Origin of the sequence: Streptosporangium sp. H16, assembly GCF_051918855.1 — a bacterium.
Taxonomy (GTDB): Bacteria; Actinomycetota; Actinomycetes; order Streptosporangiales; family Streptosporangiaceae; genus Streptosporangium.
This window is the reverse complement of sequence record NZ_JBPXMD010000026.1, coordinates 1-113,389: the sequence shown is the minus strand read 5'-3', so window position 1 is coordinate 113,389 and position 113,389 is coordinate 1. Positions and strand designations below refer to the sequence as shown.

Here is a 113,389-nt window from a genome sequence, read left to right as displayed (position 1 = left end):
GAGGAGAGCCGGCGCAGGGAGATGTGGCTGCAGGCCTCGGCGGAGGTCACCACCAGCCTGCTGTCGGGCGCCGAACCCAGCCCGGTGCTCACGCTGATCGCGCGGCGGGCGCGGCAGATGTCCGGGGCCGACATCGCGGCGGTCCTGCTGCCGGACGAGACCGGGCGGGTCCTGCGGGCGGTCGTCGCCGACGGCGAGAACCACGAGCGGGTGGTGGACGCGGAGGCCCCGATCGCCGGGTCCCTGGCGGGCCTGGCGTTCACCGGCGGTGAGCCGGTCACGGTCACCGACCCGGCCGAGACCGAGGTCTCGATCGTGATCGCCGAGTACGTCTCGCTCGGCCCGGTGGCCGCGGTGCCGTTCGGCGCGACGGGAGGGGTGCGGGGCGTGCTGTCGCTGGGCAAGCGTCAGGGCCGCGTCCCGTTCAATCGGGCGGAGGTACGCACCCTGCGTTCCTTCGCGGGTCAGGCCGCGATCGCCCTGGAGCTGGCGGAGAGGCGGGTGGACGCCGAGCGGCTGGGACTGCTGGAGGACCGCGACCGGATCGCCAAGGACCTGCACGACGTGGTGATCCAGCGGCTGTTCGCGGTGGCCATGACGCTGATGAGCACGGTGCGGCTCGTCGAGCGGCCCGAGGCCTCCGAGCGGCTGCGTAACGCGATCGACGAGCTGGACGGCACCATCCGGCAGATCCGCTCGACCATCTTCGCCCTGCAGACCCCCGGCGGCGACGACACCGGCCTGCGCGCCCAGATCGTCGCCCTGGTGGAGGGAGCGCGCGGCCACCTCGGCTTCATGCCGGGCCTGACCATGGAGGGACGGCTGGACACCGGGGTTCCCCCGGAGATCGCCGAGCACCTGCCGGCGGTACTGCGCGAGGCGCTGTCCAACGTGGTGCGGCACGCCAGGGCCTCCAAGGTGGAGGTGTCGGTGGAGCTCGGCGAGGAGCGGCTCGTCCTCACCGTGACGGACGACGGCGCCGGTCTTCCCGCCGACGGCAGGCGCAGCGGGCTGCGCAACCTCCAGACACGGGCCGAGAACCTCGGCGGGTTCCTCGGCACCGAGACACCGGAGGGGGGCGGCACCCGGCTGGTGTGGAGCGTCCCGCTCGAGCGGAAGGGTGACGGTTCGCGCGACACCGGGTGACCCCCGGGGCACCGGCTCCGCACCACCGGCCAGGCACGGAGCAATCACCGGCCAGGCACGGAGCCCCCGCCGGCCAGGCACGGAGCCGTCGCCGGTCGTCACGGGGCCTCCGCCTTTCGGGGACGGAACGCCCGCCGTCCGGGGACGGAGGCGCTGTCAGTTCCGCCGGTGGGCCTTCAACCGGGCCGACAGGGCGGCCGCCTGGGTGCGGCGATCCATGCTGAGCTTGGCCAGCAGGTTGGAGACGTAGTTCTTGACGGTCTTCTCGGCGAGATGCATCCGCTCGCCGATCTGCCGGTTGGTCAGGCCCTCGCCGATCAGCTCCAGGATCTGCCGCTCCTGATCCGTCAGCGCCTCCAGGGGGTCCTTGCGGGTGGCCTGCTCGCGCAGCCGCGCCAGCATGGCCGAGGTCGTCTGCGGGTCCAGCAGCGACTGGCCGCCCGCCACCGTGCGCACGGCGCCGACGAGGTCCGAGCCGTGGATCTGCTTGAGAACGTAGCCGGACGCGCCGGCCATCACCGCGTTGAACAGGGCGTCGTCGTCGGCGAACGAGGTCAGCATCAGGCAGGCCAGCCCCGGCACCCTGGAGCGGACCTCACGGCACACGTCCACCCCGTTGCCGTCGGGCAGGCGCACGTCCAGGACGGCGACGTCCGGCCGCAGCGCCGGGATGCGGGCCACCGCGGACTCGGCGGTCCCCGCCTCGCCGATCACCTCGATGTCGCCCTCGGACTCCAGCAGCGCGGCCACGCCCCGCCGTACCACTTCGTGATCGTCGACCAGGAACACGCGAATCATGACCCGAACGCTAGTCCCCTCGTGACCTCACAGGTAGGGACCAAGGTCCCTGGTGTCGCCTCCGCGCGGCCGTACGCGCTCAGGGGGCGTGCCGGATGCGGCGGCCGGTGATCTCGGCGGGGACTATCGTGACGTACAGCTCGCGGTCGCCGCCCGCCCAGGCCTGGACACCGGAGGCCTCCGCGGCGGCATGCTCCTCGGCGGAGGAGACGTGGTGGGCGCCGCCCCGGACGAGCACGCTCCAGCCCGCGCGACCGGCCTCGTCGATCCGGTCGACCTCGAAACCGATCTTGAGCTCCACGCCCCGGACACCCGTGCGCAGGGGCTCGTCGAGCGGCCCGCCGAAGGCTGTGCGGAAGATGATCGAGCCCTCGCGCATCACGTAGTTGACCGGCAGGATCGCCGGTCCTCCCGGATCGTTGAAGGCCACCCGGCCCACCCCGCCGGGGGAGAGCAGCCGCAGGCACTCCTCCTCCGGCAGCTTCTCCAGCAGGGACCCTGCGGCGGGGCGGCCGCGACCGGGCGGCAGGTTCGCCGCCGCGCCCAGCAACTCCTCGACGCCGACCTCCAGGGCGGACGCCAGCCGGCTCACGGTCTCCGCCGCCGGCGAGGCCGCGCTCTCCTCCAGGTAGCCCACGTACCCGATGTCGACCCCGGCCCTGTCGGCCAGCTGCTCGCGGCTCAGACCCAGGGAGTCACGCAGCCGGGCCACCCGCCTGCCCAGGTCACCGGGGGTCGCTATGCGTTTGGTCATGACATCTCCCAACGAGAAGGTGAGGACGGTGGCGAGTGGTCCCATTCCATCGCGACGGCGGGTCCGAAGGCAGGGGCCGAGGTCCCTGGAAGGCGGGTCTTTCGTCCACGGCGGGGAGCGCGGGAACACGCCGGAGCGCCATCCCGCCCGCGGCTCCGCGAGCGTTCCCTAGAAACCCAGGTCGCTCAGTCCCGGATGGTCGTCCGGGCGGCGTCCCAGGGACCAGCGGTACCTGCGGTCCGCCTCCGCGATCGGGAGGTCGTTGATGGACGCGTGCCTCGCGCGCATCAGCCCCTCCTCGTCGAACTCCCAGTTCTCGTTGCCGTAGGAGCGGAACCAGTTGCCGGAGTCGTCGTGGCACTCGTAGGCGAAACGCACGGCGATGCGGTTCCCGTCGAAGGCCCACAGTTCCTTGATGAGCCGGTACTCCAGCTCCCTGGTCCATTTGCGCCGGAGAAACGCGACGATCGCGTCCCGCCCGTCGACGAACTCCGCGCGGTTCCTCCAGCGGGAGTCCGGGGTGTAGGCCAGGGCCACCTTCTCCGGGTCGCGGGTGTTCCACCCGTCCTCCGCCAGCCGGACCTTCAGGACGGCGGTTTCGAGAGTGAAGGGCGGGACCGGCGGACGTGTCATGTCACCATCTCCATGGTCGTGCTTCGCGCGATGGAGGTACGGGAAGAAGCGTGCCACCGTTTCTGAGGGCCGCACCCCATCGGTTCGTTCCGGACGCGGGTGTCGCCGCCGCCCGATCCGGCGTGGCCACCTTCGTGCACGCTACGGAACCCGCGGGCCGCGTACGGATTCCGGTGCGCGTGTCTGGTGGTTTCTTGGCGTCGCGGTGCCCTTCCCGTGGCCCGTCGCGAGCCGGGCGCGACCGTACTCCCCGGAGCGGGCGTGACCGTGCTTTCCTGGCCGGCGCGGCCGTGCTTCCCGGACTGGACACGACCGTGCTTCCCGGGCCCGGAGGCCGGGGGGATTCGTGCGCGTCGCCCGGCCCGTTCGTCGACACCTCCAGTTAGGTTAGGCTAACTTGAAGCGTGTGCCTCCTCCCGTAAAGAGCGCGTATCTCCCCAAACGGCTGGCCGGTCTGTGCCTGCTCGGCGGCCTGCTGCTGCTCGCCGTGCTGGGCAGCATCGTGATCGGCGCCAAGCAGGTCCCGCTCGACCAGGCCCTGTCCGGAGTGTTCTCCCCGGACGGTTCGGAGGGCTCCCTGATCATCCAGGAGCTGCGGCTGCCGCGCACGCTGCTGGGGGTGGCCGTCGGGGCGGCGCTCGGACTGGCGGGCGCGCTCATGCAGGCACTGACCCGCAACCCCCTGGCCGAACCCGGCCTGCTCGGCGTCAACGGCGGCGCCGCGGTGGCGGTCGTGACGGTGATCGGCCTGTTCCGGGTGGACGACGTCCTCGTCTACGTGTGGGCGGCGTTCCTCGGGGCGGCCGGAGCCGCGCTGCTGGTCTACCTGGTCGGGTCGCGCGGCCGTTCCGGTGCCACCCCCGCGCGGCTGGTCCTGGCGGGCGCCGGGATCAACGCGGTGTTCAGCTCGCTGACGGCCGGGATGATGCTGCTCAGCCCGCGCAGTTTCAACAGCTTCCGTTTCTGGCAGGTGGGCTCGCTGTCCGGGCGCGACCTCGCCGTCTTCGTCCAGATCGGCCCGTTCCTGCTGGCGGGGACGGTGCTGGCGCTCTGCCTGGCGCGCCCGCTCAACGCCCTGGCCCTCGGGGAGGACACGGGGCGGGCGCTGGGCGCCCGGCCGGGCCGGACCCGCGCGCTGGGGGCGCTGGCGGTCGTGGTGCTGTGCGGTGCCGCCACGGCGGCGGTGGGGCCGATCGCGTTCGTCGGGCTGGCGGTGCCCTTCGTAGTCCGGGCGCTGGTCGGTCCCGACCAGCGCTGGGTGCTGCCGTACTCGCTGCTGCTGGCGCCGGTGCTGATGCTCGCCGCCGACATCGCGGGACGTGTGGTCGCGGCGCCCGGCGAGCTGGAGACGGGCATCGTCACCGCGTTCCTGGGCGCCCCCCTCCTGGCACTGATGGTCCGTCGCGGAAGGGTTCCCCAGCTGTGAGCACGAGTCGTGTCCTGCGGGTCGGGACGGTGTCCCTGCGGTGGGAGCCGCGCGTCGTCGCGGTGTGCGCCGTGCTGGTGGCCGCCACCCTGGGGGCGGCCGTGTCCGTGGTCGGCAGCGGTGAGTTCCCCATCTCCTTCACCGAGGTGGTGGGGGTGCTGACCGGGCAGGGGGACCGGGCCACGGAGTTCATCGTGCTCACGCTGCGCCTGCCCAGGGCGATCACCGGCCTGCTCGCCGGTGCGGCGCTCGGCCTGAGCGGGGCCGTCTTCCAGAGCATCACCCGCAACCCGCTGGGCAGCCCCGACATCATCGGGTTCACCACGGGGTCGGCCACCGGCGCGCTGCTGCAGATCCTGGTCGTCGGCGGCGGCGCCGTCGCCATCGCGGCCAGTTCCGTCCTCGGCGCGGTGCTGACCGCGCTCGCCGTCTACCTGGTCGCCTACCGGGGCGGGGTGCACGGCTACCGGCTGGTCCTGGTGGGAGTCGCCGCGGCCGCGATGCTCGAGGCGCTCAACGCCTATCTCGTCACCCGCGCCGAGTTGCGCGAGGCGTACGAGGCGGCGTTCTGGCTCACCGGCAGCCTGAACGGCAGGGGCTGGCAGCACGCGTGGCCGCTCGCCGTGGCCGTGGCCGTGCTCGTACCGGTCGTGCTGGCCCTCGGGAGGCGGTTGCGGATGGGCGAGCTCGGGGACGACGCGGCGCAGGCGCTCGGCGTGCCGGTCCAGGGGACGCGTGCCGCGCTCGTGGTGGTCGGGGTGGGGCTGGTGGCGGTGGCGACCGCGGCGGTGGGGCCGGTCCCGTTCGTCGCGCTGGCCGCGCCGCAGCTGGCGCGCGGGCTCACCGGCAGGCCCGGTACGCAGCTCGTACCGGCCGCGCTGATGGGCGCGGCGCTGCTCGTGTTCAGCGATCTGGTGACGCTGCACCTGCCGGTCGCGGTGCCGGTCGGCGTGGTCACCGGGGTGCTCGGCGGCGTCTACCTGGTCTGGCTGCTGTCGACCGAGGGGATGAGAGGGCGGGCGTGAGGGGACTCGCGTTTCGCGGTGACGGCGTGCCGGACGTCCTGGCCGGCCGAGGGGCGAGGGACCGTGCGTCCGGGATCGCATGGGTTGTCATGAGACGCGCGTTGACGCGTGAACCCTCCTAAATTAGGTTAGGCTTACCTGACTTAAGGGGAGTTCCGTGCTGACCAGGGAAGAACTGCACCGTTCGCTGACAGAACTGCTGGGAGAGCAGGTAGAGGCGCACGACAACCTCATCGAGCTGGGCATGGACTCGATCCAGCTGATGGGACTGACCGGCCGCCTGCGCCGCCTCGGCGTCGAGGTCGGCTTCGCCGAACTCGCGCGGCGGCCCACGCTGGCCGAGTGGTGGGAGCTGCTCGACGAGCGCGGCGCCATCGCACCGCATCCGCTTCCGGCCCCCACCCCCGCCCCCGGAACCGACTCCGGTGCCGGCTCCGTCCTCGACGGCGCTCCCGGCCCCGGCCCCGGTACGCGGCGGGAAGCCGCGGAGCCGGACGACGGGCCGTTCCCCCTCGCGCTCATGCAGCACGCCTACTGGATCGGCCGCGACTCCGGCCAGTCGCTCGGCTCCGTCGCCGCGCACCTCTACGTGGAACTCGACGGACGCGAGATCGACCCCGCCCGGCTGGAGGCGGCCGTCGTGGCGCTCGTCGAGCGGCATCCGATGCTGCGGGCCGCGATCTCCGACGACGGGACCCAGCGCATCCTGCCGGAGCGGCCGGGCCCCGCCGTCACGGTGCACGACCTGCGCGCCGCGCCGGACCCCGGCGAGCAGCTGGAACGGCTGCGCGCCGAGATGTCCACCCAGCGGCTCCCCATCGAGACGGGCCGCGTCTTCGACGCGCGGCTGAGCCTGCTGCCGTCCGGCGCGGCGCGGCTGCACCTGGACGTCGACATGGTCGCCGCCGACGCGATGAGCTACCGCACCCTGCTGGCCGACCTGGCGGCGCTGTACGAGGGCGAGAGCCTGCCGCCGATCGGCTACAGCTACGCGCGCTACCTCGCCGCCGACCCGCGCGCCGAGGCCCGCGCCCGTGACCGGCGCTGGTGGGGCGAGCGGCTCGGCGAGCTGTCCGGGCCACCGGAGCTGCCGGTCGTGCCGCAGCCGGGCGACCGGGTCGTCCGCAAGCACCACTGGCTCGCCCCCGAGGACAGGCAGCGGCTGATCGCCCGCGCCCACCGGGAGGGCGTCACCCCCGCGATGGCGCTCGCCGCCGTCTTCGCCGAGGTGATGGGCGCCTGGTCGGCGACCCCGCGCTTCCTGCTGAACCTGCCGCTGTTCCACCGCGAGCCGATCCACCCCGACGTGGACGCCCTGGTCGGCGACTTCACCGGCTCCATCCTGCTGGAGGCCGACCTGTCGCGGGAACTGCCGTTCACCGAGCGCGCCCGCGAGCTGCAGGCGCTGCTGCACACGGCCGGAGAGCACAGCGACTACTCCGGCCTGGAGGTGCTGCGCGACCTGTCGCGGGCGCGGGGCGAGCAGGTGCTCGCGCCGATCGTCTACACCAGCGCGCTCAATCTCGGCGAGCTGTTCGGCGACCGGGCGCGGCGCAGCTTCGGAGAGCCGGGGTGGATCATCTCCCAGGGGCCGCAGGTGCTCCTCGACGCGCAGGTCACCGAGGTCTCCGGCGGGCTGCTGCTGAACTGGGACGTGCGCGACCCCGCCTTCCCCGACGGCGTCGCCGACGCGATGTTCGCCGCCTACACGGGCGCGATCACCCGCCTCGGCGCGGCGGACGCCGACTGGGCCGAGCCGCTGCGGATCGGCGCCTCGCCGCACCAGCTGCGCCTGCGGCACGAGCTCAACGCCCAGCCGGCGCTGCCCGCGCGGACGCTGCACGAGGAGTTCTTCGCGCGGGCGCGGCGCACCCCCGACCTCCCGGCGCTGCACTGGGGCACCGGTGACGACGGCGCTGACGGCACCGGCGGCACGCTCACGTACGGCGAGCTGGCCGACCGCGCCCTGCGCGTCGCCGCCCATCTCGTGGAGCGGGGGGTACGGCAGGGAGACCGGGTCTCCGTCGAGCTGCCCAAGGGGCCCGACCAGGCCGTGGCGGTGCTCGGCACGCTGGCGGCCGGGGCCGCGTACGTGCCCGTCGGGGCGGGGCAGCCCGCCGCCCGGCGGGAGAGGATCCTCAAGACGGCCGGGGTCGCGGTCTCGCTCACCTCGGCCGTGACGCACCCCGCGCCGCTGGACGGGCCGGTGCCCGTCCCCCCCGGCCAGGTCGGCTACGTGCTGTTCACCTCGGGCTCGACCGGGGAGCCCAAGGGCGTCGAGGTCTCGCACCGGGCCGCGATGAACACGATCGGCGACCTGGTCGAACGGTTCTCGATCGGTGAGGGGGACGTGTCGCTCGCGGTGTCGGCCCTCGACTTCGACCTGTCGGTGTTCGACCTGTTCGCCCTCTGGTCCCGCGGGGGCGCCGTGGCGATCCCCCTGGAGGACGACCGCCGTGACGCCACCCGCTGGGCCGAGCTGGCCGGGCGGTGGTCGGTGACCGTGCTGAACTGCGTGCCGTCGGTGCTGGAGATGCTGTTGCGGACCGGCCCCGCGCCCAGCCTGCGGCTGGTCCTGCTCGGCGGCGACTGGGTCGGCACGCACCTGCCCGCGCTGCTGCGGGAACGCTCGCCGGGGGCCAGGTTCGTCGCGCTCGGCGGCACGACGGAGACCGCCATCCACTCGACCGTGATCGAGGTCGACGGCGAGGTGCCCGCCGACTGGACGGCGATCCCGTACGGCGTGCCGCTGCGCGGGGTGGCCTGCCGGGTCGTGGACGAGGCCGGGCGCGACCGCCCCGACTGGGCGCAGGGCGAGCTGTGGATCGGCGGCGCGGGTGTCGCGGACGGCTACAGCGGCGACGCCGAGCGCACCGCCGACCGTTTCGTCGTCCACGAGGGCACCCGCTGGTACCGGACCGGGGACATGGCCCGCTACCGGCCCGACGGCACGCTGGAGTTCCTCGGGCGGCGCGACCACCAGGTGAAGGTGCGCGGGTTCCGGATCGAGCTCGGCGAGGTCGAGACCGCGCTGGAGAACCACCCCCGGGTGCGCCGCGCCGTCGGCCTGCTCGCCGACTCGCGGCTGGCCGCCGCGATCGTGCTCGCCGAGGAGGCGGGGGAGACCGGAGCCGGGAAAGCGGGAGCGGGGGAGACCGGGACCGGGGAACTGCTCGCCCACGTACGGGAGCTGCTGCCCCCGCACATGGTCCCGGACCTGCTGGTGACCCTGGACGCGCTGCCGCTCACCGCGAACAACAAGGTGGACCGCAGAGCGCTCGCCGCCCTCGTCGCCGCGGCGGCCGGGGAGGCGGGCGCGCCCTACACCGCCCCGAGCAGCGCGCTGGAGCGGGTGCTGGCCCGGGTCGTCGGCCAGGTGCTCGGCGTGCCCAGGGTCGGTGCGCACGACGACATCTTCGCGCTCGGCGGCGACTCGGTGCTGGCCACCACCGTCATCGCGCGGCTGCGCGAGGCGCTCGACGCCTCCTCGCTCCCGCTGCGCGCGCTGTTCACCGAGCGGACCGTGTCACGCGTCGCCCGGCGGTTCACCGAGCTCGAGGAGACCCCAGGAAGGCTGGAGGCGGTCGCCGAGATCTGGCTCATGGTCGAAGGCATGTCCGAGGACGAGCTCACCGAACGCCTGGGCGCCGGAGAGCCCGGCCAGTAGTACTTCATTTGCAAACTTTTCCGCTGAAGGGCGCGTCTCACCCGTATGGGAATGCTGTTTCGCGGCACCGCTGCGGCCATCGCCTTTTTCGTCGCCACCGGGCCGGCCGCCGCCCACGCCGTGGCACCGGCCGGTCAGTGGAGCATCGTCCATGACCACCGCCGTGACTCCTACGACGCGGTGACGGTGACGCCGGGCGGGGCGGTCTGGGTCGCCGGGACGAGGCGCCTGGATCGCGGATCGAGTCGCACCGAGTCGCTCCTGCTCAAGGGCGGCCGGTCCACCTTCAAACGGGTCACCGGGCCGGGCTTCCGGGTGAAGCGGCTGGCGTCGGCGTCCGACACCAGGGTCTGGGCGTTCGGCGCGTCGCGGTACGCCCGGTGGGACGGCAGGCGCTGGCAGGCCAAGCGATGGCGCCATGGCCGGGTGGATCGGGCGTACGCCATCGGCAAGAACCTGTGGGTCATCGAGAACTCGAACACGTTCCCCGCGGCCGGTGACGCCGGTTGGAAGGCGCGGTCCACGCTGCGGCGCCTGACCGGGTCGGTGTGGCGCAAGGTCGACACGCCGATCGTGGTCAAAGGACTCGACGGCAAGTGGGCGGCGGGCTCGGTGCGGGGCACGGCGGCTCTGGCCCGCTGGACCGGCACGGCCTGGCGTACGGTTGCGCTTCCCGCGATTCCGTCCGCGCGCTCGAACCAGATCTCGGAGTTGACGGATGTCGCGGTCGACGGTGAGACCGGCCGGGTGATGGCCGTCGGCTGGGTCGCCTGGCCGTGCGGCAGTGCGAAGCACTCCTTCTGCGGCGAGACTTTGCTGCTGTCGGGCTATCTGGGCGGCTTCAGCTTCGAGGTCCGTGGTGAACCGGGCATCCAGCCGCGCGCCCAGGCGGAGCCCGACGGCAGAGGCGGGGCCTGGGTCGTCTACGACGCCAAGGGCGGGGGCAGCGGGTTTCTGCACATCGGCGCCGACAGCGTCGAGCCGGGCGCCTTTCCGGCTCCGCCGAACCAGAACGCGTTCGTCCGTGACCTCGCCGTCCAGCCGGAGAGCGGTTCCGTCTGGGCGGTCGGCGCGGCATCTTCCGGCCGCGGCGGTTTGATCTGGGCTCACGGCCGCTGAGTCGGCTGCGGCGATCCGAACCATGCCTGTTCGTCGCAGCCGCTGGCTCGACGACGACGTGTCCTGACCACCCTCCGCGCCTGCTGCCGACACCCCCACCCCGCGCTCGGCGCGCCGGCAGATCCGGGGTGATCCTCTACTCCGGTCGCGGCTCGGAATACACGGCCGCCCGCTACCAGGAGCTGTGCGGACGTCTGGGCGTGGTCCAATCCATGGGCCGGTTGGGCTGCGCGCTCGCCGACGCAGCCTCCGAGGCGTTCAACAGCACCCTCAAGGTCGAGTACGTGCCCGGACAGGTCCGGCTCGCGGGGTCCACACTGTCGGGTACGGCCATCTCCCCGTACTCCTTCGATCTTGGTTTAGCAACCTGAAGGATCACGCGATGGCCGTCCTCATTTCACGGCACCACGCCTTCTACCTGGGAAAACTCGTACACCGCCTCCGCGGACGCAACCGCAGGAAGAGCCTCGATCAGCGTTGGTACACCTTGGTGCTGAGGTACTTCAGCCCCGAGTCGACCAGCAGGGTCGCGACCCTGGCCTGCGGCCCCAACCGCTGCCCGAGCTGGATGGCGGCGAGGACATTTGCTCCGGACGACGTCCCGGCGAACAACCCCTCTTCCCGAGCCAGACGCCTGGCCATCTCCTCGGCGTCGGCGGTGGAGATGGGAACGATGTCATCCGGAAGGGTGGGATCCCACATCGGCGGAAGGTAGCCGATGCCAATGCCTTCGATGCGGTGTGCGCCGGGCTGGCCGCCGGAGAGCACCGCGGACTCCGCTGGTTCCACCGCGACGACTCGAAGCGCTGGATTGTGACGCTTGAGGGGAGTCGTCGCTCCGCGAAGTGAGGCCGTCGTCCCGATCGAGTGGACGAATGCATCGACTCGTCCCCCTGTCTGCTGCCAAATCTCCTCGCCCATGGGGTAGTAACCGACGATGCTGTCAATATTGTTCAGCTGATCGGTCCAGTACGTGCGCGGTTGCCGGCTGAACTCCCGGGCGGTTTCGATCATGCCCTGGATGAGGGCCTTGGTGATCAGCCCGTTCTCGCTGGGCACGAGGGTGAGCTCCGCGCCGAGCGCCGCCATTTGGATCAGCTTGTCCTCGCTGAAGGCATCAGAGCTGACAATCCGCAGACGGTAGCCCTTGGCCGCGCACACCAGAGCGAGGGAGGCGCCGGTACTGCCCCCCGTGTACTCGACGACGGTGTCACCGGGCCTTAGCCGCCCATCGCCCTCGGCTCTCGTGATCATTGACTGGGCCATTCGATCCTTCATGCTCCCAGTCGGGTTCTGGCCCTCCACCTTGACGAAGATCTCCGCGCATCCGGCCGGCACGACCCTGCGCAGTCTCACCAGTGGCGTGTTTCCAATCGCCGTCAGTACGCTGCTGTCACTGTCCATGATCCATTAGTTCCTTTCGGTGTCCGTGCTGCGCTTCGATCGTCTGGCCGATCGCACGCCGCATCCAGTTCGATTTTTTGAACCGCTACGAACGTCGCATCGGGGGTTGAGGAACATCGGTACGAAAAATAACGCTAAGCCCTATCGCCTCAGGTCATCCCACGGTGACGGGCTGCCTGCTCCTGGCCGGCACGGGCAGGGGTCTCGGAGTCGAACGTCTCGGGATTACCCCGGCATCTCGCGCCACGATAACGACCCGGAGCCTGTTCTCACAGGTCACGATGCTCGCTACTTACCTCTATGTCACCCCGTCCCAGCTGAGGGTCCTACTGGTGGGCTCGTCTATTCAACTGTCGCGATTTGTCGTCCCCCTGGGCCTTACTGGCGACGTTCCGTGCTCCCCGGAGGCGTGGCGGTTCAGTCGTGGAACCCGCGGAAGACGCCGTCCGCGTCGGCGCTCTCGGCGAACTCGCCGAAGTCCATGTTGGCAATGGAGAGGTTGGCGTGAATCCCGGGGATCTCGGAGGGGATGACGCGCATCTCCCATGTGAATTCCAGCTCGATGACCAGGAACGGCATCTCCTGCGAATCGACGGTGACTTTGTCGGCGATGACGAGGATCGAGTCCTTGTAGCCCTCCGGAAGCAGGGCGAGGATCTGCTGCGCGGTGAGGCCTTGATAGGCGGGGTCCTCGACGACCTTCACCTGGCCCGAGAACTCTTTTGCCCAGCCGTCCTTGTCGATGTCGCCGAGCGAGTTTCGTACGGCCTGCCATCGTTCCTGGTCAGAGAAGTCGGTACGCACCACGAGCAGGGCGTCGACTTTGGGTAACATGTCCATCTGACGATCTTCGAGGCAATGCCAGTGGCTCCGCGAGCTCACCGACGACCGTAGTGTCCGTAGTGGCAGTTTACTGGTGAGGTCGCTTATTCAACTGTCGCGAATTCTTCCCGGAGCTCTTTCCGATGGTCACCACGTGTGACCTATGAGGAGTCGTCATGTCGTCCGCTGCGCGTGTCGAGATGTCGAGACCGATAGTCGATTACCAGCCGTCCCACCCTCGACAGCCCCACCAGGAACCCGTCAGATGCCTGAGCCCGTATTCGTAGTCCTCAGCACGCGGTTGGCCGTGAGACGCCCACACGAAGCAGCGCGAGCCCGCGATCAGCCACTCGTTGATCTGTAGTTCGACGCCGGTAGGTTCGTTCTCCTCGGCGATAACGTGGCCGCATACCGGAAAGAGTCCTGTCCACGCGCAGACGGGAAGGCCTTGCGTGCCGCCGCGGAGGACATCCTGGGCGAAGCGCTCCATGCTGGACTGGGAGAGGGCGAAGCGCGTTTTGAAGGGCAGGTCGGCGTCGACGGCAGCCCACAGCACCAAGACGATCAGGGGCAAGGGGAGCCAACCGAGGATTCGGCGCCATACTGCGGTGGCGTCATGTATCAACGCCACGATGAGGCGGACAGCCCAGTACAACACCAGCGGCACCAGAGCGAAGATTACTGCCACGCCTGATTCGGCGTAGCTGAAGGGGACGCTCACCCACCAGGCAATGACGAGGGTGGTGATCACGGTAGCAGCGTGGTAGCCCCATCCTGGTGGCTTGTTGATCACGGCGTCATCCTAGCGCTGGGTCGGCCGTGATCTCCAGGGGCGTACGCCCGCGAGATAGCGACTGGCGAGCTTGTCGAAGCGGGTGACGATGGCTCGCCACTGCTTGAGCTTTCGAAAGGTTTCGCGCTCTTGGCAATGATCTCCGAGAGCACGGAGAGCGACAACTCGTGACCACCTGCCGCCGCGAGACCCTCGATCTCCTTGCCCAGAGGAAGAGGTCGCCTAGCGATCAGATCAGCAGACTCCCTGTCGCATTTGACTTGACACCTACCGAACCGGCAATCCGGTTGACGACCGGGGTGGCTCCGAAGCGGGCAATGCGGTGGCGGTCCGGCCGGGTCTTGAGCCGGGGGCGGTGGCCACCGCCGCGGAGGTGGCGTCGGCCGAGTTCGGCGTGCATCTGGATGGTGCGTACCCTCCCACTGCCGGTCTCGGCCCGTGAACGCCTGACGGCCTGGTCGTCGGTGCGCGACGAGCCGCTGGACGCGCGCGGCCGGTCCTGGCGGACGCGGTCGGCGAAGGACTGCGGGCCGGTCAGCGCGGCCGGATGCCGGTCGACGGCATCACCGGCGTGGTCTGCGCCGCCGGCATGGACGCCGGCCTGCCCGCCTGCGCCCGCACCGGTTGCGCCACAGTCACGCCACAGCCACGCCACCCGTCCGCTTCAGGGGCGGCGCCGTCGAACGGGAGTACGGGGACAGCGGGACCGCATACCTGCCGCCTCGCTCGCGCCGGCTTCCCGAGTCAGCGTCTGGGGGAGAGCTTCAGCACCGCCTTGCCGCGGGAGAGCGACACCACTCGTATGCCGATGCCGTTGACCGACCCCGTCGAGCGGAGGCCGAGCACCGCCTGCGAGGTCACCCCGGGCCCGGTGGCCCGCACCCGCACGGAGGTCCGGTTGAAGGAGATGGACAGCCGGGTGACGCCGAACCGGGGACTGACCCGGAAGCGCACCGCCTTCGAAAGGGTGAGGTTGCACTTCCCGTCGTAGCACGCGCGGAGATTCGGAGCGGCGGTCTTCCCCCGCGCGGCGGCGCCCGTCGCCGGGGCGGCGGCCGCGACCGGCGCGAGGACGGCCGTCCGTGTCTCCACCCGTGTCTCCGCCGGTGTCAGGCCGGACTGCGCCGGTGCCGTGCCACCGGTCAGGGCGGCGAACAGCAGGAGGGCGACGGTCGTCTGGGCCGTCTGGGCCATGGGCTTCCTCTCGTCGTTCCTCCGGACTCCTCCCGGGACCGGCGATGGCTCGTCGGCAGGGCGTCGCCGGTGGTCGTACGTCAGCATGGGATATGACGGGTTTGCTGTCACTCCTCACCATCTGACAGAGGCGGCCGTTTTTCCAGCCGTTCCGTCGCACCGCCTTCGCCGGTTCCGCCGGGGCGCCCGCACCCGGCCCCGGAGCGCCCCGGTGTTTCCGGGGCCGGGCGTCCCGGGACTACTTCTCCTGTGGTTCGGCTTCCTGCGGCTCGGCCCGCAGGGTCGCGCCGCGCAGGCCGGTGAGCGTGAGGGCGAGGGCGAGGGCCAGGGCGGCGCTGGCCGCGCCGTACACGACGATCGCGGTGCCGGGCGCCAGGTAGCGGCCGAGCGCGCCCGCGCCGAGCGCGCCGACGGCCTCGCCGCCGGTCTCCTGGGCGGCCCACAGTGCGTTCACCCGGCCGAGGTAGCCGTCGGGGGTGTGCGCCTGGATGAGGCCGTAGCGGAGGATCTCCTCGATGGACGCGACCAGGCCGTACCCGAAGAGGATCGCGACGGCGAGCGCGGGATGGGTCGCCAGCCCGAGGCAGGCGAGGAGCGCGAAGCCGCAGACCGACGCGACGAGCAGTGCCCTGCCCGGCGCGCGCGACCGCCCGGCCCAGCCGCTGGTGACCGAGCCGAGCACCGCGCCGCAGGCGGGCGCGGCGTAGAGCAGGCCGATCGTGGCCGGGCCGCCGCCCAGCTGCAGGGTCGCGAACGCGGGCATGAGCACCGGGATGCCGCCCGCCACCATGAACAGCAGGCCGAGCAGCATGAGCGAGCCGACCACGCGGTGCGAGGCCACGAACCGCAGCCCCGAGGCGATCGCCCTCAGCGGGTTCTCCGTGACCGCGGCGGCCGGTTTCAGGGCGGGCAACCTCGTCAGCAGGCCGAGGGTGGCCAGCGTTCCCGCGGCCGCGGCCGCGTAGTTCCAGCCGACGCCGAACGCCGACACGGTCAGGCCGCCGAGCGCGGGGGAGAGCATCGAGCCGAGCCGTACGGTCAGCGCGTTGAGCGCGCCCGCCGCGACCAGCTTGTCGGTGGGGACCAGGGCGGGGGTCGCGGCCAGCAGCGCGGTGACGCTCACGCCGGTCGCCAGCCCGTCCCAGGCGGCGAGCACGTAGATGGCCGCCAGCGAGGGGGAGGGCAGGAAGGCGTTCAGCGTCAGCAGCGCGAAGCCGATGCCGGCCGCGGTGCGCGCGACCAGCATCAACCGGCGCCGGTCGTGCCGGTCGGCCAGCACGCCGCCCCACAGGAAGCCCGCGAGCAGCGCGAAGCCCTCGGCCGAGGAGACCGCGCCGACGTGCACGGTCGAGCCGGTCATCGCGTAGACCTGCACGGGCACCGCGACCATCAGCATGCCGATGCCGAAAACCGACACGGTGCGCGCCACGAACACGTCGCGGAAGGCTCTGCTGGTCCGGAGCGGGCTGATGTCCATGGCCAGACGGCGCAGCATCTTCGGGGTTCTCCTCGACGGGCAGAGTGGATAAGGTGAGGCTTACCTTAGTTGACCTTAAGGAAAGAGGACAGACCAGTGCAGCGGGTCCTTATGAACGGAAAAATCCACCGTGCCACCGTGACCCAGGCGGATTTGCACTACGTGGGTTCCCTGACGATCGACGCCGAGCTGATGGCCGCCGCCGACATCGTCGAGGGCGAGCAGGTCCATGTCGTCGACATCGACAACGGCGCCCGCCTGGTCACCTACGCGATCACCGGCGAGGCGGGCAGCGGGGTCATCGGCGTCAACGGCGCGGCGGCCCACCTGATCCACCCCGGGCACCTGGTCATCGTCATCTCGTACGGGAACTTCGACGACGCGGAGGTACGGGCGCACCGGCCCAGGGTCGTCCACGTGGACGGCGCCAACCGCATCGTCGCGCTCGGAACCGACCCGGCCGAGCCGGTCGCGGGCGCGGTGGCCCAGATCGCGGGGCGGTGACCCGTGGAAGGATTCACCCCCTGGCCGGAGGAGTTCGCGGCGCGCTACCTCGCCGAGGGCTACTGGAGCGACCGGTTGCTCGGCGACGTGCTGCGCGGTGGCGACCCCGAACGGACCGCGCTCGTGGCCGGGAAGGAACGGCTGACCTACGCCGAGCTGGACCGCCGCGCCGAACGCGCCGCGGCCGGTTTCGCGCGGCTGGGCGTCCGGCGCGGTGACCGTGTCGTGGTGCAGCTGCCCAACACCGCCTCCTTCGTCGTCGTCTTCCTCGCCCTGGTCAGGATCGGCGCCGCCCCGGTGCTCGCCCTGCCCGCGCACCGCAGCAGCGAGATCGGCTACCTGTGCGAGCTGAGCGAGGCCAGGGCGTACGTCATCCCCGACGTGCACGGCGGGTTCGACTACCGCGAGCTGGCCCGCTCGCTGGCCGTGGAGCACGTCGTGGTGGACGGGGACGCCCAGGAGTTCACCGCCCTGGCCGACCTCGATCCAGGCCTCGATCCCGCGCTCGACCCCGGCCTCGATCCCGGCTCCGGTCCCGCGCTCGACTCCGGTCACGGGGCCGGCGCAGGTCCCGTGTCGTACGAGCGGCCCGATCCGGCCGACGTGGGGGTGTTCCTGCTCTCCGGCGGCACCACCGGGCTGCCGAAGCTGATCCCGCGCACCCACCGCGACTACGTCTACAACCTGGAGGCCAGCGCCGAGGTCTGCGGCTTCACCCGCGAGACGGTCTACCTCGTGGTGCTCCCGGTCGCGCACAACTTCGCGCTCGCCTGCCCGGGTGTGCTGGGGGTGTTCGCCAAGGGGGGCACCGTCGTCCTGGCACCCTCGGGGTCACCCGACGAGGCGTTTCCCCTCATCGAGCGGGAGCGGGCGACGGTGTGCGCGGTGGTGCCCCCCATCGCGCTGCTCTGGCTGGAGGAGGCGCCCTGGTCGAGCGAGGACCTGTCGTCGCTCCGGCTGCTGCAGGTGGGCGGGGCCAAGTTCGCCGCCGAGCGGGCCGCGCAGGTTCCCGGCGTGCTGGGCTGCGCGGTGCAGCAGGTGCTGGGCATGGCCGAGGGGCTGCTCAACTACACCCGGCTGGACGACCCCCGCGAGCTGGTCGACACCACGCAGGGCAGGCCGCTGTCACCGGCCGACGAGATCCTCGTGGTCGACTCCGACGGTGCCGAGGTCGCCCCCGGCGAGGTCGGCGAGCTGCTCACCCGCGGCCCGTACACCCTGCGCGGTTACTACCGCGCGCCCGAGCACAACGCGCGGTCCTTCACCCCCGACGGCTTCTACCGGACCGGAGACCTGGTGCGGGTGCTCCCCTCCGGCCACCTCGTCGTGGAGGGTCGCGACAAGGACCAGATCAACCGGGGCGGTGACAAGATCTCCGCCGAGGAGCTGGAGAACCACCTGCTGGCCCACCCCGCGGTGCACGACGCCGCCGTGGTCGGCACCCCGGACCCGGTGATGGGGGAGCGGACCTGTGCCTTCCTGATCGTCCGGGACCAGGCGCCGACCCTCCGGGAGATCAAGCAGTTCCTCAAGGAGCGCGGCGTGGCGGGATACAAGTGGCCCGACCGCGTCGAGCTGGTCGAGACCTTCCCCCGCACCCCGGTCGGCAAGATCAGTAAGAAGGAGCTCGCCGCGAGCCTGCGCTGAGCGCCATGGCGCGGGAGGCCCGCCCTCACGTGCGGGGAAGGCGCGTGAGGGCGGACGGCGGGCAGTGGACAGTGGACTGTGTGCGGTGTGCGGGAAACGCCGGGGTGGCGTTCCCTCAGGCGCGCGGGACCACGTACGGGGCGATGCTGGAGAGCTTCTCGCAGGTCTCCTCGTACTCCCGCTCGGGCGTCGAACCGGACACGATGCCGGCGCCGGCCCGCAGCCAGGCCCGGCCGTTCTCGCTGTAGACGGCGCGCAGCACCAGGGCGGCGTCCATCGCGCCGTCCTGGGAGACGGCCAGGACGGCCCCGGCGTACAGGCCCCTGGGCTCCTCCAGCCGGGCGATCGCGTCGATCGCCCCCGTCTTGGGGATGCCGGAGGCGGTCACGCCGGGGAACAGCGCGTCGAGCGCGTCCCAGCCGGTGCGGCCGGGGGACAGCTCGCCGCTGACACTCGATCCCAGGTGCTGCACGCTGCCGCGCTCCTTCACCGTCATGAAACCGGTGACCCGGACCGTGCCGGGCGAGCACACCCGGTACAGCTCGTTCTGCGAGGCGCGTACGGACACCGCGTGCTCGAAGATCTCCTTGGGGTCGTTCTCCAGCTCGCGGCGGGTCTCCGAGTCCACGTCCTCGCCCCGGCCGAAGGCCCGCGTGCCGGCCAGCGGCTGGGTCGTCACCGTGCCGTGCCCGTCGACGCTCACCAGCACCTCGGGACTGAACCCGGCGGACTGGAAGCCGTCCAGGTCGAGGAGGAAGGAGCGGGCCGGGGTGTTGGCGGCCCGGCCGCACGCGTACGTCGCGACGACGTCGACGGGGAACGGGATCGGCAGCCGCCGGGAGACGATGACCTTCTCGTAGAGCCCGGCGTCGATCTCGGAGATCGCCTGGGCGACCCGCGACCGGTACACGTCGCCGCCGGGGCGCACGTCGACCGGCGACGGCGCCGGTGCCGGTGGCCTGGGCACATCGCCCCGGCCGGACAGCAGCTCGGCGACCCGCTCCGCCTCGTCGGGGTCCACGCTCACCACCAGCGCGCGTCCCGCCTCGATGCGCACCTCGGTGCGCGGCACGACCAGGTGGGCGAGCCTGCCCGCCGGGGTGAGCGCGGCGAACTCGAACGCGATCCAGCCGTAGGCGTTCCAGACCGGCCACGGGGCGGCCCGCAACGCCGCCTCCAGCGCCGCGGCCGGACGGCCGGACCACGGCTCGTCCACCGAGTCGAACGAGTTCACCGAGTCCGCCGAGTTCACCGAGCCGAGCGAGACGAGCGAGACGAGCGACTCCAGCGGGTCCATCGAGGTCGCGGAGGTCAGGGACGGGCCGTCCAGCCAGCGGCTGCGCACGACTCCGGGTTCGAGGATCACCTCGCCCGCCACCCCGCCCGCGAAGGTCCACAGGCCCGGTCGCTCGTACACGGTGTAGTCGTCGAACAGCCCGGACCCGGCCAGGCGGGTGACCAGAAGCAACGGGTCGGCGGCGCTCTCGACCACTACCTCCGCGCGTTTCTCATCCGTGCGGACACCAAAGGACAACGAACCCACCCCTCTGCGAAACCGGGCAACATCGATCAATTTAGGTAAGGCTAACCTTGTGTCGATTTAAGAGGCAAGGCTAACCTAAGTGTTAATGCGGGACAGCGTGCCCGACCCGGCCCAGAAGGAAGAGTTGAGCGTGCGGGAACAGCGGCAGGACGTTGCACGGCGGCGCGAACTGATGCGGCGGATGATGGCCGAAGCGGGGCTCGGCCTCGACAAGGACCGCATCACTCCACGCCGCTCCGGTGGCCCCGCCCCGCTGTCCTACGCGCAGCAGAGCATGTGGCTGCACCACCGGACGTTCCCCTCCAGCCCCGCCTACAACGTGTGCCTGCTGGTACGCATGTCGGGCGCGCTCGACACCGACGCGCTCCGCGAGGCGCTGCGCGCCCTGCTGCGCAGGCACGCGGTGCTGCGCACCGTCTACGGCGAGAACGACGAGGGGACGCCGTTCCAGCACGTCGTCGCCGACGACTCCCTCGACCTGCCGGTGCGCGACCACGCCGAGGCAGACGCCGAGGCGCACGCCGCGCGGCTCGCGGCGCTCCCCTTCGACCTGCGCGCCGAGCGGCCGATCCGGCTGGAGCTGCTCCGGTTCGGCGACGAGCGGTACGGCCTGGTCCTGGTGGTGCACCACATCGCCTGGGACGGCATGACCTGGGGATCGCTGTCGCGCGACCTGTCGGCCCTGTACCGCGCCGCCGTCTCCGGCGAGCCGGACGGCCTGCCCACGCTGACCGTGCACTATCCCGACTTCGCCGCCTGGGAGCAGAACCGCCCGCACCCGGCGGAGGAGATGGACTACTGGCGGCGGCGCCTCGACCCGCCGCCCGCGCCCCTCGACCTGCCCGCCGACCGCCCGCGCGGCGCGACCGTGTCCGAGCGGGGCGGGCGCAGGGCACGCCGCTTCGACGACGCCGTCGTCGCCGGGATGCGGGAGCTGGCCGTCGGGGAGAACCTCACCCCGTACATGGTGATGCTCGCCGCGCACGCGGTGCTGCTGCACCGCTACACCGGCGCGACCGACATCGCGATCGGCTCCGCCGTGATGAACCGCGAGCACACCGAGATCGAGCGACTAGCCGGGAACTTCGGCAACACCCTCGTGCTGCGCACCGACCTGTCCGGCGCGCCCACCTTCCGCGAGGTCCTGCACCGGGTTCGCGACACCTGCACCGAGGGGTTCGCGAACCGGACGCTGCCCTACGACACGATCGTGGGGGAGCTGCGGCCCGCCCGCAGGCGCGGCGGCTCGCCGTTCTTCGACACCATGCTGCTGTTCCTCGCCCAGGAGATCGGCGAGCTGGACCTGCCCGGCGTCGCCACGAGCTGGACGCACATCCACAACGGCACCACCCACTTCGACCTGTCGCTGGAGGCCTTCGTCCGGCCCGGCGGGATGACCGTCGAGGCCACCTTCCGGCGCGAGCTGTTCGACGACGAGCGCGTCGACGCCCTCCTCGCGCACCTGGAGACGCTGCTCGGCGACGCGGTGAGCCGTCCTGACCTGCGGATCGCCGACCTGGAACTGCTCGGCGCGGCCGAGTCGGCCCTGCTCGCCGGGTGGAACGACACCTCGCGCCCCGTCCCGGACACGACGGTGACCTCCCTGTTCGAGGAGCAGGCCGCCCGCACCCCCGGCGCGGTCGCCGTCGACGGCGCCGGCGGCGACGGCGGGGCCACTCTCACCTACGCCGAGCTGGACCGGCGGGCCTCGGCCCTCGCCCGGACGCTGCGCGAGCGCGGCGCGGGACCCGGCGAGGTCGTCGCGCTCGCCCTGCCCCGCACCCCCGACCTGGTGGTCGCGCTGCTGGCCGTGCTGAAGTCGGGCGCCGCCTACCTGCCGCTGGACCTGGACCACCCGGCCGACCGGCTCGCCTACATGATCGAGGACGCGGCCCCGCTCTGCGTGATCGCGACCCCGGAGACCGCCGCCCTCCTCCCGCCGGGGACCGAGACACTGACCCCGGGCGACGCGTCCCCCGACACGGGCGAGCCGTCGCACCCGGTCCGGGGCGGCGACCTGGCGTACGTCATCTACACCTCCGGCTCGACCGGCCGCCCCAAGGGTGTGGCCGTCCCGCACTCCGCGCTCACCGCCTTCCTCCTCACCATGAGGGAGCGCCTGGCCCTGGGCGCCGGCGACCGGCTGGTCGCGGTGACCACGATCGCATTCGACATCGCCGCGCTGGAGCTGTACGTGCCGCTGATCAGCGGCGCGACCGTCGTGCTCGCCGGACGCGAGACCGTGCGCGAACCGGCGGCGCTGGGCGCGCTGCTCGCCGGGGCGACCGTCGTCCAGGGCACCCCTTCGCTGCTGGGCTCGCTGGACCCGGCCGCGCTGCGCGGGCTGCGGGTGCTCGTCGGCGGGGAGGCCCTTCCGGCCGCGCTCGCCGAGACCCTGCACGCTGCGGCGGCGTCGGCCGTCAACGTGTACGGGCCGACCGAGGCGACGATCTGGGCGACCTCCGCCGAGCTGCCGTCGTCCGGGATCGGCAGGCCGTTCCCCAACACCCGCGCGTACGTCCTGGACGCCGCGCTGCGCCCCGCCCCGGTCGGCGTCCCCGGCGAGCTCTACCTCGCCGGGACGCAGCTGGCGCTCGGCTATGCGGGCAGGCCTGGCCTGACCGCGGAACGCTTCGTCGCCGACCCCTTCGGCCCGCCCGGCGAGCGCATGTACCGCACCGGCGACCTGGCCCGGTGGGGCCGCGACGGGACGCTGGAGTACCTGGGGCGCACCGACGACCAGGTGAAGATCCGCGGCTTCCGCATCGAGCCCGCCGAGGTGCAGGCCGTGCTCGCCGCCTGCCCCGGCGTCGCCCAGGCCGCCGTCGTGGTCCGCGAGGACACCCCGGGCGAGAAGCGGCTGGTCGCGTACGTCGTGCCGGACGGCGACCTCGACGAGGCGGACCTGCGGGCGGCGGCGGCCGCCGCGCTGCCCGAGTACATGCTTCCCGCCGCGACGGTCCTGCTCGAGGCGCTGCCGCGCACCGTCAACGGCAAGCTCGACCGGGCCGCGCTGCCCGCGCCCGAGGTCCAGGTGTCGGGGCGGGGACCGCGCGACGACCGCGAGGCGGCGCTGTGCGCGGTCTTCGCCGAGACCCTCGGCCTGGACGCGGTGGGCGTCGACGACGACTTCTTCGCCCTGGGCGGCCACTCCCTGCTGGCCACCCGCCTCGCCGGGCGGGTGCGCGCCGCGCTCGACGCCGAGCTCACCATCGCCGACGTCTTCGAGGCGCCCACGGTCGCCGCGCTGGCGCCCAGGCTGGTACGGGGCACCCGGCCGAGGGTCCGCGACGTGACCCGGCCCGAGCTCGTCCCCGCCTCGCCCGCCCAGCGCGGCTTCTGGTTCGAGGAACGCCTGCGCGGCCCCTCGGCCGCCGACGCGCTGCCGCTCGGCCTGCGGCTGTACGGGCCGGTCGACGCCGACGCGCTGCGCGCCGCGTTCGGCGACGTCGTCGCCCGGCACGAGGCGCTGCGCACCCTGCTGGAGGAGGGCCCCGACGGGCTGCTGGTCCAGCGCGTCCTCGACACCGGCGAGGCCGCCTTCGACGTGGTGGACGCGCGCGGCTGGTCCGAGGAGCGGCTGCGCGCGGCCGAGACCAGGGCCGCCTCGCACGTCTTCGACCTCGGGACCGACCTGCCCGTCAGGGCGACCCTGCTGCGGGTGGCCGCCGAGGAGTCCGTGCTCGTCGTGCTCCAGCACCACGCCGCCGCCGACGAGTGGTCGTTCACCCCGCTGCTCGCCGACCTGTCGCGCGCCTACACCGCCCGCACCACGGGCACCGCGCCGGACTGGGCGCCGCTGCCCGTGCAGTACGCCGACTACGCCGTCTGGCGGAACGAGTCCCCGGCCCCCGCCGGCCAGCTCGACTTCTGGGAGCGGACGCTGCGCGGGCTGCCCGAGGAGAGCACGCCGCCGGCCGACCGGCCCCGCCCCGCGGAGGCGAGCCACCGGGGCGGGCTGGCGCCGTTCCGGCTGCCGCTGGCCGGGGCGCGACGGCTCGCCCTGGAGACCGGCACCAGCGTCTTCATGGTCCTGCACGCCGCCGTGGCCGCGCTCCTGCACCGGGCCGGCGCGGGCGACGACGTGGCGCTCGGCTCGCCCATCGCGGGCCGCCCCGACTCCGACCTCGCGGACCTGGTCGGCGTGTTCGTCAACCTCGTGGTGCTGCGCACCGACCTGAGCGGCGACCCCACCTTCACCGAGCTCCTGGAACGGGTCCGCCACACCGACCTGGCCGCGTTCTCCAACGCGGACGTGCCGTTCGAGCAGGTCGTGGAGCGCCTCGCCCCCGAACGCTCGCTCGCCCGCAGCCCGCTGTTCCAGGTGATGATCGTCCACCAGCGGCTGGAGGACGTGCGGCTGCGGCTGCCCGGCGTGCGCGCCGAGCCGTTCCTGCCCGAGACCGGCGGCGTCAAGTTCGACCTGGACATCTACTTCGCCGAGGGCGAGGAGCTGATCGAGGGCTTCGTCGCCTACGCCACGGACCTCTTCGACGCCGAGACCGTCACCGGCATGCTCGCCGAGCTCGGCGCGCTGCTCGACCAGGTCACCGAGGACCCGGCGCGGCGCCTGTCGTCGCTCGGCACCCCGCTTCAGGGGCTCGCGCGGCCCGACACCGCCCGCGAGTTCGCCCCGCTCACCGTCGCCCAGCGGATCGAGGCGCAGGTGGCGCGCACCCCGCACGCCACGGCCATCGTCACGGGCGGCGTCACGAGCGGCGTCTCCGGCGGCGTCTCCGGCGCGACGACCCTCAGCTACGCCGAGCTGGACGAGCGCGCCGAGGCCCTCGCCGACCGGCTCGCCGCGGCGGGGGCGGGCCCCGAGGAGGTCGTCGCGATCGCGCTGCCCCGCTCGGCCGAGTTCGTCGTGGCCCTGCTCGCCGTGCTCAAGACCGGCGCGGCCTACCTGCCGATCGACACGACCTACCCGCGCTCCCGGATCGACCTGATGCTCGACACGGCCAGGCCGCTGCTGGTCCTCGGCGCCGACGAGCCGCCGCGGGACGCCCCGCCCCGCGCCGACGTCGAGGTCCGCCCCGACCACCCCGCGTACGTGATCTTCACCTCGGGGTCCACCGGGACTCCCAAGGCCGTCGTCGGCACCCAGCGGGCGCTGGCCAACCGGCTCGCCTGGGGCGCGGACCTCGCCCCCACCGGCGTGCGGGTCGCCAAGAGCTCACCGGCCTTCATCGACGGCAGCACCGAGCTGCTCGGCGGCCTCGTCGCCGGTGACACCGTCGTCGTCGCGGACGACGACACCGCCACCGACGCGCTCGCCCTGGCCGAGCTGATCCGCCGCCACGACGTGAACCTGGTGACGGTCGTGCCGAGCCTGCTGGCCGCGCTCATGGAGACAGAGGAGGCCGCGCGGGCCGGGAAACCGGGCGAATCGGGTGAATCGGGGGAACGCGGGAGGCTCGGTTCGGTCACCACGTGGGTGAGCAGCGGCGAGGCCCTGCCCGCGGCCCTGGCCGCGCGGGTCCCCGCCCGGCTGGTCAACCTGTACGGCTGCTCGGAGGCGGCCGGCGACAGCCTGATCGCCGAGGGCGCCGGCGGGCTCGTCCCGATCGCCAACACCGCGGCGTACGTCCTGGACGCAGGCCTCCGCGAGGTCCCGGTCGGCGAGCTCTACCTCGCCGGGGACGGCCTGGCGCGCGGGTACCTCGGCGACCCGGCCCGCACCGCCGAGCGGTTCGTGGCCAGCCCCTTCGGCCCCCCGGGATCGCGGCTCTACCGCACCGGCGATCGGGTGCGCCGCCGCCGCGACGGCTCGCTGGAGTTCCTGGGCCGGGCCGACGACCAGATCAAGATCCGCGGCTTCCGCATCGAGCCGGGAGAGGTCGAGGCGGTGCTCGCCGCGCGGCCCGGCGTGCGCCAGGCGGCCGTGGCGGCCCGCTCGGGACCGCGCCTCGTCGGCTACGTCGTGGGCGAGCCGGGCCTCGACCTCGACGCGCTGCGGGCAGGGCTCGGCGAGATCCTGCCCGGCTATCTCGTCCCCTCCGTGCTCGTCGGCCTCGACGAGCTGCCGCGCACTCCCAACGGCAAGCTCGACCGGCGCGCGCTGCCCGAGCCCGCCGCCCGTGAGGGCCGGGCGCCGCGGACCGGCGCCGAGCGCGCCATCGCCGGGCTCGTCGCCGAGACCCTCGGGCGGGACGGCGTCAACGCCGACGACGACTTCTTCCGTACCGGCGGCGACAGCATCAGCGCGGCCCTGCTCGTGGGACGCGCCCGCCGCGCGGGCCTCCCCTTCACCGTCCGCGACGTCTTCCGGCTGCGTACCGTCGAGGCCCTGGCCAGGGTCGCGGCCCTGTCCGGTGCGACCCCGCCCGGCGAGGGCGAGGCCCTTTCCGACGTGGTCCCGCCCGGTTCCGACGCGGTCCTGCCCGGTTCCGATGCTTTCCCGTCCGGTTCCGATGCGGTCCCGCCCGGTTCCGGTGCTTTCCCGTCCGGCGAGGTCGTGGCGGGCGGGCCGGTGGAGGGGCGGGCCGAGCTACCGCTGTCGCCGCTGCAGGAAGGCCTGCTGTTCCACCTGATGCTCGCCGGTGAGGACCGCGACATCTACGTCCAGCAGGCCGTGGTGACCCTGGCCGGGCCCGTCGACCCCGACCGGCTGGCCGGGGCCGCGCGCGAGGTGCTGCTGAAGTTCCCCAACCTGCGGGCCGGGTTCCGCACCGACGGCGGCCGTACCGTGCAGTTCGTCCCCGAGCGCTTCGAGGTCGACTGGACCTACGCCGAGACCGGTGACCCGCACGCGCTGGAGGCGTTCGTCGAGGCCCAGCGCGCCCGGCCGTTCGTCCCCGACGCGCCGCCGCTGATCCGCTTCGCGCTGGCCAGGGTGGGCGAGGACGACTTCCGGCTCGTGCTCACCTCCGAGCTGATCCTGCTGGACGGCTGGTCGGGCGGCCTGCTGGTCACCTCGCTGCTGGAGTTCTACACCGACGCCGCCACCGAGCGGGCCCGGCCCGCCGTCCCCTTCCACGCCTATCTCGACTGGGTGAACGGCCAGGACCGGCAGGCCACGCTCAAGACGTGGGGCCGCAGCCTGGAGGGGCTCGACGAGCCGACCCTGCTGCGGCCCGAGCTGGCCGACCGCCCCGCCGACCTCGCCACCGCGGGGGAGATCCACCGCGCGCTGCCCGAGGACCTCGCCACCCGGCTCGGCGCCCTCGCCCGTGAGTCGGGCCTCACCCTCGGCACCCTGTACGAGAGCGCCTGGGGACTGCTCCTGGCCGGTCTCACCGGCCGCGACGACGTGGTCTTCGGCGTCTCGGTGTCCGGCCGCCACCCCGACGTCGACGGCGTCGAGTCCGTCGTCGGCCTGCTGTTCAACACCGTCCCGGTCCGGGTGCGCGCCTCGGCGGCCGACCCGCTGCGCACCGTCCTGGAGCGGGTGCAGACGTTCACCTCGGAGCTGTTCGACCACTCCTACGTCGCGCTCGCCGACGTACAGCGGGTGACGGGCCTGGGTACCCTGTTCGACACCCTCTTCGTGTTCCAGAACTTCCCCGGCATGCCCACCGGGCGCGGGTTCGGCCCCGGCGGCGACGTGCGGGTGACCGGCCGCCAGGTCCGCGACGCCACCCACTACCCGGTCACCATGGTCGTCGAGCCCGGCGCGGGACTGCGCGTCATGTACCGGGGCGACGCCTTCACCGAGGCCGAGGCCGAACGGCTCACCGACCGGTACGTGCAGATCCTGGAGACCCTCGCCGCCGCGCCCGACACCCCCTGCCACCGGCTCGACCTGCTCCTGCCCGACGAGCACGAGGGCTTGCGCCGCGACTGGGCCGAGGCCGAGCGGTTCGTCCCCGACCTCACCATCGCCGAGCTGCTCGCCGAGCAGGCCGCGCGCACCCCGGACGAGCTCGCCCTGGTCTCCCAGCCCGACACGCGGCTCACCTACGCCGAGCTGGACGCGGCGGCCAACCGCCTGGCCCGGCTGCTGAAGGCGCACGGCGCGGGACCCGAACGGGTGGTCGCCCTCGCGCTGCCCCGCTCCGCCGAGATGGTCGTCGCGCTGTTCGCTGTGCTCAAGACGGGCGCCGCCTACCTTCCCCTGGAGCTGGACTACCCGGCCGACCGGCTCGACTTCATGCTGGCCGACGCCGCCCCCGCCTGCCTGGTCTCGCACCGGGGCATCGCCGCCGGGCTGGCGAACCCGGGCGCCTCGATCCTGCTCGACGACCCCGCCGTGCGGGAGACGCTGGCGGGCCTGCCCGGCACCGGGCTGACGGCCGAGGAGCTGCCGGGCTTCGGCAGGGACGTGCCCGGACGGCTGGAGCACCCGGCGTACGTGATCTACACCTCCGGGTCGACCGGGCGTCCCAAGGGCGTGGTCACCCCCTACCGGGGCCTGACCAACATGCAGTTCAACCACCGGGCCAACATCTTCGACCCGGTGGTGGCGTCCGCCGGGCGGCGGCTGCGGATCGCGCACACCGTGTCGTTCTCCTTCGACATGTCGTGGGAGGAGCTGCTCTGGCTCATCGAGGGCCACGAGGTGCACGTCTGCGACGAGGAGCTGCGGCGTGACGCCGAGGCGCTCACCGAGTACCTGCGGCGCCACCGGATCGACGTCATCAACGTGACGCCGACCTACGCGCAGCAGCTGCTGGAGGAGGGACTGCTCGACGGCGAGCACCGGCCGCCGCTCGTGCTGCTGGGCGGCGAGGCCGTCCCGGCGGCCGTGTGGGACCGGCTCGCGGAGGCCGAGGGGGTGCTGGGCTACAACCTCTACGGCCCGACCGAGTACACCATCAACACGCTGGGCGGCGGCACCGAGGACAGCGCCACGCCCACGGTCGGCAAGCCGATCTGGAACACCCGGGGCTACGTGCTCGACGGCTGGCTGCGCCCGGTGCCGCCCGGCGCGCCGGGAGAGCTCTACATCGCCGGGGCCGGCCTGGCCCGGGGCTACCTCGACCGGCCGGGCCTGACCGCGGAACGCTTCGTCGCCGACCCGTTCGGCGGCGGCCGGATGTACCGCACCGGCGACCTCGTACGGGTGCGCCAGGACGGCAACATCGACTTCCTCGGCCGTACCGACGAGCAGGTGAAGATCCGCGGCTACCGGGTCGAGCTGGAGGAGGTCGAGACCGCGCTGGCCGCCGAGCCCGGTGTCGGGCAGGCCGCCGTCATCGCCGCCGGCACCGAGGTGCCCGGGGTGAAGCGCCTCATCGGCTACGTGGTGCCCGACGGCTCCGCGCGCCCCGACGCCGAGCGCGAGCACCTGGCCGAGTGGCGGCAGATCTACGACGCCGAGTACACCGAGATCGGCACGGCCGTGCACACCGAGGACTTCGCGGGCTGGGACAGCAGCTACGACGGCTCGCCCATCCCGCTGGAGCACATGCGCGAGTGGCGCGAGACCACCGTGGCCCGCATCGAGGACCTCAAGCCCCGGCGGGTGCTGGAGATCGGCGTCGGCACCGGCCTGCTGCTGTCGCGCCTGGCCCCCGGCCGCGACGAGTACTGGGGCACCGACTTCGCGGCCCCCGTCATCGCCAAGCTCGCCGCCGACCTCGGACCCGACTCGCCGGTGCGCCTGAGCTGCCGGCCCGCGCACGACACCACCGGCCTGCCCGCCGGCCACTTCGACACGATCGTCGTCAACTCGGTGGTCCAGTACTTTCCGAGCGCCGGATACCTCGCCGAGGTGATCGCCGCCGCGATGGACCTGCTCGCCCCCGGCGGCGCGCTGTTCGTCGGCGACGTGCGCGACCTGCGGTCGGTGCGTTGCCTGCACGCGGCGATCCAGCTCGGCAGAGGCGGGAACGGCGACGGCGACGGCACCGGCGGCACCGGTACGGCGGCGATCGACCGGGCCGTGCGGATGGAGAAGGAGCTCCTGCTCGACCCCGCGTTCTTCGACTCCCTCGGCCTGGCCGCGCGGGTGGAGGTCCGGACCAAGCGGGGCGTCCACCACAACGAGCTCAGCAGGCACCGCTACGACGTGACCCTCTGGAAGTCACCCGCCGCACAGCCTGACGCACAGCCCGCCGAGACCCCGGTCGTGGACTGGGCGGGACCGGAGGACCTGGCGGCCCGCCTGTCCGCCCGCTCCGGGCCGCTCCGGGTGCGCGCCATCCCCGACCCCAGGCTGTCGGCCGAGCTCGCCGCGCTGCGCGCGCTGGAGGGCGGCGCCTCCCACCGGGAGGCCCGCGAGCTGCTGGGGGCACCGGCGGAGGGGATCGAGCCCGAGCTGCTGTACGCGCTCGACCCCGGCGTGGTGACCACCCCCTCGGACGAGGTCGGCCACTACGACGCCGTCTTCGGCGGAGGGGCGGCCTTCCTCCCGGCGGACCCGGACCGCAGGCCCGCGTCGTACGCGAACAACCCGGCGGCGGCCCGCGACCACGGGGCGCTCGCCGCGCGGGTGCGCGAGGGGCTGAAGAAGCGGCTGCCCGGCTACATGGTGCCGAGCGCGGTGGTCACGCTGGACGCGCTGCCGCTGACCGTCAACGGCAAGCTGGACCGGCGGGCGCTGCCCGCCCCCGACCGGCAGGGCCCGCGAGGGTCGGGCCGCGCCGCCAGGACCGCGGTGGAACACTTGCTGTGCACCCTGTTCGGCGAGGTGCTCGACGTCTCGGGCGTCGGCATCGACGACAACTTCTTCGACCTGGGCGGGCACTCGCTGCTGGCGACCCGGCTGGTCGGCAGGGTGCGCGCGGTGCTGCGCACCGAGCTCGCGATCCGCGACCTGTTCGAGGCACCGAACGTCGCCGAGCTGGCCACCCGGCTGCACGACCGGGCCGGTGCCACGCTCAGGCCCCCGCTGGTGCCCGGGGAACGGCCCGAGCGCGTCCCGCTGTCGTACGCGCAGCGCAGGCTATGGCTGATCGACCAGATCCTGCGCGAGGACGACGGCCCCCGCGAGGCGTACCACCTGCCGCTCGCCGTGCACCTGCGCGGCGAGCTGGACGTGGACGCGCTGCGGGCCGCGATCGGCGACGTGACGGCCAGGCACGAGAGCCTGCGCACCGTCTTCGCCGAGCACGAGGGCGTGCCCTACCAGCGGATCCTGCCGCCGGAGCAGGCGCGGCCGGTCCTGGAGATCACCACCTGCCCGCCCGAGGAGGTGATCGCGCGGCCGTTCGACCTCGCCACCGAGATCCCGCTGCGGGTCGCGCTCATCCCGGAGGGGGAGGACGAGCACCTGCTGCTCGCCGTGTTCCACCACATCGCGTTCGACGAGTGGTCCTTCGGGCCGTTCGCCAGGGACGTGGCCCGCGCCTACGCCGCGCGGCTGGACGGGACGGCACCCGAGGGCGTGCCGGGGTGGAAGCCGCCCGCCGTGCAGTACGCCGACTACACGCTCTGGCAGCGTGAACTCCTCGGCGACCCCGTCGACCCGGGCAGCCTGCACGCCCGCCAGCTCGCCTACTGGGCCAAGGCGCTGTCGGGCATGCCGGAGGAGATCCCGCTGCCGGTGGACCGGCCCAGGCCCGCCACCGTCGGCCAGCGCGGCGGGACCACGACCAGGCGGCTGCCCGCCTCGCTGGTCGGGCGGCTCCGCGAGCTGGCACGCGGCGCCCAGGCCAGCATGTTCATGGTCTGCCAGAGCGCGGTCGCCGCGCTGCTGCACCGCACGGGCGCGGGGGAGGACATCCCGCTGGGCAGCCCCGTCGCGGGCCGTACCGACGAGGCGGCCGGTGACCTGGTCGGCTTCTTCGTCAACACGCTTGTGCTGCGCGCCGACACCTCGGGAGACCCCTCCTTCGCCGAGCTGCTCGCCCGCGTCCGCGACACCGACCTGGCCGGGCTCGCCAATCAGGACCTGCCGTTCGAGGCGCTCGTCGAGGCGCTGCGGCCCTCCCGGGTGCCCGGCAGGAACCCGCTGTTCCAGGTGATGGTCGGCTACGAGAACCAGGCCATGGGCGACGTCCGCTTTCCCGGCCTGCGGCAGCGGGAGGCGCTCTTCAGCCCGCCCGCGGCGAAGTTCGACCTCGACTTCATCTTCCGGGAGAGGGGGGAGGAGCTCCACCTCGTCGTCGACTACTCGGCCGACCTGTTCGACCCGGCCACGATCGACACGATGATCGGGGCGCTCGCCGGCGTGTTGGAGGCCGTCGCGGCCGACCCCGAGGCGCGCCTGGGCGACCTGCCCGTCACGCTCACGGCCCGTACGGTCACCGGGACCGGTGCCGGAACCGGCGACGGCCGCGACGGCGCGACCCGGCGCGACGACGACCGCGAGGCGATGCTGTGCCGGGCGTTCGCCGAGGTCCTGGAGGTGGACGCGGTCGGCCCGCACGACAACTTCTTCGACCTGGGCGGGCACTCGCTGCTCGTCATGCAGCTGGTGCGCCGCATCCGGCGGGAGCCGGGCTGCGCCGGAGTGAAGGTCGCGACGCTCATGACAGCCCAAACCGTGGCGGAACTCATGAACCGCCTGGAATGAGGCGCTTCACACGACCGTCAAAGATTGTTAGGTTAGGGAAGGCTAACCTAAAACTGAGAGCCCTCCCGGGCTTTGGAAGGAACCCATACTCATGCGCGACACGATGCGCCGCCTGGCCGCGACCGGAACGCTGCTGCTGGGCCTCGGCCTGGTGGGCGCGTGCGCCGGTGAGAGCGGCGGAGCCGAACAGCCCGCCGCGAACGCCCCCGCGACCCAGGCCGCCTCCGGATTCCCGGTCACCATCACGCACAAGCTCGGCACCACCACGATCGAGTCCGCGCCCCAGCGCATCGTCGCCCTCGGCGAGGTCGACCAGGACACCCTGCTCGCCCTGGGCGTGCAGCCGGTCGCCATGGCGGAGCTGACCGGAGTCCAGGCCGACGGGCTCGCCCCCTGGACCGCCCCGAAGATCTCCGGCACCAAGCCGACGCTGCTGAAGGCCGGAGAGGCGGGCTTCTCGCTGGAGCAGATCGCCGCGCTCAAGCCCGACCTGATCCTCGCGGGCGGCGACTACTACATCGACAAGGAGTACGCCAACCTCTCCCAGCTCGCGCCGACGACCGCCTACGAGACCGGCCCCGCGGAGGACTCGTGGCAGGTGGTGGCCCGCCAGGTCGCCAAGGCGGTCGGCAAGGCCGACGAGGGGGAGAAGCTCGTCGCCGACGTTGAGGCGAAGATCGCCTCGGTCAAGACCACCCACCCCGAGCTGGACGGCAAGAAGTTCGCGCTGACCAGCGTCTTCCCCTCCGGCAACATCGGCGTGATGAAGTCCGACACCGACATCAGCGTTCAGCTCTTCGGCCAGTTCGGGCTCGAGCTGCCCGAGGAGATCAAGGCGCTTCCCGGCGAGGGCTTCGCGGCCGAGCTGAGCATGGAGAAGGTCGGGGTCCTCGACGTCGACCTGCTGCTCAGCCACTACAACGACGACGCGGCCACCCAGAAGAAGATCGAGGCCAACCAGCTGTTCGCCGGCCTCGACGTGGTCAAGCGCGGCTCCTACGTGCCGCTCGACCTCAAGGCGTTCTGGCCGCTACGCACGCCGACGCCGCTGGCCGTCCCGTACGTGATCGACCAGGTCGTGCCCCAGGTCGCCAAGGCCGCCAAGGCCGCCGGCGGGGCCTGACCCGCCCCGTCCGATCCCGTCCGATCCCGGTCCATCCCGTTCCATGCTGCCCCCCCGCCGCCCGGCCGCGGGGGGACCATCCCTTCAGTGAGAGGCGAACATGTCGAGCCCGGTCTATGACGTCGTGGGCATCGGTTTCGGCCCGTCCAACCTCGCGCTCGCGGTGGCCCTGGAGGAGGAGTACGGCGCCGGCGTGAACGCGGTCTTCTTCGAGAGGCAACCGAGGTTCGGCTGGCACCGCAACATGCTCATCGAGGGCGCCACGATGCAGGTCCACTTCCTCAAGGACCTGGTCACCCTGCGCAATCCCACCAGCCCCTACTCCTTCCTGTCCTACCTGCAGGAGAAGGGGAGGCTGATCGATTTCATCAACCACAAGACCATGTTCCCCACCAGGCTGGAGTTCCACGACTACCTGGAGTGGGTCGCCTCCTCCTTCGCCGACCTGGTGCGCTACGACTCCGAGGTCGTCGCGGTGCGCCCGCACGACGACGAGACCCTCGAGGTCGTCGTGCAGCACGGCGACGAGCTGCACACCTGCCTGACCCGCAACCTCGTGATCGCGGTCGGCCTCGACCCCGTGCTTCCCGACGGCGTGCGGCAGGGCGAGCGGGTCTGGCACACCGAGGAGCTGCTGTCCCGGCTCGAAACCCTCGGCGGGCGCGAGCCCGCTCGGTTCGTCGTGGTCGGCGCCGGGCAGAGCGCGGCCGAGGCCGTCGAGCACCTGCACCGCACCTACCCCTCCGCGGAGGTCTGTGCCGTCTTCACCCGGTACGGCTACTCGCCGGCCGACGACAGCCCCTTCGCCAACCGCATCTTCGACCCGGAGGCCGTCGACCACTTCTTCACCGCGCCGGAAGACGTGAAGCGCATGCTGTTCGCCTACTCCCGCAACACCAACTACTCGGTGGTGGACCTCGACCTCATCGACGAGCTCTACCGGCGCTCCTACGCCGAGAAGGTCGCCGGGGTCCAGCGGCTGCGCATGCTGAACGCCTCCCGCCTGCTCGACGTGCACGACGACGGCGACACCGCCCGGGTCCGGATGTGCTTCCTGCCCACGGGCGAGGTGAGCACGATCGAGGCCGACGCGGTCGTCTGCGCGACCGGCTACCGCGAGCGCAACCCCCTCGACCTGCTCGGCGAGGCGCGCAAGCACTGCCATACGGGCGAGGCGGGCGAGGTGCTCGTGGAGCGCGACTACCGGATCGCCACCGACCCCGGGCAGACCTGGGGCGTCTACCTCCAGGGGGCCACCGAGGGCAGCCACGGGATCGCCTCGTCGCTGCTGTCCATGACCGCGGTCCGCACCGGCGAGATCGTGCGCTCCATCGCCCGGCGCTCGGTGTCGGTCCCCCAGGTCGCGGAGATGTGACCCACCCGTCTCGGACCGGCTCCCGCCGCCGGCCGGGGCCGCCCGACACGTGCCGACCGGCTACGTGACTCTGTGTATCTGAATGATTACGTTCGTCCTTGTCGTGTTCTGTACGTGACGAGGAGAACCCATGAACATCTTCATTCGCGACGCCGGCGTCGTCCTGGCCGGCGCGGTCCTGGCCGGTGCCGGTCTGCTCGTCGGCCTCCCCGCGGCCGGTGCCCACGCCGCGTCGTCCCGGGCGGCTCCGGCGGCCGTCTGCGAGCGGACGGCCGAGGCCGGCTGGATCTGTTTCCTGCGCTACTGCGACCGCTACTACTGCTATTACGACTGCTATCCCACCGCGCTCGCGCGCAACAGGGGAGACCGGCCTTCCGACACGATCCGCGTTCCCAAGCCGGAAGGGACACCACCCGCCCAGATCGAAAGGCCCTGACCCGCGTGAAGCCGTGAGGGCTCGCTCTCCGGAGCCGGTGGGGGGCGATGCCCGCCACCTCCCACCGGCTCCGCGAGAGAGCGCCGGTGCTCCCCCCGCAGAGGAAGCCCTGACCCGACGCGACGAGGCCCTCCGCGACCCGGCCCCCGGAGCCGACGGCCGGGCGGCCGGCCACCCTGACCCTGCCCCACTACGCTCCGACCAGGTCTTGGGTTTCCCCGGCCGGGAGCGTGCCCCTCCGGCGGTCCTTCACGTCCGCCCCATCGGGAATGGCACCTGACGCAGGACACAAAGGATGTCTCCCTCTATTCCCCTTAAATCAGCACATACAGGCCATATGCCGTTAACCGTATTAACCGCCAGGTGTTCACCGATGCTCCTACCGTTGGGATCGCTCAGGAAAGTGGTTCTGCTGATCCTCGTCTTGGAGGTTCACCGATGGAACGCCGCACATTCCTTCGTGCCTCGGTGCTCGGTACGAGCACCCTGGCCCTCACCGGAAGTCTCTGGCAGGACGCCGCTCTCGCGGCCCCGGCCCAGAACGCCCCTGGTCCCTACGGCCCCCTGCTGGCCGCCGACGCCAACGGCATCCAGCTCCCGGCGGGGTTCACCAGCCGGGTGATCGCCCGATCGGGCCAGGTGGTTCCCGGCACCTCCTACACCTGGCACAGCGCCCCCGACGGCGGCGCCTGCTTCGCCGACGGCAGCGGCTGGATCTACGTGTCCAACTCGGAGATCAACCCCGGCGGCGGCGCCTCGGCGATCCGCTTCGATTCCGCGGGCAACGTGGTCTCCGCCTCCTCGATCCTGTCGGGCACCCGGCAGAACTGCGCGGGCGGCGCGACGCCGTGGAACACCTGGCTGTCGTGCGAGGAGGTCGACCGCGGTTTCGTCTACGAGACCCGCCCCTTCGGCGGCGCGGCGACACAGCGCCCGGCCATGGGCCGTTTCAAGCACGAGGCGGCGGCGGCCGACCCGGTCCGCAAGGTCATCTATCTCACCGAGGACGAGAGCAACGGGCGGTTCTACCGGTTCGTCCCCACCACCTGGGGGGACCTGTCCTCCGGCACGTTGCAGGTGCTGCGCGCGGGCTCCGCCACCTCGGGTTCGTTCACCTGGGCGAACGTCCCGGATCCCGACGGCTCCCCGACCGCGACCCGCAGCCAGGTCTCCGGATCGAAGTCCTTCAACGGTGGCGAGGGGTGCTACTACGCCGACGACACGGTGTGGTTCACCACCAAGGGCGACAACCGGGTCTGGCAGGTCAACGTCGCCGCCGGCACCTACGAGCTCGCCTACGACGACAGCCTCGTCAGCCCCGGCACAGCCCCGCTGACCGGCGTGGACAACGTCACCGGCTCGACCTTCGGCGACCTCTACGTCGCCGAGGACGGCGGCAACATGGAAATCTGCCTGATCACCGCCGACGACACCGTCTCCCCGTTCCTGCGCGTCGGCGGCCAGGGATCCTCGGAGATCACCGGCCCGGCCTTCACCCCCGCCGGCAACCGCCTGTACTTCTCCTCCCAGCGCGGCACGTCCGGTTCCTCCTCCGGGGGCATCACCTACTGCGTGACCGGCCCGTTCCGTACCTGATCCGCAACCGGGGGAAGGCCACGCCGTGCGGCGGCGGCCGGGCGGCGCGGCACCCCAACGCACAGGTCACGTTCACTTTCCGGACGCCTTGGATCCCTACGGTGCTGGTCATGGCGTGGAAGACCAGAGTCAACACGGCTCTCGAAGGGATGACGGGCTACAACATCACCAGGGTGCGGCGTAAGGTCGCACCCCCGCCGCCCCCACCCCCGCCGCCGCTCGTGGACGTTCCCCGGCCCCCGGCCGATCCGGAGACCGACCGGCTGCTGCGCGAACCGGTGTTCGTGCTGTCGCCGGTGCGGTCCGGCTCCACCCTGCTGCGCGTCATGCTGAACAGCCACTCCCGGATCCACGCGCCGCACGAGCTGCACGTGCGCCGCCTGGCGGTCACGCTGACCACCGACCCGCTGCGCCAGGCGATGGAGGCGCTCGGCCTGTCCGCCAGCGACATCGAGCACATCCTGTGGGACCGCATGCTCCACCGCGAGCTGGCCGGGAGCGGCAAGCAGATCATCGTCGACAAGACGCCCAGCAACGTCTTCGCCCACCGGCGCCTCGCGACCTGCTGGCCCGACGCGCGCTACATCTTCCTGATGCGCCACCCCGCCTCGATCGCCCTGTCGTGGCACGAGGCCGCTCCGCTGGAGCGCCCCTGGGCGGAGGCGATCCGGCACACCCTGCAGTACATGCGCCACCTCACCGAGGCCAGACGGACGCTCGACGGGCTCACCTTGACCTACGAGGCGCTCGTCGCCGATCCGGAGAAGGAGATGCGGCGGGTCTGCGACCACCTGGGGGTCGCCTACGAGCCCGGCATGATCACGTACGGTGACCACGGGCACGGGGAGTTCGTGAAGGGCATCGGGGACTGGCGCGACAAGATCAGGAGCGGCAGGGTCCAGCCGGGCAGGCCGCTGCCCGCCCCCGAGGAGATCCCGGAGGGACTGCGCGAGATCTGCGCCGAGTGGGGATACCTCTGACCGGTCGATCGCCCCACGACCCCCGGGGCGGCTTCCCGCCCGTGCGGGAACCCGGGCGCGGGCCCGGGTAGCCGCACGCCCGGGATTCTAGAGAGACTCTCTAGAATCGGCTACGCTTCCAGGATGAGAACCACCGCCGTCATCACCGGAGCCAACCGCGGGATCGGCCTGGCCACGGCCGAGGAGTTCGCCCGCCACGGCCACCGGGTGGTGCTCGTGGCGAGGAATCCCGCCGCGGCGAACGAGGCCGCCCGGCTCGGCGCCGAGCTGGTCACCGGTGACCTCTCGACCCTGAAGGGCATCCGGGCCGTCGCCGAGGCGCTGGCCGGAACCTGCCCGCGGCTCGACGTGCTGGTGCACAACGCCGGGATCTGGCCGTCGGCGCGACGGCTCACCGAGGACGGGTTCGAGGAGTCCTTCGCCGTCAACCACCTGGCGCCCTTCCTGCTCAACCACCTGCTGGAGGACCGCCTGGCCAGGGTCGTCCAGGTCACCGCGGGCCTGTACGCCAAGGGCAGGGCCGACCCCGCGCGCACCCCGGCCGGCGACGACTTCTCCGCCGTACGCACCTACGCCGACACCAAGCTCTGCAACCTGGCGCTGATGCCGCTGTGGGCCGAACGCTGGAAACGGCGGGACGTCACGATCGACGCCGTGCACCCCGGGGTGATCAGGACCGGGCTCGGCGACCGGGGCGGCCCGGTGGGACTGCTGCTGAAGGCCGCGAAGCTGCTGTGGAAGGCGCCGGCGGACGGCGCGGCCCCCGTCGTGCGGCTGGCACTCGACCGCACCGGCACCGGGCGTTACTTCGACGTCGACCGCGAGACGCCCCTCGCCCCCGCGGCCGCCGACCCGGAGCGGGCGGGGAGGTTGTGGGCGCAGGCCGCGGAGCTGACCGGTGTCGCCTAGGCACCGGCGGGGCGAGGAGACCAGGGAGCGGCTGCTCGCCGCGGCGCTGGACCTCTACGAGAGGGAGGGCGCGGACGGCTTCACCATGACGGCGGTGACCGGCACGAGCGGTGTCAGCGTCGGCAGCCTCTACCACCACTTCGGCAGCTTCGACGGGCTGGCGGCGGCACTCTACGCCCGCTGCCTGTCCGGCCTGCTCGACGCCGTCATCGCCGCGCTCGACGCGGTGCCACCGGGGGAGGGGACGGGGTCCGGCGAGGACGCAGAGGCGCGGGCCGCCGCCGGGATCGAGGCCGTGGTCACCGGATATCTGGGCTTCACCCGCGCGCACCGGGCCGCCGCGCACTTCGTCCACGCCTCCGCCTACGCCGCCTTCCTCCCCGCGCACGCCGCCCTGGTCGCGCGGGAGAAGGAGCCCAGGCTGGCCGGGATCCTGGGCTGGCTGCGACCGTACGCCGAGGCGGGGCTGGTCGTGGAGCTGCCGGACGCGCTGACGGAGATGCTGGTCGTCGGCCCGGTGGCGGAGACGGCCCGCCGGTGGCTGGCCGGTGCTCCCGGCATCGACCTGGACGAGGCGTGCCGGCTGCTTCCCGAGCGGATCTGGCGATCCCTGAGGGCCGCCGTCCCACCGTGACGCCGTCCCGCCTCGTTCCTGGGCCAGGACCGCCATCTCCCTCGTCGCGATCATCATTCCTGGTCAGAGCTATACCCCCTGTGGGGGTACGCCCTCTTGTGGAGAGTAAGGTTGCCCTGCCCTAATTTAGGTAAGGCTTCCATCCATGGAGTGACGGTGTTCGCCAGCTACCTCATCGGATTGCGCGAGGGCCTGGAGGCCACGCTCGTCGTCTCCGTGCTCGTCGCGCTCCTCGTCAAGAGCGACCGGCGCGACCGGCTGCCCCTCGTGTGGGCCGGGGTCGGCGCCGCGCTCGTCCTGTCGGTCGCGTTCGGCGCGCTGCTCACCTTCACCGTCGCCCGCCTGGAATACCGGCAGCAGGAGCTGTTCGAGGCGGTCACCTCGCTGCTCGCCACCGCGTTCGTGACCTGGATGATCTTCTGGATGCGTCGCGCCTCCCGTACCCTCTCCGGCGAGCTGCGCGCCAGGCTGAGCCAGGCCCTGGAGGTCGGCGCGACCGCGGTGGTCGTGATGGCCTTCCTCGCCGTGGCGCGCGAGGGCCTGGAGACCGCGCTGCTGTTCTTCGCCTCCGTGCAGGGGGCCACCACCACCGCCGTCCCGCTGGTCGGGATCACCCTGGGCCTGCTCACCGCGGTCGCGCTGGGCTGGGCCATCTACCGCAGCGCGATGCGGATCAACCTGACCAGGTTCTTCACCTGGACGGGCCTGCTGCTGATCCTGGTCGCCGCCGGCATCTTCAAGTACGGCGTGCACGACCTGCAGGAGGCCGGTGTCCTGCCGGGCCTGTCCACCCACGCCTTCGACATCAGCGGCGTGATGCCCGCCGACTCCTGGTACGGCGCCCTGCTGGCCGGATTGTTCAACATCACCCCGCAGCCGAGCGTGCTCGAGACGGTGGCGTGGGTCGCCTACGCGGTGCCGACGCTCGCCCTCTTCCTGAGGCCGCGTCGCAGCCGCCCCACCGCCTCGCCCACCGATTCCCCGGCGTCCCCGGCGGCCCAGAATCCCCCGGCTTCCTCGACCAACCCGCAGCCCGCGGGCTGAAACCGCTCGAACAGGACGACCATGCGTACTTCCCTTGCCATCGCCGCGGGTGCTCTCGCCCTCGCCGGCCTCACCGCCTGTTCCTCCGAGCCCACCGAGCCCACCGCGGGCACCGGAGCGCCCGCCGCCCCCGCCAAGGGCGGCCCCATCGCGGTGACCGCCACCGACACCGAGTGCAAGGTCGCCGTCACCGAGGTGGCCGCGGGCACCTCGACGTTCTCGATCACCAACGGCGGCACCAAGGTGACCGAGTTCTACGTCTACGCCGCCGGCGACCGGGTCATGGGCGAGGTGGAGAACATCGTGCCCGGCCTGACCCGCGAGGTGATCGTGGAGCTGCCGGCCGGCAGCTACCAGACCGCCTGCAAGCCCGGCATGGTCGGCAAGGGCGTCCGCGGCCCGCTCAAGGTGACCGGCGAGCACAAGCCGCTCAGCGACGACGCCCGGCTCTCCGCCGCGACCGCCGGCTACAAGCGCTACATCAGGTCGCAGAGCGACACGCTGCTGACCAAGACGCAGGAGTTCGTCGACGCGGTCAAGGCCGAGGACATCGCCAAGGCCAAGGAGCTCTTCCCCGTCTCCCGCACCTACTGGGAGCGGATCGAGCCGGTCGCGGAGATCTTCGGCGACCTCGACCCGGCCATCGACGCCCGCGAGAACGACGTGGCCGAGGGCGAGGGGTGGACCGGCTTCCACAAGATCGAGAAGGATCTCTGGGTCACCGAGGACGTCAGTGAGGACGGGCCGGTCGCCGACAAGCTGATGGCCGACATCAAGACCATCGTGGAACAGTCCAACGCGGCCGAGCTGTCGCCCGTGCTGCTCGCCAACGGGGCCAAGGGCCTGCTCGACGAGGTCGCCTCCGGCAAGATCACCGGCGAGGAGGACCGCTACTCGCACACCGACCTGTGGGACTTCGACGCCAACCTTCAGGGCTCGAAGGCCGCGGTGCAGGCACTCCGGCCCGTCCTTGAGGAGCGCGTCCCCGAGCTGGTGAAGACGCTGGACGAGAAGTTCGCCGGAGCCGAGGCCGCGCTCGGCGTCCACCGCAGGGGCGACGGCTGGAAACTGCACACCGAGCTGTCCAAGGACGACCTCAAGAAGCTGTCGGACGCGATCAACGCGCTCGCCGAGCCGATCAGCAAGATCGCCGCAGTGGTGGCCAAGTAGCGGATGGCGCGCCGTCACCGTAGGGGAGGGGTCCGATGAGCGGGAAAATCAGCCGCAGGAAGCTGTTCGGGATGGGCGCCGCGGGCGTGGCGGCCGCCGGCGCGGGCGCCATCGCGGTGCGCGGGGCGGGCGGCGAGCCCCCGCCCGCGCCCGCCCGGACCGCCTCCGACCCCGTCCCCTTCTACGGCGAGCACCAGGCGGGCATCGTCACCCCGGCCCAGGACCGGCTGCACTTCGTCTCCTTCGACGTGACGACCGACAAGAAGGCGGAACTCGCCGAGCTGCTGCAGGAGTGGACCGCCGCCGCGGCCCGGATGACGCAGGGCCAAGAGGCGGGCGCGTTCGGCGCGGTCGGCGGCCAGCCCGAGGCGCCGCCCGACGACACCGGCGAGGCCCTCGGCCTGCCCGCCTCCGGGCTGACGCTCACCGTCGGCTTCGGCGGGTCGCTGTTCGACGACCGGTTCGGGCTGGCCTCCCGCAGGCCGGCCGCGCTGGCCGACCTGCCGCACCTGCCCGGTGACGCGCTGCTGCCGGAGATCTCCGGCGGCGACCTGTGCGTGCAGGCGTGCGCGCACGACCCGCAGGTGGCGGTGCACGCCATCCGCAACCTGGCGCGCATCGGCTTCGGCCGTGTCTCGGTGCGCTGGTCCCAGCTCGGCTTCGGCCGTACGTCGTCGACCTCCCGCGCGCAGGCGACGCCGCGCAACCTGATGGGTTTCAAGGACGGCACCGCCAACCTCAAGCTGGAGGACGTGGCGCTGCTGAAGGAGCAGCTCTGGGTGGGAGCCGGCGACGGCGCCGACTGGATGACCGGGGGCAGCTACCTGGTGACCCGCAAGATCCGGATGCTGGTCGAGACGTGGGACCGGGCGCCGCTGGCCGAGCAGGAGCAGATCTTCGGCCGGAACAAGGGGGAGGGGGCCCCGCTGGGAGGGAAGACCGAGTTCGACGCGATCGACTTCGACGCCAAGGGACCCGACGGGGAAGCCCTGATCAAGGACGACGCGCACGTACGGCTGGCCCACCCCTCCCACAACGGCGGCGCGCGCCTGCTGCGCCGCGGCTACAACTACGTGGACGGCTCCGACGGGCTGGGCCGCCTGGACGCCGGGCTGTTCTTCATCGCCTACCAGCGCGACCCCCACCGGCAGTTCGTCGCCGTGCAGAGGTCCCTGGCGGGCAAGGACTCCCTCAACGAGTACATCAAGCACGTCTCCAGCGGGCTGTTCGCCTGCCCGCCGGGCGTGCGCGACGCGGGCGACTACTGGGGCCGCGCCCTGTTCTCCTGAGTTCTCCCGGGTTCTGCGGGGTTTTTGGCCCTCGTACCACCCGGACGGGGGCCGTCACCCGCGGTTCGAAGAAGACCTGACCGGCGGGGGCGAGAATTTCGTCAAAGGCCCTGATAAAGGGCCGTGTACCTATGGAACCGTCCAAATTTCCAAAAAGCGACAGGTCCTGATTTCCGCCCAACACCGCGAACGCGCCCGCATCCGAAGCGGGAAAGGCATCCGCTGGGGCGGCCGGCCGCCGGCGCCCGCGGCTTGGCGGCACGTGCGAAACGATGCTGGTAGCAGCTCTCCTTCACGTTGATGGTGACGGGGACGGACTGGGTCTCCGTACCGTCCGAGGCCGTCAGCAGCGAGGTGTACACCCCGACCGGGAGCGGCGGGATCGATATCTGGACGAAGCCGTTTATGGTTGTCGACCCGGTGTCGGGGTCGGGGTAGTTGGATCCCGGTGCGATCGGTGTGCCGCTGGCGATCAGAATGTGGCGATCGGGTTGACCGGGCTGCCGGACGTACCGGCGAAGCGGACCGGCGCGACCGCGAGGTGGAAGTCCCACTGGCCGAGCTCGGCAGCCGTCCTCGCGCACGCCTCCAGGTCGCAGTTGTCGAGCATCCACAGACCCATCGCGACGAGGCTCACGGCGTGAACCGGCATCAACACGTCCTCGTACCCCGACGGCTGAACGTCCTGGGGGGTGTCGGCGCCGATGAGCGCGACCTCCCGTTCACGCAGCCACGGCAGGCAGGACGCGTGCCAGCCGGCCTGCGTGAAACCGCCGGTCTCACCGGCCTCGTGCCGGACGCGGCCATGGCCGGTCCGCAGGAGCACCGCATCGCCGGATCGCACCCGCACGCCCTGGCGACGCTCGGCCTCCTCGAGCTCGTCGGGAAACACCCCCTGTCCCGGTTCCAGCCACGGCACATCGCGGACCCTCGCGATGTCGAGCAGGACACCACGCGTGACGATCCCGTTCGCCGCCGCCGTGACGGCCGCCCACGCCGATCCCGTCGCGGCGTCGACCAGCGAGTGCGACCGCCCGTTGTACATCGTGCCGTCCCAGAAGATGTGGCACGGCGAGTCGAGGTGGGTGAGGGTGTTGCCGTGGAACGTGACGCCGAGCCGCTCGGAAGAAAAACCCCAGCGCCGGTCGTTGTGGAACGGCTCCGGCATGTTCTCGGCCCCCGGCATGTCGGCGGCGCACGGGCACGTCGTCGTCGACCGCTCCATGTCCTCGGGTACGGCGACCTCCCATGCGCACGACACGCTCCTGCCGTGGCGCACGGCCCGCGCCGCCGCCAGCCGGACGTCGTCGGTGATGTGGTTCAGGGTGCCGAGCTCGTCGTCGTCGCCCCACCGTCCCCAGTTCGACAGCGTGTCGAAGTACCCGAGCACGTCTTCCTGTGTGGGTATCGGTCGCACTGCCGTCATCTCAGCATCGACTCCTCCGGTCACGTGGTTCGAGGCACCGCAGGCAGGGTATCCCGCCCCCCTCCTTCGACATGACCTCGCCGGGGCGGGAGAGACGGTGTGAGCAACCTCGATCCGACCCCCGGCGAGGCGCCGCCCTGTACCGGCCGGGCAGGCACGAACACCACGACAGCCTCGCCGTGCGGCGCGCCGCGGTGTCCGCCGGACGTAAGGATTACGTGAGAAATGTCGGCCCGGGCGGCGCTTACGGTGATCACGACATCCCCCGTGCGTGCCTTCGAAGGGAATCCTCATCATGCGCCGATCCCTCCGCCGCGCCATGGCCACGGCCATCGCCATGATCGCGACCATGTCGTTAGTCCCGCTCGCCTCGCCGCCGGCCGCCGCAGCGAGTCAGGAGCGCCTCCGCGTCGTCCACCTCGGCACCCTCGGCGGCATATGGAGCATCGCCCGAGGCATCAACAATCACGGCCACGTCGTCGGCGACAGCCCGCTGGAGTCCGGGCTCAGCCACGCGTTCCTGTGGAAGAACGGCACGATGACCGACCTTGGCACGCTCGGCGGCGAGACCAGCTTCGCCTCCGGCATCGACGACGACGGCCGCGTCGTCGGCTGCAGCGAGCTGCCCTCGGGCCAGTGGACTCCCTTCCTCTGGCACAACGGCACGATGGAGGACCTCGGCGCGCACGGCGCCCCCGGCTACTGCGACGCAGAGGTCGCCAACGGGCACATCGTCGTCAGTTTCGCGCCCACTCCCGGCTTCGCCGAACTTCGCGCCGTCTTGCTGTCCGGTGACGTCAAAACCGTCATCGACCGCCGCCCCGGCCTGGTCGCCGACGCCGTCAACGACAAAGGCCAGGTGGTGGGCGCCGAGAACTACGTCGTCAACGAGAACGGTCTCCCGCTGCCGATCTACCGGGCGTACCTGTGGCACAACGGCACCGGCCGCGAGCTCGGCACGTTCGGCGGGATGAGCGCCCCCGACTCGATCAACAACCTCGGCCAGGTGGTCGGCAACTCCGACACGGCCGACGGCCACCGTCGCGGCTTCTTCTGGAACGGCTCCTCCATGACGGCCCTTCCCCTGCCCGCCGACGTCTCCAACGCCGGCGCCGTCGCCATCAACGACCGCGGCCAGATCGTCGGCAGCTACAGCAAGGTTGGCAACCCGTACGGCTTCACCGCCCTGTGGGACACCCCCACCACCCAGCCCCGTACCCTGCCGCTGCCCACAGACGCGAAGGTAACCAGCGCCCGAGCTCACGACATCAACAACCAGGGCTGGATCGTCGGCTCCGTCACCTACTACTGGAACACCGGTCGCCACACCCAGGCCGTCATCTGGCGCTGACCCGGTGTCCCGGAGGGGAGCCGCCGCGCTTCGGACGCGGCTGTGCCCTCCGAAAAACCCAGCCGCGCATGAGCCGTGAGCAGCCGTAGGACTCCGACGACCGCCGCAGACGGCCGGACATGACGCGAGAGGCCCGTCATCACGTTTCCGCTGGTGACGGGCCTCTTCCCGCTGGTGTGGCAGGTCAAGGTCCGAAATTGCGCAGGCTGAGCCGACGGTTTCACAGCTTTCGGGCGCATGACGCTAGGCGTCGAGAGCCATGATCTAGTCAACGACGGCGTCGAGGTCGGCACCGACGATGTCAGGTCGCGGGCCGATCGGGCTCAGGACCATACCGGGACGCGCGACGAACGCGGCCTTGTAGCCCGCCGCGAGCGCACCGGCGGTGTCCCACCAGTGCGCGGCCACCAGCCGCACCTCCGCGATGTCGACGTCGAAGGCCTTCGCCACGGCGAGGTGGACGCCGGCGCCCTCATCCCGAGTCGACGGCGGCCGCCGCCGCCCCGACGGCCGCCAGGGCGGCGGCGAAGCGGGATCGGGGCGCCTGCGCCGCGACGCGGAAGGCGTCGGCGGCGGTGTCGACGTCGTTCAGCTCCGGCATGCGGGCCACGTTCAGCCCGGCCTCGTGCAGGCGCCGCAGCTGGGTGGCGCCGGTGCTGGGCCGCGACATCGCCACGCCGAGCAGCAGGGACGGGTCGGGGCGGCACAGCCCGAGCAGCCAGAAGCCCCCGTCGGCTGCCGGTCCGTACACCGCGTCGTGACCGGCCAGCAGGGTGACGGCGGTGTTCAGCAGTTGCGGGGTCACCTGGGGGGTGTCCATGCCGATCAGGACCACCGGCAGCCGGTACAGCCGGTGGGCGTCGTCGAAGGCTGCGGCCAGGCGCTGGTCGAGGCCGTCGCCGCGCTGCGGGATCACGGTGAAGCCGTCCGGGAGCCAGGTCCCGGGCAGCCCTTCGAGCGCGAGCACCCGCCGGCCGGCCCGTGCCGCGGCCACGGCGTGCAGCGTGTCCCGCAGGGCGGCCGCCGCCAGGTGAGCGGCCTGGGCGGGGGTGAACGGCGGGGTCAGCCGGGTCTTCACCCGCCCGGCCACCGGCTCCTTGGCGATGACCACGATCTGCGCGGCGCTCATGTCGTCTCTCCCATGACACGGCGCATGTCGGCGATCGCCCGAAGGGTGCCGCGCACGGTGCCGGTCACCTTGGAGCGTCCCACGCGCGGCAGGTAGTCGACATCGGCCTCGGTGATCCGCCAGCCGGCCGCGGCCGCACGCAGCACCATCTCCAGGGGGTAGCCGAACCGGCGGTCGGTCAGTCCCAGCTCGACCAGTTCGGCGCGTCTGCAGGCGCGCATCGGACCCAGATCGCGCAGCGGGGCGCCGGTGCGGCGCCGCAGGCGTGCGGCCAGCACGGCGTTGGCGACCCGGGCGTGCACGGGCCCGGCGTGCGGCCTCCGACGACCGAGTACGAGGTCGCTCTCGCCCGCCAGGACCGGGCCGGTCACCCGGGGCAGCTGGCCCGGGTCGAGCGAGGCGTCGGCGTCCATGAAGCACACGACCTCGGTGGTCGCGGCCAGCAGCCCGGCGTGGCAGGCGGCGCCGAACCCACGGCGCGGCTCGCTCACCACCGTCGCGCCGTACGCGGCGGCGACACCGGCCGAGCCGTCGGTGGAGCCGTTGTCGACCACGATCGGGCGATGGCCGCGCGGCATCCGGTCGAGCACCCAGGAGAGCGCGGCCTCCTCGTTGAGACACGGCAACACCACGTCGATCTTCATGACGTCGAGGCTAGGCCAGGAGGCGACGCTCACCTCTTACGAAGCGGTGACGTATGTCCAGCAACCGGCCGGCTCGGTTTTACCTCGGGAAAGCGGTTCACGACTCGGGGCGGCGGATCGAAGCGCGGAGGCACACCTGGGGTCTCCGGCGTCGTTCACGCCGTGCGTTCGAGGTTCCGGCGGAACCGGGCCGGCGTCGATCCGGTCGCCAGCCGGAACGCCCGGCTGAACGCGGACTCGGAACGGTAGCCCACCTCGGCGGCGATCGAGGCGACCGTACGCTCGGTGTCGATGAGCAGTTCCGCCGCGGTCATCAACCGGACGTGCGTGAGGAACGCGCCGACGGTCATTCCGGTGCTGCGGGAGAAGTGCCGGATGAACGTGGCCCGCGCCATCGCCGCCACGCGCGTCAGGCGGGCGATCGGCCAGTCGGCGCCGGGATCTCGAAGCACCTCGTCGATGACGGCACGGATCCGCTCGTCGTGGGCGGCGGTCCACAGCGCCGGTTCGGCGAGCCGCCCGCCCGATTTGCGCAGCACCATCGCGAGCAGCGCGTTGCAGAGGGCCGAGAGGACGGCGGCGGTGCCGGGCCCGTCGTCCCGCGCCTCCCACCGCATGATCCCACCCAGCATCCGAACGATCTCGTCCACCTCGCCGGATTCCGCGAAGGACGCATGCAAGGGGTGGGGAAGGCTCCGGAAGAGCATGGCCCCCGCGCCGGAGCCGAACGAGTAGTGCCCGCAGAAGAGGTCGATCACGCCCTCACCCGTTCGGCTGCGGACGGTGGAGAACGCGCCACCGGGAGTTTCGGACACCCCCTGGACGGGCCCGTATCCGGTGGTGCGAACGCGGTGCGGCGTGTCGCGGGGGAGGATCACGACGTCGCCCGGCCGGAGCTCGACGCGCCGATCGGGGAGCTCGAGCGTGCACGCGCCGTCGAGCAGGAGGTGAAAGGCCGCATCACCATCACCCCGGGAGGGAATGTCCATGACGGTCGCGCCCGCCAGAAGGCAGCGCTTGTCCAGGGTCGCCTGCGCTCTCGCCAGGCGGACGAGGTGACTGACTGAATCCATGATGAGACGCTCGCGAGGAAAAGTGAGACAAATACGCCTTGTGAGCTCAATCTTACCTATCGAAACTGGAATTATGGACACCACAAGCGACACTCTTCACGCCGATCTTCTCGTTATCGGTTTCGGCAAGGGCGGCAAGGCCGTCGCGAGGACGATGGGCGGCCTCGGCAGGCGCGTGGTGCTCGTCGAGCAGTCGGAGCGGATGTACGGGGGGACATGCCCCAATGTCGGCTGCGTGCCGACGAAGGCGCTGGTCCACCGCGCCGGCAAGCGCCGGGAGAGTGACCCGGCGCAGGATTGGTACGAGCGCTCCGTCGAAGAGGTGCAGGCGCTCACCGCGCTGTTCCGCAAGGGCAACTACGAGGCGCTGAACGGCGCCGGGACCGTGACGGTCGTCACCGGCCGGGCGGTGTTCGTCGACCCGCACACCGTCGGCGTCGAGGCGGGCGGCGAACGTCTCACGATCTCCGCCGAGACCATTCTGATCAACACGGGCGCCGAGACGATCATCCCCGGCATTCCCGGTCTGGGGGAGAGCAAGCACACCCTGACCAGCACCGGTCTGATCGAGACGACGCGCCTGCCCGAACGGCTCGCGATCGTGGGCGGCGGATACATCGGCATCGAGTTCGCCTCGATCTACCGCCGGTTCGGCTCGCGGGTCACCCTGTTCGAAACCTCCTCAAGGATCCTGGGCCGTGAGGACGACGAGGCCGCCGCCGTCGCCGAGGGCATCCTCACGGACGACGGCATCGAGATCATCAAGGGGGCGCGCGTCACGGAGGTCCGCGACGATGAGACCTGCGCGACCGTCGTCTACGAGAAGGACGGGCGGCGGCACACCCTCGAAGCCGACGCCATCCTCGCCGCCACCGGTCGCGCGCCGGCCACTCGCGGCCTCGGGCTGGACGCCGCCGGCGTCCGCACGACCGAACGCGGGGCGGTCGAGGTCGACGAGCGTCTGCGCACGAGCCAGCCGCACATCTACGCTCTCGGTGACGTCCGCGGCGGGCCGCAGCACACCTACCTCTCCCTCGACGACAGCCGCGTCGTCCTCGACCAGCTCGTCGGTGAGGGCCGGCGCTCGGTGTCGGACCGCGTCGCGGTCCCCCGCACCCTGTTCATGACCCCGCCGCTCGCGGCCGTCGGTCTCACCGAGAAGGAGGCCAGAGCCGCGGGACACCGGGTGAGGATCGCGAGCAAGCCCGTCGCCGAGATCGTGGCGATGCCCCGCGCCCACATCGTCGAGGAGACTCGCGGATTCATGAAGTTCGTGATCGACGCCGAGACGGACGAGATCCTCGGAGCCGTCCTGCTCAGCGTCGACGCGCAGGAACTCGTCAACACGGTCGCGCTCGCCATGCGGCACGGCGTCAAGGCGGCCGAACTCCGCGACGCCGTCTACAACCACCCCACCTCGACCGAGGCGTTCAACGAGGTGCTCGCCACCGTCGTGCGCGCCGACGAGCCGTTCGAACGACCCTCCGGCGGTGGATCCCCGGCCTGCTGAACGGGCGGGAGACCCCCGGTCCTCTCGTGCGGGCGGCGGTGCCGGGCAAGCGTGATGACGTGGCTAGGGCTTGCGCGCGACGCCGCCGGCGCACGCCACCTCGGGAACGTCTCCCCAGGGGGCGGGATCCGGCCGCCACCGCTGCACCGGCACGACACCCGGCTCCAGCAGCGTCAGACCGTCGAAGTAGCGGGCGATCAGCTCGGGGCTGCGCGGGGTGTAGGCGACCACGCCGCTGCCCGAGTTGTGGCGCCGCATCGCCTCGACGTACGCGGGGTCGGTGTCGACGCCGTCGTAGAGCGCCAGGTAGCTGCCCGAGGGCAGGTCCCGCATCAACCGGCGCACGATCGAGAGCGCCTCGTCGTGGTCGCCGATCAGGCCCATGATGCCCATCAGCATCAGCGCGGTCGGCCTGCTGAAGTCCAGCGTCTTCGCCGCTGCCCGCAGGATGTGCTCGGGGTCGCGCACGTCCGACTCGATGTAGTCGGTGGCACCCTCGGGCGTGCTGGTGAGCAGCGCCCGGGCGTGCACCAGCACCAGGGGATCGTTGTCCACGTAGACGACGCGCGAGTCCGGCGCCACCCGCTGGGCGACCTCGTGGGTGTTGTCGACGGTGGGCAGTCCGGTGCCGATGTCCAGGAACTGGCGGATGCCCGCCTCGCCGGCCAGGTGACGCACCACGCGGGCGAGCATGTACCGGGAATGACGGGCGACGTCCACCATACCGGGGAAGACGGCGGACACCCTCTCGCCCGCCTCACGGTCGACGGCGAAGTTGTCCTTCCCGCCCAGCAGGTAGTTCCAGATGCGAGCCGAGTGCGGCACCTCGGCGTCGATCCGTTCCATCCCGGGTCTCCGCCCGTCCTCTGACGAACGGGATGACGGGTTCGAGACGGTCGGCTCGTCGGCCATGGGGGGATCTCCTGCCTTCCGGTGTCCTTGCAGGGAGATTACGCCCATACATGGACCCTGGCCCGGGATTATATGATCTTGTTTCCGCGGTGTCCGGCCGCCCGCGAGGCCCGCCGGGCGCTGATTCCCGGCGTGACCAGCACGGATTCCCGATGTGACCGGCATGGATTTTCGGCATGGCCGGTACGGATTCCCGGCATGATCGGTACGGGAAGAAGCCGCGCGGGCGAGAGGCGTGCGGGCCGTGACGCTCCGGCGGTCTCGGGCCGTTTCGAAAGTCTGCCCCCGATCCCAGCGGCGAACCCACCGGCCCTTCCCGACCCCGCGGTACTCCCGAAACGGGACCGGTCTGCCTCAGCGTGGACCCCCGCCGACCTGTGACTCCGGGCGGGCCGTGCGCATGGCCGACCGCACGATCTCCTCCAGGTGCTCGCTGTGCGCGCCACGCCAGTAGATCTGGCCGCAATCCGGGCATCGGCCGTAGACGTCGTAGGAGCGCTTGGTCCCGGCCTCCAGCAGGCGGTCGACCTCGGCTTTGTCGACCGGGGCCAGCTCCCCGTTGCAGGTCGTGCAGCGGGTCCACGGCCGCAGCGGTGGCGCGAACCGTTCCAGCAGGTCGCGCAGCTGGTCGTCCGCCTTGGTGCCTCGCACGTAGGCGCCGAACCAGAGCGCCCGGCGGCACAGCAGGCCGTGGTCCTGGGTCAGCAGCACGCGACGTTCGCTGTTCGCCTCGGCGACCAGCGAGGGGTCGTCCATGTCGTTGTGGTAGGTCGCGTCCACGCCCAGCAGCCGGAGCCGCCGCGCGAGGGTGCCCAGGTGGACGTCGAGCAGGAAACGGGGCGCGTCCTGCCCAGGTTCGAGGGGCACCCGCTGGGGGCGGGGTACGGCGTGGACGTGGACCACGTCACCTGCGACGGGCTGATAGGACCTGCCGACCTCCGCGCCCTCGACGGTCAACGACCCCACCTCGGGCAGCGGAACCCCGAGCGACTCCACGACATGGCCCAGCGTCGATGTCCCGTCGGGCGCCACCCGCTGCCACTCACGCCGCCGCCGCGCGGGCAGGAACAGCAGTAACTCGGCGGCGATACGCAGGCTGACATCGGATTCCTCGCTCACACCGCCAGCATGCCATCCACGACAGACGCCCCGACACGCATTGAACGACGGCTCGCGGGGCCGTTCGAACACGGGTCAGGGCGGCGTTGGTCGTGCTGTGTACCACGGTACGGCGGCGGCCCGGCTGCAGACCTTACCGGCACCGATAGGCACACAACCTCGCGGTCACCGTCCTGGCTCCCGGTCTTCCTGCTGATGAAAGTTACACCGAATTCCCGAGAGATTCGTCGGCCATCCTGGAAACCGGGACCAGAGGTTACGCGGCGTTCACCATTGTTCTTGACGTAAGACGTCAAACGTCATACGTTTCGCGCGTGCTATTCATGGGATGTCTCTCAGACAAACCACCTGGTGTGTTTGCCGTCGGAGGCATTTTTTAACCGAGTTCCCTACCACGGGGTGTCCCGTCGAATGGCGGCTGCCTCGCGGCGATGGACCAGCCGTGGAGGCACGGGCGGCACTCGGCCGCAACGATCACTCCAACCTCGTCACCGGGAGTTTCGATGAACATGCCGATGAATCGTCGACGCTTCATCGCCACCACGGTGGCGACCGCGGGCGCTGCCACGCTGCCTTCGGCGATCTTCGCTGACCGAGCGGCCGCCGCCGTGCCGCCGCAGGTGACGCTGCCGCAACGCGGCATCTACGACACGGCGGCCGCGGCGAATTGGGCCGATGCCTTCCTGACCGGCAACGGTGAGTACGGGGCCATGCTCTACGGCGCGCCCACCCTGGAGAAGGTGATCTTCACGCATCATCGGTTCGTTCTGCCCAACGGCACTCGTAACGTGACTCCGCCGGTGCTGTCGGGCCGGTTGGCGGGGGTCAGGGACAAGGCGCTCGCCGGTGACTTCAACGGTGCCACCGGCGACTTCACCTCCGGCTGGTCGCTGCGCTGGACGCAGACCTTCCATCCGGGCTATGAGCTGCAGATCAGCACCCCGGGGATGGCGACGGCCAGCGATTACGCCCGGATCACCGATTTCAGGACCGGTGAGGTCACCTCGACGTGGACCGACGGTTACGGCGCGTGGACCCGGCGGGCTTTCGCCTCCCGAGCCGACCGGGTGATCATCCACGAACTCACTCCCGCGCCGGGCCGGACGATCGACACCACGCTGAGCGTCAACACGGCCCTGAGCGGCGTGCCGGGGTCCGTCGGTTTCACCACTCTGGCCACGGTCGGCAACGGTGACGGCTACGTGAACCTGCGGGGCAGATACCCGGCAGGGCAGGGGGCGTTCGGCTACGAGGGCGTCACCCGGGTAGTCGCGACCGGCGGTTCGGTACGGGTGAGCGGGTCGGCCATTGTCGTGGCCGCGGCGACCAAACTCGTGCTGCTGACCAAACTCGATCGCTACGACTCGTCCACCGCGTGGGACGCGAAACCGTTGCACACGGCGCTGGCCGCGCTGAGCGCCGACTACGCGACGTCGCTCACGCGGCATACCGCCCTGCACACCGAGCTGTACGACCGTTCACGCCTCGACCTGAACGTCAGCGCCGCCGATCGGCAATTGTCGACCAGTGAGCTGATCGCGCGGCAGAATTCCAATCGCAATGTCATCGACCTCGCGTTACTGGAGCGGATGTACGACTCCGGCCGTTACCTGTTCCTCAGTTCCAGCGGCGTCCTGCCGCCGCGGCTGACCGGCCTGTGGACGGGCGCCTGGGACGCGGCGTGGGCCGGCGACTTCACCACGGACGCCAACGTCAACTTCCAGGTCGCCGGCGGCAACATCCTGTCCCTCCCCGAAGCCATGGACGGCTACTTCAACCTGATCCTCGGCCAGATCAACGACTGGCGCACCAACGCCAGAAACCTCTACGGCACTCGCGGCCTGCTCGCTCCCTCCCGGACCGACGGTGAGTACGGCAAGATGCTGCATTTCGACGGCGGGTTTCCCGGCCACACCTGGATCGGCGGCGCCGACTGGCTGCTCTATCCGCTGCTCGAGTACTACCAGGTCACCGGTGACGCCACCTTCTACCGCACCAAGCTCGCTCCGGTCCTGATCGAGCTCGCGTTGTTCTACGAGGACTTTCTCACCCGCACCGACGCCAACGGCAAGGTCATCTTCGTGCCGTGCTTCTCCATGGAGAACAGCCCCGGCAACACGGGCAGGCAGCTGTCGATCAACGCGACCGGCGAGATCGCCGCAGGCAAGCACGCGCTGCAGGCCGCCATCGACGCCGCGAACTTCCTCGGCACTGAACAGGGCTCAGGCCAAGGCGTGCAACGCTGGACCGCCTTGCTGACCAAGATGCCCGATTATCGGATCAACGGCGACGGGGCGCTCGCGGAATGGTCGTGGCCCAGCCTGACCGACCGGTACAACCACCGTCACGTACAGCACATGTACCCCCTCTGGCCGCTGCACGAGATCAACCCCGAGGACAAGCCCGACCTGATCCGCTACGCGAGCCGTGCCCTGGACCTGCGAGGGGACGAGGCAGGAGAGGCCCACGGCGCCATCCACCGCAGCCTCGCCCGAGCCCGGCTCAAGGACGGCGCCGGCGTGTACGGCAACCTGCGGAAGATCCTGGGCAAAAACATGATCTTCCGGTCGCTGATGACCTCCCACAACCCGAACCTGGCGATCTACAACGCCGATGCCGCCAATTCGCTGCCCGCGATTCTCGCCGAGGCATTGATCTACACCAGGCCCGGCATCCTGGAGTTGCTGCCCGCGCTGCCCGACCAGTTCGCCAAGGGCACGATCACCGGCGTGCGCGGCCGCAACCGCATCCGGATCGCGTCGCTCACCTGGGACCTCAGCGCCCGGACCGTCACCGCCACCGTCACCTCCGACATCACCCAGACCGTAACGCTCATTTGCCGGCGCGGGATCGTTTCCGTCACCACCGGCGCGGGCGTCGCCACCTCGCCGTTGGGCAGCCACGCCCGCCAGGTGTCACTCACCGCAGGTACGACGACCCAGATCACCGTCGGCCTGGGGGCCGGCGGCCCGGCCACCGGCGTCGTCCGCCTGGTCAACCGCAACAGCGGCAAGGTGCTGGACGTCTCCGGCGGCTCCACCGCCGACGGCGCCGCCATCGTCCAGTGGCCCTGGAACGGCGGAAGCAACCAGCAGTGGCGGATGTCGCAGAACTCCGACGGCTCGTTCCGGCTGTCCGGTGTCGGCAGCGGCAAGGTCCTCAGCAGCCCGAACGCCAACCAGGGCGCCGCCCTCGTCCAGACGACCGACAACAACGGCGCGAACCAGCGGTGGAAACTCACCCCCGCGGCCACAAGCGGCTACTACCGACTGATCAACTCCGGCAACGGATTGTGTGCGGACGTCGAAGCGGGCTCCACGGCCGACGGCGCCCGAGTCATCCAATGGGCCGACAAGGGTAGCGCCAACCAGGAATGGCAGATCGTCGCCGTATGACACGGGGGATCCAGCCGCGTTCCGTACATCCACGGCCTCCCCACGGGGGCGTGCCCTCTTGACCGCTGCCGGCCCCAGCACGGCCGCCGCCGCACAGGGGCATCTCCCGGGACACGACCGCCGCGCGCGCTCAGGCGCCCAGCACCTTGCGGAGCAGTTCGGCGAACTCGGCGGGGTGTGTGCTGAGGCCCGTGTGCCCGCCGGGGAAGTGGACGAGCTCCGTGCCGAACCGCTCGGCGAGGAGGGCGGCGGGGCGGTAGGGCAGTTCACCGCGCGAGTCCGCCCCGCCCGCGAGCACGAGCCGGTCCGACAGGGCCGCCAGGCGATCCACGTCCGGGACATAGGCCATGAAGCTCGGCACGATACGACCGAGGAAGTAGGGCATGTTCGCCATCGTCCGCTCAGCTCGCGCCGCCGCCCCCGGCGGCAGCTCGACGGCCGTCTCGGCGGCGACGGGCTCCTCGGCACCCGGCCGCCGCAGGCCCGCCGCGAACTCGGCCACCGCGGGCATCAGGCCGTCCCGGCGGAACGTGTCCTGGACGCGGGCGAGCAGCGCGCGGTGCTCGGCGGCGTCCGGTAGCACCTCCACCGCCGGCGGCTCATGCGCCACCACGCGTTCGATCCGCCCGGGATGGGCGGTGAGCAGGTGCATCGCGACGATCGCCCCCGAGCTGCAGCCGACCACGCGCGCGGGCGCGTCCGGAGACAGCAGTCGCAGCAGCCGGAACGCGTCGTCGGCATGCCGCGCGACCTGCTGGGTGGCCTGCGGGTCATCCAGCGGGCTGCGGGACAGGCCGCGCGGGTCATAGGACGCGACCGTGTGGTCGGCGGCCAGGTCGTCGGCGACGCCGTCGTAGGAAGCCGCGTCGCCGGCGCCGCCGGGGATCAGCAGCAGGAGCGGGCCGCTCCCACGCACCTCGTAGTGCAGGGTGGCGCCGTCCACACGCAGGCGGCCGGTGGTCGGGTCGGTCATGAGGGGTCTCCTTCACGGGGTGCGGGCCAGCGCTCCAGGAGGGAGTGCAGGGCGTCGAGGCAGCGGGCCCAGGACTCCTCGGCCGGGCGCGCGTGCGCGAACCCGCCGGCGGCCTCGAGACTGACGAAGCCGTGGAGCGTGCTGCGCACGAGCCGGACCGCGTCGGTCAGGTCGGGCTCGGCCAGTGCGTAGGCGCGCAGCATGCTGTAGGTCAGCTCGACCGCGCGCCGCGGGCCGGGCGCCCGGGCCGCGAGCTCGGGATCGATCTGCGTCGGGATCTGTGTCGCGGTGTACCGGCCGGGGTGGTCGTGGGCGTAGGCCCGCCAGACGTTCGCGAACGCCACCAGCGCGTCCTGCCCCGCCTGCCCGGCGGTGGCTTCGGCGATGCGGATGGTCTTCTCGTCCGCCGCCAGCAGCGCGATCCGCCCGCGCAGGTCCTCCAGGCCGCGCACGTGCACGTACAGGCTCGCGTCCTTCACCCCGAGCCGCCGCGCCACCGCCGACATGGTCACGTGGTCGAGCCCGACCTCGTCCGCCAGCTCGGCGCCCGCGAGCGTCACCCGGTCCGGCGTCAACCCGGCCCGCGCCATGTGCGTCCCACCTTCATCCTAGGGCTATTAGGAAAAAACTAATGACCCTAGGATGAACCTTGTGGCCCGAGGATGTCAAAGCGGAGCGAGAGGTCTTCGCCGCCCCGGCTTTCCGGACAGGGGTTTCCGGACCCGACGGCACCCCGCCGGGGCGACATGGCTTGCGGGGTGCTTCGTGCCCGGGTCTTGAACAACCGGCAGGGGGCGCCGCAGTGGCGCAAGCTCAACACGTTGCGCCAGTGGCGATGTATGGAGAGGAACCTGTGCCAGGTCGGCGGGCAGGACGCCAGAGACCGGGACACCGGACCCATCCCGTGGATCACCACCGCCACGGCTTTCCGCGCGATCCCCGACGCGTAGGTCGCGTCCAGGCCCAGCAACCGGAGCCGTTGCGCCAGGGTGCCCAGATGGACGTCGAGCAGGAACCGGGGTGCGTCCCGCCCCTTTAATCGTTCAAGCAACGTGTATTACCGTGCCGACCACTGTCGACCTGCCGGACACTCGTAGTCGGGCGCGTGTTTGTTCGGGCAGCAGGCAACTCCCATCGAGGCGAACCGCTCCCCCTTGAGGTAGAAGCCCCACTGGATATCGGTACCACCAGATAGTGCCTTCGCCGCTCCTTCGTAGCGGTGCTCTCGGCCGATCTTCGCCTCTTGATCGGGAAGATGGAACGAGGGGCAAGCCGTGTCGTACTGGTCAATAAGCCAGGTCGCAGCGTCGCCGGTTTGGCCGAACGAGGCAACAATGCGGTTGTGTGGTTTGAGTAGCCAATCGCACAATCTCATGGGTGGAAGAGGTGAGGACAAAAATTCTGGATGAAATGGCCTGCGAATACCCTCGGCATTTAGATAAGACGCTGCCTGACCTGTCCACGTATACGCGTGAAAATGATGCATTAGTCCTCTCGCTGTGCGACTGACGACCTTGCCTGCGGCATCACAGGCAAGGTCGCATTGTGGTGGGCTAGATCAGGCTGCCGATGCCGTCGCGCAAAGCGGCCAGCTCAGCACCGTTGAACAGGAGCGTCCCCGCCCCGAGGTTCTTGCTGTCGCGCAGGGCGAAGACGCCGCCACCGATGACGGCCAACTCCGGGCACGCCTCGCCTTCGCCGTCGTCGTCGTTCGACCCGCCGCAAGGAATGCGGGTGAACTTCGCGGCAGACAGGTCCGTTTTTTCGTACAAGTCGGGTGTCATGGGCAAACCTCCATGTGATGGGGTCGGTCTGCCCCGACATTAGGTATCGGCTGACAAGCCGGTCCATGAAGGTTGACGATGTTGCGTGAGGGAGTCGCGATCGCCTCGGAAGTCCGCAACATTCCGCACCACGAGAGTGAGGAGCCGATTATGCGCCTAACGTTCATGGGTAAAGATCCCGACAGTAACCCGACCGGATCACCGACCATCTACCGAACAGACCGTGGTAGCTGGGTTGTACAGGGCTGGGTCGTCACCGACCCGGAAGCCCTCGCCCAGCTGGACCTCCCTCCAGGGGAGATCGCCTGCGAGATCCCCGACCGAATGCTTCGGTTCTTCACGCCCGCAGGCCCATGAACATCTCTGATGACGCGTTCGAGGAACTATTGGTCGGCTTCGAGCACAGCGCCGTCCACCTGGAAACGCGGGATGCCTACGGCACCTCGGTGGAGCTGCCCTATATGGCCAAATGGGAGGCCGGAGAGCCGGATGACCTGGAGTGGCTGCAAGGCTGGTGCGCCACACTGCGCGAACATGTGAAGGCAGGCAAGACGGTACGAAGAGCACGCATCGTGTCGGAGCCGCTGAGCGACTATCAGCGCTGGTCACACAGCATCGCTCATCCGATGGTGGAAGCCGGCGAGGACATCCGCTGGGTCCCTCGCCGTCTGGTCTCGTCGATCCCCCTGCCGGGCAACGACTTCTACCTGTTCGACGACCGCCTGGCGGTGTTCCTCCACTACGCTGGCAACGGCCTGGGAAGAACGAAGGTGACTTCTACCGATCCAGGCGACATAGCGCTGTGCAAGAGCGCTTTCGAGTCCGTCTGGAAGTTCGCGATCCCCCACAGTGAGTACACGCCAACTTAGTCCCGCTCGGCAGGCCGCCGAAGCTCTCGGACAGCGCCTTCGTGAGATCCGTACGGGCGCCGACTTCACCGGCCGCGCCCTGGCGGCCGAAGCGGGTTGGCACTACACCAAGGTCAGCCGTATGGAGCACGGGGGCAAAACCCCCACCGAGGAAGAGATCCGGATCTGGTGTCGAATCTGCGATGCCGAGGACCAGATCCTGGATCTGATCGCCGCCATTCGGTCCATCCAGTCCATGTACCAAGAGTTCCGGCGTCAGACGCACGCTGGTATGAAGCGCCTGATGCAGGTGCATGTTCCCCTGTACGAGCGGACTTCGCTGTTTCGGATCTACGAGCACAACGTGATCCCCGGCTTGTTTCAGACGGCCGACTACGCGGCCGCGATGCTCTCGTTCTGGATCTCGTTTCTCGACACCCCTAACGACCTGGAAGCCTCTGTGAGCGCCCGCATGGAGCGTCAGCGGGTCATCTACCAGGCGGGCAAGCACTTCAGCGTGCTCATCGAGGAACAGTCTCTACGCACATGGTTCGGTACGGCCGAAGTCCAGGCCGGACAGCTTGACCGCCTGCTCACCGTCATGTCGTTACCGGCGGTCTCGATCGGCATCATCCCCATGATGATCGAGCGGCCCTGCGTGTCCTCCACCGGTTTCTGGATTTTCGATGACGAATTGGTGTGCCTGGAGACACCGACCGCGAACGTCGAAGTCACCCGCCCTTCCGAGGTCAAGTTGTACTTACGTATGTTCGGTCATCTCGCGAGTATCGCCGTCTATGGGAAGGCCGCGCGTCACATCGTCACTTCGGCCGCGCAGGAACTACCCTCCGCGAAATAGCGCAACATTCCGCAACTCCATGGTCTGGGTGCGAGTCCGTTTCTACGGTCGGTGCATGGCGACCGGACAGACAGCGGAGTCCCTCACCGAGGAACACGGGAACGATGAGGTAACCGACGCAACGGCAGAGGAGCACGATGAGTCCCTGGGAGTTGCGCGACGGTTGCTGAGGGAACGGGGGATGACCGCCAAGCCCGTCCACAAGATCAGCTTGAAGCTGGTTCAGGACGGCAGGCCGTTACCCCTGGGACGGCGTGTGCGGCACGTCCCTGAGCTGGTCGTTCACGGCGACGCGGGGGTGATCATAGGCACGGTGACCGTGGGGTTGCGTTCGGGTTGTTACCTGGTGTCCATGCGGAACGGTCCTGACCTTCAGACCGTCAGACGCGAGAATCCTGAAAAGGTCGCGAATCTGATCCTCACAGCACAGCCTGGCGGAGGGGCATGACGGAGGACCAATGTGCCGACCTCCTCGTGACCGAGCGGCGGAGGACGAGGGAAGAGAGCGGCCGGGGCTCAACACCGAGAAGCAAGATGGTCGGGCATGTGCCGGGGCCGTCGCAGGGGGATGGGGGAGGCCGGCGCCCCGGACGAGGGTGGGATCGGGTCCGTGGACGCCGGCCTCCGGGTGCGGTCCACGCCCGGCACGGGGGAGCCGTGGGCGTGGACCGGCTCCGGGGTCGGTGAGGATCGGGGGACGATCCCGGCCGCCCCGGAGGTCAGGGCCTGTGGTGCTGGGTGGGGAGGTCGAACCAGACGGCGGTGCCGAGCTGGCCGGTGCCGCACAGGCGGGTCCACTGGGTGCCGCAACGTCCGTGGGTGAGTTCGGCGACGATGCGCAGGCCCCGGCCGCCGAGTTCGAGGGCGTCGACGCGCTCGGGGACGGATAGGGGGCGGTGCAGGAGGTGGTCGATGAGGGTGGTTCCGGCTCCGGCGTCGACGACCTCGGCGCGGACGGGCAGGCCGTGGTCGTGCAGGAGACGGAGTTCGTAGGGGCCGGGGGCGTAGCGGGTGGCGTTGGTGACCAGCTCGGAGACCACGATCTCCAGCTCGTCGAGCACATCTGAGTCCAGAGGCAGTTTGGCCAGCCGGTCGCGGAACACTTCCCGGGCCCGCCGGGCCGCACTACCGGGAGGCAGGCACCAGGCGACCATCCGGAAGCGTTTGCGGGGTCTGCCGTACTCGTCGGGGTCCGGGGCGGGAACGCGCTCGATGAGCATCGTTGCTCCTAATAGGTGGAAACAGAGGCGGTTCCGCGATCGAGCCGACTGGAACTTAGTGCGACTTTCTCGCTACGGAGCGTGTTGCATGGCTATCATTATGTGAGACTTCCTTATTCCGCAACTGCTCATTGATGAGAAATCCCAAATTCGCGGCCGGGGTGCCGGGTGAAATTAGGGAAAAGTCATCCCAGAAACGGACATAGAGGTAACGGAATGCGCTACAGCTTGTCGGTTCGTGGTCGTCGACTCCTGCGAGAACTACGCGCCATTCGCGAGTCATGCGGCCTTTCGCCCGAACAGGTTGCCAAACGACTCGGGTGGTCCCGCTCGAAGATCTACCGGGTCGAAAACGGGGAAAGCCGCCTCATCCTCGAAGACCTCGAACTGCTTTTGGGCGTCTACGGTGTGCCCTCTCCACAGGGCGAAGCGCTTGCCAAGCTCTGCAGGGAGGCATGGAAGCGCGGTTGGTGGCTGGCCTACAGCGACATGTACAAGGGCGGGTCGTACTTCGTCCTGGAAGACGACGCCTCAGCGATCACCTTCGTCGCCCAGAACATCCCCGGCCTGCTGCAAACTCCCGACTACGCCCACGCCCTGATCGCGGCGACCCTGCTGGACGGTTCCGAACAGGAGGTACGCCGACGCGTCGAAGCGCGGATCAACCGGCACCGACTTCTCGCCCGAGCCGAACCGCCTCAGATAACCGCCATCCTCGATGAGGCCATCCTGTGGCGACAGATCGGCGGCATCCAGATCGCCCGCACCCAGCTCGACCACCTGATCGACGTCGCCGCGCATCCGGCGGTCACCCTTCAGGTCATCCCTCTCGCCGCAGGCGGCCACCCCGGCTTGGACGGCGAATTCACCATTTTGGACTTTCCCGACAAAGAAGACCCATCTGTAGCCCATCAGGAAGGTCTTTTCGGAGATATCTTCGTGGAGGCACCCGATGACGTCGCCCGGTATTACCGGGCCGCCGAGACCGCACGCGGCAAAGCCCTCGCCCCCGACGAGTCGGTGACGCTGATCAAGGACGTGAGGAAGGCGGTTCAATGACCGATGAACAGGGTTGGATCACTAGCAGCTACAGCGGCAGCGGCCAGCAGTGCGTCCAGGTGAAGCCAACTCCGTCCGGGGTCGCCATCCGCGACTCCAAGAACCCGGACGGCTCCAGGTTGCTGTGCACGCTCGATGCCTGGAAATCCCTGGTGACCGAAGCACGGAACGGCTCCTACGACCTGCCCACGCACCTTCTCGAAGCGCCATCTCACCTGCTCAAACCGGCAGCCGCAGACCTCGGGCTGACCGCCGCCGAGTGGTTGTCCGCCCCCGATCCCGGCAACATCCATCTGTCGATCGTGTTCGTCGACGACCATATAGCGATGCGCCTCATCCCCACGGCGGAGACGCTCGTGTTCACTCCCGACGAGTGGAACGCATGGTTGTCCGGAGCCAAGGACGGCGAATTCGACCATCTCGCCTGAGCTGCTCAAATTCCGCAGGTGAAGGTGGGCTTTCAGCGGAACATGATCTCGTCACGCGGCTCTTGGGCTGGTATGAACGGCTGAGGACATAGGCATATCGCCCAGGCGAATCACTCGAAAAGATCAAGGAAGCAGTAGAGCGATGGAACTTAAGGACCTGAACGGTCCGGATCTCACCGGGGCTGTGTGGAGAAAGAGTTCCCGCAGTGGCAACAACGGCGGTGAATGCGTCGAGGTCGCCGGTAATCTGCCCGGGGTCATCGCGGTCAGGGACAGCAAGAATCCGGCCGGCCCGGCGCTTGTTTTCGGCCCGAGTGAGTGGTCGGCGTTCCTGGGCGGTGTCAAGGGCGGCGAGTTCGACGTCTGAGATCCGCCGATCCTGTCCGGTGGCCGCCTGAGGTGAGAGCCCCCGTCGCGTCAAGAGCTCTCACCTGTTCGCGGATGCTCGCCACGAGCATCACCGTCCGGCCGCTTCGGGCTCAGATGTTCGCCCTGGTGTCCCCTGCTCCGGTGAGGTCCTGCCGGTCGGCGTTCTTTCCCAGGTAGGCGCGCAGGTGCCGGGCGGTGAGGGAGTCCCCTTCCGAGACGAGGTCGGCGGGGGTGCCGGTGAAGACGATCCGGCCGCCGTCGTGACCGGCCCCGGGGCCGAGGTCGACGATCCAGTCGGCGTGGGCCATCACGGCCTGGTGGTGCTCGATGACGACGACCGTGTTGCCGTCGTCGACGATCCGGTCCAGCAGGGCGAGCAACTGGTCCACGTCCGCCAGGTGCAGACCGGTGGTCGGCTCGTCCAGCACGTACGTCGCGGCCTTCTCCGCCATCCGGATGGCCAGCTTCAGCCGCTGCCGCTCGCCGCCGGACAGGGTGGTGAGCGGCTGGCCTAGGCCGAGGTAGCCCAGGCCCACGTCGGAGAGCCGGTCGAGGACGGCCCGCGCCGCGCCGAAGCTCGCCCCCGAACCCGCGCCGGAGCCGGGAGCGAAGAAGTCGCGGGCCTCGGTCACCGACATGCCCAGCACCTCGCTGATGTCCTTGCCGCGCAGCTTGTGGGTGAGCACCTCGGGCGTGAACCGCCTGCCCTCGCACTGCTCGCAGACCGACGCCACCCCGGCCATCATGGCGAGGTCGGTGTAGACGAGGCCGATGCCCTTGCAGTTGGGGCAGGCGCCCTCGGAGTTCGCGCTGAACAGGGCCGCCTTGACCCCGTTGGTCTTCGCGAAGGCGGTGCGGATCGGGTCGAGCAGCCCGGTGTAGGTGGCCGGGTTGCTGCGGCGGGACCCGCGGATCGCGGTCTGGTCGACCACGGCGACGCCCTCCCTGCGGGGGAGCGAGCCGTGGATCAGCGAGCTCTTGCCGGACCCGGCGACGCCGGTGACGACGGTGAGCACGCCCAGCGGGATGTCGACGCTCACGTCCTTGAGGTTGTGCAGGGTGGCGCCCGTGATCGACAGCTGCCCGCGCGGCGTCCGTACCTTCTCGCGCAGCCGGGCCCGGTGGTCCAGGTGGCGGCCCGTCAGGGAGTCCGAGCGCCGGAGCCCGGCCACGTCACCGGTGAAGCACACCCGCCCGCCGGACGAGCCCGCCCCCGGGCCCAGGTCGACCACGTGGTCGGCGATCTCGATCGTCTCCGGCTTGTGCTCGACGACCAGGACCGTGTTGCCCTTGTCGCGCAGGAGCAGCAGCAGGTTGTTCATCCGCTCGATGTCGTGCGGGTGCAGCCCCACCGTGGGCTCGTCGAAGACGTAGGTGACGTCGGTCAGGCTGGAGCCGAGGTGGCGGACCATCTTCACCCGCTGGGCCTCGCCTCCGGACAGGCTGGAGGACTCGCGGTCCAGGCTCAGGTAGCCCAGGCCGATCTCGACCAGCGACTCCAGCGTGTTGCGCAGGGTGGCCACCAGCGGCCCCACCGACGGGTCCTCGATGCCCCGGACGAACTCGGCCAGGTCGCTGATCTGCATGGCCGCGCAGTCGGCGATGTTGCGGCCGTCGATCTTCGAGGCCAGCGCGGCGGCGTTGAGCCTGCTGCCGCCGCACGCGCGGCAGCTCGTGAACGTCACGGCCCGGTCCACGAACGCCCGGATGTGGGGCTGCAGCGACTCCCGGTCCTTGACGAGGTACAGCCGCCGCACCTTGACCAGGAGCCCCTCGTAGGTGGTGTTCATCGTGCCGATTTTGATTTTGGTGGCGGGCTTGTGGAGGAAGTCCTCCCACTGGGACGGGGTGTAGTCCCTCAGCTTCATGTCGGGGTCGAAGAATCCGGCGTGGGCCAGGCCCTGCCAGTACCACGAGTCCACGGTGAAGTTGGGGACGGTGATCGCGCCCTCGTTGAGCGAGCGGTCGACGTCGACGAGCTGGGAGACGTCGATGTCCGACACCCGGCCGAGCCCCTCACACTCCGGGCACATGCCCTCGGCGCTGTTGAAGCTGAAGGCGGTCGAGGTGCCGACGTGGGGGGTGCCGATCCGGCTGAAGACGATCCGCAGCATCGTCTGCGCGTCGGTCGCCGTGCCGACCGTGGAGCGGGAGTTGGCGCCCATCCGCTCCTGGTCGACGACGATCGCCGCGCTCAGGTTGCGCAGGGCGTCGACGTCGGGACGTCCCTGGCTCGGCATGAACGACTGGACGAAGGCCGTGTAGGTCTCGTTGATCAGGCGCTGTGACTCCGCCGCGATGGTGCCGAAGACGAGGGAGGACTTCCCCGAGCCGGAGACCCCGGTGAAGACGGTGAGCCGCCGCTTGGGAATGTCCAGCGAGATGTCGGCCAGGTTGTTCTCCCTGGCGCCGCGTACCTCGATCACGTCGTGGCTGTCCGCGACGGCCCGGCCGTGCCGCGGGCCGCGATCGCCGGCCGGTGAGGCGGATGGGAACACGAACCTTCTCACTTGATATCCTTATGCTGTAAAGAGTTGGCCCGGCCAAGTTAGTTTATGCCGTAAGGAGTTGCAAGTGGTCGTCTTCGCCGGACAGGGCGACGCGCGCCGTTCGATGGCGCTGCTGTGGCGCACCACGGGGCAGGGGGAGACGCGTCCCGGGCCCAAGCCCGCCCTGAGCGTGGACCTGATCGTGGACGCGGCCATCGCCGTCGCCGACGCGGAGGGAATGGCCGCGCTCTCCATGCGCGCGGTGGGCGAGCGGCTCGGGCGCACGGCCATGGCCCTCTACACCTACGTCCCGAGCAAGAGCGAGCTGGTCGACCTGATGTACGACCGGGCCCTCGCCGAGCTGTCCACCCGCCACGACCTGACTGACGGCTGGCGGGCGGCGGTGACCGCCTGGGCGCGGGAGACCTGGGAGTTCTACGTACGGCATCCGTGGGTGCTGCAGGTGTCGCAGGCACGCCCCGTGCTGGGCCCCAACGAGTACGTCATGATCGAGGAGGCGCTGCGGATCCTCCGCGAGACCGGGTTGAAGGCCGGGACGCTGCGGTACGTCGTCGGGACGCTGTTCTACTTCGTGCGCGGGGCGGCGCAGACGGTCGCGGAGTCGAGGCAGGCCCCGGCGGCGACCGGGATGTCGGACGAGGAGTGGTGGTACGCCCGCTCGGCCCTGCTGACGGAGGTCGCGCCCGACTTCGCCGAGCGGTTCCCGACGACGGCCTGGCTCGCCGGTGAGGGCGCCTACGAGTCCAAGGACGAGACCGTCCCCTACATGGAACAGGAGGGGAGGGACACCTTCGCCGCCGGGCTCGCCATCCTCCTGGACGGGATCGAGGCGACGGTGAGCACGGCCGGAGTCTGAGGGCGCCGTCAAGGGGGCGCTGTCAAGGGGGCGCTGTCATGGAGGCGCTGTCACGGGGGCGCCGCCGTCACGAGCTCGTAAGAAATCGCGGGGGCTCCTGCCCCTACGCTGAGCGCATGATCAAAGTGCGAGCGGCAACCGCCCTGATCTCGGTGGCCTTGCTGGCGTGCGCGTGCGGCGGCGCCGGAGGGGACGACACGGCCGATCCCGCACGCGGCACCGCGCCGCCGCCGGCCGCGGCGCCATCCACGTCGGCGCCCACGTCGGCATCCACGTCGGCATCCACGTCGGCATCCACGTCGGCATCCACGTCGGCATCCGCGCCGGCGACACCGACGGCTTCGGCCGACGCCGTCACGCCGACGGCGGTACCGGCCGCGCTGGCCTTCTCCGCCAGGACACTGGACGGCGAGTCGTTCCAGGGCGCGAACCTGGCCGGTAAGCCGGTGGTCTTCTGGTTCTGGGCGCCGTGGTGTCCCAAGTGCATTTCCGAGGCACCCGCCGTCAAGGCCGCGACCGCCACGTTCGGCGAGGTCGCGTTCGTCGGCGTGGCGGGCCTGGACACCGAGGCCGCGATGAAGGAGTTCGTCCAGATGACCCGTACCGGCGACATCACGCACCTCGCCGACGTCAAAGGCGCGGTGTGGACCAAACTGGGCGTCAGCCAGCAGTCGACGTTCGTGTTCATGAAACCGGACGGCTCCACCACGAAGGTCTCCGGCCCGCTCGACCAGGACGCGCTGGACGGTCACGTCCGGCGGCTGCTCGGCCGGTAGCGCACGTACCGCCATGGCCCCCGACGACCTGGAGATACGAGCGTGAACGTCGCCGAGGTGCCGCTCGCCCTGGCACTGGCCGCGGGCACGGTGGCCGCGTTCAACCCGTGCGGCTTCGCGATGCTGCCCGCCTACCTCACCCTGCTGATCGCCGAAGGCGGGCCGGCCCGCGGCGGGCCGATCGCCCGGGCGCTGCTGCTGTCGGCCGCCATGACCGCGGGCTTCGTCACGGTCTTCGGCCTGTTCGGGGTGATCGTCACCGCTCTGGCCGTGTCGGTCGGCCGTTACCTGCCGTGGGTGACGATCGTCATCGGCGTGCTGCTGGCGGGACTCGGCGTGTGGCTGCTGACGGGCCGCGAGCTGCTGCTCCGCCTTCCCGGGACGGCCGCCGGCCGCCCCGCCACCTCACCCCTGTCGCTGTACGGCTACGGCGTGTCGTACGCGGTGGCCTCGCTGTCGTGCACGGTGGGACCGTTCCTCGCCGTCACCTCGGCCTCGCTGTCCGGCGCCGGCCTCCTCGGCGGCGTGGCGGCGTTCGTGGCCTACGCGCTCGGCATGGGCCTGGTCGTCGCCGTCCTGTCCCTGGCGGTGGTGCTCGCCCGGGGCGCCGCGGTGGCCAGGCTGCGGCGGTTGCTGCCGTACGTGTCCAGGGCCAGCGGCGGACTGCTCCTGCTGGCCGGGCTGTATGTCGTGTACTACGGCTGGTACGAGCTGCGTGTCTTCTCCGGCGGGACCGCCGACGACCGGATCGTGGGCGCCGCGACGGCCGTGCAGGGAGTCCTGGCGGGGTGGCTGGCGTCTGTCGGCGCGGGCTGGGTCGCCTTCGCGCTCGCCCTGCTCGCTCTGGGCGCGCTCGCGCTGCGCGCGGTGCGGCGGCGGCACGCTCGCCGGGCACCGGTGCCGGAGGTGCCGGTCGAGTCGCCGCCGGTGTGAGCGCGCGGGTCGCCCCTTCGGCCGATGATCATGGTGGAACGCGGCAGGACCTGATCTTCCGCCACGAGCAGATCGCCACGTCGGGCGGGCCGCGGGCCAGCCTTCTCCGGGCCTTCTCCGGGCCTTCTTCGAGCGCGGAGAAGGCCGGCATGAAGCCGGATGCCGCGCGGTCGCCTAATCGAACCGCCGCTGGGCAGGAACGGTCTCATGAAGAAGTTTTTCAAGGTCGTGGTGGCACGCTGGCTGGCCCGTACGCCGTTCGGGCTGGCGATCCTGGGGGTGGGCTGGTTCCTGGGGCGGCGGCGCAGGCAGCGTGAGCAGGAGCAGGCCGGGCGAGGTGGGCGGGGATACGTGACGCGGGGGAGCGGACGCCCGCCCCGCTCCGGCCGGCGCTGAACCCCGCCGCCTTCAGGCGCGAGGGGACGGCGGGGACCGGCGGCCGGTTCGCCTCCCACCCCGCGGTCCAGCAGGCCACCGTCAGGGCGCAGGACCGGGCCTACCCGTCCACCGCTCACCTCGGTCCCACCTGGAGCCGTACCGGCGAGTGGTACGACTACTCACGGTCAGCGGTCGCGGGTTTTCCCGCGAGGAGAGTCGCGTCCACCCGACGACTTGAGTGTGCCCCCACGGCAGGGTGTTTCCTCGGGAGCGAACGTACCGATTCGAACCCGAGAGGAATTTTCCGGTGGACACATCGAGAACCGACGACCCCCGAGACGCGACGTCTCGCCCAAGCCCCCTGACGCAAGGGCGGTCTCGGCCGGCCGTCGACGGCTCCCGGCCGTTCGGCGCACACCTTCGCATGAGCTGGTGGAAGCCGCTCGTGGTCATCATCGTGCCGTCGCTGGTGATGGTGGTCCTGCAGGTTCTGTTCTACCAGGTCGTCGGCGTCATCGAGGGCAGCGACGACCCGATGGCGGCCACCTTCACGCCGTTGAAGTTCCTGGCCGTCAACCTGAGCGTGGGCGCGGCGGGCGTGCTGGCGATCCTGCTCCTGGTGTGGACGGCCAAGGTGCCGTGGCGCAGCCTGATCAGCTCGCCGCGGGCGTTCGACGCACGCCGTTTGGCGCAGTACCTGATAGGCGCGGCTCTGCTGCTAGGCGCCGGGATCGGTGTGGTGGCGCTGGTCGCACCCGACGCTCCGGGCTGGACCGCCTTCGGTGTCACCACCACGACGGTCGTCATGCTGGTGATCACCGTCCTGACGACTCCGATACAGGCCGCCGGTGAGGAGTTGATGTTCCGAAGCGCCGTACTGCCCGCCGCCGCGTCCTGGGTGCGCGCGGTTCGCCCGGCGCTGGCCGTCGGGCTCGTGGTCTCCAGCCTGGCCTTCGCCGCGGTCCACGGGTCGACCGACCCCTGGTTGTCCGGATATTATGCGGTATTCGGCTTCTGCGCTGGGCTGATGGCGATCATCAGCCGCGGCATCGAGGCACCGGTCGCGTTCCACGTCGCCAACAACGTCATGGCGACAACGGCCAACACGTTGATGGCGGACGGCGAGGCCTTCCCCCTCGACCGGTCCACCGACACCGGCGACGCGTCCGTGCTGATCCTCGTCGCCGTCAACATCGGCATGGTCGTGTTCGTCTGGCTGCGCGAGCGGCGAGCGCGGGCCACGGGCTAGTGCCGTCGCCGGCGTCGAGCCGGGGAGGCCGAAGCCCGTGACGACAAGGACCAGGGGTGGGGCGTCGGGGGATCGGTGGCGGCGGCCCGATCGGCCCTGCTTCGACACCGGCATCCGCTGAGAGACGCCGCCAGACGTGCGGTACCGCATGAGGAGGTGAGGAACCCATGACCTGGAGCACGCGCGAAATAGCCGAGCTGTCGGGAAGCACGGTGAAGACGGTGCGCTACTACCACGAGATCGGTTTGCTCGACGAGCCCGACCGCGAACCCAACGGCTACAAGCGGTACGAGGTCCGCCACCTGACGCGACTTCTGCAGATCAAGCGACTGACCGGGCTGGGCGTGCCGCTCGCGCAGGTGGCGGCGATGGGAACGGACCCCGACGGTCGCGCCTCGGTCTTCCGGGCCATCGACGCCGAGCTCGAGGCGACGGTGGAGCGACTCCAGAACATCCGGCAAGAGCTGGCCACGTTGTCCCGGCCGGGCGCGTCACCGGATGTGCCGGCCGGGTTCAGCGGCGTCGCGGAGCACCTGCGCGACAACGATCGCGCACTCATCATGATCTATGCCCAGCTGTTCTCGGACGAGTCGATGGACGCGGTACGGCAGACCCTCGAGGCGCGTCCCAACCCCGCACTCGACGAGGAGTTCCGCGACCTTCCCGAGGACGCCGACGAGGCCACACGGCAGGCCCTCGCCGAGCAGATCGCACCGTTCGTCGCCGGCGCGGCCACCGATCACTCGGTCACGTTGGAGCCCAAGGCCTCCACGTCGCGCCAGGCCGAAGCGGCCCGAAGCGCCGTCGGCCACGCCATCCAAGCCCTTTACAACCGTGCTCAGGTCGACGTGCTGCGCCGAGCGCACCTGATCAGCGAAGCCAACGGCGACGCACGCTCGGCACGTGATCGACGTGACCCGGTGCCGATCGAGAACGACGGCCACTGAGCTTCTTCACCGCGAAGCAGAACTCCACGTCATCGAGCGGCGGATCAGCGGCCGGTGGGCCGGGCCGACGGCACCGGGGTCCCTGTCGCGGCCCGATGGGTGGTCTGCCCGGCGACCGTGCTCGCCAGTTCCTTCAGCGCCCGTTCGGAGTCGCTCCCCGGCTCGGTCACCAGGGCGACGAATTTCTGGCCGGTGCCACTGACGGAGAGCACCTCCCAGGAAAGGGTGAGGTCGCCCAGCGTCGGGTGGCGCAGCTCCTTGGCCTCGTTGCCGCGCGTCTGCACCTCGTGGCGGGCCCAGATGTGGCGGAAATCCTCGCTGCGGGCGGTGAGCTCCTCCACCAGCCCGTGCAGGTACGGGTCGTCGGGGTCGGCCGCCACGGCGGAGCGTAGTTGCGCCGTCTTGGCGCGGGCGGCCTTCTCCCAGTCGGGGTAGAAATCGGCCGCTCGCGGATCGAGATAGATCATGCGCAGGCAGTTGTCGATGTTGGTCATACCCTCGTACAGGGCCTTGATCATCGGATTGACGGCCAGGATGTCCAGGCGCCGGCCGATCACCATCGCGGGAGCCTGCGGGGAGAGCTGGAGGAGTCGGAGCAGGCTGGGACTGACCCGCTCCACGGCGCCGGTCTCGATGCGGGGGCGGGTCCAGGGGTGGGCGAGCGAGTAGAGGTAGCCGATGGCGTCGGGCTCCAGGCGCAGCACCCGTGCCAGGGCGCTCAGCACCTGGGGGGAGGGGTTGCGTTCCCGTCCCTGCTCAAGCCGGATGTAGTAGGAGGCACTGACCCCGGCGAGCATGGCGACCTCCTCGCGCCGCAGTCCCGGGGTGCGGGAGGAGGGGGAGTGCAGAAAGCCCGCCTGTGCCGGACTGGTGGCTTCGCGCCGGGCGCGCAGGAACTCGCCGAGCAGGTTGCAGGGGCCGTTGTCCATTTGATGATGATATGTCGCTATTGTCCGATTGGCCTAGTGTGACGTTCCTGTGATGATCGGCGGCAGTTTTTTACCTCAGGGCCGTCACCTTCCGCCGTGCGGCCTGGCCGGCTTTCCCTGGACTGCTTCGGGGTGATGGCGGGGCGTACCGGTTCGCAGGGAAAGGCGGCCGGAGAGCCGGGTCGCGGGATGCGCGGAGCGAGGCGGGCGCCGACGGGGGAGTTCTCAAAGGTGAGGCCGCCGCGGCGCCGGTGGGCGGCGTTGCGGGTGATCGCCGAGGTCGCCGTCGAGGTGACGGGCGGCGTCGAGGTGGGTGAGGTGTCCGAGGCGGATGAGGCGTGCGAGGACGCGCCGGCGGCCGCCTTTCCGGGTGAGGAACTCGGCGGGGCCGGGGAGCTCGTGCCCCGGGCCAAGTCGGCGGCGTCCGTGCGGGCCTGGGAGAGCAGGCCGTTGACGATGGTGTCGAGGCGGTCGGCGATGGTCAGCGCCGTACGCAAGGTGTGGTGGAAGTCGGTGTCCTCGGGGTGGTCGAGGGCGTCCTCGAGTTCGGCGCGCAACCCGGTGATCGGGTTGCGCAGCTCGCGGGAGGTGGTGGCGACGAAGCGGCGTTGCCGGGCGAGGGCTTCGTCGAGGCGGGCGAGGGTGTGGTTGGTGGTACGGGCCAGCTCGGCGATCTCGTCGTCTCCCGGCGGGACTCGCACGGGGCGACCGAGATCGTTCACGGTGACCTCGTCCAGATGGGTGCGGATGGCCTGGATGGGGCGCAGCGCGCGGCCGAGCACCCACCAGGTGGCCATGCCTGTGCCGCCGGTCAGGACCACGACGAGGACGGCCATGAGGTATTCGAGCCCGTACTCCTGGAGCAGCCACGGCATGCCCAGGCCGGCCGCCCTTCCGCCCTGGGCGCGGGCGTCGGACTCCAGGGCGTGGCGGAGGGGCGGGCGGGCGCTCGCGCCGAGCGCGGTCAGGACGATCAGCACCAGCAGGGACGTGGCCGCGGTGCAACGCCCGCGGATGGATCGGGGACATCGAACGATGATCATGATCTCTCCGGTGGGAGGAGGGCGAGCGCCTCGGGCCGGGCCCGCAGGAGGTCACAGAGATGCCTGCTGTCGTTCATGCCGTCACCATAAATCGGGATTGCTCGCCCAGGCTGACCGTGGCACTCCCATGCATCCGCCCTGATCAGAGCCGGGTAACGAGTGATGCGAGCGGACCGGCGTCCTCGTCGGGCTCGCCAGCCCTGCTCGCCGCACCGGCTTTCCGCGGCGGATCTGACTGGTAGTGACACACCCAGTCAATTTGGATAAGTCGGACATATGCTTCCGTAATGGCCAGCGAAAGCCTGCTCGGCGAGTTCCTTCGTGCCCGGCGCGCGATCACCACTCCCGCCCAGATCGGACTGCCGGACTCCGGGCTCCGCCGGACGCCGGGTCTGCGACGGGAGGAGGTCGCGATGCTGGCCGACGTCAGCACCGACTACTACATCCGCCTGGAACAGGGGCGCGAACGCCACCCGTCCGACCAGGTACTCGGCGCCCTGGCGGAGGTGTTCGGCCTCGGCGCGGACGCCACGGCTCACCTGTACGCGTTGGCGCGCACGGACATGCCGGTCCACCGGGGACCACGCGTGCCGGCCGGCGCCACGGCGCGGGTCAGCCCGCACCTGATCCGGCTGATGCACACCTGGCGGACGCCGGCCTTCGTGATGAGCCGATGCATGGACGTGCTGGCCATCAACCCGCCGGCCGTGGCCTTCTACCGGCAGGGGCTGCGCGCGGGGCTGAAGGTGGGCGGCAACGTACTCGACACGATCTTCCTCGACGCCGCCGCGCGGAGGTTCTACCCCGACTGGGAGTTCGTCGCGCACAACGCGGTCGCCCACCTGCGCGCCGTCGTCGGCAGGGACCTCGGCGACCCCCGCCTGGCCGAGCTGGTCGACGAGCTGTCCGATCGCAGCGACGACTTCCGCCGCCTGTGGGCCCGGCACGACGTGCGGAAAGAGATCAGCCACGTCGTGTGCTTCCGCCATGATCTTGTCGGGGAGCTGACGCTCGACTGCGACATGTTCTCCGTCGCCGAGGCGCCCGGCCAGCAACTGGTCACCATCCAGGCCGCGCCCGGCAGCCCCTCGGCGCGCGCGCTCGCCGTGCTCTGCCGGCAGGCCCGCGAACGCGATCCCGCCTCCGGCCCTTCCGCGCGGCGCTCCGACCCCGGGGGCGAGCGCCCGGTCCCCGGGGAAGCATCATGCTGAGCCGGTATCCGCTGTCGCTCCGGGCCCGCCGGACAGCAGCGACCGCCGCCGTCGCGGCGTGTGTGTGCGTCGGCGTCGGCCTGCTCTTCCTGCTGTTCGCCGGCGGCAGGGAGGCGGATTTCGCCCAGGCTCGCGTAACGGACGCCTGGAACCTGGTGGTGCCCCTCATCCGGCAGGGCCCGCTCCCGCCCGTCCTGCCCAGGGGCGAGGTCGAGGCGATCCAGGTGCTGGACACCCGCGGCCGGGTGGTCGCGTCGACCCCGGAACTCGCCGGCAGGCCGCCGATCGCGACCTTCCGCGCCGACGCCCGGAACGTGCGCACCACCCGGGTGCTGTGCCCGCCGCGGGGGCTGGAAGGCTGTATGACCGTCACCTCCTACAAGGTCTACCAGCCGCAGGGGGTCTGGCTGCTCTACGTGGCGATCCCGGAGGTGCCCTGGTACGGCGCGACCGCGGACCTCCTGCTGGTCGTCGGCGCGTCCCTGGTCGTGACCGCCATGATGACCGCGTGGTCCTTCCGCGACCTCACCAAGGCCATGGCCCCGGTAAACGCCATCAGGGCCGAACTCGGCGAGATCACGCTCACCGCCCTCGACCGGCGGATCCCGGTCCCCTCGGACTACCAGGAGATCAGGCTCCTGGCGGAAACCGTGAACGACACCCTGGACCGTCTCGAAAGCTCCTACACCCGGCTGCGGCGTTTCACGGCGGACGCCTCCCACGAGCTGCGCACCCCCATCACCGCCATGCGCACCCACCTGGAGGGGGCGCTGCTGCACCCGCATGACACCGACTGGCTCGAGACGACCCACGCCGTGCTCGCCGGGGTGGACCTGCTCCAGGCGACCGCTGCCGACCTGCTGACCCTGACCCGCTTGGACGCGCGCCCGCTCCTGTGCCGCGATCCAACCGATCTGCACCGGCTGGTCAAGGCGGAACTGAACCGCCGGACGCACCGAGACAAGATCGTCGAGGATCTGGCCGAGAGCGCCTGTGTCGAGTGCGACCGGTTGCGGATCACCCGGCTGCTGGGCAACCTGCTCGACAACGCCGAACGCCACGCCACCTCGCGGATCACCGTGAGCGTCCGGGTCGAGGGGGCGTCGGCGATCCTGGAGGTCGCCGACGACGGCGCCGGGATCCCCGCCGAACACCGGGAGGTGGTCTTCGACCGCTTCGCCCGGCTGGACACCGCGCGCAACCGGGACGCGGGAGGGACCGGGCTGGGGCTGGCGATCGCCAGGGAGATCGCCGAAGCCCACGGAGGCACGCTGACCGTCGAGGACAGCGAGCAGGGCGCGCGCTTCGTCCTGCGCCTTCCCGCGTGCGACGACTGTCCGTCCGTCCGGACGGGATGAACCGTTCCCGGCGCCGGCGCGCACGGCTGTGGCGCCGTCCGCCGGCGGGGGCGGCGGGGCCTGGCTGGGTGGTAGTCACCCGGACCCCCTGACCTCACATTTCCGAAATACGGTGATTTTATGGACGATATCTATCTGTTGGGCGATTTTCTTCGCGAACGGCGTGAGGCTGCCCCTCCTCGCCAGGTGGGGCCGCCGGACTCCGCTTCCCGGCGGGAGCCGGGGCTGAGCCGCGAGGAGGTGGCGATGCTGGCCGGTGTCAGCGCCGATTTCTACACGCGGCTGGAAGAGGGGCGCGAGCGGGATCCGTCGGGACGGGTGCTCGACGCGCTGGTCCGGGTGCTCGCCCTCGGGCCGGACGCCTCCCGGTATCTGTACGAGCTGGCGCGGCGGCGTCCGATCCGGCGTGGCGGCACCACGGAAACGGCCGGCCCCGGGCTCGTCACGCTGATCCGGAGCTGGCCGGCCACCCCCGCGCTCGTGTGCGGGCGCTTCCTGGACGTGCTCGCGATGAACCGGCCGGGTGACGTGCTGTACGACGGCATGGACTACCGCGACAACCTACTGCGCATGGTCTTCCTCGACCCCGCGGCGCGGAGCTTCTACCTCGACTGGGAGCGGCTGGCCAGGGCACGGGTCGCGTCGCTGCACCTGGTGGCCGCCGCGGACCCGGAGCACCCCCACCTCACCGAGCTCGTCGGCGAGCTGTCGCTGAAAAGCGCGGAGTTCCGCAAGCTCTGGGCCCGCAGGGACGCCGATGACCTGACCTGCACGCCCCAGGGCGTCCGGCACGCCATGGTGGGCGAGCTGGACGTGACCGGCGCCACCTACGACGTCGGCCATGCCTCCGGGCAGCGGCTCCTCCTCCTGCAGGCCGAGCCCGGCAGCCCCTCCGAGGAGTCCCTCACCTTCCTGACCGGTCTCGACGCGGGCTGACCGGCCCTGGAAAGTACTTGACGATACGGAAAGGAGAAAGTACTTTCCAACTAGGAAAACAAAAGGAGCGGGCATGGACATCACCCCCGAAGAGGCCGCGCGGACGCTGGCCCAGGTCCACGAGACGCGGCGAAAGGTGTTGCGCGCCGCTCCGCCGATGTTCCCCGCCTGGTATCCGGTGGCGGTCTGGGCCTTCGTCACCGCCATACAGTTCGTCACCGAGATCCCGCCCGCCTGGTGGCTCGGGATCGCCGTGCCGGCCCTGTCGGCCGGTCTCGTCCTCGCCGTTCTCAAGTTCGTGAGAGACGTCAGGGACGCGAAGCTGCGCCCGCACTCCTCGGTGGTGGACCCGTGGGCGTGGGCCGGCTTCACCGGCTGGCTGCTCGTCACGGTCGCCGCGTCCGCCCCGCTGGCGCTGTGGTTCACGGAGCTGGGCCTCGCCTACCCGCGCACCATCATGGGCCTGATCATGACTGCGATCGTGGCGATCACCTCGCCGCTGCTGGCCAGGTGGATGTCCAGGCGGACCGCGAGGCGGGCGGAGCGATGACCCCGCGGCTCGACCCGGCGATCCACGCGCCGACCCGGCTGCAGATCGTCTCGCTGCTGGCAGCCGCCGACGAGGCCGAGTTCGCCTTCGTCCGCGACAACCTGGGCGTCAGCGACTCGGTGCTGTCCAAGCACGCGAGCGCTCTGGAGGCGGCCGGTTACGTGAAGATCCGCAAGGGGCATGTCGGCAAGCGCCCGAGAACGTGGTTCAGCCTCACCCGCGAGGGGCGTGCGGCCTACACCGGCCACGTCGCCGCGCTCCAGGCCATCGTCGCCCGCTCCGGCCTCACGGTCCTTCCCGGCTGAGCTCCTCGGCCCTCCCCGGCGGAGACGGAACCCGCCGGGACCGGCCACCCCGGGGCGCGTCGAGGACTTCGCCGAGGAACCGCGCGAGGCGGGCCCGCGGGGTGACGGCCGCCCGCGTGGCGCCGCTCGAGACGGTCCGGGACGGTAACCACCTCGGCGCCGGCGTCCGGCGCGGCCAGGTTCACCTCCACCTCACGGGGTAGAGACGGGGACCATGAATTCACTCACCTGGGATCAGGTCCACGCGCGGCGGCTGGCTCGCCACCATCTCGTGAAACCCGCCTCCGGCGACCCGCGCGAACCCGTGCGCGACGTGTGCGGGGTGCAGTCGCAGGTCGCCGCCGCGGCCGAGCTGGCCATCGGGTCGCGGGTGAAGGGCGCGACACGGGAGCGGGTCCGCGCGGAGTTGTACGACAGCAAGCGCCTCGTCAAGACGTACAGCCTGCGCGGCACCCTGCACGTGCACGCCGCCGACGAGCTGGCGCTGTGGATGGCGGCGATGCGCTGGAAGCCCTACTGGCGCGCCAAGGACGGCTGGCACGCCTACCACGGGCTCACCGCCAAGCAGGGCGAGGCGTTCGTCGACGCGGTCCGCGAGGCGCTGGACGGCGAGTGCCTGACCCGCGAGGAGCTGGCCGGGGAGGTCTCCGGGCGCGTCGGCGCGTGGGCCAAGGACAGGCTCGCCTCCAACTGGGGCGAGTTGCTGCGTCCCGTCGCCTACCTCGGCGTGCTCTGCTTCGGGCCGGTACGGGGCGCCAAGGTGACCTACGTCAGGCCCGACCGGTGGGCGGGGCTGAGGACCGAGGTCGGGGACCAGCCCGACCCCGAGGAGTCGGCGATGGAGATCGTGCGCCGCTACCTGCGCGCGTACGGCCCCGCCACCCACCAGGACCTGGCCCGCTGGTTCGCGCTCAGGCCGCCCGAGGCGCGCGAGGCGCTGGAGTCGCTCGGCGACGAGGTCACCCGGGTCGAGGTCGAGGGGCGCAAGGCGTACGTCCTGGCCGCCGACGACGACCGCTGGCCGTCCGGCCCGAGCTGCCTGCGGCTGCTGCCGCAGTACGAGGCGTACGTCCTCGGCAGCGGTCCCAAGGAGGTCGTCGTGCCCAAGGACACCGCCGCGCGCGTCTTCGAGCACGGCCGGGGCAGGTACGAGGGCGCGGTCGCCCACCAGATCATGCTGGTCGACGGGGTCGTCTCCGGGATGTGGGAACGCAGCGAGAAGGGCGGCAGGGTCGAGATCAGGCTGGAGTCGTTCGTCAAGCTCGACTCCGGCCGGACCGGGGAGCTGGAGAGGGAGGTCGAGCGCGTCGGCCGCTTCTACGGCGCCGAGGCCACCCTGTCCACGGGCAGGCTCACCGGCGGGAGGCGCTGAGTTCCTCCGGCGCCGCCGCGCACGTCCGCCGGGTGGCGCGCGGGAAAGGCCGGGGCGAGGGGACCGCGTCCCGGCGCGGGTGAACCGCACGGCCGGAGATGCGCGCAGGTGCCCCTCGCCGTTCGGCGCCGCGTGGTGCCGGCACCGCGCGATCCCGGGTTCGCCGCGTTCCCGCTCACCGGGTGCAGCGCGCTCCGTCCCTGGGCGGGGTCAGGTCGACGAGGTAGCGGGTGACGGTGTCGTCGACGCAGGAGGAGACGCCGGTGGCGTAAACGGTGTGCCCGTCTGCGTCGTAGGTCAGCAGCACGGCCGAGGACATGTTCCCGGCGACCTCCCTGGCCCAGCGGTACGGTGTGCGCGCGTCCCGGGTGTGGCTGACCAGCACGATGGGCCCGGCGCCCCTGGCGCGGGCGGGGGTGGGCGCGACCGCGGGTGAGGGCAGGAAGGCGCAGGTCAGGTTGGTGCCGTCGGAGAGGCGGTCGATACGGCGGATCTGCCCGGCGAGCCGTTCGTAGTCCCTCAGGTTCCTGGAGTGGGGCCGGTCGAGGCAGTTGACCACGCTCGTCACCTCGTCGACGGGCAGGGACACCGAGGGGGCGCCGAGCCGGACCCGCAGGTCCGCGAGCGGGGTTCCGTCCCCGTCGGCCGCCGCGCCCAGCGCGGTGGACAGCTCCCGCCAGGAGGAGGGGTCGATGAGGGTGCCGCCGATCACCGCTCGCACGGTGTCGGCGTCGAGGTCGTACCTGCCCCCGCGCAGGGGCCTGGCCTTCGCCCGCGCGATCACCTTGTCGATGGCGGCGAGAACGCCCTTCGCGCTGCCGGCCGGGCAGGCCATCCGGGGGTCGCGGGCGCACGCGCGGGCGAAGGAGTGCAGCGCCGCGGTGTGGGCCCTGGCGCCGTGCAGGGAGTCGGTGTCCCAGTTCAGGTGCGCGGTGTCGATGCCGTCGAGCACCATGGCGCGGACGCGGCGCGGGAAGCGGTCGGCGTAGCGCTGGCCGATGTTCGTGCCGTAGGAGTAGCCGAGGAAGCTGATCGTGTCCTGGCGCAGCGCCGCGCGCAGCAGTTCCAGGTCGGTGACGACATTGGCGGTACCGACGTGGGGCAGGACGTCCTTGCCGGTGCCGCGGGCGCAGGCCTGGACGATGAGCCGGTAGTACGGTGCGACCTCACCGACCAGCGGCAGGTCGGCACGGGGCTTCCCGATGGGTTTGTCACCCGCCCGCAGGCTGCAGTCGATGGCGGGCCTGCTGCCGCCCACCCCGCGGGGATCGAAGCCGACGACGTCGAAGCGCTCGCGGATCTGCGCGGGCCAGGTCTCGTGGAAGGTGCGCACCATCCAGGTGCCGGACTGTCCCGGCCCTCCGGCCGCGGCGACGAGCGTCCCGATCCGCTGGTCGGGCCTGCTCGCCGGGGCCTTGATCAGGGGGAGGGTGAAGGTCCTGCCGTTGCCGGGGTCGGCGTAGTCGACGGGCACGGTGAGGGTCGCGCATCTGAACAGGCCGCACCGCCTCCACTTCGGCGCCTTCCCGATGAAACGTTCCAGGCGGGCGTCGGACGCGGGGCCGGGATCCGTGACGAGGGCCGTGGCGCCGGACGTGGCGCCGGACGTGGCGCCGGACGGGGGACCGGGAGCCGTGGCGAGGGTCTTGACGGCGGGCGTGTTCGCCGCGCCGTTCGGTACGTCGGCGAAGGCGGGACCGGCCCCGAGGCCCGCCACGGCCGCCGCGGTGGCCAGCGCCACCACGGCCCCGGCCCATCGGCGCCGGGCACCGCCGGTCCTCGCCGTTCTCATCGGCTTCTCGCCGTGCATGTTCTCTCCTTCGGGTCGGTCCTGATCGGTCCGCCCCACCTGCGGGTGGAGTCGAGGATCACCGGACGGCCGGAAAGAACTTCGGGTAAGAAAGTGAAGATCCTTCCGCTTCTATCTACCTTTGTAGGCATTTCAAGTTGCAGGCCGCTTTCGTAGTGCTTGACGGGCGGCTGCCGGCAGGAGCGGAAGTGACCTCTCGGCTGATTCGCGGGGGCGGAGTGACGCGCGAGCCGTCCGGGCCGCCGCGCCGTACGGACCGGGCCAGGTCGGGGCGCGTGTCGCCTGCCGGACGGGCGCCTGAATCACAAGGGTGAGATGCCGAAGATCAACCGTTTCCGGTCACGTATTGACCAAGGTGTATGCGACAAAAATAAGCGAAAGTCGGATTTTATAGAGAATGTCCATTTTTATTTATTGGTTAGATCTTGACTTTCGGTATGAACGTCGACAGCCTGTAAGGCTCTGCTTTTTTGGCTGATCAATATGAATTGGCGAGGTAGCCTTGGCCCAGGCAACACCCTCCGATGTGCCTCTCTCACGTCCCCGCGCCGCCCCGCCCCGGGCCCTGCCCGTCATCGTGCTCGCCGACGTCAGCGGCAGCATGACGCAGCTGCGCAAGCTCGAGACGCTCAACGAGTCCATCGCCACGATGATCCGGAGCTTCGCCGCCGAGCGGCCCGTCCGGGGCGAGATCCAGGTCGGCGTCGTGGCCTTCGGCGGGCAGGGCGCGGTGCTGCACCAACCGCCTGTTCCCGCCGCCGACCTGGAGTGGAGCGATCTCCGAGCCGGCGGCCGCACCCCCTTCGGCGCCGCGCTCGACCTGCTCACGGAGCTGCTCGCCGATGAGAAGGTGATCCCGCGGAACGCGTTCATGCCGACGCTGATCCTCGTGTCCGACGGAAAACCGACCGACAAGTGGGAGGAGCCGCTTCGACGGTTGCTCGCCTCGCCGCGCGGAGCCAAGGCGATCAGGCTGGCCGTCGGCATCGGCCAGGACATGGACGACGACGACTTCCAGGTGTTGCGCGCGTTCGTCGCCGACCCGTCGATCGAGCCGCAACGCGCCGACCAGGTGCATCTTCTGAGCCGCTACTTCTCCTGGCTCACCATGAGCGTCAGCCGGCAGGCACGCGTGGGCCGGCAGTCCTCCGCGGAGATCGATTTCGACGAACTCGACGAGTTCCTGGCATGAACGACGCCGGGCGTCCGGTCGTCCGCGACGAGCAGGGACGGCCGCTCGCGCTGCTGCGCCGGATCGGGGTGGGAGGCCAGGCCGAGGTGTGGGCCTCGGAGGGCAGGGTGGCGGTCAAGATGATGCACGCCCGGACGCCCCGGGTCGCGCAGCGGCTGCGGAGCCGGATCGGTGTGATCAGACGGCTCGATCTCGGCGGCGTGCCGATCGCCCGCCCGCTGGCCATGCTGGCCGCGCCGCACGTCGGGTACTCGATGGAACTCCTCGACGACATGGTCGCGGTCCAGACGCTGGTGTCGGCGCCCGACGACCGTGACCTGCTCGGCTGGTACGCGGAAACGGGGGGACTGCGGCGTCGGCTCCGGCTGCTGAGCCGCGCCGCGGACGCCTTCGCCGCGCTGCACGCCAAGGGCGTCGTCTACGCCGATCCGTCCCCGGCCAACGTGATGGTCTCCGACACCCCGCGGCACGAGGAGGTCCGCTTGGTCGACGTCGACTTCGTGCGGTCGGAGTCCGTCGTGCCGGACACCGTCGCGACCCCGGGGTACGCGGCGCCCGAGGTGCTGGACGGGCGGTCCGGGGTGAGCGGTGCCACCGACGCCTACGCCTTCGCCGTGATCGCCTTTGAGGTCCTCACCCTGACGCACCCGTTTCTCGGCGACGCCGTCCAGGAAGGCGGCCCGGAACTTCTCGAACACGCCTTCAGCGGGAAACTGCCGTGGATCGACCACCCGGACGACCGGTCGAACCGTACCCGGTACGGCCTGCCGCGCGAGCGGTTGCTGACATCGAAGCTGGGAGAGCTCGCCCGCCGGGCGTTCCAGGACGGGCTGAGCGACGTCAGGGCGCGCCCCACGGTCGCCGAGTGGCGTACGGCGCTGCGCTCGGCCGCCGATCTGACCCTGGCCTGCGCCGGTTGCCCGCAGTCGGTCGACATGCGGGCGCCGGCCTGTCCCTGGTGCGGCCTCCAGGCCCCCGATCCCCTCGTCGCCGTGGTGGAGTTCGTCCGCTCGGGGATGCCGAAGCCCGCGCCCGCCGGTGAGACGCTGGCGGTACCGCCGGGGGCATGGCTCCCGATCACCGGGCGCACCTCGCGCATGGACGCGGCGGAGTACGACACCGCGCCGGTGGCATGGCTGCACTGGCAGCCGGGACACCGGCTGACGATCAGGAACCCGGGGCCGGTGCCTCTCTGGCTGACATCGGCGATCGACCAGGACGAAGGCCTGGTCATCGAACCCTCGGACGAGCTGGCCGTGCCGGCGGATCAGGCCGCGCCGCGCTGGATCATCCGGTTCGGCCCGCCGGGAAGTCCGCACCGGATGCTGCGGTTCGCCCGCGTACGGCGATCGGCGGCCCGGTCGTGAAGCGGCCGCAGACGGCTCCGCTGCCGGGCGCCGAGGCCCTCGTCTGGCTCAAGTGGCAGAGTGCCGACCGCCCGAGGTGCGATGACGAGATAAGGCTGTGGTGGTCGCCGAACCACCAGGCGTTCGCTCGGACACGCGCTGCCGAGGCCCCGGTGGCGCCCGTACAGCGTGAGGACGCGGAGAAGCTGGAGTCGGTCAGACGCGGTGGAACGCACTACGTCGCCATCGTTGTGGAGTCACGCGAACTGACCGGGCAAAGGCCTCGGGCGGCACAGCTCGGAGTGACGTTCCACCGGTACGACGCGGGCGGGACGCTGCCGGCGCAGGAGATCGCCGTCGACCATGACATCGCGCGGACGGTGGCCACGTGGGAGGGCAGCCAGGCCTACGCGACGCGGACCGATCGGACGATCGGCTGGCTGAGAGAGCGCTTCCTGCTGCCCGCGGTACCGCGCGCGTCGGCGGACACGCCCGGACGTGTGATCATCTCGACGGTGGTCGGGGAGCACGGCGCGCCGACCGGCTACCGCCTCCACGGCAGGGGCTTCGTCGCCGACATCCGGACCAGGGACGGCCGCCTCCACATGCACCGGATCAGGCGTACCGCCAACGCCGACCTGGGCCGCCGGCTGCGGCTCGTCACCACGAACGTCGACTTCAAGGACGTCTCCCATGTCGCCGAGATGCGTGCCGACATGGAGCGATGGATCGAACGGCTCACCGAGGGCAAGGGTCTCCTGGCGCTGTGGAACCAGTACAACCGGCTGGAGGCGCGCCATCTGCTGAGGCGGGTGGAGGAGACGGGGTACATCACCTACCGGAGCTGGAGCCGGCTCGCGGGTGAGGTCCACCGGTTCCAGGTCGTCGCCACCGACGATCCCGTGGGCCACCGGCGCTCCCTGCTGGAGCAGGCACAGCAGGCGCTCAAGGGCGGCGAGACCCTGGAACTGGAGGCGTCCAAGCGATTGCCACCCGTCCTGGCCAATCCCGGCACCGACGTGGCCGACGACGAGGAGGCCACGGAGGCCGACGACTGGGAGGTGGTCCGGCAGCGGCTTGAGAAGCATCTGTTCAGCGGCACCGTCGTCGCGGTGGACGTCGCCGACGGCACGATCGACATCAAGCGGACCGAGTTGCAGCGCCGAGGCCCGGCGGGAGTCGGAGGCGACGAGGCCGTCCAGCCGGGGCAGGAGGGATTCCTGTTCCGCTCGTTCCGCGGTGACCGCAGGCAACTGGTCCGGCGCAGGACGGCGTACGAACGGATCCTGCGTGGAGGTACGAACATCCCCAATCTGCTCGCACTCCTCGAGGGCGAGCAGGTCGTGGCGAATCCTCCGGAGCGGATCGAGCCGCACTCCGAGGCGACCTGGGCCATCTTCAAGGGCGACCCGACCGAGCGCCAGCGGCAGGCGATCGACGTGGCGCTCAACACCCCGGACATCGCGATCATCCAGGGGCCGCCGGGCACCGGGAAGACGGAGGTCATATCGGCGATCCAGACCCGGCTGGCCGAGTCCGGCAGATCGTACGCCCACGTGCGCGGCAGCATCCTGCTGGCCAGCTTCCAGCACGCCGCCGTCGAGGAGATGGCCGAGCGGTCCATGGTCTTCGGGATCCCGGCCAACAAGATCGACCGAGCCGACCGGGGTGCGGCCGTACTCCGCGACCGGCTGCGGGACACGGCGGCCGCGCACCTCCCCGAGCGGCTGGGCGAGCCGGGCGAGGCGGTGCTGACGCTGCGCCGGCTCAGCGGCCTCGTCGCCGGCTACTGGCTCACGCCACCGGCTCCCGACGGCACCGTGGAACTGCTGACGGAGGTGCACGAGCGGGCCCGCGCGCACATCTCCGTCGCGCTGGCCGAGCGCCTGCGGGCGGCCCGCGACGAGCTGCGGATCACCCTGGCGACCGCGCCGCCGGGCGGGTGGAGCGGGCCGGTGGACGAGGCCCACGAGCTCGCGCTGATGGCCGCACGCGCCTTGCGCACGACGCCGGAGGCCTTCGCCGATGACGGCCCGCAGGCGGCGGCCAAGGCGCTGCGCCGGCTACGCGCGATCACGACCGCGGGTGGTGACGCGAACGGTGGTCTCGCCGCGGCGGATCTCACGCTTCTCGAACGGGTCGCGGACAGCGATCCCGACCACCCGCCGGTGCCACGGGAGGAGCTGGCCGCGCTGCGCGACCGCCTGATCGACCGCCTGCTGCCGCAGGCCGGGCCCGAACCGGTGCGCGCCGCCGATCCGGCGGTCAACGACCTGCTCAACCAGGCCGTGGCGGAGATGGAGGAGTCTCTGCGGCGCACCCCCGACATGGGGGTGACGCTGGCCCTGGCCGACTACTACGAGGCCCTGCAGGGTGACCCGCCGGCCGTCGAGTGGACGCTGCGGGCCTACACCGCCTCGTACGCCACGACCTGCCAGCAGGCGGCCTCCCAGAAGGTGGTCGAGGCCAAGCAGGTGGACACCGACGAGGACGTCGTCTTCGACACCGTCATCATCGACGAGGCGGCCCGCGCCAACCCGCTCGACCTGATGATCCCCATGGCGCTGGCGGCCCGCCGCATCGTCCTGGTCGGGGACCATCTCCAGCTCCCGCCCCTGCTGGAGCCCGACGTCGAACGGGCGCTCGTACGGCAGGACGGGTCGACCCAGGAGGTGTTGCGGCAGAGCCTCTTCGAGCGGCTGTTTCGCGCGCACGACAACAAGGGCTCACCGGTCCGGCGGGTCGTCACCCTCAACGCGCAGTTCCGGATGCACAGCGTCCTGGGTGATTTCGTCAGCCGCAACTTCTACAGGAACACCCTGGGGTCTCCGCGCGGCACCGAGGGTTTCGCGCACGGCCTGCCGGAGTACGGCGAGGCGGTCGCCGTATGGGCGGACGTCCCCGCCGACAGGGGCGGCGAGTTCCGGGCCCGCAGCACCTACCGCCCCGCCGAGAAGGACTGGCTGGTGAAGCGGATTCCCGCGCTGCTCGAGGCCGCTCCGGACCTCAGGATCGGAGTCATGTCGTTCTACACCCGTCAGGTGCAGGAGATCGGCGACGCCCTGCAGCACCTCGGCGTGGCCGTCCGCAACGACAAGGGCCACTACGAGGCGGCCGATCGGTACCGCCACGACAGCCAGGGCAAGCCGCTGAACCGGCTGCACATCGGCAGTGTCGACTCCTTCCAGGGCAAGCAGTTCGACATCGTCCTGCTCTCCGCCACCAGATCGGCGCCGCCCGGCGACGACACCCCGCCCGCGGATCCGGCGGCGCACCGGCGCTGGGTGGGCCGCCGCTACGGCCACCTCACGTTGACCAACCGGCTCTGCGTGGCGATGAGCCGGCAGCGCCGGCTGCTGGTGGTGGTCGGTGACGCGGCCATGTTCGAGAAACCGCGCGCACCGGACGGAGTGGCGCCGCTCACCGACTTCCTGCTGCTGTGCCGTGAGGGAGGAGACCATGGCCGGTTCGTTTCGTAACCCCAGGTTCCTGTCGTTCATCGGCGACGGCCCGCTGATCCGCCAGGACAAGGACAGGCGGATCCATGTCGCCGTTCCCGCCTGGGCCTACCGGGTCACCGCCCCTCTCGTCCCGCGCCGCGGTCTCGACCTCTTCCAGCGGGTCGTCCTCGGACTGTGCGAGACCGGCGTGCGCACCCCCCAGGGGGTGAGCGAGCTGACAGGGCTGCACACGCGGCTGTGCGCGTACATCATCGACACCGCCAAGCGGGACGACCTGCTGGACCGCGGCGGCGAGCCCACCGAGCGGGGACGGGCGGCGCTACGCACCGGCACCGTCGACGAGGACACCGAGTGGGCGGTGCGCTACGTCTTCCACGACCCGGTGACCGGAGACCTGTGGCCGCGCACCGCCGAGCGACTGCCGGACGTGTACGTCGTCCACCGGGAGACCGACGAAGTGATCATGGATCTCGGGACGGCCGGGCGGCCCGCCAAGGTGCCTGCGCTGCGGATGAGGGCCGACGGCGAACGTCCCGGGCCGCCACACCCGGAACAGATCATGGAAGTCGTGCGCCGCGACCGGCTGGCCCGGATCAACGCCCGCTCCCAGGAGTTCGCGCGTAAACACCGTCTGGCCGCGCTCCAGGACATGGAGGAGGAGCAGACGGTCTACGGCGGCCGCGTCGCCACCGGAGAGCCGCTCGCCGAACTCGCCCGTGTCGCCCTCATCGGAGAACCGGAGCCGGTCGAGATCCTCGGCGTCATCGAGGCCGCCGGACCCGACCTGCCCGGCGAGGTCTGGGTCGCACACGACCCGTTCGGCGTCACCACCAACGCGATGTTCGGCCGGATCGTCGAGCACTGGGCCGCCGGCCGCCCGGAACTGGCGGAACGGCTGGATCGGCTGTTCAAGACGCAGGGAGAGGCGGCCGGCGCGAACCTGAAGAGTGCCACCAAGCGGGCTCGCGCGCAGGCCAAGGCGGAGCTGGCCATGGAGTTCGGCGCGAGGGTCCGCGAGGACGCCGGTGTGCTGGAGAAACTCGTCGACCTGCGGACCGCGTCCTACGACGGCGAGACCGATCAGGCGCTGCGCATGGCGGTGTGGGCGGCGTTCTCGCTCTTCGAGGAACTGTTCCACCGGTTGACGATCGCGTATCCGATGCCGGCGCACCACGCCGAGCCGCTTCGGAGGCGGGCGGCGGAGCGGCGGCGTCGCCGGCGTGACGGCCCCGATCCGCTGTGGACCGCGCAGGTGGCGAGGGAGACGATCAGGAAGGCCGCCGAACGGATGGGGGCCTTCGAGGTCCCCTACTCCGTGCTGAACACCGGGGCGGACGCCCTTGGAGAGCTGGCCGGTGAACCGAGGCCACCGGACGGAACGAAGATCGGCGTGCTCATCGCGGCCACCCTGATCAGCGCGGAGGCGCGCGACGACCACCCGATGCGCCGCATGCTCGCACGCCGGGGCGACCTGCTCTTCGGTTACGACCAGCTGCGCCAGATGCGCAACGGCCAGCTGCACCGGCTCGGGAGGCAGTCGGTCGCCGAAGACCTGAAGTGGTGCAAGGAACTCGGGGAGCAGGCGGCTTCGGAGCTGTTGGGGCTCCCTCCCGTCTCGTGACCGGCGCGCCGGGCCGGCGGCACCCAGGACGCACGTACCGGCAGCACTCGCGGGCCGCACAGCACCCGTACGGCTCGAAAGACTCCACGAAGGGGCATTGAATGGGCAAGGGCAGAGGGCCGAAGGCACAGGCGCAGCGCGCGGGGACGGCGGCCGGCGGCCGGGCGAACACCACCCGCAGGCCCGCCGGGCCGGTCAACCGTAGGGAACTGGCCGAGGCCCTGCCCGAGGCGACTGCCGAAGCGGCTGAAGCGGTGGGCGGTGCCGAGAACCTGCCGGAGCCGGCCGAACCGCCCGCCGACTCCGACTACCTCGCCGTCGACAGGCTGTGGCGGCAGATCGACCAGGTCAAGAGGGCGTACGAGGCCGCCACCGGCCGGGCCGAGAACGCGCGACACGCGCTCGAGGAGGCCGAGCGGGACCTTGAGGACGCGCGGGACGGGATCCGGGCGGCCGAGAAGGCGATCGGTGAACGCGGTCGCGAACTCGACGAACGGGAACGCGACATCGCCGGCCGCGAGGAGGCGGGGGCCGCCAGGACCGCCAGGATGACCGAGGAGCTGCGCCGGCGGCTGGCCGAGTGCGGTGAGCGCGAGGAACACCTGGCCGAGCTCGAACTGCGGGCGGCGCGGCAGGATGAGGAGGCTCGGAGCAAGGCCGGGGCCGCCGTCCGCGCCGCGCTGGCCGACGCCCGCGCCGAACTCGCCAGGGAAGGCGCGCGACTCGACGAGAAGCGCGGCGAGCTGCGCGCCGAGGAACGGCGCCTGAAGATCGAGCGAGAGGACCTTGAGGACTCCAGGCAGCTCGTCGAGCAGCGGATCGAACGGTCCGCCGAGCAGCTCGCCGAGCAGGACCGGCTGAGGCTCCAGGCGCTGCAGCGACGACACGACGACATGGTCGCGGACTACAAGCTGCTGGAGCAGCGGCTGGCCGCCCATGAACGGCTGCGCCTGGCGCTCGGTGGCCGCGAGCCCGAACACGTCGTCGCGGACCTTCAGCGGCTGCAGGAGGAGAACACCACCCTCCGCGGCCACCGGCCGCCCGCCGAGATCAAGGCCGAGCTGAACCGGCTGCGCGAGGCCGAGCAGCGCTGGCAGGAGGACCACGCCTTCTTCATGCAGGAGAACTCCCGCCTGCAGCGGCAGCTCTCCGCGTACCAGATCACCGCGATGGAGCTGGAGCGGCAGGAACTGGTCAAGCAGGCGCTGGCCGCCGACGTCGAGGCCTACAAGGACGAGGTCGTACGGCTGAAGGAGAACGCCGAAGGGCTCAGGCGGAGCAAGGAGAGCGAGTCTCCCTTTCCCACGTGCGCCGAGATGGACGCGCGCCATGCCGGGGAACGCGACGACCTGGTGGAGGAGCTGCCGCCGATCGACGAGTTCGTCCACCGGCTGCGGCACGTCATCGCCCAGCAGGAGAGGTTGTTCTACGCGGAGTCCGACCTGCGGATCTTCCTCGCCGGGCTCGCCGCCACCCGCCTGCACCTGCTGCAGGGCGCCAGCGGCATCGGCAAGACGCAACTTCCGCTGGCGTTCGCCAAGGCCCTGCAGACGCATGCCGAGACCGTGCCGGTCGGTGCCGACTGGCGCACACCACAGGACCTGACCGGCTACTACAACGCCTTCGAACGGCGGTTCTACGAGTCGAAGTTCACCAAGGCGCTCTACCGGGCCAACTGCCCGGAGCACCGGTCCCAGCCGTTCCTCATCGTCCTCGACGAGATGAACCTGTCCCACCCCGAGCAGTACTTCAGTGATGTGCTGCACGTGCTCGAGCTCAGGCCGCGGACGGCCGGCGGGCAGATCGGGCTCGACCTGATGACGGCGAGGGTCGAGCCGGCGCCGCGCGGGTTGGTCGACGGGATCAGGCTGCCCCTGCCGCGGAACGTCTGGTTCATCGGCACGGCCAACCAGGACGAGACCACGGTGGGCTTCGCGGAGAAGACGCTCGATCGGTCCAACGTCATCGAGCTGCCCGCACAACCGGAACACTTCGAGTACGAGCGGACCGAGCCGTTCCCGCCGTTCTCGTTCAGAGCGCTGAACCGGGCCTTCGCCGCGGCACGGAAACGGCACGAGCGGTCCGCCCATCTGGTGCGCGCCTTTCTGGGCGGCGACCTGGGTGATCGGCTGCGGCGGGACTTCCGGATCTCCACCGGGCCGCGGAGTGTCAAGCAGCTCTCGTGGTTCGTCCCCGTGGTCGTCGACGCCGGGGGGACCGTCCGGGAGGCCGCGGACCACGCGCTGGCGATGAAGGTGCTGCGGAAGGTCCGCGGCCGTTACGAGTTCCGCAGCGACACCATCAGGGCGCTCCGTGACGACCTTCCGAAATTCTGGGCCGAACTGCCCGCCGCTGAGGGCGACCCCGACCGCCCGATCCGGGCCGTCGAACTGCTCAACGACGAGCTGCACCACCGAGGGGAGGCGTGACGCCATGCGGGTCAGGCTCTGGGACCGGCTTCTTGACCGCGAGGCCGATCCGCCGCCCTCGGGACCGGTGCCGATCGGGCGGTACGTCTTCGTCGACGCCGAGCAGGGCGCGCCGGGCGGCGGGAGCGCCTCGGGCAGGCGCAGGACTTCCGGCAGGGGAGGCGTTTTCGGCCCGCGCGGTCCCTCCGGCGGACGCGACCTGTCCCTGGCGGGCCGTCGCGTCCGGTCCGGCGACCATCTCGTCGCGATCGGCGACTGGACGCTGTGGGACGAGGACCGGAGGCAGGCCACGCACGGCGCCTGCGACCCGTGCGCGCTGCCCGACGAGGTGACCGAACGCGCCGTCCTCGGCGTGGCGGCCGGGCTCGAGCGGCTCGGCGTCGAACCGGCCGGTCGGTGGCTGCGGGAAAGCCCGTTGCTCGGCGACACCGAGATCGGGCCGCGGCTGCGGCGGCGCAGGATGGACGACGAGATCGCCGAGCATCTCGACGCGCTGCGCGCGGTGTGCCATGACCCGGCCGACCGGCTGCGGGTCGTGAACCGGCTGGTGCCGGTAGGCCTGGCGCGGCGGATCACGCCCGCGACGATCACCCGGCTGGCCGGGCACAGCGAGGACTGGAACCGGCTGCGGCCGGACGGCGTCGAGCCGAAAGTGGTCCTCGCGTCCTCGCGTGAGCAGAACCTGGATTTCTACGAGAACCGCGTCGCCGCCCGGCTGGTCGACCACCTCTGGGGTGACGTCGTGGCCCGGCTGAACGCCGTGGCGCGTATCGACGAGATGTTCAGCGACCTTGACCGCTACGTCGCGGACGCCGTCGATCGGCCATGGCGGCAGCAGGGCAAGCTGTTCGACCTGATCGAGGGAGTCGTGGCGAACGAGACGTGGAAGGACCTGGCCGCGGTGAGACGCAAGGAGCTCGGCGCGGTCAGGGACGCCCTCGTCGCGCTGAGAGGTGGCGGCGTCCTGCCGGGAGTCAACCGGCAGGCCGAGATCGGGACCGCGCTTCGGGCCACGAACCTCTTCGTCAACGAGGGGCGCTACCGCCGGGTGCGCGACCTGTGGCAGGCGTGGGTGAACGACCGTACCGGCAGAGATCGTGAGGACGCCCCCTCGGCCCGGATCCAGGACTGGTGCCGGGGGTTCACCGTCTACACCGGTCTGCTGCTCCTCCACGCGCTCGACCACCTCGGCCTGCTCGGCAAGCCAGTCGGGTCAGATGGGCCCGCGGGGGCGGGGGGAGCGTCACCGTTCACCCGCGGAGGACCGCCGATTCGGCTGGGCACCGGGGACGTCGCGGCCACGGGCACGGCTGTGACCCTCGCGTGGCTGCCCACAGAGGTTTTCGAGGTCGCCGTCGGCGGGCGGGCGGTGCTCCGCGTCCTGGCTCTTCCGCACGCCCTCACCGGTCACGGCCGGACGTCGGCCACCCGGGACGAGACGCAGCGGCTGATCACCGAGAAACCCGTGATCCCCACCCTGATCGTCTATCCGGGTACGTTCGAGGAGCGGCAGGCGCTGCCGGAACGGCTACGCCTCGAGGTCTTCTCCGGCTGCGACTCGCCTGTGCCCTGGAGGCGCGGCGGCGTGGGGCTGCTGCCGATCTCGCCGATGGAGATCGACAGTGTGGTCCGACTCGCCCGGAGCCTGTACAGCGTTCTCGCCCGGGAGCGGCACCGCGACCATCCGCTCTCCATACGGTGCCGCCAGGCGTACGCGCGGGAGGTCGGTGACGGCGCGGACTGGCTTCGGGCCGAGGAGACCGGACTCCTGGTCACCCGGCCCCCCGCGCCTGGCGAGCTGGCCGCAGCCCGCGCGAGGCTGCAGTCGCTGAGGGCCCGGGTCGCCGGTCGTCCGGACGGCGCCGGAGAGGCGGAACTCCTGGATCGGGTGGCGGACGAGCTGACCGCGAACGCCGAGAGCCTCGCCGAGTACACGAGATGCCCGGTCTGCCTGCAGCGGAGGCCGGATCCCTGGCGGGCGTACCGGTCCAGGCGGGACGGCACCTACTCGTGCGAGTGCCCGCAGGGCCACGCCCGCTGGGAACTGCGGCGGTGCGCGTCGTGCACCCGGCCCTATCCCGTCATCAACGCCGCGCCTGTGCCGGAGGGCGTCGAATTCGACGGTGACGGCGTAGACCGGCTACTCGGCAGCCATGTCGTCTCGATGCCCTGCCGGCTGCGCCCCTCCGTCTTCCTCTGCCCGTCGTGCGGCACCTGTGGAGTGGCCTTCGACGGGAAAGGGAGCGGGTGCCGAAGATGCTGTCCCGAAGGGCGGGACGTCGCGACCGGCCGGGCGGCGGAGTCCTGATCACGTGTGCGGAGAATGTCCACAGCCGCCCGGTGCTTCGAAATCGGGAAGTGATTTACGGCTGCAGTTTTATATAAGTGCACCAAACGTTTTCATTTTCGGTTAAAACGGCCATCCCTGCTGGTGGAAGGCGGGCCGGTGTCAATGAGACTCGTATGTATGTCGTATAACGAGTGCGGCTTCGTCGATCGGTAGGGTCGGAAGGAGTGGTGCATCGCTGGAAATGCGCCTCGACGGGGCAGTTTCACAAGAAAAGGAAAACATCATGATGGAGGCCGTTCGACCTCGTGTGGTGCCGCGAAACACCGTCCGTTCCCGGCTGGCGGGGCTCCTCACGGCCGTGGCCGCGCTGGGAGCCGTGACCGTGACCCCGGCGGCCGCGAGCGTGGCGACCGGGAGCGCGGCGGCCGTGGCCCCGGCGATCGCGGGTGCGGTGGCCCCCGCCCCGGCGGCCGCGAGCGCGGCGACGCCGGTGCCGCTCGGCACGGCCGCGAACTTCGTGGTCCTGGGCCGGGACGTCGTCAAGAACACCGGCCCCACCCTCGTCACCGGGGACCTCGGGGCATGGCCGGGCGCGACGCTGAGCGGCTTCCCGTCCGGCACCGTCCTGCAGGCCGGCGCCACCGCCCAGCAGGCCCAGACGGACCTGACCGCCGCCTACGACGACGCCGCGGGCCGGCCCGCCGACGCCACCGTCGCGACGGAGCTCGGCGGGACCACCGTGACGCCCGGCGTCTACGACTCCGCCACGGGGGCCTTCCGGCTCACCGGCACCCTGACCCTCGACGCGCAGGGCGACCCGGACGCCGTCTTCGTCTTCAAGGCCGCCTCCACCCTCGTCACCGCGCCCGCCAGCACGATGACCCTCGTCAACGGCGCCCAGGCGGCCAACGTCTTCTGGCAGGTCGGCACCTCGGCCACGCTGGGAACCGGTTCCGCCTTCTCCGGGAACGTCCTCGCGCTGAGCGCGATCACCGCGACCACCGGTGCGACCGTGGTCGGCCGCCTGCTGAGCCGCGGCGCGATCACCCTGGACACGAACACCGTCGTGCGGCCCTTCGCGCAGCTCTGCGGAACGGCGACGACCACGACCACGCTGACCTCCACGTGTCCCTCGGGAGACGGCGGCCCGATCACTTTCACCGCGAGGGTGACCGCCTCGGACGCGACCGTTCCCACGGGGCAGGTCGGCTTCGCCACCGACGGGGCGAAGCTGGGCGTGGCCCAGCTCGACGCGGGCGGCCTCGCCACCCTGACCGTCTCGGACCTGCCCGCGGGGATGAATCGCGTCGTCGCCACCTACGCGGGCACGGCCCAGCTCGACCCCAGCAGCTCACCGGTGCTGATCCAGCGCGCGGACCTCGGATGCCCCTGCCTGGGACCCCTGCCGGTGGGAAGCGGCGAGCGAGACGGCGCCCGCCGCGACGACCACGCCGGTCCCGCGGCGGAAAGGAAGGGCCGCACCCGGATCACGGCCGTCGCGACCGGCTGCGGCGCCCGCCGTTCCTAGCCCTCGCGGCGGGCGGGCGGCGGTGACGCGGGAACCGGCACGGGCGACCGAGGGAGCCTCCCGCGCGAGAGGGGGAGGAGGCCGGCGGCGCCGGAGCCCTGGTCAGCCCGGCCGAGGGTCCCGCGGGCCGCGGTAGGGCAGCGTCTGGCTGTAGACGAGGTTGGTGGTGGTGCTGCCCAGCAGGGCCAGCTCGTCGACGAGCTCTTCGAGGTGGCTCATGGAGGTCGCGGCCACCTTCAGTGTGTAGCAGTCGTCGCCCGTGGTCCGCAGGCACTCCAGGATCTCGGGACGCTCGTCGAGCAGCCGGTGCAGTGGCTGGTGCCGGCTGCCCGGATACTTCAGGCGCATGACGGCCAGCACGGGGAAACCGGCCTTCTCCAGGTCGACGTTCGCGTGGTAGCCGGTGATGACGCCCGTCGCCTCCAGCCGCCTGACCCGCTCGGTCGTGGCGGAGGCGCTGAGGTTCACCCGCCGCCCCAGCTCGGTGATCGGGATGCGGCCGTCCCGCTGGACCTCGACCAGGATCGACCAGTCGGTCGCGTCGAGATTCTCGGCCATCCGGCAAAGATACCGGCATATCAACGGTATATGGCGCCGTACGCCGGGATGAATCCCTTCCGGCCACGGATGATCACTCGATAGTCTGAAAAGGTGAAAATAGGCGTTAACATGCTGAATTTTGGGCCCGGCGCCGATCCCGGGGTGCTGCGCGGCTGGGCGCGGACGGTGGAGGGCCTGGGCTTCGACCTGCTCATGGTCTCGGACCACGTCGTGATCACCCCCGATGTCGCCGAGCAGTATCCGGCGCCGTTCTACGAGCCCTTCACCACCCTCGCCTGGCTGGCCGGGGTCACCGACGGGATCAGGCTCGGCACCACGGTGCTCATCGTGCCGTACCGCCACCCGCTGCTCGTCGCCCGGATGGCCGCCAACCTCGACCGGCTCAGCGGCGGGCGGCTCGTCCTCGGCGTGGGCATCGGCTGGGCGCGGCAGGAGTTCGAGGCGCTCGGGGTCCCGTTCGAGCGGCGCGGGGCGCTGACCGACGACCATCTCCGGGTGATGCGCGCCGCCTGGGACGACGAGGATGACTACGGGGCCGGGCGGATACCGGTCTGGGTCGGCGGCAACAGCGACGCCGGCCTGCGCCGGGTGGTGCGCCTCGGCGAGGCCTGGCACCCGCTGCGCCTCACCCTCGACCGGATGCGCGAGGGGCTGGACCGGCTGAAGGTCATCGCGGACGAGGAGAGCCGGCCGGTGCCCGGCTTCGCGCCCCGCATCGCCCTGCGGCTCACCGAGTCCCCGATCACCGCCCCCGGACGGCTCGCCGGTGAGGGCACGATCGACCAGGTCCTCGACGACCTCGAACGGCTGCGCCTGCTCGGCGCCGGCACCGTCGTGCTCGACCCGTTCGACGGCGACCCGGAGGAGACACGCCACCCGGAGGTGGCCTGGCAGGCGCTCGCGACCGTGGCCGCCCGCTGGGATCTGCGCACCCAACAACCATGAACAGGACAATCATGACGAACAATGACGAGAACCATCTCCGCAGGGCCATCGAGCTCGCCACCAAGGCGCGGGCGACCGGAGACGCCCCGTTCGGGTCGCTGCTGGTGGGGCCGGACGGCACGGTCCTCGCCGAGGAGCACAACACGGTCCTCAGCGACGGCGACATCAGCGCCCATCCCGAGCTGAAGCTGGCCAGGTGGGCGGCACGGGAGCTCGCCCCCGGCGTCGCGGCGGCCACGACCATGTACACCAGCTGCCAGCCCTGCCCCATGTGCACGGGCGCCATCGAACGGTCCGGTCTCGGCCGCGTCGTGTTCGCGCTCTCCAACGAACAGTTCGCGGGCCTCAAGCCGGGAGGCGGCTGGCCGCACGTGCCCCAGGAGGGCCCCGCGCTGTTCGACGAGGCGCGCGTACCGGTCGAGGGCTACTACGTCTGACCGGTCCGCACCCATCGCTACCGCGCGAGCGTGACCGGGCTCTCGGAGAGGAACGAGCCGAGCAGTTCCGCCGTCATCTCGGGAACCTCCTCGGGGACGTAGTGCCCGCTGGGCACCGCCTGGCCGCGCACGTCGTTCGCGTACCGCCGCCAGACGTCCAGGACGTCGTAGCTGCGCCCGACGAAACCGTGCTCGCCCCACAGGGCGAGCACGGGGCAGGTCACGCGCCGGCCCGCGTCCGCGTCGGCGTCGTCGTGGCGCAGGTCGATACTCGCGGCGGCCCGGTAGTCCTCGCAGGAGGCGTGGACGGCCGCCGGATCGGAGAAGCAGCGGACGTACTCGTCCTGGGCCGCCGGGTCGAACGAGGTCCCGCCGTGCTGGACCTTCATGTGGGAGCGGACCCAGTGGCCGGGATCGGCGCCGATCATGCGCTCGGGGACGCCGTCGCCCGCGGCGAGGAAGAACCAGTGGTAGTAGCCGAGCGCGAACGCGGCGTCGGCGTGCCGGAACGCGTGGCGGGTGGGCACGATGTCCAGCACGGCCAGCCTGGTCACCGCCCGGGGCTCGTCCAGGGCCAGGCGGTGGCCGACCCGCGCCCCGCGGTCGTGGCCCGCCACCGCGAAGCGGTCGAAGCCGAGTGAGCGCATGACCAGCAGCTGGTCGTGCGCCATCACCCGCTTGGAGTAGGGGCCGTGGTCCGGCGCGGAGGGGGGCTTGTCGCTGTCCCCGTACCCCCGCAGGTCGGTGAGGACCACGGTATGCCCGCGGGCGAGCACGGGCGCCACCCGATGCCAGATGAGATGCGTCTGCGGGTAGCCGTGCAGCAGCAGGACCGGGGGCCCCTCACCGGCGACGTACGTGTTGACGCGCACGCCGTCGGCGTCGATCACGTGGTGGGCGAACGAGGCGGGCAAGGGGATGCTCACAGTGGTGTCTCCGATGGGCGCGACGGGTCCGCGGGAGCGGCCGGTCGCCTCGCGGCTCCCGGCCCGCCCCCTGTCTGCATACCCGGATCCGGCCTGGGACCCGGGCCGTTGAACGGAGCTGTTCGATGCTGTGGAACGGCCCACGGCGCCGCGCTGTTCACGGGCCGGGCGGGAGAGTGACGGTGGTCGCCGGTGAGCCGGGCGGGGGGAGCGCCGGCCACCGCCGAGCCGGGCGGGTGAGTGGGGACTACCAGTGAGCCGGGCGGGTGAGTGACGGCGGCAGCGTGGTCCTGGCGTCGCCCTTCGCCGCGTCCAGCTGGGACTGGATCAGGAAGATGCTCCCGGTGAGGTCGGCGCCCGAGAGGTCGGCGCCCCTGAGGTCGGCGCCGATGAGGTCGGCCGTCCTCAGGTCGGCGCCCCTGAGGTCGGCCCCGATGAGATAGGCCCCCCTCAGGTTGGCACCCCGCAGGTCGGCGCCTCTCAGCTTGGCCCCGATGAGGTCGGCGCCCCTGCGGTCCTTCCTCCCGCGCCCGGCTCCGGCGCGGACGAGCTCACTCGTCCGCAGCAGCAGGGCGTTCACCTCCCGCCGGTGCGCCGCCACGTCCAGCCGTACGAGAGCGTCGGGGGTGTCGCGGGTGAGGCGTTCGGTCTCCTCCAGGGCGAGGCCGAGCTCACCGCGGATGGGGCGGGCCTGCGGCAGCGCCAGCGCCTCGGTCAGGTACCGGAGCAGCTCGTGGAGATCCCGCATGACGGGGAACACCTCGAACATCCGCGCGGCGGTCCGCGGCGCCCGCCGCCAGTCCTGCCCGCCGAAGGTGACCTGGGAGACCTTCTGCCCGGCGCCGAAGCAGTCGTAGACGGTGCAGCCCCGGAAGCCCCTGTCCCTGAGGCGCGTGTGAATGCCGCAGCGGAAGTCCGTCCGCAGGTTGGGGCAGGCCTGCCCGGCCTTCTTGTCGATCGCGAAGTCCGACGAGGCCGAGAAGGCGGGCACGACACAGCACAGCGCGAAGCAGCTCTCGCAGTCGGCGCGCAGATCGGCGCGATCCCCCGCGGGGGAGGCGGCTGCGTGTTCGCGTCTCTCGGACAATGCGCGGGACCTCCTGTACCGGGCGGGCGCGCTGTTCACAGCCGGTGAAAAATGGCTGTGAACAGCGATTTCACCAGTGAACCCTACCCGAACCCGCCCATCCCCTGATCGTGGGCCGGACCGGGCGGCGGACGGAGGGCGGGCATGGTCCCGACGACGACAGTGGCGTCCAGCTCGCCGGACTCGACCACCCGCGGGATCAACCCGTTGCGGGCGAAGGCCTCCGCGGTCTGGGGCGCCTGGCGCTCGCTCGTCTCGATCAGCAGGTGGCCGCCCGGTGCCAGCCACAGTGCCGCCTCCGCGGTCACCCGCCGCTGGATCTCGAGCCCGTCCGCGCCACCGTCGAGCGCCACCCGCGGCTCGTGCTCGCGGGCCTCCGGGGGCAGCAGCCCGATCGCCCCGGTGGGCACGTAGGGCGCGTTGGCGGTCAGGATGTCGACGCGGCCCCGCAGCGTGGCGGGCAGCGGCTCGTAGAGGTCACCCTCGTACACCAGGCCGTCGGCGGCGTCGATGTTGCGCCGGGCACAGCGCACCGCGGCGGGGTCGATGTCGACGGAGTGCGACTCCACCCGGCCCAGGGCCGCGACCAGCGCGGCGCCCACCGCGCCGGAACCGCAGCAAAGATCGACGATGATCCGTGGCCGGTCGGGGACGGTGAGCTCTTCAGGGCCGAGAGAACCGAGAGGACCGAGGGGAGGGGAGGGGGCGGCGGTCCGGCGGGCGAGGGCGACGGCCTGATGGACGAGGAACTCGGTACGGCGGCGGGGAACGAAGACCCCGGTGTCCACCGCTATCCGCAGCCCACAGAACTCCGCCCAGCCGAGAACGTGTTCGAGGGGCAGACCGGCGACCCGCCGGTCCAGCATGGCGGCGAGGTCGGACGGCGTCCGCGCCGTGGAGATGATCAACTGCGCCTCGTCCTCGGCGAAGACACAGCCGGCGGCCCGCAGCCTGGTGACGATGACGGATTGGGAGAGAGATGACGGTGAAGCCGACATTGGAGCCTTTCGGGATGCCGTTGGGGCTCCCTCGGCCACCTAGGTCGGAAGGACCACGCGGCCGTGAGACGGGAGCACCCGACCTGACACAGCGGTAATGGGTCTCACCTCCTCGATCACGTCCATTGCTGGAGGGCAACACTACCCGAGCCGACGCCCGGTGCGAACACGTTCACGGCGAGCCGGGAGCGCCGGGAGCGGAGATGTGCCACCGCTCCGAGGGGCACCCGTGAGAGCGGTGGCCTCCGACGGTGGCCTCCGACGGTGTCCTCCGACGGTGTCCTCCGACGGAGGCCTCCCACAGCGGCCGGTTCCCGCGAGAGCCCGGCACGCCGGGAGCTCCGGCTCAGGAGGGAGACTCGGGGAGCTCCGCACGAGGAACCCGCCTCAGCAGGTAGGTGTCCATGATCCAGCCCTTGCGTTCCCGGGCCTCGGCGCGGACGTCGCGGATCCGGTCGGCGACCTCCGCGACCGGCCCGGCTACCAGGATCTCGTCGGGGGTGCCGAGGTAGGCGCCCCAGTAGATCTCGAAGCCGGTGGGGTCGGGCAGGGAGGTGAAGGCGTGGCGGGCGTCGAGCATGACGACGATGTCGTCGGACCCGCCGGGCCCCTCCTCGGACAGGCGGCGGCCCGTGGTGATGTGCAGGGGCCGTGCGACCTGGGTCAGGCTGGTGCGGTGCCTGGCGGCCAGCGCGGACACGCTGCTGATACCGGGCACGACGTCGTACTCGAACCGGACCGTGCCCCGATCGAGGACCTCCTCGACGATGGCCAGCGTGCTGTCGTAGAGGGAGGGATCGCCCCAGACGAGGAACGCGCCGGTCTCGTCGTCGCCGAGTTCGTCGCGGACGAGCCGCTCGTAGATGTCGGCCCGGCGCGATCGCCAGTCCTCCACCGCGCTCGCGTACGCGGGGGTGGTCCGGTCTCGGTCGGGGTCGCGGGCCTCGACCAGCCGGTACGAGGCGCGGGCGTGCGCGTCGACGAGGTCCTGCCGGAGCTGGACGAGGTCGTGCTTGACCTCCCCCTTGTCGAGGATGAAGAACACGTCGGCCGCGGCGATGGCCTTGACCGCCTGAAGGGTGAGGTGGTCGGGGTTTCCCGCGCCGATACCGATGATGAGGATTCGCTTCACGCGGGAAAGTCTGCCCCCCGCGCGAAGGGGACGCCGCGCCGGGCCGGGCCTTGACCCCGATTCCCGGCAGGAGCGGTGAAAGCATGAGGTAACGCCTCGTCCTGGTCTAGTCTCGCGATCGTGACGATCAGGAACTCGCACTGCTCCTTCTGCGGCAAAGCCTTCGCCCCCGGCCAGTCCTGGCCGCGCACCTGTTCCGGCTGTGAGAACACCTCCTACCTCAACCCGCTGCCGGTCGCGGTGATGGTGCTGCCGGTGGACGACCGCCTGCTGGTGGTCCGTCGTGACGTCGAACCGCACCGGGGCGGGCTCGCCCTGCCCGGCGGCTTCGTCGACATGGGCGAGTCCTGGCAGCAGGCGGCCGTACGGGAGCTTCGCGAGGAGACGGGCGTCGTCGTCGACGCGGACGGCGTGCGGCTCCTCGACGTGCTCAGCGCTCCCGACGGCACCGTGCTGGTCTTCGCCCTGGGACCGCGGACCGGAGAGGCGGACCTCCCGCCGGTCGTGCCGACGGCCGAGACGACGGAGTGGCTGCTGATCGACGGGCCGCGAGAGCTGGCGTTCCCGCTGCACACCCGGATCGTGGCGGAGTACTTCGCCGGGAAATGATTACGGTGATCGTCGGCGGTCGCGTTCCGGCCTTCGACCTCGGCGGGAGGCGCGACGCGACCGCCGAGGGCCCTCCCCGGAACGGCCGCCCTTCCCCCGCGGCCCGTTTAGCCCGGACGCGACGGGTAGGAGGCAGGTGTCCTACCTTCGCTGACGAGGAGAAACGCCATGACGGAGAACGTGTGGAGCTACCGCCCCGAGGCCTACAGTGGCGAGCAGACGCTGGATCTCGTGGGGTTCGACGTGGAGGCCACCGACGGCAAGATCGGTTCGGTGGACGAGGAGAGCAACGCGGTGGGTGACAGCTACATCGTCGTCGACACCGGATTCTGGATCTTCGGCAAGAAGGTCGTACTGCCGGCCGGTACCGTACACCAGATCGATCCGCAGGAGCGCAAGATCTATGTCTCGCGCACCAAGCAGGAGATCAAGGACGCGCCGGAGTTCGATGAGGCGACCTACAGGGAGCCCGAGTACCGCGACAAGCTGGGCGGCTACTACGGCCCCGGCGCGCGGTAATCGTTGATCGTTGATGAGCCCCTCCCCGCCCGGGAGGGGCTCATTCGTCATGTGCGGGAGGAAACCGGTCCGGACACCGCGCCCGGCGAGCCGAGGCCTCCGGTCAGTTCTGGCCGAGCCAGAGGTCGGGCCCGAACACCTCGTAGTGGATGTCGGAGGCGGGCACCCCGCGCCGGAGCAGCTCGGTGCGCACGCCGCGCATGAACGGCAGCGGCCCGCACAGGTAGGCGACCACGGGGTCGGGAAGGTCGATCCCGCTCAGGTCGACCTGGCCGACGTTCGGCGCCGGCCGGCAGGAGCAGTCGCCCACCTCCTCGTACCACCGGTGCAGGGTGGCGCCGGGCAGGGCGGCGACCAGCTGCCCGAGCTCCTCCCGGTGGGCGTGGTCGGCGGGGCTGCGGTCGGCGTGGACGACGGTGACCTGGCGGGTGGAGCCGTTCGCCGCGAGGTGCTCGACCATCGACAGGATGGGGGTGGCGCCGATCCCCGCCGAGGCCAGCAGCAGCGGGGGGCCGTCGGTGGGCAGGGTCAGGTCGCCGAACGGCGCCGAGACCGTCAGCACGTCCCCGGCCCGGACGTTGGCGTGCAGCCAGTTGGACACCTCTCCCTCGGGGGTGTCGCCGCCGCGTACCCGTTTGACGGTGATCCGCCAGTCGTCCCGCTCGGGGGCGCACGACAGGCTGTACTGCCGGATCTGCCGCGCGCCGTCGGGCAGGGTGACCGCGACGCTGACGTACTGGCCGGGCTTGAAGGACAGGGGGATCCGCGGCCGCAGGGTGAAGGAGACCGAGTCCGGGGTCTCGCGCCGCCGTTCGAGCACCGTGGCCGGCAGCCAGCCCTCCGCCGCGGAGTCGCGGTAGAGAGCCGCCTCCAGGGCGATGAGCGCGTTCGCCATCAGCCAGTAGACCTCGTCCCAGGCCGCCACCACCTCGGGGGTGGCGGCGTCGCCGAGCACCTCGGCGATGGCGGCGAAGAGGTATTTGTGGACCACCTCGTACTGCTCGGGGGCGATGCCGAGCGAGGCGTGCTTGTTGGCGATCCTGGCGAGCATCGCGTCCGGCCGGTCGTCGGGGCGCTGCACCAGGATGGCGGCGAAGGCGGCGATCGACCCGGCGAGCGCGCTCTGCTGCTCGCCGTTGGCCTGGTTGCCGCGGTTGAACAGCTCGCGCAGCAGCTCGGGGTGGTCGGTGAACATCATCTTGTAGAAGCGCGCGGAGATGTCCTGGATGGCGCCCCCGACCGCCGGCAGGGTGGCACGGACGATCACGGCCGAATCTGGGGAAAGCACAGGTCCTCCAACTACTAGATGATCTTTATGTCGGGTGTGAGCGGGGGCGCCCAACTCCTGGTCAGACGCGATTTCCCTCCCGTCGCCTCTATTTATACAAGTACTTTTTGTGTAAACTCAACCTCGGGGACTGTGAGATAGGGCTCCCTGGCGCGGACCCGGGACCGGGTGTTCGCGCGGGAGTGCCCGGCCGGCCGCGTCTACGATGGCGGCCGGAGTCTTCGCGTCCACCCGGACGAGCGTGTCGCGGCACTGCCGCAGGGGAGGTGAGCCGGCCATGGCCGAGCCAGGGAAGCCGCGCGGGACCGATGACGTCACGGGCGGTGCGGCGTCCGCGCGGGCCGCCGAACAGCCCACGCCGCCGCCGGCCGGCCGCCGGCGGCTCATCCTGGCGATGCTTCGCGAGTCCGCGGTGCCGCTGGGCGTGGTCGAGATCGCCGAGCGGCTCGACGTCCATCCCAACACGGTGCGGTTCCATCTCGACGCCCTGGCCGACACCGGCCGGATCGAGCGGGTTCACGCGGCACCGGCCGGTCCGGGCCGGCCGCCGCTGGTGTTCCGGGCGCGGCCGGGGATGGATCTCGCCGGGCCGCGCAACTATCGCGTGCTGGCCGAGATCCTGGCGGGCAGCCTGGCCTCCGGCCCGGAACCCGCCGCCAGGGCGACCGAGGCCGGACGGGCGTGGGGGGTCGCCCTGGCGGCCGGCCGGCCGGCTCCGGCGGCCGGTCCCACGCGGAGGGAGGCGGTGCGCGAGCTGGTGAACCTGCTCGACGACATCGGGTTCGCCCCCGAGGAGCGATCAGCGGGTGACGGCGAGCAGATCGGGTTGCGGCACTGCCCGTTCCTCGATCTCGTCAAGACCCAGGGCAAGGTCATCTGCCCGCTGCACCTCGGGCTCATGCAGGGGACGATGACGGCACTCGGCTCCCCGGTGACCGTGGACCGGCTCGAACCGTTCGCCGAGCCCGACCTGTGCCTCGCGCACCTCGCGACGGTCCGTGATGAGTCATGATATTTAATGACATCGAGTGACCGGCCGGGCCCCGGGACCTTCTCCCCGCGGGACCGGACACCGCGTTCCGGAACCTCGAAGCGGTCCCGGAACGCGGCAAGAGGTGCGGTCAGGGGTAGTTGACCAGGTTGGCCTCGTTGGTGGTGGAGTTGGACGGGCCGCCCGTCGTGTTGATGATGTTGCGGATCGTGCCGACGCCGCCGAGTGACACCGTCACCATGTTGTGGAAACGGACGCCCGGCGTGTTCGGCACCTCGAACGCGCGGGCCGCCACGACACCCGGGTTGACGTTGAAGTAGCAGTAGCTGCCCAGACCCCACGCCTCGTGCGTGGTGACCGAGTCGGCCACCTTGTACGCGGCGTAGCCCTGCGTGCTCCCGTTCATCCAGGAGGCCTGGTTGGGCGGGTCGTAGGGCATCTCGTTCTGGTAGAAGTACGTCCGGCCGCCGTTGCCGTTCCAGACGGTCTGGTGCTGCTGGTAGTGCTCGACGAACAGGCCGTACATCGTGACGTCGTCACCGTTGACGGTCAGCCCGTTGGCCGCGGTGTTGCTGTTCCACCCGATGCCGCTGCCGTGGTCGCCGCGCCAGATCCACAGGTGGTCGCCGATCACGTTGTCACTGTTGACGACGAGGCTCTGGGTGGCCTTGCCGACGGCCGCGCCGCCGACCCGGAAGTACACGTCGTGCAGCGACGTCGGGTTGGCGGCGTGGCTCGCCGACGATCCCGCGGGGCCGACCTGCATCAGCATGGCCGAGTTGGTCGTGCCCGCGTCGATGAGCAGCCCGGCCACCTTGACGCCGTCCACGTCGGCGACGGTCATCGCGGTCACGCCGTTGTCGGGGATCAGCGTGGCCAGGCCCAGGCCGAGCACGACGGTGTTGGCCCGGGTCACCCTGATCGTGTCGTTGAGGTGGTAGACGGCGGGGGTGAACAGCAGGTTCAGCCCCTGCGCGAGCGCCGCGTTGATGTCCGCCGCGGTGTGGCCGGGCTTGACGACGAAGAACTGGTCGATCGGGATCGAGGTGCCCGCCGGGTTGCCACCGGTCCACGTGGTGCCGACGGAGTTCGTCCGCAGCGCCGGTACGAACACCTGGTAGGCGCCGGCCTGGTCGACGTACAGGAACGGCTTCTCCCGCACGACCGGCGTGGTCGCCACCCTGGTGTACGGCGGGTCAGGGAAGTTGCCCGCGGGCGGGTTGTCGACGCCTACGAACACCATGTTCCAGTTGGAGCCGGTCCAGCTGCCCCACTCGGCGTTGCGCGACAGCCACTGCTGCTGCGAGCCCGACCTGACCTGGCCGTCGATCTTCGAGTCGGCGATGAAGCCGCCGCTCGACCAGCCGCCGTCGTCGAGTTGCAGGTTGCCGCGCAGGTGCATCCGCCGGTACGAGGCGGCCTGCGAGACCGCCCAGCGGTCGGTGCCCGAGGGCGGGGTGACCGACAGGTTCTCGGCGCCGCGCCAGAAGTTGTGGGTCGCGTTGCCCTGGAACCAGTCGGCCTCGGCGTGCACGCCACCGTTGATGGTGACGCTGTCGGGGGACAGGCCGAGGCCGGCGATCTGCGTGTAGAAGCCGATGTTGGCGTCCACCGAGTACGAGCCGGGCTTGAACAGCAGGGCGAAGCGGTTGCCGCCGAACTGATTGGTCTGCTGCTGGCCGAAGACCGAGTTCAGCCTGGCCTGGATGGTCGCGGTGGGCGTCGACGGGTCGAAGACGCTCACGTTCGGGCCGAGGTCGGGGTTGTTCCCGGTCGGCGGCGGGCTGCCCAGGCTGAAGGACTGGGCGGTCGTGCCGTTGCACGTGTACTGCTGGAGCTGCACGCTGTCCCCTGTCGAGGCGCCCGGCACGTCGAGGCACTTGCCGCTGTGCCGGTTGACGAAGTGGTAGAAGCCGCCGGGTTCCTCCACGGCCTGCCACTGCTGGTTGTTGCCGCCGGAGTACGACCAGAGCTGGATGGGGGCGCTGTCGGCGGTGGAGACATTCGTGACGTCCCACGCCTGGGCCTCGTTGTTGCCGTTGCCGACCCGGTGGAACCCGCCGCTGGTCGGCTGGAACCGCCAGAGCTGGGCGGTCGTGCCGTTGCACGCGTACTGCTGGACGACGGTGCCGTTGGCGGTCGCGGCGGCCCGCGCGTCCACGCACTTGCCGCTGTTGCGGCTGATCACGGTGGTGAGCCCGGCCGGCGGCGCGGCCTGCGCCGTGCCGGGCGGCACGACCAGGAACGCCGCGACCACGGCGAGTGCCATGAGGATGTGCCTCATCCGGTCCTCCTGGAATCCCGCCGTGACGCGGGTGAGATACGGGCTCGCCGGGGCGGTGCCCCGGCGGAACCGGTGATGGCGGGTACCGGCGCGGCGACCGCGCCCGGGAGCGGCGGTGGGGGGTGCTGCGGGGTCACGGTGGCTCTTCTCTGTGGTGTTCTCTTCCTGTGCCGCGGTGCGTGCGCCCTGGCGCCGAACACCGCCGGCTCGTACGGCGAAGTGACGGACCCGGGATCCGTTCCATCGGTTCGAAGGAGCGCCCCGGTAACTTCAGCTCTTAAATTAAATCGGATCAAACACGGGGGGCAGGAGGCTTGTCAATAGGAAAGTTTACAAATAGTAGTTATGCGGGAGCCCCGGACGAGTCTCGCCACGCGGCCCGGTGCAGGCGGGCGGTCAGCGTCCGCAGATGCTCCACCAGCTCGGGCGGCTCGTGGACCTCGAACTCGAAGCCGAACGCGGCCACCCAGACCGCGAGATGGTCGAGGCTGTCGGAGCCGATGCGCAGGACGCAGGTGTCGTCGTCCACGGGTTCCACCACGCCGATGGTGGGGGGAACCTCCTCGGCCACCGCCCTGGCCGAGCCGTGCATGGTGAGCACCGCCCGGTAGCGGTGGCGGTCCGTGGTCATGCCCCTGGCGAAGTACCCGGCCAGGTCGTCGTCGGGAAGCGGCCTCGGAGCGAAGCGGGGGCCGGTGGGGACGCGCGGGGACAACCTGTCGACGCGGAACCTGCGCCAGTCCGACCTCTCGGTGTCCCAGGCGAAGAGGTACCATCGCCGCCCGCCGTTGACCAGGCGGTAGGGCTCCACGTCCCGCACGCTCTCCGAGCCGTCGTGGGAGACGTAGTCGAACCGCAGCCGCCGGTGGTCGCGCACCGCCGAGGCGATCGCGGTCAGCGTCGAGGGATCGACGGTGGGGCCCGGCATCGGCATGGTCACCATGGCCGAGCTCAGCGTGTTGACCCGGTAGCGCAGCCGCGGGGGCAGCACCTGGTCCAGCTTGGCCAGCGCTCGCACGGAGGTCTCGGCGATGCCGGTGACCGCGCCCGCGGTCGCCGTCCGCAGCCCGACCGCCACCGCGACCGCCTCCTCGTCGTCGAGCAGCAGCGGGGGCAGCGAGGCGCCCGCGGCCAGCTGGTAGCCGCCGCCGACTCCACCGGTCGCGTTGATCGGATACCCCAGGAGCCGCAGCTTGTCGACGTCGCGGCGCACGGTCCGCGGGCTCACCTCCAGCCGCCCGGCCAGCTCCGCACCCGACCAGTCCCGGTGGGCCTGCAACAGCGCCAGCAGGCGGAGTAACCGCGCCGAAGTTTCCAACATAAGACGATTTTTCCATCTATCGCGGACAGGAGCTGTCCGCGAATGCTCCTAACGTCTGCGCCATGACCACAGAAAATCCGATGACCGTTCTCGTGACCGGTGCCACCGGCACCGTCGGCCGCCCCCTCGTCGAGCAGTTGCTGGCCGCGGGACACCGGGTCCGGGCCCTCACCCGGAACCCGGCGAAGGCGAACCTCCCCGCGGGCGCCGAGGTGGTGGCGGGCGACCTGGCCGACACCACGACCCTGCCCGGCGCCTTCTCCGGTGCCGACGCCGCGCACCTGATCGGCTTCAGCGGGGAGGACTTCGCGCCGCTGACCAACGGCGCCGAGATCGTGGACCTGGCGAGGAAGGCCGGCGTACGCAAGGTGACGGTGCTCAAGGGGGACGTGACGAAGAGCCCGCTGGAGGAGGCCGTCGAGGCCGGTGGCCTGGAGTGGACCCACCTGGCGCCGGTGGAGTTCATGTCCAACGCCCTGGAGTGGGCGGAGTCCGTGCGGGACGAGGGCGTCGTCCGCGAGGCGTTCGCCGGCGTCAGGAGCGCCATGATCCACGAGGCGGACATCGCCGCGGTCGCCGCGGTCGCGCTGACCGCCGACGGCCACGCGGGCCAGGAGTACTGGCTGACCGGGCCGCAGGCGCTGACCCCGCCGGAGAAGGTACGCGTGATCGGCGACGTCCTCGGCCGTGAGGTGCGCTACATCGAGCTCACCAGGGACGAGGTCGTGGCGGAGTGGCGCCGGACCGGCTACTCCGACGAGGACGTCGAGTTCTTCCTGACCATGCGGACCAACCCGCCCGAGGCGGGCTACACCGTGCTCCCCACCGTGGAGAAGGTCACCGGGAAACCGGCCAGGACCTTCGCCGGGTGGGTACGGGAGAACGCCGCCGCCTTCGGCTGATGCCGTTCGTGCCGAACGGGGACCGGTTCCACTCGTGGTACGGCGCGACCGGTCCCCGGATCCTTCATGACCCGGGCGCCGCCGGTCGGTTGCCGGCGGCGCCCCATCCTGCGGCCGGGACTACTCGAGACCGAAGGCGCGGGTGATGGTCTGGGTGACGCCGCCGCCGTTGCGCTGCTCGGCGGTGACGCGGATGGACACGTGTTCGGCTCGGTGCGGTGCGTCCAGGGACGCCTGCCAGGTGCCCTTCCTCTCCTTCAGACTCTGCCGGCGCCAGCCGGCGCCGTCGTCGTAGGAGACCTCGAGCTCGACCGTGGAGACCGTGTCCCGGGCGGGGTCGCCGCCGAGTACCACCGGTGTGATGGAGAGGTCCGTTCTGCGCTTCGCCCGGCCTGCGGCGTCCAGGTCCGTCCCGTAGTCCAGCTGGACCAGGGGGACGGCCTGCACCCCCTCCTCGGGGGCGCCGGAGGTGAAGCGCCACTCGGTCCGGGTGGCGGTGGAGTAGGGGTTGATCCCGCCGTCGTTCTCGGTCTCGACCACCAGCCGGTACGGCAGCCGCTGCGGTGCCAGCTCACCGACGTTGAGCCTGGGCCAGCCTTCGACCCGGACCAGTTGCCTGTCGCCCTGGTACACCGTGGCCCTCTGCGACTGGCCGGACCCGCCGCTGTGCGCGGCTCCCGCGTCGCCGAACCCCTGGATGTAGGCGCTGAGCCCGTGCTCGCCGCGGTACGGGATGTCGCTGCCGATCATGCGTGGCCGGTAGATGGGGCCGTACCAGCGGTCCTGCTGGACGCTGCCCGGCCGGTAGGACAGTATGTCGGTCTTCGACGCCCCCCAGCCGTCCAGCGCGGTGTTCTGCTGCCATTTGACCCCGTCCCCGGCGGAGACCCAGTCGGTACGCCGCCCCGGCGCGACCGGCTTCAGCGCGAAGGGGATGCCCGAGTAGTACTCGTAGGGCGGGTAGTCCACCCGCGACTCGGTGACCTGATTCCCCGGCGGCGGGGTGAAGTCGAGATCGATCCGGGCGAGGTCACGCGGACCCGTCTTGGCAGAGGGGTCCTTGGGCACCTGCCCGATGTGGTAGTCGACCAGGTCGTACAGGTACTTCGGCGCGGGGTGGGCCTCGACTGTCAGCCGGACCCCGTGCCTGCCCGCGGCGAGCTCGTCGATCAGCGTCTTCCCCTCGTCCATGGTCAGCGAGGCGACCGGGAGCGGGCCGGTCGAGACGGTGTCGGGGGCGCCGTACCAGTCGCTCCTGCGGCCGGCGCCGTCGTTGACCACCAGGAGCAGCGCCGCGCCGGCGGCGTGCGCCGCCGCTGCCTGATCCGCCGGGGCCACGGCGCCGCCGCGGATGACCACGGCCTTGCCGCGGGCGGACAGGCCGGCGTAGTCGGCCGGTGAGCCGGTGCCGGCGAAGACGGCGTCCAGCCGTGAGGTGCCGTCCGGCAGCGGCCGGGAACCGGGCTGGACGAGGGTGCCGCCGAGGTGGTGGCCGGGGTAGGTGATCCGCAGCGGGGTCTGCTCGGCGCGGATCCTGGTGGTGAGGACGAAGCTGCCCTGCTTCACCTTCTCCTGCGTGGGGAGGGCCCACAGGCTGTCATACGTGGCGGACGGCATGATCGTCTCCCGCAGGGCGCCCCAATCGTAGGGCGTGGGCTCCTTCGAGGTGAAGGAGCGGTAGATGTCGAGCCGGCTGTCGACCACGGCGCTCGGCCGGGATGTCGCCACCTTCACCTGGCGTGCCCGCGAGGCGTCGAGCACCACCTCCCGATCGGTCGTCAGGTCGACCTCGGGAGCGGCCAGCACCGCGAGACCGAGGGAGTTCGGTCCGTGCAGACCTGTCACGTCCGGGAAGGACAGGACCGTGTAGGAGCCGGGGGCGAAGCGGCTGGTGAGCGTCCCGTCCTGGACCCACATGAAGGCGCTGGTCCCGTCGGCGCCCCTGATCTCGACATCGCCGTTCACGAGCCGGCCGGCGCGGTCCTTCAGGCGCACGGTGAGGTCGTACTTCTCGGATTCGACGGCGACGCCCACGGCCGTGTGCACGTCACCGGATGCGTGCCGGGCCCTGACCTGGGCGGCGTACTGACCCGCCGCGAGCCCGTCCGGGTCCACCGTGATGCCGACCGTCGAGGTCCCGCGGGCGGGCACCGTGACCTGGTCGGCGGCGAGCGTGAACGCCCGCGCGGGGGAACCGCCGGGGACGACGGTGAGCTCCAGGGTGAGGGGGCTGCCCGTGGTGTTGGTGTAGGTGATCTCCCGCTTGATCGGCTGCCGCCGCGTACCGGGCGACCACGGGACGAGTCCCGCGTCCACCGATCCGGTCGCGACGATCTGGTCCCGCAGGTAGGCGGCGGCCACGTCCAGCCGGCCGGTGCCGGCCTGGTAGGGGGTGTAGTCGGGGGTCGGCACGCTGGTGCTCATCAGAGCGTCCTTGATCTGCCGCCCGGTCCACTCCGGGTGCTTCTGGGCCAGCAGCACCGCCGCACCGGCGACGTGCGGCGTCGCCATGGAGGTGCCGCTCTCCAGCCGGTAGTAACCTTCGCCCCCGTTCATGTACTGCGAGCGCGCCGCCAGTACGTCCACGCCGGGAGCGGTCAGGTCGGGCTTGAGCCCGTCGTCGCCCGTGCGCGGCCCGGCGCTGGAGAAGCCGGCGAGATGGTCGGAGGCGTCCACCGCGCCGACGGTGAGCGCGGCGTCCGCCGTTCCGGGCGCGCTGACGCTGTAGGGACTCTGCCCGCTGTTGCCCGCGGCGATGACGAAGAGCGCGCCCGTCTCGGCGCTCAGCAGGTTCACGGCCTGGCTCAGCGGATCGTCCTGGGTGTGCCAGACGCCGACCCCCAGGCTCATGCTGATCACCTTGGCGCGCTGGGTGCGCGCCGCCCACTCCATGCCCGCGATGATGCCGGACACCGGCCCGGAGTTGGTGTCGTCGAGGACCTTGCCCACCACCAGGTCGGCGCCGGGGGCGACGCCCCGCTCCTTGCCGCCGGACGCGGCGCCCGTGCCGGACAGGGTGGAGGCGGTGTGGGTGCCGTGCCCGTTCCGGTCGACGACCTCCTCGCCGGGGACGAAGCTCTGGGAGGCCACGACGCGGTCCGCCAGGTCAGGATGGGTGGGGTCGACCCCGCTGTCCAGGACGGCGACCCGGACCCCGGCGCCCGTGCCGCCCGCGGCCCAGGCCGCGGGGGCGCCGATCTGCGCCGTGGTGTCGGCGAGGGTCGCCTTCGCCTTGCCGTCAAGCCACACCTTGTCGATGCCGGCGGTGAACCGGGGTGTCACCGCGGCCTTCGGCGTGCCTTCGGCCCGGGCCGAAGGCGGCTGCCCGGCGCCGGTGAGGGCCGACCAGAAGGTCGCGGCCTCCGCCCGGCGGGCGCGGACCGCCGCACCGCGTACGGAGGGAAGGCTCAGAGTGGTCTCGGCTCCCGGCAGCGGCGGGCGGTCGGCCCTGAGGGCAGCCGAGTCTTTCGTATGGGTGACGATCAAAGGGAGTTCACTACTGTGCGCGTCGTCGTAGCCCAGGTCTATGAGCTGGGTCACGTCGAAGAGTTGCCTGTCGAGCCGGCCGGTCGCGACGTAGGCGACGGCCTCGTCGGGATACACGTACGTGTGCCCGCGTTCGGTGACGACGCGCACCGAGCCGGTGGCGCCCGGCGCGCGTACGACGTCCACCAAGGGGGGGCCGTCGGATCTCCGTGTCACCTTCACCTTGTCGCCGGTGATCAGCGTTACCGTGACGGGCGCGGGTTGCGCGCCGCCGGCCGGGGCCGGTGTCACCGTGGGGGGTGAAGCGGCGCTGTAGGCCACCACCGGGGTGACCATGACAGCGACCAGGGCTGCGGCGAGTGATGCCGCAGTGCTCCAGGGGGTAGGGAGCCTCACATTGCCTCCGTAGTTGGCGATCGGGACGAATACGATCACCTCCGGACAGGCGCTGTAAAGCACTTGTTATTACTATATTGTTACTGAAACACGCATTTTCTTTACTTTTCGGTCATGTGGTTATATATCGGACAGTTGTCCCATGTCTGGCGACCGTCCCGCCCGGTACCGCAACACCATTTCGTGGTCGAGTGGCCTGGCCGTATGTCGAGTACGGTGACCGCCGAGGACCTTCGCGTGCGGATGGCGGGCCGCTTCGGGAAGGGGGTGAACGCCGGCCGCGACGGCTGTTCCGGTGTTTGCCCGGCCTCGGAACGCGGGGATACGCTCCATCCTGTTCAAGAACAATATTCGGCTACGGATCGCGCCTGTTCGCATCGGCTTTCACGGGTGACCAGGACGATCATCCGCCCGGGGCGGTGACGGAGCCCATCCCCGAATCCGCTGGAGCGTGAAGATGACCTTCGAGGGCCTCGACCCCCGCACGCCGGTGCTCGTGGGCGTCGGGCAGTCGTCCGAGCGGATCGGCGAGCCCGGCTACCGGCGGCTGTCGCCCGTCGAGCTCGCGGCGGTCGCGGTCCGCGAGGCTCTCGCCGACACCGGCGCGGACCCCGCACGGGTCGCCGCCGCCGTCGACACCGTGGCGGGGGTGCGCCAGTTCGAGATCTCCGCGCCCGGCGTCCCCGCGCCGCTGGGCAGGTCCACCAACTACCGTTACCTGTGAGTGTGCTGTGGTGAGCGCGCTCTCAGGCAGCTTCCGGCTTGCGCCGGAGCGTTCCCCGTTTCCGGGGTTCCCGTTTCGCCGGTGCGCGCCCGGCACGGGTGCCGGGTCCTACCGCTCCTCCACGGGCGTTTCGCGTCTCCCCGCAACTCTGGGCGACGTCGGCCGCGAGCGCGGCCAGATTCAGCGCGGCATTGAGATCCCGCCCCAGGGCAAGGCCGCACTCGGCGCAGGTGTAGGTGCGTTCGGACAGGGCGAGCTTGGCTTTCACCGCGCCGCAACCCGAACAGGTCTTACTGGAGGGATACCACCGGTCGGCAACAATGAGCCTGCCGCCGCTCCACCCGGTTTTGTAAGACAGCTGCCGCCGCACCTCGGCCATGCCGACATCGGAGACGGCGCGGGCCAGGCGACGGTTACGGACCATCCCGGAGATGGTGAGGTCTTCGACCACGACCGTGCCCCAGGTGGCCGCCAGGCGGGTGGTGAGCTGGTGGATGCCGTCGCGCCGCTGGTTGGCCACCCGGGCGTGTGCCCTGCCCAGCGCGGCCTTGGTCTTAGCCCAGCGGGCGGAGGCCTCGCGCCTGCTACCGTCCGGGGTGCGGGGGCCGACGCGGCGGGCGAGCTGCTTGCTCAACCGGCGCAGCCGCTTGAGCGCCGAGCGGTGATGCCTGGGATTGGCGACGACCTCGCCGGTGGACAGCACCGCGAGGTCCTTGACCCCGAGATCGACGCCGACGACGGCGCCC

At 71.1% G+C, this 113,389-nt stretch carries 92 protein-coding genes and 1 pseudogene; 55 read left to right on the top strand and 38 right to left on the bottom strand.

Annotation, left to right across the window (positions count from 1 at the left end; translation table 11 throughout):
• Nucleotides 1-1,146: sensor histidine kinase (locus ACTOQ2_RS33115; protein ID WP_440104759.1), on the top strand; the 1,146-nt coding region annotated here is incomplete at its 5' end.
• A 156-nt stretch (nt 1,147-1,302) separates the two neighbouring features.
• Here the strand turns inward: ACTOQ2_RS33115 and ACTOQ2_RS33110 are convergent.
• From ACTOQ2_RS33110 to ACTOQ2_RS33100, 3 genes are all read right to left on the bottom strand, one after another.
• On the bottom strand, nt 1,303-1,944 hold the full coding sequence (locus tag ACTOQ2_RS33110) for a response regulator (protein WP_440072124.1): 642 nt from the start codon (nt 1,942-1,944) through the stop codon (nt 1,303-1,305).
• A gap of 79 nt (nt 1,945-2,023) precedes the next feature.
• Nucleotides 2,024-2,698, bottom strand: a complete 675-nt coding sequence (locus ACTOQ2_RS33105) for a pyridoxamine 5'-phosphate oxidase family protein (protein ID WP_440104757.1) — start codon at nt 2,696-2,698, stop codon at nt 2,024-2,026.
• A gap of 168 nt (nt 2,699-2,866) precedes the next feature.
• On the bottom strand, nt 2,867-3,331 hold the full coding sequence (locus tag ACTOQ2_RS33100; RefSeq protein WP_440104756.1) for a nuclear transport factor 2 family protein: 465 nt from the start codon (nt 3,329-3,331) through the stop codon (nt 2,867-2,869).
• Nucleotides 3,332-3,737: 406 nt separating this feature from the next.
• On the opposite strand from ACTOQ2_RS33100, the gene ACTOQ2_RS33095 reads away from it, so the two are divergent.
• The 5 genes from ACTOQ2_RS33095 (at nt 3,738) to ACTOQ2_RS33075 (ending at nt 10,939) form a co-directional block, all read left to right on the top strand.
• Nucleotides 3,738-4,757 (top strand): FecCD family ABC transporter permease, encoded by a 1,020-nt coding sequence (locus ACTOQ2_RS33095; protein WP_440072127.1) that lies wholly within the window; start codon nt 3,738-3,740, stop codon nt 4,755-4,757.
• Nucleotides 4,754-5,782 carry a FecCD family ABC transporter permease gene (locus tag ACTOQ2_RS33090; protein ID WP_440104755.1) on the top strand — a complete coding sequence of 343 codons (1,029 nt, stop codon included), beginning with the start codon at nt 4,754-4,756 and terminating at the stop codon, nt 5,780-5,782. Before ACTOQ2_RS33095 ends, ACTOQ2_RS33090 begins: the two co-directional genes overlap by 4 nt.
• 157 nt (nt 5,783-5,939) lie before the next feature.
• On the top strand, nt 5,940-9,449 hold the full coding sequence (locus ACTOQ2_RS33085; RefSeq protein WP_440104754.1) for a non-ribosomal peptide synthetase: 3,510 nt from the start codon (nt 5,940-5,942) through the stop codon (nt 9,447-9,449).
• A 45-nt stretch (nt 9,450-9,494) separates the two neighbouring features.
• Nucleotides 9,495-10,568 (top strand): hypothetical protein, encoded by a 1,074-nt coding sequence (locus tag ACTOQ2_RS33080; RefSeq protein ID WP_440104753.1) that lies wholly within the window; start codon nt 9,495-9,497, stop codon nt 10,566-10,568.
• Between the two features lie 200 nt (nt 10,569-10,768).
• Nucleotides 10,769-10,939: a hypothetical protein gene (locus tag ACTOQ2_RS33075; protein WP_440104752.1), complete on the top strand. Its 171-nt coding sequence runs from the start codon at nt 10,769-10,771 to the stop codon at nt 10,937-10,939.
• Nucleotides 10,940-11,039: 100 nt separating this feature from the next.
• On the opposite strand, the gene ACTOQ2_RS33070 is transcribed toward ACTOQ2_RS33075, so the two are convergent.
• The 6 genes from ACTOQ2_RS33070 to entS all read right to left on the bottom strand — a co-directional run bounded on the left by ACTOQ2_RS33070 (nt 11,040) and on the right by entS (nt 16,276).
• Complete coding sequence (locus ACTOQ2_RS33070; protein ID WP_440104751.1) at nt 11,040-11,972, bottom strand: PLP-dependent cysteine synthase family protein; 933 nt, start codon at nt 11,970-11,972, stop codon at nt 11,040-11,042.
• Between the two features lie 417 nt (nt 11,973-12,389).
• Nucleotides 12,390-12,812, bottom strand: coding sequence for a DUF6924 domain-containing protein (locus tag ACTOQ2_RS33065; protein WP_440104750.1), 423 nt, complete (start codon nt 12,810-12,812; stop codon nt 12,390-12,392).
• Nucleotides 12,813-13,014: 202 nt separating this feature from the next.
• Entirely contained in the window at nt 13,015-13,587 is a 573-nt protein-coding gene (locus ACTOQ2_RS33060; protein ID WP_440072133.1) for a hypothetical protein, read from the bottom strand.
• A 229-nt stretch (nt 13,588-13,816) separates the two neighbouring features.
• Complete coding sequence (locus tag ACTOQ2_RS33055; protein WP_440104749.1) at nt 13,817-14,242, bottom strand: hypothetical protein; 426 nt, start codon at nt 14,240-14,242, stop codon at nt 13,817-13,819.
• 89 nt (nt 14,243-14,331) lie between these two features.
• Nucleotides 14,332-14,781 (bottom strand): hypothetical protein, encoded by a 450-nt coding sequence (locus ACTOQ2_RS33050; protein WP_440104748.1) that lies wholly within the window; start codon nt 14,779-14,781, stop codon nt 14,332-14,334.
• 238 nt (nt 14,782-15,019) lie between these two features.
• Nucleotides 15,020-16,276 (bottom strand): enterobactin transporter EntS, encoded by a 1,257-nt coding sequence (gene entS / locus ACTOQ2_RS33045; RefSeq protein ID WP_440104747.1) that lies wholly within the window; start codon nt 16,274-16,276, stop codon nt 15,020-15,022.
• Between the two features lie 78 nt (nt 16,277-16,354).
• Between entS and panD the strand changes: the two genes are divergently transcribed.
• Together panD and ACTOQ2_RS33035 are read left to right on the top strand one after the other, a co-directional pair.
• Nucleotides 16,355-16,762 carry an aspartate 1-decarboxylase gene (gene panD / locus ACTOQ2_RS33040; RefSeq protein WP_440104746.1) on the top strand — a complete coding sequence of 136 codons (408 nt, stop codon included), beginning with the start codon at nt 16,355-16,357 and terminating at the stop codon, nt 16,760-16,762.
• A gap of 3 nt (nt 16,763-16,765) precedes the next feature.
• Nucleotides 16,766-18,409: a (2,3-dihydroxybenzoyl)adenylate synthase gene (locus tag ACTOQ2_RS33035; RefSeq protein ID WP_440104745.1), complete on the top strand. Its 1,644-nt coding sequence runs from the start codon at nt 16,766-16,768 to the stop codon at nt 18,407-18,409.
• 115 nt (nt 18,410-18,524) lie between these two features.
• Here the strand turns inward: ACTOQ2_RS33035 and ACTOQ2_RS33030 are convergent, their stop codons facing one another.
• Complete coding sequence (locus tag ACTOQ2_RS33030; protein ID WP_440104744.1) at nt 18,525-19,901, bottom strand: salicylate synthase; 1,377 nt, start codon at nt 19,899-19,901, stop codon at nt 18,525-18,527.
• A 136-nt stretch (nt 19,902-20,037) separates the two neighbouring features.
• Here ACTOQ2_RS33030 and ACTOQ2_RS33025 point away from each other — a divergent pair, with 136 nt between their 5' ends.
• The 11 genes from ACTOQ2_RS33025 to efeB all read left to right on the top strand — a co-directional run bounded on the left by ACTOQ2_RS33025 (nt 20,038) and on the right by efeB (nt 42,908).
• Entirely contained in the window at nt 20,038-32,352 is a 12,315-nt protein-coding gene (locus ACTOQ2_RS33025; RefSeq protein WP_440104743.1) for an amino acid adenylation domain-containing protein, read from the top strand.
• Nucleotides 32,353-32,443: 91 nt separating this feature from the next.
• Nucleotides 32,444-33,475: an iron-siderophore ABC transporter substrate-binding protein gene (locus ACTOQ2_RS33020; RefSeq protein ID WP_440104742.1), complete on the top strand. Its 1,032-nt coding sequence runs from the start codon at nt 32,444-32,446 to the stop codon at nt 33,473-33,475.
• A gap of 100 nt (nt 33,476-33,575) precedes the next feature.
• The gene (locus ACTOQ2_RS33015) at nt 33,576-34,850 is read left to right on the top strand and encodes a lysine N(6)-hydroxylase/L-ornithine N(5)-oxygenase family protein (protein WP_440104740.1); all 1,275 of its coding nucleotides are present in this window, start codon (nt 33,576-33,578) and stop codon (nt 34,848-34,850) included.
• 130 nt (nt 34,851-34,980) lie between these two features.
• Nucleotides 34,981-35,286, top strand: coding sequence for a hypothetical protein (locus ACTOQ2_RS33010; protein WP_362691486.1), 306 nt, complete (start codon nt 34,981-34,983; stop codon nt 35,284-35,286).
• Nucleotides 35,287-35,724: 438 nt separating this feature from the next.
• Nucleotides 35,725-36,882: an alkaline phosphatase PhoX gene (locus ACTOQ2_RS33005; RefSeq protein WP_440104738.1), complete on the top strand. Its 1,158-nt coding sequence runs from the start codon at nt 35,725-35,727 to the stop codon at nt 36,880-36,882.
• Nucleotides 36,883-36,992: 110 nt separating this feature from the next.
• Complete coding sequence (locus tag ACTOQ2_RS33000; protein ID WP_440104736.1) at nt 36,993-37,862, top strand: sulfotransferase family protein; 870 nt, start codon at nt 36,993-36,995, stop codon at nt 37,860-37,862.
• Nucleotides 37,863-37,985: 123 nt separating this feature from the next.
• On the top strand, nt 37,986-38,771 hold the full coding sequence (locus ACTOQ2_RS32995; protein ID WP_440104734.1) for an SDR family NAD(P)-dependent oxidoreductase: 786 nt from the start codon (nt 37,986-37,988) through the stop codon (nt 38,769-38,771).
• Entirely contained in the window at nt 38,761-39,405 is a 645-nt protein-coding gene (locus tag ACTOQ2_RS32990) for a TetR/AcrR family transcriptional regulator (protein WP_440104732.1), read from the top strand. The genes ACTOQ2_RS32995 and ACTOQ2_RS32990 overlap by 11 nt, the downstream gene beginning before the upstream one ends.
• A gap of 156 nt (nt 39,406-39,561) precedes the next feature.
• Nucleotides 39,562-40,449, top strand: coding sequence for an iron uptake transporter permease EfeU (gene efeU, locus ACTOQ2_RS32985; RefSeq protein ID WP_440104730.1), 888 nt, complete (start codon nt 39,562-39,564; stop codon nt 40,447-40,449).
• Between the two features lie 21 nt (nt 40,450-40,470).
• On the top strand, nt 40,471-41,619 hold the full coding sequence (gene efeO / locus ACTOQ2_RS32980; RefSeq protein ID WP_440104729.1) for an iron uptake system protein EfeO: 1,149 nt from the start codon (nt 40,471-40,473) through the stop codon (nt 41,617-41,619).
• A gap of 35 nt (nt 41,620-41,654) precedes the next feature.
• Entirely contained in the window at nt 41,655-42,908 is a 1,254-nt protein-coding gene (efeB, locus tag ACTOQ2_RS32975) for an iron uptake transporter deferrochelatase/peroxidase subunit (RefSeq protein WP_440104727.1), read from the top strand.
• Nucleotides 42,909-43,009: 101 nt separating this feature from the next.
• Here the strand turns inward: efeB and ACTOQ2_RS32970 are convergent, their stop codons facing one another.
• Nucleotides 43,010-43,462 carry a DUF5980 family protein gene (locus ACTOQ2_RS32970; RefSeq protein ID WP_440104725.1) on the bottom strand — a complete coding sequence of 151 codons (453 nt, stop codon included), beginning with the start codon at nt 43,460-43,462 and terminating at the stop codon, nt 43,010-43,012.
• Nucleotides 43,381-44,334, bottom strand: coding sequence for a cyclase family protein (locus ACTOQ2_RS32965; RefSeq protein WP_440104723.1), 954 nt, complete (start codon nt 44,332-44,334; stop codon nt 43,381-43,383). Before ACTOQ2_RS32965 ends, ACTOQ2_RS32970 begins: the two co-directional genes overlap by 82 nt.
• Before the next feature lie 295 nt (nt 44,335-44,629).
• Here ACTOQ2_RS32965 and ACTOQ2_RS32960 point away from each other — a divergent pair, with 295 nt between their 5' ends.
• Nucleotides 44,630-45,685, top strand: a complete 1,056-nt coding sequence (locus ACTOQ2_RS32960) for a DUF3466 family protein (RefSeq protein ID WP_440104722.1) — start codon at nt 44,630-44,632, stop codon at nt 45,683-45,685.
• 264 nt (nt 45,686-45,949) lie between these two features.
• On the opposite strand, the gene ACTOQ2_RS32955 is transcribed toward ACTOQ2_RS32960, so the two are convergent.
• The 4 genes from ACTOQ2_RS32955 to ACTOQ2_RS32940 all read right to left on the bottom strand — a co-directional run bounded on the left by ACTOQ2_RS32955 (nt 45,950) and on the right by ACTOQ2_RS32940 (nt 48,531).
• A complete protein-coding gene (locus ACTOQ2_RS32955; RefSeq protein ID WP_440104721.1) occupies nt 45,950-46,135 on the bottom strand; it encodes a hypothetical protein in 186 nt (61 codons plus the stop codon).
• Nucleotides 46,136-46,157: 22 nt separating this feature from the next.
• Nucleotides 46,158-46,814 carry a TIGR04282 family arsenosugar biosynthesis glycosyltransferase gene (locus ACTOQ2_RS32950; RefSeq protein WP_440104720.1) on the bottom strand — a complete coding sequence of 219 codons (657 nt, stop codon included), beginning with the start codon at nt 46,812-46,814 and terminating at the stop codon, nt 46,158-46,160.
• Nucleotides 46,811-47,458, bottom strand: coding sequence for a glycosyltransferase family 2 protein (locus ACTOQ2_RS32945; protein ID WP_440104718.1), 648 nt, complete (start codon nt 47,456-47,458; stop codon nt 46,811-46,813). Before ACTOQ2_RS32945 ends, ACTOQ2_RS32950 begins: the two co-directional genes overlap by 4 nt.
• Nucleotides 47,459-47,613: 155 nt before the next feature.
• Nucleotides 47,614-48,531 (bottom strand): cupin domain-containing protein, encoded by a 918-nt coding sequence (locus tag ACTOQ2_RS32940; RefSeq protein WP_440104717.1) that lies wholly within the window; start codon nt 48,529-48,531, stop codon nt 47,614-47,616.
• Nucleotides 48,532-48,604: 73 nt separating this feature from the next.
• Between ACTOQ2_RS32940 and ACTOQ2_RS32935 the strand changes: the two genes are divergently transcribed.
• Nucleotides 48,605-50,041, top strand: coding sequence for a dihydrolipoyl dehydrogenase family protein (locus ACTOQ2_RS32935; protein WP_440104715.1), 1,437 nt, complete (start codon nt 48,605-48,607; stop codon nt 50,039-50,041).
• Nucleotides 50,042-50,104: 63 nt separating this feature from the next.
• Here the strand turns inward: ACTOQ2_RS32935 and ACTOQ2_RS32930 are convergent, their stop codons facing one another.
• Nucleotides 50,105-50,887 carry an SAM-dependent methyltransferase gene (locus ACTOQ2_RS32930; protein ID WP_440104714.1) on the bottom strand — a complete coding sequence of 261 codons (783 nt, stop codon included), beginning with the start codon at nt 50,885-50,887 and terminating at the stop codon, nt 50,105-50,107.
• Between the two features lie 420 nt (nt 50,888-51,307).
• Nucleotides 51,308-52,072: a Mut7-C RNAse domain-containing protein gene (locus ACTOQ2_RS32925; protein WP_440104713.1), complete on the bottom strand. Its 765-nt coding sequence runs from the start codon at nt 52,070-52,072 to the stop codon at nt 51,308-51,310.
• A gap of 515 nt (nt 52,073-52,587) precedes the next feature.
• Here ACTOQ2_RS32925 and ACTOQ2_RS32920 point away from each other — a divergent pair.
• A complete protein-coding gene (locus ACTOQ2_RS32920) occupies nt 52,588-55,467 on the top strand; it encodes a glycosyl hydrolase family 95 catalytic domain-containing protein (RefSeq protein ID WP_440104712.1) in 2,880 nt (959 codons plus the stop codon).
• A gap of 130 nt (nt 55,468-55,597) precedes the next feature.
• Here ACTOQ2_RS32920 and ACTOQ2_RS32915 read toward each other — a convergent pair whose 3' ends face one another.
• Entirely contained in the window at nt 55,598-56,440 is an 843-nt protein-coding gene (locus ACTOQ2_RS32915; protein ID WP_440104711.1) for an alpha/beta fold hydrolase, read from the bottom strand.
• Nucleotides 56,437-57,030, bottom strand: a complete 594-nt coding sequence (locus ACTOQ2_RS32910; RefSeq protein WP_362691558.1) for a TetR/AcrR family transcriptional regulator — start codon at nt 57,028-57,030, stop codon at nt 56,437-56,439. Before ACTOQ2_RS32910 ends, ACTOQ2_RS32915 begins: the two co-directional genes overlap by 4 nt.
• A 168-nt stretch (nt 57,031-57,198) precedes the next feature.
• On the opposite strand from ACTOQ2_RS32910, the gene ACTOQ2_RS32905 reads away from it, so the two are divergent.
• Nucleotides 57,199-57,390, top strand: a complete 192-nt coding sequence (locus ACTOQ2_RS32905) for a hypothetical protein (RefSeq protein ID WP_440104763.1) — start codon at nt 57,199-57,201, stop codon at nt 57,388-57,390.
• A 20-nt stretch (nt 57,391-57,410) separates the two neighbouring features.
• On the opposite strand, the pseudogene ACTOQ2_RS32900 reads toward ACTOQ2_RS32905, so the two are convergent.
• Nucleotides 57,411-57,491, bottom strand: a pseudogene (locus tag ACTOQ2_RS32900) (hypothetical protein); the annotation flags it as partial.
• A gap of 502 nt (nt 57,492-57,993) precedes the next feature.
• Nucleotides 57,994-58,224, bottom strand: a complete 231-nt coding sequence (locus ACTOQ2_RS32895) for a DUF397 domain-containing protein (RefSeq protein ID WP_440104709.1) — start codon at nt 58,222-58,224, stop codon at nt 57,994-57,996.
• A gap of 353 nt (nt 58,225-58,577) precedes the next feature.
• On the opposite strand from ACTOQ2_RS32895, the gene ACTOQ2_RS32890 reads away from it, so the two are divergent.
• From ACTOQ2_RS32890 to ACTOQ2_RS32880, 3 genes are read left to right on the top strand one after another with little or no spacing between them, the layout of a single operon-like run.
• Nucleotides 58,578-59,093 (top strand): DUF6879 family protein, encoded by a 516-nt coding sequence (locus tag ACTOQ2_RS32890; protein ID WP_440104708.1) that lies wholly within the window; start codon nt 58,578-58,580, stop codon nt 59,091-59,093.
• On the top strand, nt 59,074-59,931 hold the full coding sequence (locus ACTOQ2_RS32885; protein ID WP_440104707.1) for a helix-turn-helix domain-containing protein: 858 nt from the start codon (nt 59,074-59,076) through the stop codon (nt 59,929-59,931). Before ACTOQ2_RS32890 ends, ACTOQ2_RS32885 begins: the two co-directional genes overlap by 20 nt.
• Nucleotides 59,932-59,986: 55 nt before the next feature.
• On the top strand, nt 59,987-60,379 hold the full coding sequence (locus ACTOQ2_RS32880; RefSeq protein WP_440104706.1) for a hypothetical protein: 393 nt from the start codon (nt 59,987-59,989) through the stop codon (nt 60,377-60,379).
• A gap of 271 nt (nt 60,380-60,650) precedes the next feature.
• Here the strand turns inward: ACTOQ2_RS32880 and ACTOQ2_RS32875 are convergent, their stop codons facing one another.
• Nucleotides 60,651-61,151 carry an ATP-binding protein gene (locus tag ACTOQ2_RS32875; protein ID WP_440104705.1) on the bottom strand — a complete coding sequence of 167 codons (501 nt, stop codon included), beginning with the start codon at nt 61,149-61,151 and terminating at the stop codon, nt 60,651-60,653.
• Between the two features lie 216 nt (nt 61,152-61,367).
• Here ACTOQ2_RS32875 and ACTOQ2_RS32870 point away from each other — a divergent pair, with 216 nt between their 5' ends.
• From ACTOQ2_RS32870 to ACTOQ2_RS32860, 3 genes are all read left to right on the top strand, one after another.
• Nucleotides 61,368-62,210, top strand: coding sequence for a helix-turn-helix domain-containing protein (locus ACTOQ2_RS32870; RefSeq protein WP_440104704.1), 843 nt, complete (start codon nt 61,368-61,370; stop codon nt 62,208-62,210).
• Nucleotides 62,207-62,638 (top strand): DUF397 domain-containing protein, encoded by a 432-nt coding sequence (locus ACTOQ2_RS32865; RefSeq protein ID WP_440104703.1) that lies wholly within the window; start codon nt 62,207-62,209, stop codon nt 62,636-62,638. The genes ACTOQ2_RS32870 and ACTOQ2_RS32865 overlap by 4 nt, the downstream gene beginning before the upstream one ends.
• 142 nt (nt 62,639-62,780) lie before the next feature.
• Nucleotides 62,781-63,005, top strand: coding sequence for a DUF397 domain-containing protein (locus ACTOQ2_RS32860; protein WP_440104702.1), 225 nt, complete (start codon nt 62,781-62,783; stop codon nt 63,003-63,005).
• A 112-nt stretch (nt 63,006-63,117) separates the two neighbouring features.
• Here ACTOQ2_RS32860 and ACTOQ2_RS32855 read toward each other — a convergent pair whose 3' ends face one another.
• On the bottom strand, nt 63,118-65,505 hold the full coding sequence (locus ACTOQ2_RS32855; RefSeq protein WP_440104761.1) for an ATP-binding cassette domain-containing protein: 2,388 nt from the start codon (nt 65,503-65,505) through the stop codon (nt 63,118-63,120).
• A gap of 76 nt (nt 65,506-65,581) precedes the next feature.
• Between ACTOQ2_RS32855 and ACTOQ2_RS32850 the strand changes: the two genes are divergently transcribed.
• Nucleotides 65,582-66,373 (top strand): TetR/AcrR family transcriptional regulator C-terminal domain-containing protein, encoded by a 792-nt coding sequence (locus tag ACTOQ2_RS32850; protein WP_440104701.1) that lies wholly within the window; start codon nt 65,582-65,584, stop codon nt 66,371-66,373.
• Between the two features lie 103 nt (nt 66,374-66,476).
• Here the strand turns inward: ACTOQ2_RS32850 and ACTOQ2_RS32845 are convergent, their stop codons facing one another.
• Nucleotides 66,477-66,731 (bottom strand): hypothetical protein, encoded by a 255-nt coding sequence (locus tag ACTOQ2_RS32845; RefSeq protein ID WP_440104762.1) that lies wholly within the window; start codon nt 66,729-66,731, stop codon nt 66,477-66,479.
• Nucleotides 66,732-66,753: 22 nt separating this feature from the next.
• Between ACTOQ2_RS32845 and ACTOQ2_RS32840 the strand changes: the two genes are divergently transcribed.
• The 5 genes from ACTOQ2_RS32840 (at nt 66,754) to ACTOQ2_RS32820 (ending at nt 70,656) form a co-directional block, all read left to right on the top strand.
• Entirely contained in the window at nt 66,754-67,149 is a 396-nt protein-coding gene (locus ACTOQ2_RS32840; RefSeq protein ID WP_440104760.1) for a redoxin domain-containing protein, read from the top strand.
• A gap of 42 nt (nt 67,150-67,191) precedes the next feature.
• Nucleotides 67,192-68,082, top strand: a complete 891-nt coding sequence (locus ACTOQ2_RS32835; RefSeq protein WP_440104700.1) for a cytochrome c biogenesis CcdA family protein — start codon at nt 67,192-67,194, stop codon at nt 68,080-68,082.
• Between the two features lie 207 nt (nt 68,083-68,289).
• Nucleotides 68,290-68,478: a DUF6203 family protein gene (locus tag ACTOQ2_RS32830; RefSeq protein WP_350977490.1), complete on the top strand. Its 189-nt coding sequence runs from the start codon at nt 68,290-68,292 to the stop codon at nt 68,476-68,478.
• A gap of 406 nt (nt 68,479-68,884) precedes the next feature.
• Entirely contained in the window at nt 68,885-69,709 is an 825-nt protein-coding gene (locus ACTOQ2_RS32825; protein ID WP_440104699.1) for a lysostaphin resistance A-like protein, read from the top strand.
• Nucleotides 69,710-69,876: 167 nt separating this feature from the next.
• Nucleotides 69,877-70,656 carry a helix-turn-helix domain-containing protein gene (locus tag ACTOQ2_RS32820; protein WP_440104698.1) on the top strand — a complete coding sequence of 260 codons (780 nt, stop codon included), beginning with the start codon at nt 69,877-69,879 and terminating at the stop codon, nt 70,654-70,656.
• 44 nt (nt 70,657-70,700) lie between these two features.
• Here the strand turns inward: ACTOQ2_RS32820 and ACTOQ2_RS32815 are convergent, their stop codons facing one another.
• The gene (locus tag ACTOQ2_RS32815; RefSeq protein WP_440104697.1) at nt 70,701-71,585 is read right to left on the bottom strand and encodes a helix-turn-helix domain-containing protein; all 885 of its coding nucleotides are present in this window, start codon (nt 71,583-71,585) and stop codon (nt 70,701-70,703) included.
• A gap of 17 nt (nt 71,586-71,602) precedes the next feature.
• Nucleotides 71,603-72,628, bottom strand: coding sequence for a sensor histidine kinase (locus ACTOQ2_RS32810; protein WP_440104696.1), 1,026 nt, complete (start codon nt 72,626-72,628; stop codon nt 71,603-71,605).
• Between the two features lie 287 nt (nt 72,629-72,915).
• Here ACTOQ2_RS32810 and ACTOQ2_RS32805 point away from each other — a divergent pair, with 287 nt between their 5' ends.
• The 6 genes from ACTOQ2_RS32805 to ACTOQ2_RS32780 all read left to right on the top strand — a co-directional run bounded on the left by ACTOQ2_RS32805 (nt 72,916) and on the right by ACTOQ2_RS32780 (nt 78,360).
• Complete coding sequence (locus tag ACTOQ2_RS32805) at nt 72,916-73,839, top strand: helix-turn-helix domain-containing protein (protein ID WP_440104695.1); 924 nt, start codon at nt 72,916-72,918, stop codon at nt 73,837-73,839.
• Nucleotides 73,833-75,197 (top strand): sensor histidine kinase, encoded by a 1,365-nt coding sequence (locus ACTOQ2_RS32800; RefSeq protein WP_440104694.1) that lies wholly within the window; start codon nt 73,833-73,835, stop codon nt 75,195-75,197. Before ACTOQ2_RS32805 ends, ACTOQ2_RS32800 begins: the two co-directional genes overlap by 7 nt.
• Nucleotides 75,198-75,317: 120 nt before the next feature.
• Nucleotides 75,318-76,133, top strand: a complete 816-nt coding sequence (locus ACTOQ2_RS32795; protein WP_440104693.1) for a helix-turn-helix transcriptional regulator — start codon at nt 75,318-75,320, stop codon at nt 76,131-76,133.
• Between the two features lie 73 nt (nt 76,134-76,206).
• Nucleotides 76,207-76,683, top strand: coding sequence for a hypothetical protein (locus tag ACTOQ2_RS32790; protein WP_440104692.1), 477 nt, complete (start codon nt 76,207-76,209; stop codon nt 76,681-76,683).
• Nucleotides 76,680-76,988, top strand: a complete 309-nt coding sequence (locus ACTOQ2_RS32785) for a winged helix-turn-helix domain-containing protein (protein WP_440072177.1) — start codon at nt 76,680-76,682, stop codon at nt 76,986-76,988. Before ACTOQ2_RS32790 ends, ACTOQ2_RS32785 begins: the two co-directional genes overlap by 4 nt.
• Nucleotides 76,989-77,202: 214 nt before the next feature.
• Complete coding sequence (locus tag ACTOQ2_RS32780; RefSeq protein WP_440104691.1) at nt 77,203-78,360, top strand: winged helix DNA-binding domain-containing protein; 1,158 nt, start codon at nt 77,203-77,205, stop codon at nt 78,358-78,360.
• Between the two features lie 175 nt (nt 78,361-78,535).
• On the opposite strand, the gene ACTOQ2_RS32775 is transcribed toward ACTOQ2_RS32780, so the two are convergent.
• Entirely contained in the window at nt 78,536-80,170 is a 1,635-nt protein-coding gene (locus ACTOQ2_RS32775) for an alpha/beta hydrolase (protein ID WP_440104690.1), read from the bottom strand.
• Nucleotides 80,171-80,696: 526 nt separating this feature from the next.
• Between ACTOQ2_RS32775 and ACTOQ2_RS32770 the strand changes: the two genes are divergently transcribed.
• The 7 genes from ACTOQ2_RS32770 to ACTOQ2_RS32740 all read left to right on the top strand — a co-directional run bounded on the left by ACTOQ2_RS32770 (nt 80,697) and on the right by ACTOQ2_RS32740 (nt 94,037).
• A complete protein-coding gene (locus ACTOQ2_RS32770) occupies nt 80,697-81,362 on the top strand; it encodes a vWA domain-containing protein (protein ID WP_440104689.1) in 666 nt (221 codons plus the stop codon).
• Nucleotides 81,359-82,729 carry a protein kinase domain-containing protein gene (locus ACTOQ2_RS32765; protein ID WP_440104688.1) on the top strand — a complete coding sequence of 457 codons (1,371 nt, stop codon included), beginning with the start codon at nt 81,359-81,361 and terminating at the stop codon, nt 82,727-82,729. Before ACTOQ2_RS32770 ends, ACTOQ2_RS32765 begins: the two co-directional genes overlap by 4 nt.
• Complete coding sequence (locus ACTOQ2_RS32760) at nt 82,726-86,187, top strand: DEAD/DEAH box helicase (RefSeq protein WP_440104687.1); 3,462 nt, start codon at nt 82,726-82,728, stop codon at nt 86,185-86,187. Before ACTOQ2_RS32765 ends, ACTOQ2_RS32760 begins: the two co-directional genes overlap by 4 nt.
• Nucleotides 86,168-87,790 (top strand): hypothetical protein, encoded by a 1,623-nt coding sequence (locus ACTOQ2_RS32755; protein WP_440104686.1) that lies wholly within the window; start codon nt 86,168-86,170, stop codon nt 87,788-87,790. The genes ACTOQ2_RS32760 and ACTOQ2_RS32755 overlap by 20 nt, the downstream gene beginning before the upstream one ends.
• A gap of 101 nt (nt 87,791-87,891) precedes the next feature.
• Nucleotides 87,892-90,219 carry an AAA family ATPase gene (locus tag ACTOQ2_RS32750; protein WP_440104685.1) on the top strand — a complete coding sequence of 776 codons (2,328 nt, stop codon included), beginning with the start codon at nt 87,892-87,894 and terminating at the stop codon, nt 90,217-90,219.
• Between the two features lie 4 nt (nt 90,220-90,223).
• Entirely contained in the window at nt 90,224-92,527 is a 2,304-nt protein-coding gene (locus tag ACTOQ2_RS32745) for a hypothetical protein (protein WP_440104684.1), read from the top strand.
• A gap of 292 nt (nt 92,528-92,819) precedes the next feature.
• A complete protein-coding gene (locus tag ACTOQ2_RS32740; protein ID WP_440104683.1) occupies nt 92,820-94,037 on the top strand; it encodes an ice-binding family protein in 1,218 nt (405 codons plus the stop codon).
• Nucleotides 94,038-94,139: 102 nt separating this feature from the next.
• On the opposite strand, the gene ACTOQ2_RS32735 is transcribed toward ACTOQ2_RS32740, so the two are convergent.
• Complete coding sequence (locus ACTOQ2_RS32735; RefSeq protein WP_440104682.1) at nt 94,140-94,595, bottom strand: Lrp/AsnC family transcriptional regulator; 456 nt, start codon at nt 94,593-94,595, stop codon at nt 94,140-94,142.
• Nucleotides 94,596-94,706: 111 nt separating this feature from the next.
• Here ACTOQ2_RS32735 and ACTOQ2_RS32730 point away from each other — a divergent pair, with 111 nt between their 5' ends.
• Together ACTOQ2_RS32730 and ACTOQ2_RS32725 are read left to right on the top strand one after the other, a co-directional pair.
• A complete protein-coding gene (locus ACTOQ2_RS32730) occupies nt 94,707-95,543 on the top strand; it encodes an LLM class flavin-dependent oxidoreductase (protein ID WP_440104681.1) in 837 nt (278 codons plus the stop codon).
• An 11-nt stretch (nt 95,544-95,554) separates the two neighbouring features.
• Complete coding sequence (locus ACTOQ2_RS32725) at nt 95,555-95,980, top strand: nucleoside deaminase (RefSeq protein ID WP_440104680.1); 426 nt, start codon at nt 95,555-95,557, stop codon at nt 95,978-95,980.
• A 17-nt stretch (nt 95,981-95,997) separates the two neighbouring features.
• On the opposite strand, the gene ACTOQ2_RS32720 is transcribed toward ACTOQ2_RS32725, so the two are convergent.
• The 4 genes from ACTOQ2_RS32720 to cobF all read right to left on the bottom strand — a co-directional run bounded on the left by ACTOQ2_RS32720 (nt 95,998) and on the right by cobF (nt 100,123).
• Nucleotides 95,998-96,906, bottom strand: coding sequence for an alpha/beta fold hydrolase (locus tag ACTOQ2_RS32720; protein ID WP_440104679.1), 909 nt, complete (start codon nt 96,904-96,906; stop codon nt 95,998-96,000).
• A 247-nt stretch (nt 96,907-97,153) separates the two neighbouring features.
• Nucleotides 97,154-97,993: a pentapeptide repeat-containing protein gene (locus tag ACTOQ2_RS32715; protein ID WP_440104678.1), complete on the bottom strand. Its 840-nt coding sequence runs from the start codon at nt 97,991-97,993 to the stop codon at nt 97,154-97,156.
• An 83-nt stretch (nt 97,994-98,076) separates the two neighbouring features.
• On the bottom strand, nt 98,077-98,991 hold the full coding sequence (locus ACTOQ2_RS32710; protein WP_440104677.1) for a putative protein N(5)-glutamine methyltransferase: 915 nt from the start codon (nt 98,989-98,991) through the stop codon (nt 98,077-98,079).
• A 346-nt stretch (nt 98,992-99,337) separates the two neighbouring features.
• Complete coding sequence (cobF, locus tag ACTOQ2_RS32705) at nt 99,338-100,123, bottom strand: precorrin-6A synthase (deacetylating) (protein WP_440104676.1); 786 nt, start codon at nt 100,121-100,123, stop codon at nt 99,338-99,340.
• Nucleotides 100,124-100,243: 120 nt separating this feature from the next.
• On the opposite strand from cobF, the gene ACTOQ2_RS32700 reads away from it, so the two are divergent.
• Nucleotides 100,244-100,732, top strand: a complete 489-nt coding sequence (locus ACTOQ2_RS32700; protein ID WP_440104675.1) for an NUDIX domain-containing protein — start codon at nt 100,244-100,246, stop codon at nt 100,730-100,732.
• Nucleotides 100,733-100,900: 168 nt separating this feature from the next.
• Nucleotides 100,901-101,251 (top strand): PRC-barrel domain-containing protein, encoded by a 351-nt coding sequence (locus ACTOQ2_RS32695; RefSeq protein WP_440104674.1) that lies wholly within the window; start codon nt 100,901-100,903, stop codon nt 101,249-101,251.
• Nucleotides 101,252-101,354: 103 nt separating this feature from the next.
• Here ACTOQ2_RS32695 and ACTOQ2_RS32690 read toward each other — a convergent pair whose 3' ends face one another.
• Nucleotides 101,355-102,539, bottom strand: coding sequence for a globin domain-containing protein (locus tag ACTOQ2_RS32690; protein ID WP_440104673.1), 1,185 nt, complete (start codon nt 102,537-102,539; stop codon nt 101,355-101,357).
• 277 nt (nt 102,540-102,816) lie between these two features.
• On the opposite strand from ACTOQ2_RS32690, the gene ACTOQ2_RS32685 reads away from it, so the two are divergent.
• On the top strand, nt 102,817-103,551 hold the full coding sequence (locus ACTOQ2_RS32685; RefSeq protein ID WP_440104672.1) for a helix-turn-helix transcriptional regulator: 735 nt from the start codon (nt 102,817-102,819) through the stop codon (nt 103,549-103,551).
• A gap of 109 nt (nt 103,552-103,660) precedes the next feature.
• Here ACTOQ2_RS32685 and ACTOQ2_RS32680 read toward each other — a convergent pair whose 3' ends face one another.
• Nucleotides 103,661-105,814, bottom strand: a complete 2,154-nt coding sequence (locus ACTOQ2_RS32680; RefSeq protein WP_440104671.1) for an RICIN domain-containing protein — start codon at nt 105,812-105,814, stop codon at nt 103,661-103,663.
• A gap of 343 nt (nt 105,815-106,157) precedes the next feature.
• Nucleotides 106,158-107,135 (bottom strand): helix-turn-helix transcriptional regulator, encoded by a 978-nt coding sequence (locus ACTOQ2_RS32675; protein ID WP_440104669.1) that lies wholly within the window; start codon nt 107,133-107,135, stop codon nt 106,158-106,160.
• 62 nt (nt 107,136-107,197) lie between these two features.
• Here ACTOQ2_RS32675 and ACTOQ2_RS32670 point away from each other — a divergent pair, with 62 nt between their 5' ends.
• Nucleotides 107,198-108,037, top strand: coding sequence for an SDR family oxidoreductase (locus ACTOQ2_RS32670; RefSeq protein ID WP_440104668.1), 840 nt, complete (start codon nt 107,198-107,200; stop codon nt 108,035-108,037).
• A gap of 120 nt (nt 108,038-108,157) precedes the next feature.
• Here ACTOQ2_RS32670 and ACTOQ2_RS32665 read toward each other — a convergent pair whose 3' ends face one another.
• Nucleotides 108,158-111,919, bottom strand: a complete 3,762-nt coding sequence (locus ACTOQ2_RS32665; RefSeq protein ID WP_440104667.1) for a S8 family serine peptidase — start codon at nt 111,917-111,919, stop codon at nt 108,158-108,160.
• Nucleotides 111,920-112,376: 457 nt separating this feature from the next.
• Between ACTOQ2_RS32665 and ACTOQ2_RS32660 the strand changes: the two genes are divergently transcribed.
• Nucleotides 112,377-112,643 carry a hypothetical protein gene (locus ACTOQ2_RS32660; RefSeq protein WP_440104666.1) on the top strand — a complete coding sequence of 89 codons (267 nt, stop codon included), beginning with the start codon at nt 112,377-112,379 and terminating at the stop codon, nt 112,641-112,643.
• A 22-nt stretch (nt 112,644-112,665) separates the two neighbouring features.
• Here ACTOQ2_RS32660 and ACTOQ2_RS32655 read toward each other — a convergent pair.
• Nucleotides 112,666-113,389 (bottom strand): RNA-guided endonuclease InsQ/TnpB family protein (locus ACTOQ2_RS32655; RefSeq protein ID WP_440104665.1); only part of this gene is annotated, 724 nt, incomplete at its 5' end.

Excerpts from the sequence above, each read along its gene's own strand:
- ACTOQ2_RS33110 (WP_440072124.1), bottom strand. The coding sequence starts at position 1,944 with ATGATTCGCGTGTTCCTGGTCGACGATCACGAAGTGGTACGGCGGGGC.
- ACTOQ2_RS33105 (WP_440104757.1), bottom strand. The coding sequence starts at position 2,698 with ATGACCAAACGCATAGCGACCCCCGGTGACCTGGGCAGGCGGGTGGCC.
- ACTOQ2_RS33100 (WP_440104756.1), bottom strand. The coding sequence starts at position 3,331 with ATGACACGTCCGCCGGTCCCGCCCTTCACTCTCGAAACCGCCGTCCTG.
- ACTOQ2_RS33080 (WP_440104753.1), top strand. The coding sequence starts at position 9,495 with ATGGGAATGCTGTTTCGCGGCACCGCTGCGGCCATCGCCTTTTTCGTC.
- ACTOQ2_RS33070 (WP_440104751.1), bottom strand. The coding sequence starts at position 11,972 with ATGGACAGTGACAGCAGCGTACTGACGGCGATTGGAAACACGCCACTG.
- ACTOQ2_RS33065 (WP_440104750.1), bottom strand. The coding sequence starts at position 12,812 with ATGGACATGTTACCCAAAGTCGACGCCCTGCTCGTGGTGCGTACCGAC.
- ACTOQ2_RS33050 (WP_440104748.1), bottom strand. The coding sequence starts at position 14,781 with ATGGCCCAGACGGCCCAGACGACCGTCGCCCTCCTGCTGTTCGCCGCC.
- entS (WP_440104747.1), bottom strand. The coding sequence starts at position 16,276 with ATGCTGCGCCGTCTGGCCATGGACATCAGCCCGCTCCGGACCAGCAGA.
- ACTOQ2_RS33025 (WP_440104743.1), top strand. The coding sequence starts at position 20,038 with ATGCGGGACAGCGTGCCCGACCCGGCCCAGAAGGAAGAGTTGAGCGTG.
- ACTOQ2_RS33020 (WP_440104742.1), top strand. The coding sequence starts at position 32,444 with ATGCGCGACACGATGCGCCGCCTGGCCGCGACCGGAACGCTGCTGCTG.
- ACTOQ2_RS33015 (WP_440104740.1), top strand. The coding sequence starts at position 33,576 with ATGTCGAGCCCGGTCTATGACGTCGTGGGCATCGGTTTCGGCCCGTCC.
- ACTOQ2_RS33010 (WP_362691486.1), top strand. The coding sequence starts at position 34,981 with ATGAACATCTTCATTCGCGACGCCGGCGTCGTCCTGGCCGGCGCGGTC.
- ACTOQ2_RS33005 (WP_440104738.1), top strand. The coding sequence starts at position 35,725 with ATGGAACGCCGCACATTCCTTCGTGCCTCGGTGCTCGGTACGAGCACC.
- ACTOQ2_RS33000 (WP_440104736.1), top strand. The coding sequence starts at position 36,993 with ATGGCGTGGAAGACCAGAGTCAACACGGCTCTCGAAGGGATGACGGGC.
- ACTOQ2_RS32995 (WP_440104734.1), top strand. The coding sequence starts at position 37,986 with ATGAGAACCACCGCCGTCATCACCGGAGCCAACCGCGGGATCGGCCTG.
- efeO (WP_440104729.1), top strand. The coding sequence starts at position 40,471 with ATGCGTACTTCCCTTGCCATCGCCGCGGGTGCTCTCGCCCTCGCCGGC.
- efeB (WP_440104727.1), top strand. The coding sequence starts at position 41,655 with ATGAGCGGGAAAATCAGCCGCAGGAAGCTGTTCGGGATGGGCGCCGCG.
- ACTOQ2_RS32965 (WP_440104723.1), bottom strand. The coding sequence starts at position 44,334 with ATGACGGCAGTGCGACCGATACCCACACAGGAAGACGTGCTCGGGTAC.
- ACTOQ2_RS32960 (WP_440104722.1), top strand. The coding sequence starts at position 44,630 with ATGCGCCGATCCCTCCGCCGCGCCATGGCCACGGCCATCGCCATGATC.
- ACTOQ2_RS32950 (WP_440104720.1), bottom strand. The coding sequence starts at position 46,814 with ATGAGCGCCGCGCAGATCGTGGTCATCGCCAAGGAGCCGGTGGCCGGG.
- ACTOQ2_RS32945 (WP_440104718.1), bottom strand. The coding sequence starts at position 47,458 with ATGAAGATCGACGTGGTGTTGCCGTGTCTCAACGAGGAGGCCGCGCTC.
- ACTOQ2_RS32940 (WP_440104717.1), bottom strand. The coding sequence starts at position 48,531 with ATGGATTCAGTCAGTCACCTCGTCCGCCTGGCGAGAGCGCAGGCGACC.
- ACTOQ2_RS32935 (WP_440104715.1), top strand. The coding sequence starts at position 48,605 with ATGGACACCACAAGCGACACTCTTCACGCCGATCTTCTCGTTATCGGT.
- ACTOQ2_RS32930 (WP_440104714.1), bottom strand. The coding sequence starts at position 50,887 with ATGGAACGGATCGACGCCGAGGTGCCGCACTCGGCTCGCATCTGGAAC.
- ACTOQ2_RS32920 (WP_440104712.1), top strand. The coding sequence starts at position 52,588 with ATGAATCGTCGACGCTTCATCGCCACCACGGTGGCGACCGCGGGCGCT.
- ACTOQ2_RS32915 (WP_440104711.1), bottom strand. The coding sequence starts at position 56,440 with ATGACCGACCCGACCACCGGCCGCCTGCGTGTGGACGGCGCCACCCTG.
- ACTOQ2_RS32910 (WP_362691558.1), bottom strand. The coding sequence starts at position 57,030 with ATGGCGCGGGCCGGGTTGACGCCGGACCGGGTGACGCTCGCGGGCGCC.
- ACTOQ2_RS32895 (WP_440104709.1), bottom strand. The coding sequence starts at position 58,224 with ATGACACCCGACTTGTACGAAAAAACGGACCTGTCTGCCGCGAAGTTC.
- ACTOQ2_RS32890 (WP_440104708.1), top strand. The coding sequence starts at position 58,578 with ATGAACATCTCTGATGACGCGTTCGAGGAACTATTGGTCGGCTTCGAG.
- ACTOQ2_RS32880 (WP_440104706.1), top strand. The coding sequence starts at position 59,987 with ATGGCGACCGGACAGACAGCGGAGTCCCTCACCGAGGAACACGGGAAC.
- ACTOQ2_RS32875 (WP_440104705.1), bottom strand. The coding sequence starts at position 61,151 with ATGCTCATCGAGCGCGTTCCCGCCCCGGACCCCGACGAGTACGGCAGA.
- ACTOQ2_RS32870 (WP_440104704.1), top strand. The coding sequence starts at position 61,368 with ATGCGCTACAGCTTGTCGGTTCGTGGTCGTCGACTCCTGCGAGAACTA.
- ACTOQ2_RS32865 (WP_440104703.1), top strand. The coding sequence starts at position 62,207 with ATGACCGATGAACAGGGTTGGATCACTAGCAGCTACAGCGGCAGCGGC.
- ACTOQ2_RS32860 (WP_440104702.1), top strand. The coding sequence starts at position 62,781 with ATGGAACTTAAGGACCTGAACGGTCCGGATCTCACCGGGGCTGTGTGG.
- ACTOQ2_RS32830 (WP_350977490.1), top strand. The coding sequence starts at position 68,290 with ATGAAGAAGTTTTTCAAGGTCGTGGTGGCACGCTGGCTGGCCCGTACG.
- ACTOQ2_RS32825 (WP_440104699.1), top strand. The coding sequence starts at position 68,885 with ATGAGCTGGTGGAAGCCGCTCGTGGTCATCATCGTGCCGTCGCTGGTG.
- ACTOQ2_RS32820 (WP_440104698.1), top strand. The coding sequence starts at position 69,877 with ATGACCTGGAGCACGCGCGAAATAGCCGAGCTGTCGGGAAGCACGGTG.
- ACTOQ2_RS32815 (WP_440104697.1), bottom strand. The coding sequence starts at position 71,585 with ATGGACAACGGCCCCTGCAACCTGCTCGGCGAGTTCCTGCGCGCCCGG.
- ACTOQ2_RS32810 (WP_440104696.1), bottom strand. The coding sequence starts at position 72,628 with ATGATCATCGTTCGATGTCCCCGATCCATCCGCGGGCGTTGCACCGCG.
- ACTOQ2_RS32805 (WP_440104695.1), top strand. The coding sequence starts at position 72,916 with ATGGCCAGCGAAAGCCTGCTCGGCGAGTTCCTTCGTGCCCGGCGCGCG.
- ACTOQ2_RS32800 (WP_440104694.1), top strand. The coding sequence starts at position 73,833 with ATGCTGAGCCGGTATCCGCTGTCGCTCCGGGCCCGCCGGACAGCAGCG.
- ACTOQ2_RS32795 (WP_440104693.1), top strand. The coding sequence starts at position 75,318 with ATGGACGATATCTATCTGTTGGGCGATTTTCTTCGCGAACGGCGTGAG.
- ACTOQ2_RS32790 (WP_440104692.1), top strand. The coding sequence starts at position 76,207 with ATGGACATCACCCCCGAAGAGGCCGCGCGGACGCTGGCCCAGGTCCAC.
- ACTOQ2_RS32785 (WP_440072177.1), top strand. The coding sequence starts at position 76,680 with ATGACCCCGCGGCTCGACCCGGCGATCCACGCGCCGACCCGGCTGCAG.
- ACTOQ2_RS32780 (WP_440104691.1), top strand. The coding sequence starts at position 77,203 with ATGAATTCACTCACCTGGGATCAGGTCCACGCGCGGCGGCTGGCTCGC.
- ACTOQ2_RS32775 (WP_440104690.1), bottom strand. The coding sequence starts at position 80,170 with ATGCACGGCGAGAAGCCGATGAGAACGGCGAGGACCGGCGGTGCCCGG.
- ACTOQ2_RS32765 (WP_440104688.1), top strand. The coding sequence starts at position 81,359 with ATGAACGACGCCGGGCGTCCGGTCGTCCGCGACGAGCAGGGACGGCCG.
- ACTOQ2_RS32755 (WP_440104686.1), top strand. The coding sequence starts at position 86,168 with ATGGCCGGTTCGTTTCGTAACCCCAGGTTCCTGTCGTTCATCGGCGAC.
- ACTOQ2_RS32750 (WP_440104685.1), top strand. The coding sequence starts at position 87,892 with ATGGGCAAGGGCAGAGGGCCGAAGGCACAGGCGCAGCGCGCGGGGACG.
- ACTOQ2_RS32745 (WP_440104684.1), top strand. The coding sequence starts at position 90,224 with ATGCGGGTCAGGCTCTGGGACCGGCTTCTTGACCGCGAGGCCGATCCG.
- ACTOQ2_RS32735 (WP_440104682.1), bottom strand. The coding sequence starts at position 94,595 with ATGGCCGAGAATCTCGACGCGACCGACTGGTCGATCCTGGTCGAGGTC.
- ACTOQ2_RS32730 (WP_440104681.1), top strand. The coding sequence starts at position 94,707 with ATGCTGAATTTTGGGCCCGGCGCCGATCCCGGGGTGCTGCGCGGCTGG.
- ACTOQ2_RS32725 (WP_440104680.1), top strand. The coding sequence starts at position 95,555 with ATGACGAACAATGACGAGAACCATCTCCGCAGGGCCATCGAGCTCGCC.
- ACTOQ2_RS32710 (WP_440104677.1), bottom strand. The coding sequence starts at position 98,991 with ATGTCGGCTTCACCGTCATCTCTCTCCCAATCCGTCATCGTCACCAGG.
- ACTOQ2_RS32695 (WP_440104674.1), top strand. The coding sequence starts at position 100,901 with ATGACGGAGAACGTGTGGAGCTACCGCCCCGAGGCCTACAGTGGCGAG.
- ACTOQ2_RS32685 (WP_440104672.1), top strand. The coding sequence starts at position 102,817 with ATGGCCGAGCCAGGGAAGCCGCGCGGGACCGATGACGTCACGGGCGGT.
- ACTOQ2_RS32680 (WP_440104671.1), bottom strand. The coding sequence starts at position 105,814 with ATGAGGCACATCCTCATGGCACTCGCCGTGGTCGCGGCGTTCCTGGTC.
- ACTOQ2_RS32675 (WP_440104669.1), bottom strand. The coding sequence starts at position 107,135 with ATGTTGGAAACTTCGGCGCGGTTACTCCGCCTGCTGGCGCTGTTGCAG.
- ACTOQ2_RS32670 (WP_440104668.1), top strand. The coding sequence starts at position 107,198 with ATGACCACAGAAAATCCGATGACCGTTCTCGTGACCGGTGCCACCGGC.
- ACTOQ2_RS32660 (WP_440104666.1), top strand. The coding sequence starts at position 112,377 with ATGACCTTCGAGGGCCTCGACCCCCGCACGCCGGTGCTCGTGGGCGTC.